This is a genomic window from Roseateles sp. P5_D6 (assembly GCF_054049415.1).
This window is the reverse complement of the sequence record NZ_JBFUMK010000025.1, coordinates 1-102,127: the sequence shown is the minus strand read 5'-3', so window position 1 is coordinate 102,127 and position 102,127 is coordinate 1. Positions and strand designations below refer to the sequence as shown.

Below are 102,127 nucleotides of genomic sequence, written 5' to 3'. Positions count from 1 at the left end.
CAGCGGCACCGGTGCTGGCGTGGGGGCCGGCGGCGGCGGCGGCGGTGTGGGCGTCGGCGCGGGCGCAGGGGTCGGCGCCGGTACGCCGGGAGGCGTCGGCGGGTTGGCGCTGCCGGTGTCGGTACCGTTGCCGGCGGACGGCTGGGTCGGCGGGTTGGCGGGCGGCAGCGGCACGGGGGTGGGTGCCGGCGTTGGCGCTGGTGTTGGTGTCGGTGTCGGGGCCGGTGTGGGCGCAGGTGCGGGCGGCGACAGGCCGGGCGGCAGCGGCGGGTTGACGCTGCCGGTGTCCACCGGGGGCGGGCCAGGAGGCGGCGGTGGTGGGGGCGGCGGCGTGGGCGCCGGTGCAGGTGTCGGAGCAGGTGTCGGAGCCGGAGCAACCACCGGCGGCGTCGGCGGCAGGTGGTCTCGCGTGCTGTCACCGTTGCCTGCGGAAGGCGTCGTCGGGAGCGGCGCTGGGGCGGGCGGCGTTACCGGCGGGGCGGGTGGCAGATGGTCCTTCGTGGTGTCGCCGTTGCCGGCGGAAGGGGTGGTCGGCACCGGGCCGGGCGCCGGCGCGGGCGGGGGCACCGGCACGGGGGTGGGCGCTGGGGCTGGCGGCGGCGGGCTCGGCGTCGGGGCGGGGGCCGGCGAGGGGCCGGGCGTGTGGCCCGGCACCACCGGCGGCGGAGGTGGCAACTGGTCGTGCGTCGTGCCGTCCCCGTTGCCGGCCGAGGGTTCCGTCGGCACGGGCGTGGGTGCGGGCGGGCTTACGGGCGGAGCCGGAGGCAGATGGTCCTTGGTGGTGTCACCGTTGCCGTTGGAGGGCACGCTGGGGACGGGCGCCGGAGCGGGGCTGGGCACCGGCGCGGGCGGCGGCGGATTGGGACCGGGACCCGGAGCCGGTGAAGGTGACGGCGAGGGCGAGGGCGAGGGTGAGGGCGAGGGCGAGGGCCCTGGGGATGGCGCGGGCGCGGGGCTCGGGGCGGGCGGCGTGGGCGCCGGTGCCGGGGGGCGCGGCGGGCTGGGCAGGGCGTCGAGGTTCTCGGCCTCCTGGCTCGACACCGGGTGGCCGGTCGTGTAGACCTTGGCGCCGGTGTTGGACAGCACCACGTCGCCCGCTGATGCGATGCGGATGTCGCCGGTGGTCGAGCGCACCGGCACGGTCGGCGGGGCTTCGTTGCCGGTGGCGGCGCGGCCGATGGCGAGCTTGCTGCCGATGGCATCGGCGCGCGTGGCCAGCAGGTCGGCGGAGGTGAGGTCGGCGCCGGCCACCAGCCGGAGGCTGCCGGCGCGGGCGCTGACGGCGACCCAGTCGTCCAGCGGCGTGCCGGCGCTGTTGTTGGGCGACTGGAAGCCGGCGCTGAGGCCGTGGTCGACCGTCAGGCTGCCGGCCGCGCGCAGCGTGACCGAGGTCTCGCCGGCGTGCGGCATGGCCTCGCGGTCGGCCTTGACGAGCAGCGGCAGGTTCCAGTCGGCGGTCAGGTGCATGTCGCCGCTGGACCGCAACTCGGCGCCGGCGTGCACGCGCACGCGCGGCTGCAGACTGCCCGGCGCCTGGCTGGGCTGCAGGGCACTCAGGCGCTGCGAGATGGCTTCGGCGTTGGCGTCGAGGAAGGCGCGGCTCTCGTGGTCGACGAAGGCGGTGCCGAAGCTGCCGGCGACGGGGCCGGGCACGGGGGTTGGCGATGGCGCGGGGGGCGTCGGCATAGGCGACGGGGCGGGGACCGGGGCGGCCGAGCCGTCGGGCAGCTGGTCGCGCGTGGTGGTGTTGCCATTGCCGGCCGAGGGTTGGGTGGGGCTGGCCGCATCGGCCAGGGCCTGGGCGGCCGGCAGGGCGCCGGCCGGAAGCGGTGGCGCCGGCGGCAGCTTGCTGCGCGTGCTGTCGTTGTCGGCCGGCGGCACCTGGGGTGAGGGCGCCGGCGCGGGGGTGGGGGCTGGTGTGGGTGAAGGTGTCGGGGCCGGGCTGGGCGCCGGTGCCGGCGTGGGTGCGGGAGCCGGAGCAGCCGACGGCGCGCTGCCGACGCCGATCTCGGTCACGTCGCGGTAGACCTTGGCAGCTTCGACGTCGACCAGCGAGACGCCGCTGAGCTGGGCGCCGATGGGCTTGATTTTGATGTCGCTGCCGATGCCGCTGCCATCGCTAGCCAGGCCGTCGCGAGAGGCGCGCAGCAGCAGGCCGCCACCCTGGGCGGCGCTGGCGCCATGGGTGTCGATGCGGGAGCCCTCGGCGAGATCGATCTGGCCAGTGCTGCTGTGGAGCTCGATCTCTCCGCCCTGGCCGGTGCGGCTGGAGGCGAGCAGGGCCGCGCCGGCGTGCAGGGTCAGGTCTTCACCGGCCGCGAGCACCAGGCTGCCGGCGTCGCCGCGCGTGCTGCTGGCGTCCAGCACGCCGGCAATGTCGAGGCGGCCGGCATCGCTGACGAGGCGCACTTCGCTGGCGACCAGCGTGGTGCCCGCAGCGAGTTGCTGCGCACCCAGGCGGTTGCGCACGCTGATGGACTGGCCGAATTCGCCGGGCGCCAGGCGCGCGGCCAGCGCCGTCAAGTCGATCGCGTCGCGGCTGTCGATGGCGAGGCTGGCACCTGCGCCGCGCAACGCGCCGCCCAGCTCGATGCGGCCTTGCGCGGCCGACAGGCTGAGCCGGCCGCCATCGCCGCCACCGATGCCGGAGACGTCGAGCGCGGAGCCTGCATCCACGGCAAGGTTGCCGGCCATGCTTTGCAGCGACAGGCTGCCTGCGGGCAGGGCGACCGTCTGGCCGGCGACCTGGACGGTCTGGCCGGCCACGCTGACGATGGAGTTCGCCGCGGTATGCAGCAGGCCGGTGCTGGTGAGGTCGACGCGGCCGCCACGCAGCTCGATGCGGCTGGCCTGTTCGATGCTGGCGGCCTCGACGGCCAGCCGGCCGCCCGCCTGCTGCCGGGCGATGACCGCAGCGCCGGGGGTGGTAGTGCTGACCAGACGCAACGCGCCGCTGGCGCGCAGGCGGGTGTCGGCGCCGCCGGCATTGCCGATCAGCGCGGCGCCGAGGTTCAGGTCGCCCAGGGCCGAGAACTGGCCGGCGCCCTGCAGCCACAGCGCCTGGCCGGCCTGCCAGTTCGTCGTGGCGGCGACGCTGGCCTGGGCACCGCCGGCCAGCGTCAGGTCTTGCGTGGCCTGCAGCGTCAACTGCCCGCCGCGGCTGGCGCCGAGGGTGGGTGCGATGCCGCTGCGGTTGCCGAGCACGAGCTGGCCGGCGCGCACGACGGCTTCGCCGGCGGTGGGCGCGCGCAGCAGCGGCGCGTCCAGCGTCAGCTTGCCGGGTTGCACGCCGCCGAGGCTGTCGCCAGCGGCGAGGTCGATGCTGGTGTAGCTGCGCAGCGTCAGGTCGGCGTTGCTGCCCAGGCCGGTGAGCCAGCTCGGGTCGATGCGCAGGCGCTGCGGGTCCGTTCCCGCGCCGCCGAGATCGAGGCCGCCGGCGCCCAGGGCCAGGGTCGCAGCCTGCAGCGCCAAGCCGCTGCCCAGGCGTGCCTGGCCCGAGCTGTCCAGCGCGAGGGCGCCGCCTGCGGCGGTGAAGTTGACCTGGTCGCCGACGACCAGCCGACCGCTGAAGGCCTGCGGCGTGCTGCGCAGCAGTTCGGCCTGGGCATTGCTGCTGACGCGCACCGCGGCGCCGTCGCCGTCGACGCGGTATTGCCAGGGGTTGGAAGAGGCCAGCGGCGTGGCCGGGGCCGGAGCGGCGAGCGTGCTGCCGGACTCCAGCGTCAGCGTGTCGCGCGCGGCCAGGGTCAGGTCATGGGCCGACAGCACCGTGCCGGCGGCGACGCGCAGTTCGCGGGCCTGAACGTCGAGTGCCAGCGCGTCGGCAGCGGTGCCAGTGGGGCGGGCGCCGAGCACCAGGTTCTGCACGTCCAGTTCGGCTAGCTGGGTGGGGTTGAGCAGCAGGGTGCGGCTGTCGCCGGTGGCGAGCTGGCCGCCGACCTGGATCCGCTCCGCGGCGATGTAGACCTCGGCACCCCGGCCGGGCACGGCGGCGCTGGCGTCCTGCTGCAGGCTGCCGACGGCACTGCGCAGCGTCGCCTCCAGGTTCATCTGCTGGCCGGCCAGCACCAGGCGGCCGGCGTCGCGAGCGCCGGCCGGCACCAGGGCGCCGGCCTTGGCCGCGTTGGTGGCGAACTGGGCGTCAAAGTCGGTGAGGCGGATCTCGGCACGCTTGCGGGCCTGGGCCGAGGTCTCCAGCGTCCAGCTGCCTGGCAGGGCGGCCTGCAGCGGCGTGCCGGCGTCGGCCAAGCGCGCGCCGATGAGCTGGCTGCCGTCGGCCTGGGTGACGGCCGTGCCCAGGGCCGCGGGTGTGCCGCTGGCCGGGCGGATCAGATAGGCGCCGTCCAGCACCGCGTAACGGGCCGGCAGCAGCGTGTAGCGGCCGGCGGGCAAGGCGGCGCCCTCGCCGATGATGATCTCGCGACCCGGCACGGGCGTGGAGGTGGCGAGCGACGGGTCCCACATGCCTTGCAGCTTGCGGCCGGGCAGCAATGCAAAGGCGCCGTCGCTGCCGGTGAAGGCGTCCCTGGAGCCGCCGGGGCCGGGCACGAATTGCCAGCCCTTCAATTCGCCGCCGCCGCTGAGGTCGACGACAGCGCCGGCCTGCAGGTCCAGACTTGGCGCTTCGAGCACAACGGTCTTGGCCAGCGGCGCCGTCAACTTGAGCTGGGAGGCGGTGTCGCGTGCAGCGTTGCTGGGTGGCGACCAGCTGTCGCCGTTGAACTGGCCATACAGCAGGGTCTGGCCGGCGCTGCTGACCGAGGTCTCGCTGCCGGGTTTGAGCGTGAGCTGCTCGCTGGCCTGCAGGCTGATACTGCCGAAGGGCGCGCGCAGCACGCCGGCCTGCTCGATCTGTACGGCCTTGATGGTCAGCTGGCCACCCGCGCTGGCGGGCTGGTCGGCCGGCTTGTTCGTCGCCGCGATGCTGACGCGGTGGCCGCTGGCATCGATGGTGAAGGGTGTGTCGGTGGCCGGGTAGATCTGGGCGGCGTGCAGCTGCAGGTCGGCCTGGGTCAGTAGCAGGCCGGCGCGGTCGGCGTCACCGATGGCGGCGCTTTGCAGGCGCAGGTCCTGCTGGGCCGTGGCCGTCAGGTGGCCGACGCCTTGGGTGGCCAGGCGGTCGGCCAGCACGAGGCTGTTGCCGGTAAGGCTCAGCGTGGCGTCGCCGCCCTGCGCGGTGGGCAGCTCGCGCAGCTGGTTGCCGATGGCCTGCGGCCGCGTCTGCTGGTTGCGCCAGCTCAGGTTGGCGGCGGTCAGCGAAGCGCTCGCGGCGCCATCCATCGCGATGCGGGGCGTGTCCAGCGTCAGGCTGCGGTCCAGGGTGAGGCTCACGCCGTCGGCAATGCGCAGGCCGTCCTGCGCGGCCAGGACCAAATCGGCCGCATGGCCGGCGGTGATCTGGGCGGCCGAGATCGAGGCGCTGGCGCTGTCCAGCTTGTTCGGTGCGGCCAGGTCCTGGGGGCGCAGCGCAGCGCTCGTCTGGCCGGCCTGGGCGGTCAGCTGCAGCTGGCGCGCCGGTGGCAGGGCGCCGGCGGTGTCGTGGGCGCCGGAGGTCAGGCTGACGGCCAGGCGACCTCCAGGTTGCGTCGCATCGCCGCCGCTGGCGCTGAACTGACCCTCCAGCACCAGGGCGCCATTGCCACTGAAGGCCAGGCTGCCGCCGCTGCTGGCCAGCGTCTGGCGCGAGGTCTTGACGGCACCGGCCTCGCGCAGCGAAACGTCCAGCTCGCCGCTGGTGCCATCGAGCTTGATCTGCGCGCCCTGCTGCCAGATCAGGCTGCCGGCCAGATTGCCGCTCACCGTTGCGCTGACATTGCCGCCGGCCAGCACCTGGCCGCGGGTCAGCCCGTCGCTGCTGGGCGTGACCAGCGTCGTGCCGCTCACGTCGATGAGGCTTTGCGAACCCAGCCACAGGTATTGCGGGATGAGCTCGTCGCCGCTGCCGCTGCTGCGTGACACCGCGAAGCTGACCGACCCGCCGGGTGCCTTGACCTGGCCGTTCCAGGCCAGCGCCGTGCTGGCGCTCAGCTGCAGGCTGGCCTGGGGGCGCAGCACGATGCTGGACCCTGCCGCCGCGGTCAGGCTGGTGGCGCGCAGGCTCAGATTGACGACCGGCGGCAGGCTGTTGCTGGCCTGTCCGACCTGCATGGCCGAGGCCGCCGCACCACCGGTCGCGACGTTGATCGCATCGGAGGCCGGGATCCAGGTCGTGACGACGGGCGCGATGCGGGTGGCGGCGCCGAGATCGAGGGTTTGCCGACCTTCCAGCGCAAAGCTGGCGAAGCCGCCCTGATTGAAGAAGTCGCCATCGAGTGTGAGATCGGCGGCCTTGTCGCTGCTGATGGCGATGTACTGGGTCGTCAGCGACAGCGTGGCGCCGCGCTGCATCGAGTAGCCGCGCAAGCTGCCGGCAAGGGTGAGGCGGCGTTGGTCGGCGTCATCGGTCAAGCCGGCCGTGCCGGCCGCCAGCACCAGGCTGCCGCCGGTGCCGCCACGCACGGTGCCGTTCGCATCCGCCCAGGCACCGCCCGAGACATCCAGCACCGACCCCGCCGCCGTGCTGACGGCGCCGCGGCTGCTGAGCTGGATGCTGCCGCCGCCGGTCCCTGCGGCCGAGCCGACGCCGGCGTCCAGCAGCGCATTGGTCCAGGTGCCCGAGGCGTCGAGGTTCACGCCGGCACCGACCTCGATGCCGCCGTCCAGGCTGCGTGCGAGCAGACTGCCGCCGGGCAGGCGGATGGAACTGTCCAGGCTCACGCGGCCGTTCTGCGAGTCCAGCTCCAGGCTGCCCAGCACGGGCAGGGTGAGGTTGGCGCCGGCGGGCAGTTCCAGGTCGCCGAGCGTCGCGATCTGGATGCGGCCGAAGCCGCCCTGTTCGAGCTGGGCCAGCGACAGCTCGGCGCCGGCATCGCTGGCGCGGGCCTTGATGGCGAGGCTTTGCAGTACGGCGCCGTCATAGGTCGTCGAGCCGAAGTCGCCGCCATGGCGCGGCGCGCCCAGGCTCAGGCTACTGAGGACCGCACGGGCGTCCAGGCCGAGCAGCTGGCGGCGGCCCTGGGTGCTGGCGCCGCTGAGGTCGCCCAGCAGGCTCAGGCGTGGCGCAATGATGCTGATGCTGCCGGCGTCGCTGCCCTCGACATAGCCGGCCTCGGTGCGCGAGCTGCCGGAGAGGCCGAAGGCGACGATCGCGCCATTGCGGTTCCACGCGCTCTTGTTCGCGAAGGCATTGCTGATGCCGGCATAGACCTGGTCCTTGGGCGCCGTATTCAGCGTGTAGACCTGGCCGTTCTCGGCGCTCAGCAGCGTCGGGCGCACGATGGCCTCGCTGACGTTCACGCGGCCGCCGCTGACGTCGAGCGTGGCGCCGGATGCGACGCTGACCGTGCCGCCCGACACGATGCTGAGCGTGCCGCCGGCCGCCAGGCGCTCGCTGGCGCTGCGCTGCAGGCCGTTGCGGTAGCTGGCCAGGTCGCCCAGGATGTCGGATGCGGCGCGCACATCCAGCGTGACCTTGTTGCGGTAGAGCAGGCCGCTCTTCTGCAGCGGCGCGTCCTTCAGGTCGTTGCTGCCGAGCAGCTCGGTGGTCACGAAGTAGCGCTCGACGCTGACCGTCGTGTCCGTCGTGCCGGACAGGTCGATGCGGGCGCCGGCGGCGATGCTCAGCCGCCCGCCATCGGGGTTGAAGGTCTGGCCGACGCCGGGCGCCGTGTCGTACGCGGGCGTGCTGGTGGCGCGCACGGTGGCCTGGGCGCCGGGGGCGACGATGCTGGCGCCGGCCTGCAACTGGATGTCGGCGCCCGACAGCGCCAGGCGCGAGGCCGTGAAGCCGGCGTTGGCGTCGGAAGTCAGCGGCTTGCCGTCGGCGCCGACGTCCTCGGGCTTGATCGTGATCTCGCTGTTGGCCCCCAGCACCAATTGGCCGCCGGCGCGGGCGCGCTTGTACTGCGGGTCGGACGGCGGCAGGGGCTGGGTGCCGCCCTGGGCCAGCAGCAGCACCGAGCCGTTCTGGGACACGCTGGTCGTGGCCGAGATGCGGCCGAGCTGGTTGACGGCCATGCCCACCAGCGTAGTGTTGCCGCGCGCGGTCGTGATCTCGCCGCTGGCGGCGTTGCTGACCTTGCCGTCGCCGGCGCTGCCGAGTTCGGCCCGGCCCACCTCGACAAGCAGGCCGCGCAGGGCCGGCACGGCGGGATTGGATTCGGAGGCGTAGACCTTCTGCTCGATAGGCGCGTCGGTGGGCAGGCGCAGATAGGCCTCGGCGCCGGCGGCGAGCACGGCCTGGCCACCGGGCGTCGTGAGCTTGCCGGCGTTGTCGACCTGCTTGGCAAACAGGAAGATGCGGCCGCCCTCGGCGCTGGCCAGGGCCGCGCCGGCGTCGACGCGCACGAAGCTCTTGTCGAACAGCGTGGCGCTGTTCTCGGGGTCGAAGCTGTAGCGGAAAGCCGGGTCGGGCCCGAGCACGTTGTTGCCGAAACCGACCTTGAAGTCCTCGTCGCGCGGGCTCAGCGTGGTGGCGATGAGGCTGCCCACATTGACCTGGGCGCCCGCGCCGAACAGCAGGCCGTTGCGGTTGTAGAGAATGAGCTCGCCGCCGTTGGTGGCCTTGAGGCTGCCGTAGATGAGGCTGGCGTTGGCGTCGTGGATGCGGTTGAGCGCGCTGGCGCCGCCGGCCGGCATGTCGAAGGTGACCGAGCTGGCCTCGCCGATGTTGAAGCTGGCCCAGTTGTAGATGGCGCGTTGGCTGGTCTGCAGCACGCTCATGTCCTGGCCGCCGCGGTCGTTGGCCGTCACGACGGGGGCGACGCCGCCGTTGCCATAGACGCGCCAGCCGCTGGCGGTGGCCTTGGGCACGGTGGCGGCAGCGGGCTTGGTCTGCGCGTCGGCCGGCCAGGGCATAGCCGCCGCGAGTGCGACGACGAGGGGATGCAGAGTCAGCGGGCGGGCCATGGCGTTCAGAACTTCACGGCCATGCGCGCATGCACGCGGCGGCCCGGTTTGGGAGCACCGGCGACGGCCTTGTGGGCCTCGGCGACCTGGAAGTCGAGATTGACCCCGCTGCGGCTGGCGAAGTGCACGCCGACGCCGGCGCCGAGCAGGGGCTGGCGGCGGTTCTGGCCGGGGTCGGGGTTGATGGTCTGCAGCCGGCCGGCATCGACGAAAGCGAGCAGGCTCAGCTCGCCGAGGTCCTCCAGCGCCGGCGAACCGGCGTGATGGCGCTGTAGCCAGGCCGCGAGGTTGGCGCTGCGCAGCTCCAGCGATGCGAGCAGGCCGTGATCGCCGGCGGCCGCACCCTCGTAGTAGCCGCGCACCGTGTCCGCACCGCCCAGCGTGAACTGCTCCGCGCTGCTGAGCTGCTGGGACGCCAACTGGCCGGCCACGCGACCGACGAGGCTGAAGGCGTCGAAGACCTCGGTGTGGCGCAGGTCCCAGCGCAGCGTGGCGAAGCCGCCGTCGGCGCCTTTGCGCTTGCAGCGGAACTGGTCGTCGTTGCCGATGCTGCCGTCTTCCAATTCGCAGCCGTCAATGCGCCGCGCCAGCAACGGGCGCAGACCCACCGACAGGGCCAGGTTGGCCTGAAGCTGGCGCCGCGGCTCGGCCCAGTTGCCGGTGTAGGCGGCCTGCAGCGGCATGTAGCGCAGCGGTTTGCTGATGCTCAGCTCGCCAAGGCGGATCTGCTCCTGTACGTCGCGGTAGTCGAGGCCCAGGGCCAGGCTCTGGTTGCCGCGTTCGGTGGCACCGAGGTTGATGCCATAGCGCAGGCCGACGGTGTCGCCCTTGCCAACCACCTTGGTGCCGCCGAGCACCTCGACATTGCTATTGGAGTGCACGCCGTAAAAGCTCAGACTGTCGCCGCCCTGCAGCGGCAGGCCGTAGGTCAGCACGGCGACGGTGGTCTGGGCCGGCTGCGTGGGCGCGGTGGTCAGCGTCAGGCCGATGCTGTGGCCGAGCTGCCAGAGGTTGTCGTAGCGCAGGCTGCCGGTCACGCGCTCGGCCGTCGTGTTGGCGTTGTTGGCGTTGTTGGCCTCGAGCGTGCCTGACAGGGGCAGCTTGTCCTGGACCTGCAGTTCGGCTTCCACCGTGCCGGGCAGACGACCCGGGCGCAGGATGGGTTGGACGCGGCGCTCCTCGGTGGTGTTGACACTGCCGAGCTGGCGCTGGACCTCGTTGAAGTTGGGCACGTTGCCGGGAGCCAGCTCGGCGACGCGCTGGCGGATCTGGCCCTGGTCGAAATAGCGTGCGCCGGTGACGGCCAGGCGTTCGATGCGGCCCTCGATGACCTTGAGCCGCACAACGCCGCCGTCGATGCGCTGCTCGGGCAGGTCGACAAAGACGGTCAGGTAGCCGGCCGACTGGTAGGCCTTCTCCAGCGCGGCGCGCGCGGCCTCGGCGTCGTCGAGATTGCGCTGCGGGCCCATGAAGGGCATGACGGCCTTCTCGACGACGGTGTCGGGCAGCACGCTGTTGCCCTCGACCTCGAACTCGAGGATGTCAAAGCGCGGCGCTGCCTCCGGCGCGCCTTGCGCCCCGGACAGCAGCGGCGCGAGCGCCATCAACATGCCAATCAATACTCGGTTCAACACGACGGCGCCCGACCCGCGCTGTGGCGGGCCGGCTCTCTGGAGCGAATGGGTTCAGTGTTCCGGTTCGCGGTGAACCGGCGATGAAGTGGCGTGAGCCGAATGGATCACGCCGCGGGGTGGATCAGCGGCGGGAACGTATGCGCGCAGCGAGGCCTACAAGGCCGAGACTCAGCAAAGCCCAACTGCCGGGTTCCGGAACGGCGCTGACTGCGCTGCTGTAATTGAGCAGCCGGGCCGAGCCGGCATCGGCGGCGTAGTCCGTGTTGGATACGCGCTGGACCCCGACGTCTGTCGTCGCGCTGCTCGTGCCTGACTTCGCTGCTGCCTGCGTGAAGCTCAGGCGATAGAGGTTGTCCGTCCCCAGTGCCAGACCCCAGTAGCCGTTGCTGCTGAGATTGTCGAATTCATCAACGACGACCTGTCCGCTGCCGGTGGCATTGGTCAGGTAATAGAACCAGGAAGATTGGTTTACTTGGTTGGCGACGTTGTAAACGCCACTCAGATAGCTACCGCTACCGCCGCCGCCCTTCGTCGAGAACCCGCTATTGCCCGCGAAATACCCTTTTGAGGCTTCCTTGTCGAAGCTGGTCGCGTTGTCGCCGCTTGTGCGGATGTATTGGCTGGTGTCGGCGCCATTGAAGTTGAGGCCCAAGTAGAGGCGGTTCGGCATCTCACGGGCCGCGAACATGATGTCGCCGGACGCCGCGTTGTTCATGTCAGTCCAGTTGGGGTTGATCGTGCCGTCGCTCGGCCCCTGGGTGAGTGTTGTGTAAGCCTTGGTGTCTCCAGGCGTCGCCAACGATGGTCCTGAGTCGAAGGCGAACACGGCCCACCGCTGGTTTGCGGTCGTCGCAGACGCCGCGCGGAAGGCGACCAGGGCGGGGTCTGTGGCATCGAGCTTGTAGTCGTAGGTGTAGCCCGCATCCTGTTGCGCGTAGGCCCAGAACTTGTTGGCGTCGAGGCCGAGATCGCGGGTGTAGGACACCTTAGTCACCGGATCCCAAAGCACGAAAACCAGTTCCGGGCTGTCGTCGCTGCGGACGACGGCGTGAGCGTTGAGCGAGAGCGCGGCCAAGCCGGCACAGGCCAAGCCTGCACCGACGCGGCGGCTGAAGATTGTGAACATCGCCAGCTCTTTCAGTTCAGATGCTGCACCTGGGGCGGCTGGCGCGGCGCGCGGCGGCGCCAACGCCCAACAGGCCCAAGGACATCAAGGCCCAGCTATCCAGCTCCGGCACGGCACTGATCGAATTGCCGATCTGCAAGGCGACGTCGTCCGCCGCGGTGCTGATCAACCTTGCGACGCCGCTCTGCGCGCTGTAGTCGGTGAACGAGAGCCGATTGAGGCCCGCATCGGTGCTCACCAGACTCTTGGGGTTGGAGCCAGTGAGGGTGTAGCTGAGGATGTATTTGTTGCTGCTGGGATCCTTGATGAGGCCCCAATAGCCGTCGGCGCTCAGGTTGTCGAATTCGTCGATGACCACGGGGGCGGAGTCCACCGATCCCTCGACGAGAGCGGGTGTGATCTTGTAGAACCACGACGAGACGCCGAGTGGGTTGCCGACGCAGTAGGCGCCCGAGATGAGGCAGTCACCGTCGTTGGATCCACCGCCGCCATCGGCGGAGAAGCCGGTCGCCTTGGACGCATAGGTGGAGGTGTTGCCGGCGTTCTTGCTCGCCAGGGCGCTGCCGTTCCCGGGCGTGTTGTGGGTGCTCTGCACGATGGCCCCGCCGGTGACGGCCGTGTTCAGCGCCGTGGCGTAGTTGAACAAGCTACCCATGTTGCCGAACAGGTCAGACGAATCGTTGCCATGGAACTTGTCGAAATACTTCCGTTGGTCTGCGAGCAAGCCGTTGTTGGTCTGGGTGGCGTAGATCACCGCGAGTTCGGGCAGCGGCGCCGAGTAAACGCCCGTCACCATCCAACGCGTGGTGCTCAGGTTGGCCTGGGCGAGGAAGGCGCCGAAGGCGGCATCGCTGGCCGGGTCGATGGTCCTGAACAGCGAGGCGCCCGAGTCCTGCTGGGCGTTCACCCAGAAGTCGTTGGCGCCGATGCCGAGATCGAGCGTGTAGCTCATCTTGGCGTTGGTCTGGTCGAGCACGGTCAGCACCAGCTCGAAGTCGGTGGCGGTCTTGATGGTGGCGCCGGACAGGCCGCAGGCGCACAGCAGCAAGGCGCTTGCGCAACCCTTGCGCCAGGAGGTGAGGGCGGTGTTCATAGGTGTCGAGGGGAGACGGATGGCGGCAGTGTGGGGACAGCAGATGAAGCGGCAAAGTCCTGGGCCCTGATCCATTCAGTCCATGACCCAGGCCGAGCAGGGACAAAGGAAGGCCCGCTTCCGAACGAGCGGGCCTTGTGATTGCGGCGTGAGATAGCGGCCAGGGTTGGCCGCCACCCATGGTGCCGATCAGCGCACCATCTTCAGCACGGTGCAGCTGTTGCCGGCGGTGCGGGCCACGCGCGAGGCGAAGGGCTTGTTGCCGGCGCTCAGGACCGGGTACTGGCCGAGCGACGACCAGGCGCCGAAGGGCGCCATCACGCCTTGCTGGGTGTCCAGGTCGGCGCTGGCCAGCGAGGCCGGCTTGGGCGCACCCGTGCGGATGGCCGTGAGGAAGCTGATCTTGTCGCTGTCCAGGCCGGCGTTGCTGCTGTTGTACTGCAGCGTGGACTCGAACACGAAGTCATAGTGGCCCGTGGTAGCGCCCTTTTGCGTCGTGGCGTTCCAGCGCACCGGCTCCATGCCGTCCAGCTTCACATAGCGATAGCCCTTGTCACCGCCGTTGGCCAGCGGGTTGTTTTCGCGGCCCAGCACGGCCAGGCCGTAGGCGCCGGAGATGTTGTTTACGGTGGTGCCCAGGCAGGTCTCGACACCGCCGGTGCCCGACTGCTCGTTGACGAGATAGCCACCGGTGGCGGCGTGCGTGGGTGCGGTGTTGCTGACCTGGCGCAGGACGGCCGCAACGTCGTTGGCGCAAGGGTTCTGCGCGAAGTAGATGTTGGAGGCGGCTTGCGTGCCGGAGCCGGGTTGGCGGCGGCAGACGTTGAAGGCCTTGGTGTTGACGGAGGCGTCGACGGACTCATCGATGACCAGACCCCAACCACGCTTGGTTGTGGCGGAGGCGGACAGGCCGCCGGTCAGCATGGCGCGCACAAAGCTCGTGGGCACGGTGGGCTGGGGCAGGCTGTCGATGTCGGCGATGGTCTTGCCGGCGGATTCAGTCGGGAACTGGGTCTTCTGCAGGGCGAAGTAGGCCTGCTTGTTGACGGCCACGCCGAAGATGCCCTGCACGAAGGAACCGACAACCACGTTGCTGAAGTCCACCGGAGCCACCGCGCCGGAAGCCGGGTCGCCGGCGACGGAGTCGGCCAGGTTGGGCGCCTGGTTCAGGATGTTGGGTTCGACGTCGGAGATGCCGGCGTCGGAGACGCGGCTCTCGGTGCCCGAGCAGAGGTAGTTCGGGATCTGGATGTCGCTGAAGGCCGGGTTGGGCGTGACGGCGCAGGTGGCGTCGTCGGCGATCTTCATGTGGGCGATGGCCGAGTTCAGGGCGATCGGGTTGACACCCTGGCCCGAACCGCCCTGATCACGCTTGTACATGACGACGGGCGTGCCGACGGGATAGGCGCCGACGGCGACGTTCAGGTTGCAGGCATAGGCGCGGTGGTTGACGCCGTCGGTAGCATCGACCGGCAGCGTGCCGTTGAAATAGACGTGCAGGCTCGCCGCATTGCAGACTTCCTGCATATAGGCGCCCAGCGACAGGCGCAGAGCCGAAGCGCCGGAGATCGAGACTTCCTTGATCGTGCCGGCGGTACGGGCGGCGGCGATCTGGGTCGGGGTCAGGGCTTGGGCGCCGGAGACGGCGACGAGGCCGGCGGCGAGGGCGAGGAGGCGCAGTTTCATGGTGATCGTCCTGGTGATCGAAAGGGCGTGGCAATCCCTCGCGTCCGTACAGGGACGCGAGAGGCACCAAAGGGGGGTCACCGCCGCAGGTGCGGCGGCCAAGGGCAACCGCTTAGATAGCGCGGCGGCGGGCGACGAAGCAGACGGCAGCCAGGCCGGCAACCAACAGCGCGTAGGACTCGGGTTCCGGCACCGCGGCCGTGACGGCAAGGGTCGTGCCGTTGAAGCTGGCGGTCAGACCGAGCTGAGTGGCGATGATGGGCAGGGTGGGGTCGCTGCCGTCGGTGGCGTCACCTTGCAGCAGGAAGAGCTTGGAGCTGTCGCCGACCTTGTTGCCGATGAAGGTGTTGGCATCGCTGAAGCGGAAGAAGTTGGCGCCGGCATAGCCCGGGGTGCCCTTCACGTTGTAGCTGCTGCCGTTGGCGGTGTTGATGTGGGTGCCGGTGCCGTTGGCGGCCTGGCTGAGGTTGCCGGTCTGGGCGTTGGCCTGGTTCATCGTGCCGCCGTCGAAGCTGATGCTGGCGGTGGTCAGGCCCTTGCCCAGCGTCGTGATGACGCGCTGCGAGTCGAACTCGGGCAGGGTGTAGCCGTCATAGACGAACAGGGCCCAGCGCGTGCCGGTGGTGCTGTTGGAGGCGCCGTCCAGCAGATTGGTGTCGGCGGCGGTGTAGTTCGTCCAGGCGGTGCTGGCGACGGAGCGGCTGAAGCTGGCCGGAGCGGTCAGCAGCGAGGCCAGCGTGACGCCCGTGTCCAGCATGAAGGAGCCGTTCTGGTCGCCGACGACCAGGAAGAGCTCGGACGTGCCGTTGTTGACTTGCTTGATGTTGGCCATCGCCGGGGCGCTGATGGCGGCGAGGGCTGCGATGGTGGCGAGGGTCTTCAGTTTCATTGCGGTCTCTCCAATGGGATGTGATCTGGATGTTTCCGAGCGGGGAACCCGTCGGTCTTGCTGGATAACCACCTGAAGCAGTCTGCTCAGACGCGTGCTTGCGTCCGGCTGTCTGTCTGGGTGCTTGGGCCTGGCCCGGTTTCAAAGAACGAGATGTCCTGCGACAACAAGCACTGTGGCAGTCGGTAGTGACATGCATGCAGAGGCCGGCGGCCTCAATACAGACCGAACGGACTACGGGTCAATCCGGGTGGCATGAAACCGCGCCGAGCGGCGGTTGCAAACATGGGGTCAGCGCCGCTGCGGCGTCAGCTCGCCGGGCTGGGCGGAACTGCTGAGCAGGTTCAGGCTGATCGCGATGGCCACGGCCTGGGCGCGGTTGGCGGCGCCGAGCTTGCGCAGGATCTTCTGCACATGGTTCTTCACGGTCAGTGGGCTGATGCCCAGCGTCTCGCCGATCTTCGGGTTGCTGCAGCCTTCGCGCAGCCAGCGCAGGATCTGGCGTTCGCGCTCGGTGATGTGCGAGCCGGAGCCCTGCCGCCCGTGCTGCGGTGGCGGCAGTTCACGCAATTCGCGCTCGAAGACCTGCACGCGTTGCCAGGTGCTGTGCATATGCGGCATCAGCAGCTCCAGGCACAGCCGTTGGCGCGGCGAATAGGGCGCACCCTGGCTGGCCAGGACGAAAAAGCTCTCGATCTCGTTGGGCCGCTGCGGCCGCGACACGCCGTGAGCGACCAGTTCGTGAAAGCCCGCCACCTGCAACAAAGCGCCTTGCTCCGTAGAGGCGCCAGGCAACTGGGCCTGGGCCAGGTTGAGGCAGACGGGTTTGCAGCGTGCCCGCAACCACATCTCCTGCATCTGCGCGAGCAGGGCGTTGTGCGCATCGGCGAAGCTCGTCAGCAGCTGGGCATCGACGGGGACAGCATTGAAGGCTTCGAACTGCAGTTCGTGGCGGGTGCGCGAATAGCCGCCACAGATAGCAAGCTGGTGCGGCAGCAGCACCTGCAGGCTGCCCTGGATCCAGACGAAGAACTGGTAGCGGCGACGTACCTCCAGACCTGCCTCGGCCGAGCTCACGATGGCCTCGACATGGCTGTCGCTCAGCACGAGCGAGGTCGGCGCCGAATCGGTAGGGCTCTGGGTCATGGGTGGAGACAAAACTTTGCGTCCTGGAAGGGAACCCTTGGCGCTGTTGTGGATCAAAGCGCTGCCGCGAAATCCGCGAGGCTAGGCGCCGCGCATGACTCAGCGTTGAAGGAACGGCGAAGGAATGCGCCGAACGGACTAGGGTGAAGTCGAAATGGGCTTCGCCTGCCGATAGGCCTCGTGGCGGAAAACGAGGTCGCATGCGGGCTTGGCCTGCTCACTGTCGCGCTTGAGCAGCAGGCGTTGGCTTGCGCTGCGCACGGCGCTCAGGCCCGCGGCCCGCGTGCTGCGCGTCGTGGCGCTGCAGCCGCCCTCACCGGGTGCCAACCAGACCCAGTCGCCGCCCAGGGGATCGCTTCGCAGCTGGCGCAGATGCCGCACGATGTGGCCGGAACGTCGGTCCTGCAGCAAGGCGTCGACACTGGGCGGCAGGGCGCGGCCGCCCGCCGGTCCGGCGTCGACATAGCTGGCGATCGCACGTGCGATCTCTGCACCGCGAAAGGCCAGCTCGGCCTCCTGCTCGCGCAGTGCCCGTGTGCGGGCCTGCTCGCCGAGGGCGGCCAGGCCGATGCCGCCAATTGCCAGCACGAACAGCAGCAGCAGGTAGGTAAAACCCTTCTGAGCTTCACCAGTCGGCATACAGGCTTCCGTCGGGCGCTCGCTCGGCGCTGCCGCTGCGCACGTCGAAGACCTGGCCGGCGATGTCGGCATCCGCTGGCGGCACCAGCACGATCCAGGCGTCGTGGCTGCCCGTCAGCGGATCCTCGGGCAGGGCACGCAGATAGCGCGTCTGCACCAGCTCGTCCAGGCTCTCCGGATAGCGGCCGCGGTCGGCGGCGAAATGGTCGATGGCCTCGCGCATGACGCGCAGCGAGCTCTTGAGGCTGTTCTCCTTGGCGCGGTCAACGCTGTGGAAATAGCGTGGCGCGGCGATGCCGGCGAGCAGGGCGACGATGGCCATGACGACGATGAGTTCGATGAGCGTGAACCCTCTCGCAAGCTTCATCACCAGTCCCGATAACGGCTGCCGTCGATGGCCCGCGCTTCGGAGCGCGAATAGACGTCGTAAACGTCAACGCCCGGCCGCGGATCGCTGGGCGGACTGTCGTAGCTGCGCAGGCCCCAGGTCTGCTCGGCGGGCAGGCGCTTGTCGGCCAGCGGATCGCGCGGCAGGCGGCGCAGGAAGTACAGGCGTTTGGCCGTGTCGGGCTGACCGGCGAGCGGCACGCCATCGACGAGATGGCGCAGCTCGCGCGGGTAGCCGTTGTCGCCCGCTGCCACCGCGATGCGGCCCTCGCGAACTGCCTGGTGGTAGTCGTCCAGCGCACCGCGCAGCGTGCGCAGGGCCAGGCGCAGCTCGTACTCCTGCTCGCGCTTGTGCGTCCACAGCAGCAGGGGTTGGGCGGCGGACGCGAGCACGCCGACGATAGCGACGACGGCCAGCATCTCAATGAGCGTGAAGCCGCTACTTCTCGACCGCGACACGGGCCTGGCCCTCGCTGCGCAGCGGCAGGCTGCTGCCCTGCTCGTCGCGGCCGGTGGCGCCGGCCAAGGTGAACTCGGCCGCCTGGCCGGCCGCCGCGGCCAGGGCGCGCAGCACGAACACGCCCTGGCCACCGCGCGGGCCGAGCTTGAAGCGCAACCGGCCATTCGGCGCCGTGCCTGCCTGCGCCGGCGCGAACAGCGAGGGGTCATAGGCCAGTTCGCCTTCGGCGACATAGGCCGTCGGATTGAGGATGGTCACTGACACCATGTCACCCACGACCGCCTCACTGGTAGCCGACAGGCGCAGCGCGTCCATGGGCGCTGCCGCGGTGCCAGCGGTAGCGATGGCGGCGGTGGCCGGCGCCGCTCCGGACATCGGCACCGCCACCTGGGCCGCGGGCCGGATGCGCGCGCCTTCGGCCCCCGGGTTGGCGTCCACGCCAGAGGCCAGGATGCTGCGGCTGGCGTCCGGCAGGCTGAGGTTGCGCAGCACATGGGGCGTGATCAGCAGCACGATCTCAGTCTTGCTGCGCGTGTCGGTGTGCACGCCGAACAGGCGGCCCAGCAGCGGTATCTCCGACAGATAGGGCACGCCGCTGATGCCCTTGCCATCCTCGGCCTTGATGAGACCCGCCAGCACCTGGGTCTCGCCGTCGCGCAGGCGCAGCGAGGTGCTGGCATTGCGCGAGCCGATGCGGTAGGCCGTGGCCGGCTGCGGGCCGCCGGAGCTTTCCTTGGTCCCGAGCGTCGACACCTCGAGGTTGACCTTCATGACGACCTCGTTGTCGAGCTGCACGGTCGGCTCGACCTCGAGCTTGATGCCGACGTCGAGATAGGTCACAGCCGTTGACACGCCGACGTTGGCTGTGGACGTGCTCGTGAACACCGGCACCTTGTCGCCGATCTGCACCTTGGCCTTCTCGCGGTTGCGCGCGCGCAGCTTGGGGTTGGCCAGCGTGTTGGAAGCGCCCGCGCTGCCCTTGAGCCGCGCAGTCACGATGGGGTTGGCCACCAGGGTCAGGAAGTTGCCGCGGCTGCTCCAGGGCACGAGGCCGGGCGCATTGGGCTGGGCGTACTGCGCGTCGGTGGCCGGCTGCAGACCGAGCTCGGCGGTGCGGTCGGTGCTGACCTCCAGCACCTCCACGTCCAGCATGACCTCAGGCTCGGGCAGGTCCAGCCCGGCGATGAGCTGCTCGACCATCGCGATGACCTCGGGCGTGTCGCGCGCGACGAGCAGGTTGAGCCGCTCGTCGATGAAGACGTCGCGCGTCTTGGCCATCATGCGCACCAGGGCCTGGGCCTGCTTCACGTCGGCGTTGTTCAGGTAGAAGGTGCGCGTGACCAGCTCCTGGTGCTCGCGCTGCTTGGCCGCCGTGGCCGGGTAGATCAGCACCGAGCGCTCGTTGAGCAGCTTGCGCTCCAACTGCTGCGTCGCCAGGATGACGCGCATGGCCTCGTCCAGGCTGACGTCCTTCAAGAAGATCGTCACCTTGGCGTCGCCGCGCACTTCCTTGTCGAAGACGAAGTTGACGCCGGCGCCGCGGCCCATGGCTTCGAAGACGGTGCGCAGCGGCGCGTCGCGAAACTCGAGGCTGACGGGCTTCTGGTAGGCCGCAGCCAGGCTTGAAGGCAGCGGCGGTGGGCTGTAGCGCTGGCGAAGCAGTTGCTGCAGGGCCAGGGCCTGGGGCTGGCCGGGGTCTTCGGCCAGAACCTGTTGCACGGCGGCGCGCGCCGCATCGAGCTGGCCGGCCTGGAACTGGGCCTGCGCCTCGCGCAGGCGGGCCTCGTGGGTGCGGGCGCGCGCCAAAGCGAGTGCGAGGGTTCGGGTGCGCGGTGCACCGGCATCGACGGCGCGCATGCGCTGCAGCAGCGCGTCGAGCAGATCGAGCTGGTTCAGGGCGCGCGCCGTCTCTGCCTGGCCAGCCAGGACCAGCAAGGCGCGTTCGCGCTGGCGGGCGAGTTCGCTGCGCAGGGCCAGGTCCTGAGGTTCGCGGCGGCTGGCTTCGGTCAGCAGGCGCAAGGCGGCCTCGTGGTCACCGCTGCGCTGCAGGGTGTCGGCCTCGCGCAGCGTGGGATTGGCGCAGCCAGTGAGCAACAGGGCCAGGGACAGGAGAAAAAGGGGCTTCATGAGGACGGGAAGGCGATGAACTGGCTGGGCCCGTCGGGCAGGCGTTTGAGGCGCAGGCCACCGGCCTCGATGGCCTCGATGCGCCACTGGCCATCGACGACCTCGCCGACGCCGAGCACCAGGCTGCGTTGCGCGCCGTTGAGGATGACGCGGGGGCGGCTGTCGGTCATGCGGCCGACGAGCTCGAAGGGGAAGGGCGGCGTGGCGCCTTCGATCTCAGCAGCCGGTGCGGGAGCAGGCGCCGCAGCGGCAACGGCGGTGGCTGGCGCGGCGGCTTCGCCCCAGGCGCTGCGCGCTTCGACGTCGGCTTCGGGCCAGGCTTCGCGCGTGCTCGAAGCGGGTCCGGGCCAGTCCTGCGGCGCAGCGGCTTTCGGGCTTGCAACGCCACGCCGCGCTGCCGGTGCAGCGGTCTCGGGCTCGTCATTGCCGGCAACCCAGGCCGTCGCTGCGAGGCTGATGCCAAGTGCGGCGAGCAGCGCGATCTGGCGCGGAGCGGGGCGCTTCATTTCGTGGCCTGCATGTGCAGCACCCAGGCCAGCTCGGCCTTGAGTTCGCCATTGGCCTCGCGGCGCAGGCGCAGGGTTTCCAGTGCGAGGGCCGGGTCACGCCGCAGCGCCTCGGCGACGAAGCCACGCAGCGCGCCATAGCGGCCAGCGACGCTCATCGCAATGCGGTACTGGGCCAGGCCCAGCTCACGGTCGGCCTGGTAGCGGAACTCGCTGCGCGGCCAGGGCAGGCCCTGCTCGGCGGTCAACGCGAGCAGGGCCGCCGTGCGCGCCTGGCGCTCGCTGTCGGGCGGCAGGCTGCGGGCGAAGGCGCTGGCGTCGGCTGGCGGTGGGGCGGGCTTGCGCTGCAGGGCCAGGCGGCGCGCGGCCAGGGCCTGGCGCTGGGTGTCGAGCCGCGCCTGCTGGCGCGGCAACCACAGCGCGCCGATGACGGCGGCCAGCGTCAGCAGGGCCGCGAGAGCGGCGGGCCAGCCCAGGCGACGGGCGAGCAGCAGCGCGCGCTTCATCGCGGCCCTCCGCTGCGGCGCACGAGTTCGAAGCGCAGCGGGCCGGCGTCAGCGGGCGTCGCTGTTGGGGCATCCGGGCGTTGCAATCTCGTCAGCACGACCTCTTCGCCCGGTGCCGCCTGCATCGCGAGCCGGTCGACGAGTTGCGTCACCGCTTCGGCCGCAGGGGACTGGCCTTCCAGGCGCAGTGTCTTGGCGTCCAGGTCGAGGGCGGCGAGCTGCAGGCCGGGTGGCAGGGCGCGCTCCAGTTCGGTCCAGCGCGCGGGCCAATCGGTGTCGAGCTGGCGGGCGGCAGCCCAGGCGCGACCGCGAGCGGCGGGATTGGGTGGTGCGGGCTTGGCCGCAGGCGCCGGGCGGGCCAGGCGATCGAGCACAGCGGACTGCTCTGCCAGGCGCTGGGCCTCCTCGCGCTGGCCCTGGGCCTGCACGGCGACCAGGGCGCAGGCCGCGGCGGCCGTCGCCGCCCAGGCCCAGAGCAGCGGCCGGGCGCGCGAGGGCTGGGCGATGAAGTCGGGACCGGGCTGGCCACCGGGGCCTGCCAGCAGATCCCGGGCGTGGGCGATGTGCGCGCCGGCCAGCTCCTTCAACAGTTCGTCGTCGACATGGCGTTGCTGCAGTTCGACCAGGCACCCATCCTCGCCGCGCAGCCAGGTCAGCAGGCCCTCGTCGATGACGGCCGTGCCACCGTCCTGCGCCGGTGCCAGCGTCCAGCTCGGCCGCAGCGAGACGATGCGCACGCGATGCGCGGCGGCGGTCGCTTGCAACTCGGCCAGGCTGCCATCGGCCAGCGCACAGGCGCCGCGCGGCCAGGCCGCCAGGGGCCAGTGCTGGGCCGCGGGGCCGAAGTAGTGCGTGAACTGCAGGCGCGCATAGCCGAGCAGAGCGGCCTCGTCGGCCAGGGGCAGGTCTTCGGGCACCAGCAGGCTGTGCATGCGCTCGGCGCCGACGAACAGCTCGACTCGGGCACCCGGGTGGGCCGCGCACCAGTCCGCGAAATCAGCCGCCAGCAGCCGCCGCTCAGTCCGCCAGCGTGACACGCTCAAGCTCCTCCAGCGTGGAGTCGCCGCGCAGCACCAGCGCCACGGCGGCGTCACGCAGCGAGCGCATGCCGCGGCCGCGGGCCATCTCCTTGATGCGGCCCAGCGGCGCGCGGCTGGCGATGAGGTCGCGCAGCTCGTCGTCCAGCCACAGCAGCTCGCTGACAGCGCGCCGGCCCTTGTAGCCGGTGCTGCGGCAGTGCGAGCAGCCACGACCCTGCTGCAGCTGCGCATCCTCGGGCAGGCCGTGGTCGCGCAGCTGCCCGGCTGTGGCGGGCAGCGGCACCAGGCAGTGGCGGCAGTTGATGCGCATAAGGCGCTGCGCGAGCACGCCGTTCAGCGCCGAGACGACGTTGTAGAGGTCCAGCCCCATGTGCATGAAGCGGCCGACGACGTCGAAGGCGTTGTTGGCGTGCACCGTGCTGAAGACCAGATGGCCGGTGAGGGCCGCCTGCACGGCGATCTGGGCCGTCTCGGTGTCGCGGATCTCGCCCACCATGACGCGGTCGGGGTCGTGACGCAGCACCGAGCGCAGGCCGCGCGCGAACGTCAGCCCCTTCTTCTCGTTGACGGGGATCTGCACGACACCGGGCAGCTGGTACTCGACCGGGTCCTCGATGGTGATGATCTTGTCGCGGCCGGTGTTGACCTCGCTGATGGCGGCATAGAGCGTCGTCGTCTTGCCCGAGCCGGTCGGGCCGGTCACGAGCAGCATGCCGTGGGGCTGGCGGGCCAGGGCACGGATCTGCGCACGCGCCTCGGGCTCGAAGCCGAGGGCGTCGAGCGTCAGCACCCCTTGTGCCTCCACCTGGGCGCGGTCCAGCACGCGCACCACCGCGTCCTCGCCGAAGACGCTGGGCATGATGGACAGGCGAAAGTCGACCTCGCGGCCCTGCACGCGCAGCTTGAAGCGGCCGTCCTGCGGCAGGCGGCGCTCGCCGATGTCGAGCTCGGCCATGACCTTCAAGCGCGACACCAGCTGCTCGGCGGCCTGTGTGCCATCGATGGTCTTCACGTCCAGCATGACGCCGTCGATGCGGCTGCGGATCTTCATGCCGCGCAGCTGGCACTCGAAGTGGATGTCGCTGGCGCCGTCCTGCAGCGCGTCGTACAGCGTCGCGTCGAGCAGGCGCACGACGGGGCTGGCCTGCTCGGCCAGGTGCAAGGCCGACAGTTCCTGCGCGGCCTCGGCCTGAGCGCCATCGCCGAAGCTCTCGACCATGGAGCCCAGCGCGCGGTAGTCGACCTCGCCGGCCTCCAGCAGCGCGTCAATCTCGGCGGGCTCGCAGGGCCACCATAGCACGGGCTTTTTCAGTCGCGACTCGATGCGCAGGCGCAGCAGCGGCTCCAGCGGCCGGTCGGCCAGCAGCGCCAGGCGGCCGCGTGCGGACTGAGCCATCACCGCGCGCCAGCGCTGCGCATCGGCGTGGGGCCAGGGCTCGAAGGCCAGGGTCCACGGCGCATCGGATGCGGGCAGGCGCTCCAGCACGTCGGGCGAAATATCGACGTGGGCGTTCATTGCACCTGGTCCACCAATTGAAAGATCGGCAGATACATCAGCACGACGACCGTGCCGATGACCAGGCCCATGATCAGCATCAACGCGGGGTTGACGAGGCGGGTGATGAGTTCGGACAGGCGCGACAGCTCTTCGTCATAGAAGCCTGCGGCCTGGGCCAGCATGGCGCCCAGCTCGCCGCTGTGCTCACCCACACGCAGCATTCGCAGCGAGATCGGCGTCGTCAGGCCCTCGCGCTGCAGTGAGCCCGACAGGCGTTCACCCAGGCGCACGGCTTCGGTCGCGCGGTCCAGCGCGGCGCGCAGATGGGCCGCGGCCACGCCACGCGCGTTGACCAGGGCCGGCACGATGGGCACGCCGGCCAGCAGCAGCATGGCCAGGCAGCGGTAGAGCTGGGCCAGCGACAGCAGATGCAGCTTGGGGCCGATCAACGGCAGCCGCCACAGCCGCGCCTGCAGGGCCTCGCGCAAGCCGCGCTGCCAGGCCCAGAGGGGCAGAGCGATGAGGCCGGCGGCGATCAGCAGCAGGGCCAGCGGATGGGCACCGCTGAAGGCGCCGACGGCGATCAGCGCGCGGGACGCCAAGGGCAGGTCACCGCCCACGCCTTCGAGCAGGCCGGCAAAGCGCGGCACGACGAAGACGAGCAAAAACAGCACGACGACCGTGCCGGCGGCGATCAGCATGGCTGGGTAGATGGCCGCCGCGACGAGTTTGGCGCGCAGCTGCTCGGCCCAGGCCAGATAGCTGGCCTGCTCGAACAGCGCCTGCTCGACTTTGCCACTGCGTTCGCTGGCTTCGACGACGGCGACGAAGAGGGCGTCGAAGGCTTGGGGTTGCGAGGCCAGCGCCGCCGAGAAGGCTTCACCGAGCTGGATGCGGGCGACGACGCCGGCCAGGGCCGCGCTGACCGCGGGCGGGTTGTCCTGCGACTGCAGGGTTTGCAGGGCCTCCAGCAGCGGGATGCCGGCGCGCAGCAGCACGGCGAGCTGTTGCGCGAACTGGCGGCGCGGGAAGCGGCCGCCGCTGGCCTTCAGCGGCTTGACTTCAACCGGTTCGACCGCTAGCAGTGCGGCCGGCGACAGGCCCAGCACCGCCGCCACGCCGCTGGCGTCCGACGCCTGCACCCGGGCCTGCGCCGGTTGGCGCTGGGCGTCGAGGTAGCGGACGTCGAACTCTGGCATCGCCATCACCAGGAGACGAGGTCGGCGTCTTCGCCTTCACCGCCGGGGCGGCCGTCCTTGCCGAAGGACAGCAGGTCGTAGTCGCCATGCTCGCCCGGCGAGCGGTATTGGTAGTCATTGCCCCAGGGGTCCTTGGGCAAGGCTTTGCTCAGATAGGGACCGGCCCACTTTGGCTCATCGGCGGGCTTGGTGACGAGCACGGCCAGGCCCTGCTCCGTGCTCGGGTAATGGCCGGCATCCAAACGGAATTGGTCCAGCGACTTGGTCAGCGCGTCGATCTGCGCGCGCGCCGCCTTGACCTCGCTCTTGCCGATCTGGCCGAAGAACTTCGGGCCGACATAGCCGGCCAGCAGGCCGATGATGACCATGACGACGAGCAGCTCCAGCAGCGTGAAGCCGCGGGGGCGTTTGGGACGGAGTGGGGCGGTCATGGTCCGAATGGGTCAGGGCGGCGCAGCTTAGGAAGCCGCAGTGACCGCGACATGAATGAAGGGCAGATGACGCCGCCAATGAGCCGATCGGCTCATGTCATGGCGGCTTCACCGCAGCTGGCTAAGGTGGCCGGGTGAAAAAGCTGCCTCTGACCCCACCGCCCCGGCCCGCCACGAGCGGGCTTCGTTTCACCCAGCTCGTTGCAGCGGCGACCGTTGCCACGGTGGCCGTCTCGGCCGTCGGCCTGGCCACGCAGATGCGGCCGGCCGTGGCCGCGCCGCAGTCCCGCGAGGGCACGACGCTGATCGTCAAGCTCGTTGATGCTGGCCGCGACAGCGTCCAGCAGCAGGCGCTGCTGCGCCACGTGCTGGCCGACGCCGGCCTGCCGCTGAAGGCCGAGCGGCCTTTGGGCGCCGGCTGGTGGCGGCTACAGGCGGGCGCCGACGTCGATGTCTCGGCCAAGGCGGCTTGGCTGGCCGCGCTGCGCGCCGACGCCCGCCTTGCGCATGCCATGCCCGATTCGCATGAGCAGCGCGCGGCCGTGCCCAACGACCCGTTGTTCCGCCCCACCGATCCGAGTTCCGCCCAATGGTGGCTGGACGAGCAGAACGACACCACCAACGCTGGTGCCGCCGGCTTCACCAAGGCATGGGACACGACGACGGGCTCGGCCGCGCCGGTTGTCGCCGTGCTGGACTCGGGCGTGACCGCCCATGGCGACCTGAACGCCAACTTGCTGCCGGGCTACAACTTCGTCAGCAAACCCGAATACGCCAACAACGGCGGCACGGGCCGCAGCGCCGGCGCCAACGATCCCGGCGACGCGCTCAGCCAGGCCGAGCACGACGGCAACCTGGCGCTGTGGGACGGCTGCCTGGTCAACGACAGCAGCAGCTGGCACGGCACCCTCGTGGCCGGCCAGCTCGGCGCGGTGACCAACAACGCCGGCGGCGTGGCCGGCATCAACTGGAATGCGCGCATCCTGCCGGTGCGCGTGTCGGGCAAATGCGGCGCTTCGGTGGCCGACATGGTCGACGGCATGCGCTGGGCCGCGGGCCTGAGCGTGGCGGGTGTGCCGGCGAACCCGAACCCGGCGAAGGTGCTGGTCATCGGCTTTGCCGGCGTGACCTCCTGCAGCACGACGGACAGCAACCCTGACGTCGCGGCGGCGGGCAGGCTCTACCAGGACGCCATCGCCGAACTGCGTGCCAAGGGCGTGCTCATCGTCGCCGCAGCGGGCAACCTGCGCAGCGCGGTCGGCCGGCCGGCCAATTGCAGCGGCGTCTTCGGCGTTGCCGCCGCCAACCGCCAGGGCTACAAGGCCCTCTATTCCAACTTCGGCAAGGAAGTGCAGCTGGTCGCACCCGGTGGCGACGGCAACTACCAGCGCACTTGCGACATCGAGCTGGCCGACACGGGCGTCGTATCGACCATCAACACCGGCAAGACGGCACCATCGGTCGCTGGCTATGGCGCCGTCAGTGGCACCAGCTTCGCCGCGCCCCTGGTGGCGGGTGCGGCTGCGCTGATGTGGTCGGCGAATCCCAACCTGACTTTGACCCAGGTCGAGGCTGGCCTCAAGGCGAGCGCGCGGCCGCACGTGACAGCCTATGCGCTGGGCTATTGCACGACGACCAACAACAGCCGCTGCACGCTGGATGCGACCACCGGCGGGGACGGCCTTCTCGACGCGGCCGAGGCCGTCAAGTTCGCGCTGGCGCCGACGACTTATGCCGCGCCCGCGCGCAGCTCGCTGGGCTTGCAGAGCAACAACCTGAGCCGCTGCGGTCAGGCGCAGGGCAGCACGCCCATTCCGCTGACACCGCCGCCTCCACCGCCTCCACCGCCAGCTCCCCCACCGCCGCCGACACCCAACCCGCCATCGCCGGCGCCCTCCTCGGGCGGCGGCGGTGCAGCCTCAGGCTGGTGGTTGCTCGGGCTGGCGGGCGCAGCAGCCATGCTGCCCCCGCCGCGACCCAGACGCGAAACCCGGGGCGGTTCAATCGTGGCGGCATCGCCGACGCTAGGTCTCGGCCTTCAGCGCCCGCGTCGCAAGAGGGGCTGATCCTGATTCTGGGCGCAGAAAGCATGTAGCACCCCCGGCCGTCAGCCTCTGGTGGCATATTTCGGCTACCGGCCCTGGAGGCTCCATGAGACCCAGCCCAATGCTTCAGGCGAATCGCCGCGTGTTGACCGCCCAACGCCTCTACAGCGCCGCCCTTGCGCGATGGCGGCCTGGTGATTCAGCAGCGATGTCACGGCTCAGCAAAGCGTCCTACGTTCTTGGCCTGGCCCGCGAGAGGTATGTGCAGCTCGCGAAGCGTCGGTCGCATCCGCCAGGCTTCCAGTAGGTCCTATCGGATGGCGGGCCTTTGATGACCAAATTTTTCGTGACGGCGATTCGCATCAGCGACGTGGGTGCATATTCCGATCCCACCTGAGCGGCCGGTTCAGCAGGTCTTGAGCACCCAGCCTGATGCTTGCTGTGCACCTTGTCCGGCGCGGCAGGCGCAGCGACCAGTCCGGCTGCGTGGGCGCCACGGCCAGCTGTGCGAACGATCATTCCGGCGACTTGAGCCCCTTTTCCGGTGCGCTACGCTGGTCGCCAGCCAAGCCGACTTCAACGATTCGCCCCAGTCAAGCTGCAGCCAGCTTTGGTACCTGACTGCGCAAGCGCACACTGGTGGTCCCGACGTCCGCGTTCCGCTTGGGTTGCCCGAGCAAATCAACGATGACGCCCTGGCGAAGCGCGCCCTTCGCCGGCAGCATCCGTCGGATACCACAATGCATGACCAGGGCGTAGAGGATCGAGAGGCCGCCGGGCAGCACGCCGCGTCGGTGCGGCTTCAGGCCGGGAAGGTCCAGTTTGTCCACATGCCCTGCGGCCACGCAACGTTTGATCAGCCAACGCAGGGCTTTCGGCGTGATGGCGCCATCGGTAACGCCCGTGGCCTTGAGCACGCAAGACAGACTGCGGGCAGTTCCTGAAGCGCCCAACGCTTCGTCCCAGTGGACCGCAGCAAAGGGCGCCAGCGCCTGACACACGGACTCGCCTATGACCAGTTGGGCTGCGCGGAATGCGTCCTCCGTCATTCGGCCGCCCGGGAAAAAGCGATGCGCGACGCTGGCACTTCCGACAGGAAACGACTGCGTCACGCGCTGTGCGCCACCCTGTCCGACGATCATCTCGGTAGAGCGCCCGCCGATGTCCACCACCAGGCGGCGACCCGGCGAGGGGTGCATGAAGGCCACGCCAGCGTAGATCAGCCGTGCTTCCTCGTGCCCGGATATGACGTCAATGGGCAGGCCCAGCAGCGTCTGGGCACGGTGCAGGAATTCGTCGCGGTTGCTGGCCTCGCGCAGCGTCTGCGTGGCCACGACGCGCGCGCCGGCCAGGTCGTGCCGAACCAGCTCGGACGAGAAGCCCTGCAGGCACCGCAGGCCGCGCACCATGGACTCGCGCGAGAGCACCCCACGCGAGTCCAGTCCCGCTCCCAGGCTCACCATCTCCTTGATGCACACCTGCCGCTGATAGCGGTTCTGCGTGACCCGGGCGATCTCGAGCCGGAAGCTGTTGGACCCCAGATCGATGGCCGCCAGCGTGGGCGAGGAAGAAGGCAGCAGGTCGGGCATGTCGGCAAGTCGTCAGCCCTGCAGGCCGAGTCGGAAACTGTGTAAACTGAATATACGGTTTTCAGATGAAGGAAAAATGACATGACCCGCATGGTTGAAAAAGCAGGCCAGGCAGTAGCGCCGGTCCAGGCCACCGCCAAGCTCCGCGCCGCCAAGGTTCCCCGCGCAGCCGCGAAACCCGCAGCCAAGGCCACGGTCAAGCCCGCAGCCAAGGCAGCGGCAAAGCGTGCCGCAAAGCTTGCTGCCACGCCCGCAGCCAAACCAGCTGCAAAACCTGCAACCAAGCCCGCAGCCAAGGCCAAGGCCTCCAAGCCAACCACCAAGGCGGCCAAGCCAGCGTCCCCGGCCAAGACCGCCAAGGTCAAGCTGGTGCGCGACAGCTTCACCATGCCGTCGGACGAATACGCCCTGCTGAGCCAGCTCAAGCAACGCGCGCTGGCCGGTGCCCACCACGCCAAGAAGAGCGAGCTGCTGCGCGCTGGCGTCAAGCTACTGGCCAGTCTCGACAACGCTGCCCTGCTGCGCGCGCTGACGTCCGTGCCCACCGTCAAGACCGGGCGCCCCAAGGCCAAGAAGGGAGAATGACCCGGGTCGGTGCGGATGCGTCGCTCGATGGTCGTCCATCCTCCGTGCATCGGATCACACTTGGCCAACGCCGAGATGGCACCTACCTATTCGCAACAGCGCTGTGAATCGAGCGAGTTGCAGGTCATGTTTGCGCAGCACGCTCGGGCGCCATATCGGCTTGACATTCCGCCCAACCGAAGTCACCTTCCACGGAGAAGGTGAGATGCCTCTTGATCGGCCTCAGAGATCGTCGCGTTCAAGACGCAACGGATTCTCCCGGCCGTGAGCTTCACCGGGTTGCCGCTTCTTGTCGGCGGCCGCTGCGATGACCTCATGGTTGGCATTGAAGGTCAGCACTGCCGCCTGATGGGACGCATCCGGCCCAGCACCAACCGGGCCCGGTCCGAAGCGGGAATCCAGCGCAGATTTCGAGATGCTGACCCAGAGCTGCCCGTCGACGCCATAGACAGCCTGGGTGATGGTTTCATCACCGTCTTGCGGATCGTGCATGCACATCCTCCCGTTTGGAGCAATGCCCAATGGTATGCATCGCCATCAACGGCGCAACTGAGGTGCGTGACGGAAAGTACCGCGTTCTGTGCCTAGGGCTTCTCGATCGCTCAGGCTTGTCTCAAAGTCCAGCACGCCCCGGGTGCCGCGACCGTCGGGTATCGCTTTGCGCCGTAGTCGCTCGACCGTGACGCGGCGTGCAGGCTCGACGAATCCCGTCTTGCGACACGGACAATCCAGCCGCAAGGAGTAGGACAACATGGCAACTACCAATTACGGTTCGGATCCCAACGGGCTGATCTGCGGCTACCTGTTTTCGCCAGACGCGCCAGGACGGCCGATATCACTTGAAGAGGTTCGCATCTGGATTGCCAGTGCACAGACGGACGCATCGCCGGACGCTGCAGGCGCCTTCGTTTGGCTGCACTTCAACCTCAGCGATGTGTCGGCCGAACCCTGGATGCGTGCTCATCTCGCATTGGCTCCTGAATTCTTCGAGGCGCTGCGGGACGRCTCGCGTTCGACGCGGATCGAAGATGCCAGCGATCATCTGGTCGCGGTGGTCAACGATGTCGCCTACGAGTTCTCGTTCGACCCGTCCGAGATCGCCACGCTGTGGATGACCGTCACCGAGCGCATGGCCATCAGCGCGCGCAGCCATCCCTTGAAATCGATCGACCGCCTGCGCCAGTCCGTCAAGGATGGTCACCGTTTCGACTCTTCGATGGCACTGCTGAACCAGTTGATGCACGACCAAGGCGATGTGCTGGTGCGCATCGTGCGCGACGCCACCGTGCAGGTGGACACGATCGAAGACACCTTGCAGAAAGGCAAGCTTCAGCGTCGACGCGCCGACCTCGGCAAGCTGCGCCGTGTGCTGGTGCGGCTGCAAAGGCTGCTGGCCCCGGAACCAGGTGCCATGTTCCGGTTGCTGCGGCAGCCGCCGTCCTGGATTGCAGAGCGTGACCTGGAAGACCTCCGCCAGGGCACCGAGGAGTTCTCACTGGTCTTGCGCGACCTCRYGGCGCTGCAGGARCGCATCAAGCTGCTGCAGGAAGAGATCGCCGCACAGGTGAGCGAGCAGACCAACAGCAGCCTGTTCACGCTGACGGTGATCACCGTGCTGGGATTACCAATCAATATCTGCACGGGCCTGTTCGGCATGAACGTGGGCGGTATCCCGTTCAACGAGGCGCCTTACGGCTTCGCGGTCATCTTCGTGATGCTGATGATCTTCACGGCTTTGGCGGGCTGGCTGGCGTTCCGGCGCCGCGAGTAGCGAGCACGCCATGCGCAATCCAGGACTGGACCTCTGCTTTGATTCCCCGCCTCCATCTTGGTCACCGGGGTGGGGCAACGGATGAGAGCAAACCCCATGGCCTCGCAGGCGCGCTAAAGGCTCAAGGCTTTTTCCGTTCGTCGGCGCCTGCGCCGTCCTTGTCATCTGGCAGCGGCCCTTCAACGAGTGGCCCGTAGCTCCCGACGAGACCCGGCGCGGGCCAGTCTGGACGAGGTGCGTTGGGCTCGCGGCCGGCATCACTCGAGTCGGTCGCTGACTCCTTTCCCGCCTTCGGCGTCGGCGGTTGCACGGATTGGTGAACGAAGGTGGTTTTATGGGGCTCCGAAGTGCGCGGCAATGTGGCAATTCGCGTGCCCCCATTCGGCATGCACAGGGTTGGAACGGCACGCCTCGCGACGGCTGGTGACACATACAGTCTTAGGGTTTCCTAGAATGCCAAATACCGCACCTCGCCGATGGACTCGCCCGTCGGCGGCGCCTAGATTGCAGTACGAACGCGCACGGGACATCACATTGAACGTCATCCGGGCTCCCGGCCCTGTATTCCCCTCAGACCATGCCCTGCTCCAGGAACTGGCCAGCCTTCGGCCTGAGCTCAACGGCTACCCCGTTGGGTCATTGCTGGAGGTATTCATGTCTGCCCAGGAGCAGGAACGGGTCAGCGCCTTCCGTCTTGTCGACCGGTGCCTGTCAAGTTGGATCGCTCAGCTCGACAAACCGTTGACCCGCGTTCACGGCGGATTGCCAGAGGTCTTTGAACAGATGCAGGGGCGACAACGTGGTGCCCGCGATGCGCTGGCACGTGTCCACGCGGCGCTTTCACATAGCCAAGTTGTACCCGCCCATGGTGGGCAACCCTGTGGATAAGCGCTGACGGCACCGCGTAAGTGGTTGTCAGGGGCCGCAGGCCATCCCACTGCCCGCAAAACGAGCAACGTCGGCTCCGCACCTAGCGCCAGAATCGCTGAGCGTCGTCAAGCGCCTTCAAGGCATGGCGGCCATCGATAGCAGTCTGTTCCAGCTTGGCCGTGAGCCAGCCGACAGCGAATAGCGCATCCCGGTCCGTGGTGGCCAACGCTCGATAGCGTTCCAGCGCGACGACGGCGTCGTTGTGCGCACCAAGCGCATCTTGCGCGGGCTCCAGGGCGGCCAAATAGCGCTTCATAGCCACACGCTTGTAGCGTGGCGCGACGAACTCTGCGAGGTAGCGCAGGCGCTTCAGCCGCTTGCGGGCACGATGCTGCTCGTCCTGTGTCAACGCCTCGAAATGCCGGCCCTTGCTGGAGCGCAGGAAGTAGGTCTCGTCGGCCTCCACCACGCCTTGCAGCACTCGGGCCTTCACGCCCTGGGCCAGTTGCAGGAAGCGGTGACGCCAGCGGAAGGCCGTGCTGGGAGCCACCGACAGGGTGTCCGCGGCCTGATGCACGCTCAAGCCCTGGCGCAACACTTCGGCTTGGCGCTCCCATTTCCCCTTGTGCCGCAGCCGAGCCAGCGGCGTCTCGGTCAGCGAGTTGAAGGTCCTGGTGCAGCTGCGGCATTTGTAGCGCTGCAACCCGCTGGCGTGTCCATTGCGAACCACGCGCTCACCTTGGCAGTGCGGGCAGGCCAGCGGACGCGATTGCACCGTCTGTACGACCTGCACGACCTCGTCGGCGCCGCTCAAGGCCTGCATCAACTCCTGCCGCTGCCCCGGCGTCAGCTTCGATACCTCGGCCAGCATCCTCTTGAGTTCTCGGCTGCGCATCTGTGACTCCCGTCGCCCCAGACTCCGGGGCCGTGCGAGCCAATATCCCTTCCCACAGGCTCAAAACGTGAGCCATCACGAATCAATGCGCAAAGAGCCAAAAAGAAACCCCCGCCGGCCCTCGCCGACAGGGGTGAATCCACCGGAGGCGGTGGAGGAGACAAGCGCTACAGAAGATCAGATGTTGCGGTGCAGCATATGGATTTTTCAAGGCGGCTCAAAGCCATATGACACAAGACCCTGAAGGCCAAAAGGGAGCAGATTGCAGAAACGACTGCGCTACAGGCCCGCTGCTACGCCGCCGCCTGCGCCACCCGGTCGCGAAACAACTGCGCGCGCTCGCCATCTGACGCTGTCTCAATGCGGGTCGAGGCCTCGGCCAGCCAATCCAGAAAGCGCGATTCGCTATTGACCTCGCGCGCACTTGCGCGCAGCTCTGCATCGCGGCCGGCCAGCATTCGGCAGGCAAGGTCGAATGCGAACATCTTGGCTCGCATCAAGCGACGCAAATCGTCGGCGGAGGAGGCCGGGGCCAGAGCTGCCTTGACTTCGATGGGCGGCTGCTCCATCACTTCAGGCGCATGTGAAAGCTCAGCCAGGCCGGAAATCAATCCATCGCGCTGGAGCTCTTCGAGCGCATTAGGGGCGAGGTTGAGCGAGCGCGCAATGTCCTGCAGTTCCACCGTGCGACGGCGGCCGTCAACGTTGATGAGGAGCATGCGCATCGGCACCGTGAGGTTCGAGCGCGGACCGGCGAGCAGTTGGCGGGCAGCTTGGGTCTTGACGGGGGTGGCGGGCGAGGACATGACGGCTCCTTTTGGCGCGCCCATCATGTTCATAACGTCTTTGACGCGGATGACATCCCGATGAACCAGCGTTGCGGCGTGACTTCTGTCACTGCAGTGATGCCATTTGCACCGCGTCAACGACCCGCCATCCGCGGGAAAGCGCAACGGACACGCTGAAGGCCGGGACACCATGGCGGCCGCGATGTCTGGGTTTGGATGTGTCGCGCGAAATCAACGCCCTCCGCCCGCGCTGCTTGTCATCAACGGTTCGGGAGGCGTACGAGCCCCGTTCAACGTGCTGGAGCGGCTGCTGGACTACCGCGCCGACGTCGGTGTTCTGGCGGAGTTCTCGCGTGACCGGCGCTTTGTCGCCGCGCCCTATAGCGAGCTGACCGACGCCGAGGCCCGAACCTACGCCCATTTCGTCTGTTTGGGCGAGCGCCGCGACAGGCCAATGGTGCGCAGCTTCTTCGAGGGCATTGACGAGCAACGCGACCTAGCACGCTAGCTCGGGCTCTCAAGCGGTGGTCCATTCGGGAACGGCTCAGCATGAGCTGAGAGGAGCAGATTGGCCCCGCGCTGATGAGCAGGCTTGTCACGGTGAACCTGCAAACTGCAGCAGCAATATGTGGAGCCGGCATGCAGATCCAACTTGATGACCGTCCTCAAGCGCTGGTTCTATCGCTTGGGAACCATCTGCTTCATACGTCGTGGCTGACCGAGCTGACGAGAAGATGTCTGGGGCTCAACTCCGACGGACACGCCGTTGTCGAGCCGATTGCCGACAGCGTGGCCTGGGAAGACACTGAAATCGACGTTCGCCGGGTCGTGTTGTAGCCGGGGCAAGCGGCCCAACGATCAAGCGACTCCTTCACCCGACGCACGCGAAAACCACCCGATGGCTCGCACTTGCGCTGCTTGTTGCAACGCTGGTGGCGTTTGCCTGCGCGGCCTTGCTGAACAACGGAAGCGGCACCTCGCGGCGGGATCTGCTGCTGGTGTCTGTAACGATGGTGCTGGGTACGCTAGGCCTGACGACCTGGGTTGTGCGGGCGTTCATTTGCAGATGCCCGACTTGCCGGCGACTTCTCATCAAACAGGAAAAGATCGACACCGAAGAAGCGTCCCGCCGATTCGTCTGTGTGCATTGCAGGGTCGTTTGGGACTCGCTTGTCCAGCTCAGCACTTGATCGAGGTCTGCTGCTCCTGAAAATTCATGAAATCAAACGTGGCCGAACTGGCAGCGCTTATTCACGCAAAGGTCACTGCCCCTGGTTCCAAAGGCACGTCGCCGGGCTGGAGCACGTCAACAGCGGGACACCGCTGCAGTCGACTATTCCTTATCCCCACGTCCCCCGAGGATCCTCATGCGTTCCACCTTTATCGCCACCGCACTGGCGCTGACTGCGCTCTCATCCGCACATGCCATCACGCTTCCCGGCGACGGCAACTGGGCCGGTTTCACAGTCGACGCCAACCTGGCTCCTTACAGCTTTGGCTGGCAGGACGACTTCGGCGCACCGTTGAGCTTCGAGGTGACCATCGCCGCCGGCCAAGTCGGCACGCTGACGGTCGTCGATACCGGCTTCTCGGGTGACCGCTTCCACGTCTACGACGGCGCCGCGCAGCTGGGCAGTACCGGCGCAGCCACCAACGGCGACTCCGCCGGCAACATCACCTTCGACCCCGACGCCGCGCTCGCCAACAGCGACTTCAGCCGCGGCAGTTTCACGCTGGGCGCCGGCACCCACGTCATCAGTGGCCTGCTCTTCCAGTCGACGACGGATGCCTTTGGCCCGCTGAACGCCTCCATCGGCGGCGTCAAGCTCACCGTCAGCCCCGTCCCCGAGCCCGCCGCCTATGCCACCTTGCTCATCGGGCTTGGCCTGCTGCTTGGCATGCGCCGCCGCAACGCCTGATCGCCGAGGAGACTTACATGCGCTTCAAGCTCCTTCCCCTCGCCGCAGCACTGCTCGCTGGCGCTGCCCAAGCCGCCGTCCCGGCCCCGATCACCGTCAAGATCGTTGCCTTCAACGACTATCACGGCAACCTCGAGTCTCCCGGCACCTTCGGTCCTAACACCGTCGGCACCTATGCCAACGCTGGCAACCGCCCGGACGTCGGCGGCGCCGAATTCCTGGGTGCCTATGTGGCCGGCATGCGTGCCAAGAACATGAACACCGTCGTGGTCGGCGGTGGTGACCTGGTCGGCGCCTCGCCGCTGATCTCGGCGCTGTTCTTCGATGAGCCCGCCGTCGAGACGCTCAACAAGATCGGCCTGGACTTCTCCTCCGTCGGCAACCATGAGTTCGACAAGGGCAAGACCGAACTGCGTCGCCTGCAGATGGGCGGTTGCAAGCTGGCGGCCAATGGCGCACCCGATGCCAACAGCTGCCGCGGTTTCGGCTCGTCGGCCCCCGGCACCTTCGACGGCGCCAAGTTCCAGTGGCTGTCGGCCAACGTCATCGAGACGGCCACCGGCCGCTCGCTGCTGGCGCCATACGGCATCAAGAACTTTGGTGGGGTCAAAGTGGCCTTTATCGGCATGACGCTCAAGGGCACGCCCGGTGTCGTCACGCCCAGCGGCGTGGCCGGCCTGGATTTCAAGGATGAGGCCGACACCGTCAACGCGCTCGTGCCCAAGCTGCGCGCCCAGGGTATCGAGGCCATCGTCGTGCTGGTCCATCAGGGGGGCTTCCAGAACTTCATCACCGGCGGCGGCACACAGCCCACCGCCAGCGACATCAACGGCTGCACCGGCGACCTGCGCAACGCCGACGGCACGGACTCCGACATCCGCGCCATCGTCAAGCGCCTGGACAACGCCGTTGACCTGGTCGTCAGTGCCCATACGCACGCGGCCTACAACTGCTCCAAGACAACTATCGACGTCAGCAGCAACGGCGCCTCGACAACGCCGCGCGTCTCCGGCGTGCCGAACAGGTCCGGCCGCTTGGTGCCGGTGACCAGCGCCAGCGCATTCGGCCGCATGGTGACCGAGATCGACCTGAAGATCGACCCGGCCACGCGCGACGTCATCGACGTGAATCCAAACAACGTGCTGGTCGCCCGCGACAAGCGCGTGAGTGGCACCGTCGTGGCTGCGACCGACCCCGTGGTTATTGCCGCGCAGGACCACATCGCCGCCAACCCGGCTGTGGCCAATGTCGTCGGCGCCTACAAGGCGGCCGTCTCGCCCCTGGCGAACGCCATCGTCGCCACGATCACCGGCGACCTGAGCAACGGCGCCAACGCGGCAGGCGAGATGCAAGCCGGCGACCTGATCGCGGACGCGCAGCTCGCCGCCACCCAGCCCGCCAGCCTGGGCGGCGCGCAGATCGCCTTCATGAACGCTGGTGGCGTGCGCAACCCCGGCTTCGTCAAACCTTCCAGCGCCACTTATCCGTACAGCCTGACCTACGGCGATGCCTTCACGGTGCAGCCGTTCGGCAACATCCTGCAGACGATCACGCTGACGCAGCAGCAGATCAAGGACGTGCTGGAGCAGCAGTTCTCCGGCTGCAACGGCCAGATCGCGCAGCGCATCATGCAGGTCAGCAACGGCTTCAGCTACACCTGGTCCAGCGGCGGCAGCTGTGGCACTCGCATCAAGAGCGTCAGCTTCACGCCCAAGGACCTGACACTCGTCCCGCCGCTGGCCACAGGACCGACGGAACAACTGGTCATCAACGGCGTGTTGCAAAACCCGACCAAGACCTACCGCGTCACCGTCAACAACTTCATGGCCACAGGTGGCGACGGTTTCAGCGTGTTGGTGGGCGGCACCAACCTGGTAGGCGGCGGGCAGGACATTGATGCGCTCATTGCCTACCTGAGCGGCTACAAGGCACCTGCTGCGGCGTACAACGGCGCCGCCGCCGAGCTGGCCAAGCCGCGCATCACCGTCACGCCTTGAGACGGCTGAACGGGCCGGCCGGCCTGCTGCTGGCGGCGCTGCTGTCGCTGCCGGCGGCGACAGCAGCGCCGGCGCATCATGACGACGCCCTGCCGCCCGCGCAGGAAGCAGCGCGCCAACGTCACCTGAACGTGGCGCGCGCTGCCCTGTCCCGCGGCGAGCCCGATGCGGCACTGGTGCCTCTCGAAACGGCTGCTGGCATGAGCCACGCAGCCGACACCGAGATGCTGCAACTGCAGATGCAGCTCCAGGGCGGCCATATGCGCCAGGCGTTGGCCTTCGCCGCCCACTCCGCCGCTGCGCACCGGGACGAGCCGGCTGCGCGCGCGCTGCACTTGTGGCTGCTGGCGCTATCCGGCCAGGCCGACTACGTGCAGCGGCACCTCACTCGCGGTGAATCTGCCGACGACGCGCTTGCTCTGCTGCTGGAAGGCTTGTCGTCCAGCATGGTGCTGCCCTCGCAGCCGCCAGGCCCCTGGCCCCATGGCATGGACGTGCCTGCCGCGAGCCGCCCAGTCGCGACGGGGCTGCTGCTGGACGCCGGCCGCCTGGCCTTGGTGCCGGCAGACGCTGTCTCCGGCGCCGAGGCGCTGTGGTTGCGCAATGGTCTGGGCCGCGCGAGCCGTGCGCGGCCATTGGCGGCAGATGCCGCTCTCGCTGAACTGGGTCTGGTGCTGTTGAGTGTCGAGCCACCCCTGGCACCCGCTGGCGCCGCCGTCCCGCTGAGCCGTGTCCCCCTACGTGTGTTTGCCGGTAGCCCCGCATCCCGCCTGGGCATGTTGCGTATTGACAGCGCAGCGCCTGCCTGGCCGGTGCTGCAGTTGGGCTTCCTAGGCCGTGTCGACCGCAGCGGCGCACAAGCCCTTGGCTGGCCCGCCGGTGCCGCGCTGAGTGGCGGACCTGTCTTTGACGCTGCGGGGCGACTGGTCGGTCTGGCGCTGCCCGGGAGGGACGGCGCAGAGCGTCTGCTGCCGGCCGCGCTAGTAGTCCCGCTTCTAGCCGTGCCAGCCAGAACCGACGCTCGGCCGGTTACGCCGGACGAAGTTTATGAAGCGGCCTTGCCGTATGTCGCCCAGCTGTTGCGCTAGCCATCCCGTCTGAAGCGTATCCGTCCGGTCAAGTCATCTTGAAGCCAGCCCTGGTCTGCCGCGATACGTTCCAGCGCGAAAGCGCCACGCGCAAGCAGCCGCTGCCGAGCTTCCCGAATAGGTAGCTGTTTCGCACGGCCGGCGATCTCATGCTGACGCTCGCCATCCTTTCGCGGGGCGCGTCCTTGCAGCTTGTTCCGGGTGATGGCGGTCAGTGCCACAGCATTGGAATCGCGCTGGCGCTGCGCAGGCAGCCGGTGGCACTGGCCTTCCTCGCGAATTTGTCACGGTGCGGCGGCAGTCGGGCGCGGGACTCTCGCGTCTCATCAAAGTTGCGTACGCCTGGCGGTTCTTGGCGCCGTTGTCATCTGCGGCACGTCACTGTTGGACTAACGTCATTGGACGGTTCACTCTCCAGGTAGTTTCCATGCCACTCAAAAGCTACGGTGTTCTCAAGGGACGCCCCATCAACAGGCAACCGGGATCCGGGCAGAACCCGCACTACCAGGTCCATGTCGTCGATGACACAAACGACTACCGCATCGCGGTTAACGTGACGTCGCAGCTAGCGCCGTCGGAGGTCGAATACCTGATCGAGTCGCACTTCCAGCATCCCTTCCTCGCGCAGTTCGAAGAACTGAAAACCGGCTGGAACGTGCTGCCAAACAAGCCAAGCGGTCCAGCGCTCGACTTCATTCGCAGCAACCTGTTCGACCCGCGCAAGCTGGTGCCACTGCCCGCCAGCATCGCCGGCCCAGACAACGACTTGAACGAGAAGATCGACCACTACATCCAGCGTGCGATGGCCGACGAGGACGCGATGCTCTACGCCTTCGGCGAACGCTGGGGTCCGGAGAACGGTAAGAAAGACAAGATCTTCGGATTCCTGCCGGGCAATGGCGTGCACGACATCCACATGAACCAGGCCAATGCCGGCCGCTTTACGGAAACCGATGGCGTCTATCAGGACGGCGCGCTGCTGCTGCACTTCCCCGGACAGAGCCAGTGGGTCGGTGTGTTCCTGAAGTTCCAGTCCCAGACCTGGCACAGCGACGACAAGACTGGCCACCGCCTTGACGGCGACGTTAGCGGCCCGCCGTCGGATCCGAGCGACCCAGGTAATCCCTTTGACCCGGGCACGCAGCCGCGACCCGAGGCGCCCGATGGTGCGGTGCGCATCGTGGCGGCGCTGGTCAACCCGACGCGCTCCCCCGAGATCGAGACTGTCACGCTGCTGAACACCACTTCGCAGACCATCGATCTGCAGGGCTGGAAATTGCTTGACCGGGACAAGAACGCCATGCCACTGGTCGGAAGTATTGTGGCCGGCGACACGCTGCGCATCACTCTGAAGCCACCGGTCATGCTGCCCAACAAGGGCGGTCTGATCACCGTCGTCAACGAGCAGGGTCTGCGGGTCGATGGTGTCAGTTACACCAAGGCGCAGGTGGCGAACCCGGGCTTCTCAGTCAAGTTCTAGCGCGGAGGCGCATGCGCCAATTCTCGAATACCGGAGGGAGAGACGAATGCGAACCACTGCCAAGAGTTCGGACCTGAAGGCGGCCGCCTATGCCGGCACATACGTCGTGGTTCTGGCCTGGGACACCTTGGACGGCAAGAAGCCGACACGCACAGACCTGCTGGGCTACGCGATAGAGCGCACAGAGCTGGACGGGAACGGTGATGAGGTCGAGCGCTATTGGATGCGCGGCATCAAGCGCTTCAAGGACAAGGACAAGGGACTGCCGCCTGGGACGCCGGTGCCGACCGCCGAGCATCCCGTCCAGACGTTCCAGTGGGCGGACTACACCGCGAAGGCGGGATGCCACTACCTGTACCGCATCGTGCCGGTTTTCGGTTCGGTCAAGAACACCAAGTTGGACCACGCGGCCGCAGTCACGCTCGACGTGACGGCGGAGGACGCCATTGATCCGGCAAGCGTCGGCTCGGGAGGACCGGGCCATGACGTTCATTTCAACCGCGGCGTCATCGGTTCGCAGGCCTATGCGCGCGAGTTCGGAAACCGCGCACCCGAGGCCGACAACCCGCGCGCCGAGGAGATGCGCTGGCTGTCGCGCGGGCTGTTCGAGGCGCTGATCGATTTCATCAGCCAGGCGAAGGACGGCATGGCCCTGCGTGCCGCGCTGTACGAGTTCCACTACGCGCCGGTGGCCAATGCTTTCGTGAAGGCAATCGAAGGGGGCGCCGACGTGAAGATCGTCTACGACGCCGAAAGCACCTACAAGGTCACCAACGAAGAGACCATCGGCAACGCCGGCCTTGCCGAACTTGGCGCGGTGATCCCCCGCACCGTGAGCGAAGGCATCCGCCACAACAAGTTCATCGTGCTGATGGACAAGAAGGGGCCGGCCGCAGTGTGGACCGGATCAACCAATATCTCGGACGGCGGCATCTTCGGCCACTCCAACGTCGGACACGTTGTGTGGGACCGCCATGTTGCGCAGAAGTATCTCGACTACTGGGACCTGCTGGCGCAGAAGAAGACGACGCCGACCAAGTTGCGCGGAGCGCTGAAGGCGGCGACGCCTCTGCCGCAGAAGAAGACGCCGAATAACTCCGTGACCCCGGTTTTCTCGCCGCGCGACGACGAGGACAGCAACGAAACGCTGCAGTGGTATGCCGACCGCCTGGCCGAAGCGAAGGAGATCGCATGCATGACCTTCGCATTCAACATCGATCCGCTGTTCGCCCAGGTGCTCAACGTGGACAACGACGTGCTGCGCTACGTCGTCAAGGACGACCCGCTCGGCGAGACCGAGAACATCGGGCATGACCGCGACCTGATTTTCGCGGCGGGCTCCTACCTCGAAAGCGGCGCGCTGGCGAACTTCCTGCGCGAGCGCTCGAATCCCCTCAACCGCAACCGCTACATCCACAACAAGTTCATGCTGATCGATCCGCTTGGAAAAGATCCGCTTGTGATCTCCGGGTCCGCCAACTTCAGCAAACCCTCGCAGCGCATCAACGACGAGAACATGCTGGTCATCCGCGGTAACACACGTGTGGCCGACATCTATTTCGGCGAATTCATGCGTGTCTTCGACCACCACTACGCGCGCTACATTTCGCGCGTGCTGACGGAGGCGGGCAAATCCGACCCCGAGGCTGGCTACCTAAAAGTGCTCACCGCCGACTGGCTACCCACGCACTTCCAAAAGGACAGCTACAAGGCGAAGCGCCGACGCTACTTCGTGGATCCCGGCGCTTGAGCCGGGCCGCATCGTCCTTCCCATTTGTTCCGGAAGCGATTCCGCCGCACGCCACTCTATCGGCCGGCAGCCCACAAAAAGGCCGCCCTGCGCGAAGCCATATGGGCAACTGCTGCCCTGGTGAAGATCCCCATCGCAGTGTCCGTTTCCTTTCCAATGCGCAAGCAAAGCGCAGTCAAATGTGGGTCGCCCCCAGCGCCGCACGTCTCCGCCCAGGTCCTCAGATCGAAAATCATCGCGTGCAGTTCATCCACGGAAAGCGATTCCACGATGTCCTGAGGGGTGGGTTTGGAATTGGCTCTTTGCTCATTGCTTGATGACGTATCAAGCACCGACAGCCAGAGCCAGGAACGGCGCGGGCTGTCGGTGAGTTTGGGCTGACCGGTCCAAGGCGCGGAACCAGCCCAGGTAGCTGCCGACATTGCCCTCGGCGTGATAGCGCGGGCTTTGCGGCGTGGTCTCAAGCGCACGCAGACGTGGGAAGACCTCGCAGCAAGCGGTCCAGTCGTAGCCTGCGCCAGCGTCCACAGGGCACAGCGCACGGATCAATTCGTAGTTCATGTTCTTCTCCTTCTCGGGGCCTCTCAGGCACCTGCCGATGAGCAATTCCACCCAGCAGTGGCCACCGGCGCGTAGAGATCAGCCTCCGGCGCCAGCCCATTGGGGATCACGGGTCGGGTGCTGTGATGCGAGCCCGAATCGAGGATGGTCTGAACGAAGTCCGGGCGCACCCACTTGTAGCGGCCCAGCACCTCGCGCTCGTCCTCCACCTTGATGTACAGACCTTCGGACAGGTCCGACTTGTCGGTCTGCTGCCAGGCCAGCGCTTGATCCAGGTCATGGCGCCGCACGCTTTGCTCGAAGGCACTGCGCCATTGCGCACTCTTCGCGAGGGACGGCCTCACGAGCGCGCGCAGCGACTTGACGTCGCGCGGCATCGAGCCTGCCTGCAGCACCGGAACACTGATGATGGGCGAGCCCGCAAGCATCTCGTGACGCCGCGGCGTGCTGAGGAAAACTTGCTCGACCCGGTCGTAGATGTCGAACTCGCAGAACCAATGCGGCAGGCGGTCATAGCTGACCGAATGCTTGGCATACAGCCATTCGCCGTACATCACATAGCGGTCTTCGAGCAGCGCGAGCAGCCGAGATTCGTGCGAGCAAGCCCAGAGTTTGAACGGCGCGAATTGCCGCTCACGGCCGCCACCGACGAGATAGTGGCCACGGGACTGCAACAGCATTTCGCCGCCGCTGGTGAACGAGATGCCGACGTTGGCACCGTCTAGCTTCTCTTCGACAACTGCATGACACCCTGCGAGGGTGGCGAGGCGGACGTGCTCGTGGCCTTCGTCGCCAGCTTGCAGGCGCGAGCCTTCGATGTGCGGAGTCCTGGGGTACTTCAGGATCTCCAGAGAATGGATTTGGGAGTCGACGGATGGCGTCGACCCGATGTGCGCAGACATGGTCGTCTCCTGGTTCGATGGAACGAACCGAAGACTGGGCGTGCGCGGTGCCTGACGGGCTAGGCGTCCGCCGCCGGCATGGCGTGGGCGGGCGGGACGCGGAGAACGGCTGCAGCGGCCGAGCTCATGGCGGGCATGAGACGGATGGCGGTCGACGGCTTAGAGGGCGGCGATGCTGCAGGACACGATTGGCTCCGTAAGGCTGGTGGTGAATGAAGGACGCGCAGTCTATTTACGACACCGCGGCGAGGCAAGTTGAAGCGTATCGCCGTGACAACGCGGCCCTGACTGACGAGCACAGCGCTGTTGGGACGGTTTCGCTGCCACCAAGGCTTGGTCGTGTCCGGCGCCGATCGCTTCTACAACTTGGTAACCCGCTGATCGGTCGCCGTCCTGGGCGTTACTCACCCTGATCGGCTTATCGCGACAAAACCTGACCAGATCCGCCCCCGGGAAAGTCCCGAGGCTCATAACCCGCCACCGTCACACGAATATTGCTTACTAACTAGTAAGTCAAAAACCAGTTTGACTTCATGACCCTGCAGCCCGGAAATGCCGTAAAGCGGTGCGGATCGCACCGTTTCGGGTGCTGCGATACGGGGCGCGTTGGGAAGTAGCCGTAGGAAGCCGCATTCGACCGATGCCTGCCAAGAGCGGGCAGCGACCGGATTGCGTGCGCTCGGCCCGATCGGGCTGAGATGCGGTCGCGCCGTATGCCGTGCAGGGACATGTCACCTCTCCTTTCTAAACACCAAGAGGATCTGACATGACTCGCCAATTGATCGTCACCCTGTTCTTTGCCGTGCTGGGCCTCAATGCCCAGGCCGCCGTCGTCACGCTGGACAAGGGCGGCTTCAAGCTGACCTACGACTGCACCAACCGCGCGGCCACGCGCTACGAATACACGCTGACCAAGGACACTGGCAGCGCCGCGCGTCCGTCCAGCTTCTACCTGGACCCCGATCTGCCGTCGGGCTGCCTGGGCCAGCTGTCTACCGCCTCGTACGCCAGTGTCGTCAGCGGCTGGGACCGCGGCCACCTGGTCACGAGCAACCACATGGATGCCAGCACGACCTATATCAAGCGTGCAAACTACATGAGCAACATCGTGCCGCAGGTCTCGACCTTCAACCAGGGCATCTGGGTGCAGGCCGAGAACGTGGCCGAGTGCTACCGCGACCTGGCCACGGTCTACGTCTACGGCGGCCTGGTCTACAACGACACGAGCAACGACTACTTCGTCTCCTCGCACGGCATCAAGACGCCGGACTACTTCTGGAAGACCGTCATCACCACCGACGCCACGTCCGGCGCGACCAAGGCGATCAGCTGGTACATCCCGAACAAGACCGGCCTGAGCTCGCTGAACAGCTACATCGTGTCCATCAGCGAACTGGAAACCAAGATCGGCGCGGCCAACGTGGGGATCACCGCCACCGCCACAGTCAAGGCGATGAAGCCGACGACGACCTGGGCCACCCCGAGCGGCTGCGACCTGGGCTGAGGCGCACTCGGCCCGGTTCTGCCGCAGTACGCACATCGTGACGTGGCAGGATCGGGCAGTGTCGCAATAGCGCGGCTGGGCCACGGTGCCGTCTACCGGTGGGGCGTCCATCCCATTGCTTACGCACGATCAAGCGATCGTTCTCAGCTCGGCGCCGTCTTGCCAGAGGCCTTTAGGCCACGCTTACAGACCAAGCAGCCACCATCGCTGACCAGCTCGCTGGCCTGGCGGAACGGCAATTTGCAGGGCCGACGCGGTAACCTCCGTCGCCGGCGCGGCCCGCCCGCCCGGGCCCGCCACCCCAAGGAGCCAATGAAACCAAGCACCGCCTGGACCTCAGCCGCCTTCCTCGCTGTCGTGGTGCTCGTCGCCGTGCTGGCCTGGCCCAGCGCCGAGACGCCGGCGCCGGACGCCGCTGAATCGCCCCCCGCGCAGGCGCTGGCGCTGCCCTCCGCGCCAGCCGGCTCGGCGCCGCCGGCCGGGCCCACTGCCGCGCAGCCGGTGCTGCTTGCGGGCGCCAAAATGACGGTGGTGGACTTGTGCGGCCTGGGCCGCTTCTCCGCCGCCGCGCCCGCCGCCGACGACGAGGAGCCGCTGGATCTGGAATCCCTGCCCGGCCCGGTGGGCCGCGAGCCGCTGGCCGCCGCTCGTGCGACGCTGCTGGCCCAGTTGCGCCAGGGTGACGCGCGCGCCCGCGCCGCCGCGTTGCTGTTGTCGCCACCCGAGGGGGACGACCCCGCCGCCGAGCAGGGCTGGTCGCGCCAGCTGCTGCAGCTGGCGCAGAGCAGCGGCCARCCTGAGGTGCTGGGCTGGGCCGAGGGCGCCTGCGCGACACAGCCCGACCCCATGGCCTGCCGCCACGGCCTGATCCGTGCGCGGCTGAAGCTGGAGCCCGACAACGCCGCCCACTGGGCCGCGCTGGCCGATGCCGACCCCAGCGCCTCAGACGAGGCCTGGCGCGGCCTGCTGCAGTCGCGCCGCTGGCAGGAGCGCCCGCAGTCGTTGCTCCTGGCCGCCCAGGCGGCGTTGCCCGACAGCCTGCCCGGCTATCTGCGCCTGGCGCTGGGTGCCGAGATGCGGCTGCGCGCGCCGGCGCCATCGGGCGGCGGCGAGGGCTTCATGCAGGAGCGCTGCCAGCAGCACGGCCGCACCCAGGAATGCGGCGCGCTGGCGCGGCTGCTGTCCGAACGCAGCGACGCGCTGCGCACGCTGGGCAATGCCACCGCGCTGGCCCAGGCCGCCGGCTGGCCGGCCGACCGCCAGCAGCGCCTGCGCGCCGAGGCCGAGCGGCTCGCCCGCGCCTCGCCCACCTGGTGGCGCCGGCAGGGCCAGCCCATGGCCTGCGACACGGTGCAGACCTGGCAGCAGCACCTGACCGAGGTGGCGCGCGTCGGCGAGGTGACGGCGCTGCGCGAGCTCAGCGCCCGCCAGGCAGCCGCCAGCGCGGTGCACTGAACGCACGCTGTGCATCGCCTGGGATTCGGATCTGGCGGAACTGCTAAGCACGCTGGAGCCCGACCGGGTGAAGGGCACCCACCCGGAATATCGATGGGGCGCTGGAGCTGCTTGAGCGTTCGGTCGCTCACCGCCTGGATTCGAATGAGGGAATTCTTGCTCTCATGGGCGGGAGCATTGGCGCGGGAATCCGGGGCCAATATCTAAACCCCACGCCGGTGCTACTCCAACGCCAGTCCTGTCGAGGGCGGCAGGTCGTGCTTCCAAGCCCTGCTGTTGCGGGACGGACGTTCGCTGCGGCCGGGACGCTGATCTACCTTCGGCGTCAAACGCCCCGCTGGCGCGCGGCTGCTTTGGGCACTTTGACTTTGCTGACGCTCGGACGCCAACGACCAAGGACAGCACACAGCCTCAAGCCGACATCGCGTCAGCGGGTTGCGGCTGTGCAGCGTCTTCCGTCATTCCGCGGTCGCGGTCGCGGTCGACCTCACGGTATCGCTGCCTTGCGGCTCTTCCTCCGGGAAGTTGACCGACAGCTTCATCAGGTTTGACGATGTTGGGGTTAGCGGTCGAACGGTGGCCCTTCACACCAAACGCGATGTAGCCGAGACTGGCCCCACGGTTTTTTGGAAGAGGTGAAAGCATGGACGTCGCGCTTGACAGAGATGCCCTCTACTACCCATATATCCACGTCCGGGATGTGAACTGGCTCAAGGCAGCGCTGCTCTCGTTTCCCCAGGTCCGTCGCGTCGTCCCGCGGGGCTTCGAGCTCAATGATCTTGAGGAGGTCCGGCCGTTCTTGGTCTCCAAGGGCGCGCGAGGCGAGCCGCTTCTTTCGTTCGAGCCAGCCGACCTCTATTCCGCCTACGAAGCGCAAGAAAGGCTTTTGGGAAGATTGAAGGCCGCCGATCCCGACAAGCTGGCTGCGTTTTCGCGTGCTCGGACTGAAGTCGAGTTTCCGCAGAATCCCAATTCTTTTCAGATGCACCAGGGCAAGCTTTTCCCGCTTCTCGACTTCCTTCGAAAGAACGACCTGGCTTGGCCGGCGCGCGACATAGTCACGGACCAGCCGCAAGATTGGATGGCGCTGCATCCCCGACTCGGCGAGGTTGTCATGTCGCTGATCTCGATGGCCATAGCTGCTGAAAAGGGACTCGACATCGTGACCAGCTCCGGCCGCGTGCATCGGGCACTTGCACACATGGATGAGGAGGCATTGCTGAGCTCGCTCTTCGGCAACTCCCCTGGCATCCAACGAGTTCCACCGGATCCAGCGGGAATGGTGGACGACTTATGCCAAGTGGTCATGCTCACCACATTCGATCTATCTCGTTTGACGGCAGAGCAGGTCGGAGAACTGCAGAAGGACGGCAAGGACCTGCGCAGGTTCAAGACCGAACTTTTGAAACTCTCCAGCTCGATCCCTGACGTCGCCGATCCTGGCGAGCGCGACAAGCGCATGGCGCAAGCTGCGCGGGAGGTCGTCGACCAGTGGGAGAAGTACAGGCGCTCACTGCCGCGGTTTGCTTTAGAGGCGCTGCAGTCGGCGGCCGCCTGGAAGCCGCCCGAGTTGCTCACCTCCGCACTCGCGGGCGCCACTTCGACTGTTGCTCTGGCGAGCGGCACAGGCTTGCTCGTCGGTTTGGGCGTATTTGCAGGGATGAGCGTTTGGCGTGGCTACAAGGAGAAGACCTCGAGTCCTTATCAGTACCTGACAAGGATCGAACAGGCCGGTGCGGCGCTGGCGCCGAGACCTGTGGCCAGCGCTTAGCTCACGGGCAAGCGCTCGTAGCCGTTTTGGGCTTGACACGACAGCCAAGGCGCTTGCCCTGGGCGACCGTCAAAGATGTAGAGGTCGCGCTCGCTCGATGGGGGTTGAAGTTGAGCAGCAAGTTCTCCGAAGACCACGTCCCCGACTAGCTGTCGCTTACTGATGAAAAGCTGCTCTGCGGCCCCGCCCTTCGCAACCGCGATGTCAGCTTCTGGAAGCGGCCGTTGCTCGACGCTACCGACTGGATTCTGACCGCCTTGGGCGCGCATCGGGCCGCTTTAGAGAACAGACTAATTCCCGAACCATGCGTGCAGCGCGGCGAATCCTTGCGCTTGGGCCCGCCGCAATACCGCCAGGTGAGCTACGAGGAAGCTAGCTAGCGTGCCGGCACATTCTCGTCCGTCAAGGTAGACCTCCACGTGCGGCAATTCCGGTTGACGACTGATGACCTGAGCAATCTCTTTTCGATAGTCGTCGACGTATTCAACCGTGTAGTCGCCTGGATCGGCTAGAAGAGATAACAGGGCAAACGGCTCTCGCTGAAACTTCTCTATCACGGCCTCAATTTCCGACGCGAGAGGCAGCACCTGATCCGGCCGAATAACGCTGAAGTCCTCGCAGAGATGCGAGACTCTAGGGGCGTCATAGGCCCTCGGCAGCAGAGATGCCCAGTGACGAAGCCAGGAGTTTTCGTACGAAATCCACAGGCAATTGGCGTCGTTAGTCACAGCGCTTAAAGCGCTTTGGACCGCATCGACCGAATCAACAGACGCGGCGCATGCCGGCTCGACAGCAACCGTTGTGCCGAATGAAAGATCCGCCATTGATATGCCTAGATGTTTGCTCGTGTATGGCTTGGCCTGCCGTTGCCGGACATCAAAGTAGGCCGACGTTGGCTTCGCGCAGCTCAGTTTACGAGGCGGCTGACCGGCCAGCAGTGGCCATGCGCGGCTGTCAGGGTTCGCCGCTGGCGGACCGCTTCCGCTGCGGTGCCGCTCTTCGGCGTCGATCTCGACCTTCCGCTTTGGGCACATTGCTGACAGCCCGCTCAGCAGAGCGAGGGGCGGCATTAACGCTGCAGAGCCGAAGTACCGTTCCGTTCACTTCCTTGCTGCCGCTGGTGCTCATGGTGACTGGATTGCGTGCTCATCGCGCTGGTCTGGATGTTGACGACCACTGGAATACGCAGGCGGAGATCAAGGGGCCGGAAACTGGCGATCTGTTCGGCTGATGCCGAGCTTGCTGCATCGTGACGATGCAGCAAGCGTTCCGCGCGCCTAGACTGACCGTCACGACCGGAGGGCGCCATGGCACAGAACGGCGAAGCACTGCAGGCCTACAAGATCCAACGGGCCTTGCTGCAACAAACGCTTCAGGAAGAGCGAGAAGCATTCTTCGCCATCATTGCTGCCCATCGGCACGCCGCTCAGGGCGGAGGCACAGGCCCGACGGAGCAGATGACCGCTGAGCGCGAGCGATTGATGCGCTTGGCCGGCCGGGTCCAGCACGAGATCGATTTGCTGGCAGAGAAGTACTGGGGCTGAGCACGGGGCACGCCCGCTGTGCGGCTCGGCGCCAGCGAGTGCAGTCAGACCGACGACATCAGGCGCGGACTCCCCACTTCGATGAAGCAGCGTTCGAAGTTGGCGTGAGTGCGGATGCGCCCAGCCAGCTCGTCGTCGAATCGCGTGACGAGCTCGATCGCTTCAGCCAAGGCCTCGCGCGCGGCCGCTCGCCACGCGACAACCGCATCGGGCTGCGGCTCCGCTGCGTGAATGCCGCCCGCCGCCTGGCATGCGGCTTTAGCCTCGAGGACGGCCTCCTGGCTGCCAAACTTCGTGCAGAGCGCCTCGCGCGCATAGTCGGCAATCGAAGACTCGTCGTCCGGCTCCGGTGGCCAGCGCGGTCTGATGGGCCGCGACCACATTGGCGGCGCCGAAGTGACGGTCCAGGATCTTGCGTGCAACGCCGCGAGCCGCTGGCTCGGTGTCCTCGCTGAAGGGGCTGAGCTCAAACCAGAGGGCGTACGGCGCCTGTGAGTCCACAGAGCAGGGCGAGGCCGAAATGGCAGCAGAGTTTGGCCTCAAGGCATTGCCATTCCCGTAGCCAAGCCCATACCAGAGCTCCAGCGCTTCATGGCGGCGATTCACCAGGAACTCGGCGTATTTGTCTTCGCCCATATCGCGCTTCAGGCGAACGCACTCGTCGGCGTAGTGCCGGGATTCGACCGCTTCCCACACGGGCACGTTTCCCATGTCGATATCGGGGTGGATGGTCAGGCCCAGGCCGGACGAATGCACGGCCTGCGCCCGGGCGCTCTCGTCGATGTTCATGGCCCAGTCGGCGCGCCATGGCGCTCTGGCATCACTCTTTTGCGGCGAGAAGTCGGTGTATCCCCGCTCGCGCCACAGCTGGCGAAGTTGGCGCGCGAGCTCGGACCTGAACGCTTTGAAGCCGGGCTCACCCATCTCCAGGATGAGCTCCCTCTCGCGGCTCGTCGACACGTCAGCGGAGCCATGGACCCACAGGATGTCGTCGTACTCGATCTGGAAACACAGGCCGGATCGGTGCCAGGCAAGTGGCACCTCGACACTGTTGACCTTTTCGTCAATCTCCCAGTCCTGACGCCATGAAGCTTGCGAATCCATAACGGTACCTCGCCGTGTTGGTTGGAAGTCTAGGCCGCGAGCTCAAGGTGCTGCAGTTCGTTCGCGCTGAGCGTCTCTCTGAACGCGGCGTCGTGCTGCCGGGTGCGCTGTTCCACCTGTCTGAGCAGACCAGCAAGCACTGGGTCAGCGGCGATTCGACGGCGGGCCTCGCTGATCGCCGGTGCGAATTCAGGGCTGGCCTTGATCTTGTAGGTCAGGAAACTGTCGTGCCTGTCCGGGAACACCTGCCACCAGGCAATGATGCTGTCGGGGTCGGTCAGCTTCAATTCCATGTTCTCGCTCCCTGAGCGTGCGATTGGGGTACGAGGCAATGCACCTCGGTCCCTGACCTTTGCCGGTTTGCACCCGTGGCTCGGCTCGATTCGAGAGCCCGGCTGCGAGCGCGGTAGCCGTTGCGAATCTGCTGGTCGGCCGCTGCGATTGGGCATGCGCCAGGCGCGGCGGTGAGCCAGTGGCGCGCTGCGTTCAGCGCTTGCTCGTGCGACTCGCAGTGGTCGCTCATGCCGAAGTGGGCGGTGAACACAACGAGCCATTCATTGGGCGTGTACGCGTATTGGGCGGCCGGAATGACGTCGATGCAGGCCTCGTCCAACTGCTCGAGATCTTCGATCGTGGCCTGTCTCGGTGACTCTGCCTTGAATGCGGCGTTCAGTGCCGCCTGGGTTGCCCTGGTCCAGCGCACGATGCTCGGCAGGTGGTTGCCGGCCCAGTACGCCGGCAGTCCACCCGCTTCCTCGAAAGCGGCCTTGGCGCCTAGGACTTGCCAGGCAACGCCCAGTTGGTCTTCCAGCGCTTTCCTGGCCGCGTCCATGGCTTGAGTCGGCACGTCCTCGCCATAGGGGTTGATGGCGAAGTAGGCGACGTAGAGCGGTTTGCTCATGCTTCTCCTTGAACTTGCCGGCTGGCGCTGACCGGGTGCCAGCATGCTGGCTGGGTGGGTGGGATGAAGCGATGTTGGGTGCTTCGCGAAATACTGTGTATTTATACAGTACACCATAAAACGGGAGGCGTCCATGCCTTCGGCCGCTTGATGAACTGGGCGAGCCTGGCCGGCGTTGCCGGCCGTCCGGGCTCTTGCAGGTTCGCGCCTGGCGCTCATCCACGCGGTGCGTGGACTGCTGCGCAGCCCTGTCGATCCCTCTCGCGGGCGCCTGGCGGCGCTGAAGTGCACCGCTGCGCGGTGTGGGTGCGCCGCGGCCCTGAGAGGCCCGCTGCGCGCTGCCGCAAGTGGTGAGGGTGGATCCCACGGTCCCGCTCGCGGATTCCGCATGGGCGGTGGCCTGCCTCCTGGGCCGTCCCTTTATCGACGGGTAGCGCAGCGCCCACCGAAGGCAACGGTGCAGCGGCGCTCCGTGTCCTCACCCGGTCCCGGCGCGATGCGCCGGGCTGCGGCTTGCGGGCCGGCCATTGCCTTCGGTGGGCGCCGCGCTCCTGGTCCGTCGAGACGGCTCCAGGAAGCAGGTTTTCCCACCACCAACGCAGAAAGGCGTTAACCATGAGCAAGACCGAAACCCTCACCACCCGCGGCAACAACAGCCTCGAAGCGGACGTTCCCTCCGCACCTCCCGAGACTCACCAGGAAGCAAGCATTGCCCTGCGGGCAGGAACCGAAGAAGCAAACCTTCAGTACTTGACGCTGCGGTGCCTGCGGCTGGATGAGCGCAACGTGCGCAAAGACGAGCCCACCGAGGCGGAGATCGACGAGCTGGCTGACTTGATCGATGCGCAGGGCCTGCTGCAGAACCTCTCGGTGCTGGCCTACGACAGCCCCCGACGCGGCAAGGGTCGCGACAGCAAGCGGCTGTTCACACATGGCGTGATCGCGGGGGGCCGGCGCCTGCGGGCGCTGAATGTGCTGGTCAAACGTGGGCGCATCACGCTGGACTTCGAGGTGCTGTGCGCCGTGATCCCTGCCGAGCGGGCCATTGCGGTCAGCATGGCCGAGAACCAGGGCCAGAAGCCGATGAGCGTCGCGGACACCGTGCGGGCGTTCGCGGACATGGTGGCGGCTGGTGCCGGCATCGAGGACATCGCCGTGTGCTTCGGGCTCACGCCGCTGACCGTCAAGCGCCGGCTGAAGCTCGCCACGGTGTCGCCCAAGCTGTTTGCGCTGTACCGAGCTGGCGACATGAATATGGACCAGCTCATGGCGCTGTCGCTGGCTGACACGCACGAGAAGCAGGAAGGCGCCTGGGAATGCCTGCCGGCCTACAGCCGCAGCCCCAGCGCCATTCGCAACGTGATCGTTGGCGAAAACGTGCGCGGCTCGGTCGTCAAGTTCGTGGGTCTGGAAGCCTATGAGCAGGCGGGCGGCCATGTCATCCGCGACCTGTTCAGCAACGAGCAGGGTGACGCGGAGCACATCGGCGATCCTGAGCTGATGCAGCGGCTGGCGATGGAGCGGCTGACGGCCCTGGGGGCGGCCGAACAAGACAAGGACGGCTGGGCCTGGGTCGAAGTGGCCTTCGAGTACGACTACGAGGTCAGGCAGCGGTATTGCGAAGCACCCACGCAGCAGCACGAGCCCTCGGCCGAGCAGGCGCACTCGCTGGGCGACCTTCAGCGCGCGAAGGACGATGCCGAGGACAAGCTCGAAGCCCTGTACGACGCGGACGATTCGGACGCGGATAGTTCCGACCTCATCGAGGCGCTGGAAGAGCAGACGCAGGCCTATCAGATGCAGATCGACGCCATCGAGTCCAAGCTTGCCTACTGTCCTGCGGAGGTGATGGCGATGGCGGGTGCGCTGCTGACGCTGGGCCCGGACGGCCGTGTGAACGTCAAGCGCAATCTCATGCGGCAGGATGACTACAGGGCGTGGCGTGCCAAGGCGACGAAGCCTTTGACCCGAGGTGCGGCTGCCGATGGCGAAGGCCCGGGCGACCAGGAGGCGCCTACCAAGGGGGTGTCGTCCACGCTGCGCATGGAGCTGACTGCCTACAAGACGGAAGCCTTGCAAGTCGCGCTGCTGCGCAATCCCGAGGTGGCACTGGCGGCACTGACGCACTCGATGGCCGTGCCGCTGCTCTACGAGAGGGCCTCAGCGCAGTACGAGTCGCCGACCGCCCTGGGCGTTTCGGTACGCAGCCCAAACTGGCAGCTGTTGCAGATCGCGCCCGCGATGGCCGACAGCCCCGCGCACAAGAGCCTGCAGACCGTCGTCGATGCATGGCGTGTGCGCTTGCCGGCCGACCCGAAGGACCTGATGGCGTTCATGCTGGAGCAGTCTGTCGAGACGCTGCAGGAACTGCTGGTGGTCTGCACGGCGCTGACCACGCATGCGCTGCACGGGTCGGCCCATGCCAAGCCTGCCCAGGTGCTGGCCCAGGCCGCTGCGCTCGACATGGCCGACTGGTGGGAAGCCACAGGCGACACCTATCTCGGCCGCGTGCCCAAGGCGCTGATTGGCCAGGCGCTGTCGGAAGCGGGGCAGGGCGACGCCGTGGGTGAGGTGTTGAGGCTCAAGAAGGCGGAGGCGGTCGGGATGGCCGAGGGCCTGTTGGTGGGCAAGCGCTGGTTGCCGGAGCTGCTGCGTACCGAAGCCTGACGGGGCCAGGGCAGGGGGCTTTGCCCCTTGCCCGATTTCTGGCGTTTAGCGTTGGCGCCGCCGAGGCGTTGCCTGGGCGGCGCGCGGCCCGTTCCCGCGCCGGCATTGCCGATCTGGCCGCAGGCCTGTTCGGCTTTGCCGGCGCCCGCCACGCCCGTAGCCGGGCCGCTTGAAAGCCAGACCGCTACGCGGTGTGGCATCGGCTGATCCTGCGAAGCAGGTCACGGGCCGCAGGTGCGGCCCGCACCGCGCCGGCCGCCACGGCGGCCGGCGCGGGCGGCTCTTTCAGGCGTTCCCCCTGGACCGCCGCGGAAACACTCCCTAGGGCGTCGCTGCGCGACCTGGCGAGGCGTGCTGCGCACGCGTGGTTCCGGTGGGCGGCCCTCCCGTGCTCGGGGACCGCGGGCCGCTTTCCTTCCCACTGCGTGTGAACGGCCCGCTTGGCGAACTGGCCGGTCCTGATCGGCTGCGCTGCGCGCCTGGCCGGCCAGATCGCCACCCCTCGCACTCGCCAAGCCCGTAGCCGGGCCGCGAAGACCGAGAAGTGCTCGCAGCGGCTCGACCGTCGCGCCAGTCGCTGCGCTTGGTGTCACGCCGGCCGCGGGGTCGCCACTGCTCGAGAGATGCGGGCGACTTCGTTGCAACCGCTGCGCCAGRCGAGCTGGCACATCGGCCGCGGGGCTCCGTCGCCCGTGGAGGGGCAGCCTGTGCGCTGGCCGTCCCACCGCGCTCCCCCGCAACCCCCGTCCCTGGGTGAGGGGGACTTGCGGGGGATCTTTATACGGTGGGCCGGGAAACCGGCGCACTGCTTCGGCTGCGTTCAAACCCGACCCCATCCCCAACCCCTTCCCATGGGAAGGGGCCATGCCCACCCCCCGCCCGCCCGTGGGCGGGTGCGAGGAGTCCAAGTGAAGGATCTTCATGTAGGGCAACCAACCCGGAGCCCGGCTGATCTTTCACGAGAGGAGATTGGTCATGGCCAACGTTCTAGTCATTCAACGCAATGCCCACCTCGCGGGACCGGTGGTGGTTCAGTTCGTCCCGCGTCCTGAAGGCCGCATCACCAAGGCGACTGTGACGGCGATCAGCAATTCGGTGCGCGGCTCTGGCGACGCTCGGGAAGAGACGGCCACCGCCATTCAATGGACGCTGTGGGGCAGCCTCGCTGAGAACGCTGCGGACTTCTTGGGCCGTGGCTCGCACGTGAACATCGTCGGTCGCGTGCGCAACAACAACTACGAGAAGGACGGCGCGACGGTCTACGGCATGGAGTTCACGGGCGAGGAGATCGACTACCTCGATACCCGTGCCGAAGGCGAGGCGCGGCGCACCCATTCCAGCGATGCACGACGGCCGGCGCATGCCGATGCCTGACCCCATCGGGGCGGGCTTCGCAGATTGCGTTTTGTCCGCCCTTCGAAGCCATCAACGATCGAAGGAATCCATCATGTACTCGACCCATCCCACGCTTGCTACCCGTTTTTCTGGCCGCACTTCGCGCACGCTGCGCAGCGATGAACCCCTCACAGAGGACCAGATGCGCGCAGCAGCGCCGTCCATCTTTGCGGCGGGCAAGCATGTCAGCCGCTCGGAGCGCTACACCTACATCCCGACCATCGACGTCCTGCGCGGCCTGCGCAAGGAAGGCTTTGAGCCTTTCATGGTGGCCCAAGGCTCCAGTCGCGTCGAAGGCAAGACGGAGTTCACCAAGCACATGATCCGCATGCGGCATGCCGGGCAGGTCCAGACCAAGCCCGAGGCCAACGAGATCATCCTGATCAACAGCCACGACGGTGCGAGCTCGTACCAGATGCTCGCGGGCATGTTCCGCTTCGTCTGCTGCAACGGCTTGGTGGTCGGCGACGTCGTGGATGACATCCGCATCCCTCACAAGGGCAACATCCAAGACGAGGTCATCGAGGGCGCGTTTCGCGTGCTCGACGAGTTCGAGGCGGTCGAAGCGCACGCAGAGGCCATGAAGGCACTACAGCTTGAAGCGCCAGAGGAGATGGCGTTCGCCACTGCAGCTCTCGCGCTGCGGTTCGGCGAGCGGGTCGTGGAGGAAACCGGTGGCCATCGGCCGGCGCCGGTGACAGCTCAACAGCTCATCCAGGCGCGCAGGCCTGAAGACGCCGGCCACAGCCTGTGGACGACGTTTCAGCGTGTGCAGGAAAACGTGATCCGTGGTGGTCAGCCTGGCCGCAGCGCCCAGGGCCGTCGCCTGCACACCCGCCCAGTTGGCAGCATTGATCGGGGAGTCAGTCTCAATCGTGCGCTGTGGATGCTCGCCGAGGAGATGCACAAGATCAAGGCGTGTTGACGGTGATGCGCTGGATTCACCCTTGAATCCAGCGCGTTGAAACTGCCGAGATCGCCTGAGCATCGTCGGAACGCCGCTGGACTTCTTGGTGGAGGCCGCCCATGACGATGCTCTTTGGCAAGCGCTATGAATCACCAAATCCCGGCGCGACGAAGGCCTCTTGTAATGCAAATGCACTACAATTCATCCATGAAGACCGCGACCATCCCAGCAGTTCGCGTGGAGCCCGATCTCCGTGCGGAGGTAGAGGCAGTCCTCAACGAGGGCGAGTCGCTGTCGGAGTTCGTAGAGGCCTCGGTGCGCGCCCATGTGCATCGGCGCCAGGTCCAGGCCGAGTTCATCGCCCGCGGACTGCGTTCGCGGGACGAAGCGCGCCGGACGGGCGAGTATGTGGAGGTCGACGTCGTGCTCGGCAATCTGCAGCGCAAGATGGACGCCGCGCGGGCTCAGATCGCGAAGAAGCGCAAGTGAGCTTCAGGGTCAGGCTGACCCGTGCGGCCGAGCGGGATCTCGAAGAGCTGTTTGATTTCGTGCTGGAGCGGGAGCTCGCCAAAGACGGCGGAAACCTCGAGCTGGCCAGCGACGCTATTGACGCGCTGCGCGCGGGTATCGCGACGCTCAAAACGTCGCCATTCACCTGTCGCAAGGCAGCGCAGAGTCCCTTTCTTCGCGAGCTGATCGTGCCATTCGGGCGGTCGGGTTACGTGGTGTTGTTCGAGGTCGAGGATGCGTCCACTGTGACCGTGCTGGCGGCGCGGCACCAGCTTGAAGACGACTACCACTAGAGGGTGGCGGACCCATGGGCGCGTACCTGACAGAGGGGTGCCGTCTGGCTTCAAAGGGCAGCCAACGCAAACTGCCAGGCAGTCCAAGACTGAAGAGCATCCTTGAGCGACACCATTTCAGCAGGGAACGACCGATCCAGCTCGGGCGCGTATTGGGTGCAGTTCAGCTCCATCATCAGGATGATCCAGCGGCGGAGGAATGCATCCGCATCGGCTCTGGCATCGATCCGCACGGAAAGTTCACAGCTGCCGTCACCGTACATGACTAGGTCGACGCGATTGCCGTTCTCGGGCCCGTAAACGGACCAGCCTTTGAGCATCTGCCAAGGGGGGTCGAAACTCTCGGCGAGAACGGTCTGAGCGCGGCGACTCAGCAACGAGGGCAGCGTTTGGTCGCCGTACTCGAAGACGGCAGTAACCTCGAATTGCTATGCCGCCATGGAGGAACTATGAACTCACGGCGGTTGGTGAAGCAATAGTATTATCAATATTGGCGGCGATGTACAAGGATCATCGACGCCAACGGCGAGCGTTCGTTGCCGATAGTTTGTTTCATGGTATTTTCCTTCCAGAAGGTGATGCCTGCTTGCGCATCGCCTGTGAGATTTAAAGCCATATCGCATCTGGGCCRCAATATTTGCTCCACATCCGACAGAGTGGCTGATTGAAAAAAGTAGAACTCAAACTTGTCCCACTTGATCTTGGATTGACAAGCCACCAGCCTGTTGAAACGACCGGAGCTGGGAAGTTCCAATTTTTCCACGAGCCGATCGACAACGATGGGACCTGCTTCAATCGCCCACTGACAGTTTTGTGGATATTTCTGATATCTGTCAACATGAATTATATGAGGAGAGCCGGCTCTCTCTATGCATAATATTCCTGCGCCCCTGATTCCCCCATTGTTGGCGTTTCCGGATAGAGGGGAAATGTTCAGGCCATTCTCAACAAGTAAGCCTGAAGGTTCGAAGGGGTCTTCGCTGCCAAAGCCTCCGCTGACTAATGCCCATGCGGCATTCTTGGGTGGCCGCAACTTCTGCGCTATGTCCTGCCCAATAGTAATAAGCGTAGGGATGCCCGTTCCGCTTCTTCGAGCTCTGCTAGTGGCAATTACGCTGAATTCAACAAGTCCAAGGTCGATTTGGAGGACGACGAAGGGGCTGGCTAATCGCCCGTCTCGCTGGTTCGACCAGCTAAAGTCATCTGCCGCAGAACAGGGGCGGCCTGCCAAACAGGAAACGAGACAGAATGCAATGGTCTTTTGGATCTTAATCATTTGCTTCCCGCCGGAGCCGAGCTTGCAGCCGAAACTTGTTGTGAGGATCGCTTGACTTTGATTTCCTTCAATGATTTCCTTACGGTAACTTGAAGGCTACTGCTCAAATTCCAACATTCCAGTGCAGCGAATGCTTTGTCGTTAAGAATGACCCACACGGTGGCCTTTTTGTTCTGTGAGACTATGGCAGCCGCTTGTTTGTCCATTTCCCATACATCCGCTCCCATTTCGAAGGATTCAGCTGGCGGATATGCGTTTGCGGAAATGCGCTCTTTCTCATTCCTGAGTACATACACTTGAAAGATTTTCTCTCGCAGTGCTCGATTCGCGTCATCCGACTCCTTTGACCCGTTTTTGCATGGTTTAGTCAGTGGGACTCGTTTTGCCTCAAAATTGATATTGAATTGCTGGCCAACCTGAATTGGGAATGAGTAGATCGGTGATCTGTCGTCACCGTTTTTGGTCCAAGTCTGCTGGAAAAGTTGCGTGAAATCAATGCGGTCATTGTTGTCGGCAACTAAGGCTGAAGCCGCCTTTTCTATTTCGTCGGCGAAAAAATCATCGACCGATATGCTCTCAATTACATGGCGTGAGTACGGTTGGCTCCACGAGTTCGGGATGAGTTTTAAGTAGATTCCGAGAAGTAATGGATATGCAAGAGGCCCAACTCCAAAAAAAGCAATCGCATACAAAACGGCTTTGATTCCCAGTTTGTCTATCAAAAGTTCAAGGTATTGGCCAATTTTGGGAATTTTCCCAAGAGCCTTTGCAATTTCACTTTTTTTCAAATCGAGTTGGATTTGCTTGATTTCGAGCAAGGCATCACTTGCTTCTTTGGCGGCCTTCTCAGCTCTGATCGCAGTGCTGCGAGCCACTTTTGTGGCGTCCGAGGGGGATTTAGGGTCCGACGCTTCAGTCGGCTCGCGTTTCGTCACCACAGAAGAAGCCCTCGCAGATTTCGTGCTGATGGGATGACGATAGCTTCGGCCCACACTAGTAGGAAGCTGCTCCTGGGGTGGCTTCAACACATCTGATGAAAAGTGGGGGCTACCTGCTATCCCTCTCGATAGGCCGGCGCTAGTCGATGATTCGCCCAATGTCAGTGGCCGACCATGGTCATGGCTATGGCGTAGCCAATGTACGAGGCGGCCACGGCTGTTGCTAGATGCGTCCACCAATAGAAATAGGACGGCTTTGTGTCAGCTACCAATCGCTTTACAGCGTCGCCCAGCTCGATCTTTATAAGCTCGCGAGCCGTTGTCTGCATGGCACGCAACTCTTTCTCACGCGCGTGCTTGACCAGCTCGTCAGCGCGGCGGGCGATGTGCTTCACGGCGCGAACTGCGGCGCCGTCCGCAACAGCCGCGACTCGGCTCTCTGCGTTGGCCGCATTGCGTGCCAGCGCTTCGCCGGCCTTGGTCAGTTCCTGGCAGGCCGTCTCAAGCGCGGGTTTGACGGCCTCGAGCCGATCCAGCAGCGTCGCCATGTCGCCGAGCGCCTCGGCAATTAACGCCTCGCGCGCGCTGCTCGTCACGCTGTTTGCCTTACCGTCTGCGCGGCTGTGCATTCGGAGCGCCCAGGCACAACGCAGCGAAGCACGCATCGAGCTCCGGTACCACGCCACTGGCCAGCCTCCGAGTAGCCAGCTTTTGCGCAAGCGCCAGTTTCGCGGCCGATTCCTTTGCGTTGGCGATCAGCGCTTTGTAATCAGTGTTATCGGCTGCCAGCGTCGGAAGGTCCGCGTCTGCCTTGGTCAGTCGCGCATAGATCTCGTTCTGCCCAATCTGGCAGGCCAGGTCGGCGGTGGCAATCGGCTGCTCAGCCAGGAATGCAAGCACAAAGTTGAACGCTGGCGAGATCGACGCCGAGACCTCGACCATGTTGAAGACGAGCTTCAGGCGCTGCGCCGAAACGCCCAATCTGGAAAGCTCCACCAACGTGGCGATCGTGTCTTGCTGCTGCTTCACCGGTGGCACCGTAGGGACGATGAAGTAATCGAAATCCTCCTGGCTTCCGCGATACCGCTGCATCAGTGCAAGGAGGTCTTCGACATTGCTTGCGCCGATGTCGACGACCGCACTGTCGACAGTCTGCAGATACTCCTGCAGCTCTCCGAACTGCCTCCCGCGCAATGCAGGCCCTTGGGCGTCTCCGGCGTTAAGGCTCTCGATGGAGATCAGCTCAGCACCGCAGATGCGGGGCATCAGCAGATGCTTTGAGATCGTCGTCTTGCCGACGTTGCCTGAGAAGTTGATCACTGCGATTTTCATCGTTGCTCCTTTGCACGGATGAGAGGGTTGGCGATGTGGCGCTTGCGGAAGGCCTCGGCGACGTCCTTGCCGCTGGGGCCGCCAGTGGAATGGACGGCATCTGACGGTGCTACCGGTGCATCCTCTGCACCGGTGGGCGCTGGCTTGCCGTAGGGGCGGTTTTCGTGGACCTGCTGCGTTGTTGTGCTTAGGTAATGGGCTGGTCTTGCCGCCTCTCGCTGCACTGTCCGATTGCTCACCTGGACGCCCACTGCGGCCAGCGCTTCCCTGATCGCTTCAAACGTGTATCCCTGTGCCCGCAGCGTTCGGATGTCGTCCGCATAACCTCGCGCCTTGCGCGTGCTACGTCCTGGTGGGTTAGCGGGAACGAGTTTCAAGGCCGACCATCCGGCTGTTGTTTGGCGGTTGATGCGCAGTTGCTGGTCAAGTTGCGCGGTCTTAGCGTGGCACTTGGTCACCCTCTAAGCACCAGTTAGTCAGTGCAAGCGCAGACGTTGGTCACAGTGCTACAGATGAGACAAGCCTAGTGGGGCGGCGGCCACGCTCGTCCGCTGGATTTCGGCCTAAATCCAGCGGCTGGGAGGCCTTGGATCAGCCCAATACTTCATTCATTGGTGAGTGCAGAGATAGGCGGCCTGCCGCCGATTTCACAAGCGCTTCGCGCCCCTCCATTCGTCGGCTCATGAACACCACTGCCCACGACTTCGTCACGGTCGATATGCGCGGCTTAAAGGCCGCGCTGGTGGCTCGCGCGCAGGCTGAGCGAGTCAGCGTGTCGGTGCTGGTGCGTGGCGCTGTGGCGCGCGACCTCGGGCTTGTGGTCGATGCACCGGCCGGCGGCATGGTTTTGCCTGGCGCAGGTCGTGCAAGCGGCGCCAGCGTCAAGCTGTCGATTCGGATGTCAGCCGCGGAGGCTCGTCAGCTCGCTGCGGGCGCGCGCTCTGCGGGCCTCTCGCGAGGCGCTTACCTAGCAGGCCTCGTCGCCAACGTGCCCGTGCTGTCTGCAGGTGGCGGCCGGACCGAACACATCGCCACCCTGATGGCGTCCTGCGCCGAGCTGTCGACCCTCAGTCGAAATGTCCATCGCCTGACGGCACTGCTGCGGCAGGCCAACGTGGAGCCGGCCAGGGCCTATCGGGAGATGTTGAACACGATGGCCGGCGACGTTCGCCGGCACCTCGAGTCGGCCGCCGGCGTCTTGGCCGACCTGCAGCCACAGAGCCGCAGCGCGCGTCCCACAGATCGATCACCACAGTGACGAAAGGTGTTCGCCATGGCCCAACCCCCCAACATCGACGGCGTCCTGATCACCTGGGGCGACCGCCTGTTCTACCCGGGCAACCGGATCGTTAAGACGCAGCCGCAACCCCGGCTGAGCGGCGACGCGGCGCGAGCATGTGCTGCCGCCATACGGCAGCGCATCGAGGCCACGGTGACCCGGCGCGCACCACAGGTGATGGTCAAGGTGACGGGCGGCGGCCGCGGGATGAAGGCCATTGCCGCGCACTTTCGCTACATCAGCAAGAACGGTCGCCTCGAGATCGAGGACCAGCGCGGGGAGACGATGCAGGGCAAGGACACATTGCGCGACCTGGCGGACGAATGGCGCTTCGGTGGTTCCCTGATCCCCGATGACGCCGAGCCTGGCCACAGGCGTGAGGCTTACAACATCATGCTGTCGATGCCGCGCGGGACAGACCCATTGAGCGTGCACAGAGCTGCGCGTGAGTTTGCCCAGGCCGAGCTGGCTGACCACAAGTACGTGCTGGTCCTGCACGACCATCAAGCCAATCCGCATGTGCACCTCAGCGTGCGGGCGGAGTCCAGGCACGGCAAGCGGCTCAATCCGCGAAAGTCGGACCTGCATCGGTGGCGCGAAACTTTCGCCGAGAAGCTGCGCGGCTACGGCATCGAGGCCGAAGCGACAAGGCAAGCGACTCGGGGCAGAAGCCAGAACTTCGAGCCGTTGTGGCGCGTGAAGGCGGGGGAGGGTGGTCGACTGCGTACCAGCAGGCCTGCAGTCAAGAGTGGCTTGCGGGCCAGTGCAACAAGGGCTGAAGCTGTGGGCGCCTGGAAGGAGTTGGGCAAGGCGCTTGCCATGTCCAAAGAGGCGGCCGACCGCAGCCTTGCAAGGTCCATCGCTTCGTTCCTGCGAGACATGTCGCTTGAACCCATATCCCCGCAGCGCCTGGAGCCGGAAGTAGCAACGCCGCCGAAATCAATCGACGTCGGTTCGCGCGGCTGAGCGCAAACCGTGGCCGTGTTGGCACGTTGGAGCATCGTGCTGCGACCGCTGGTTGGCGAGTTTTTCCCTGCGTTGGCTCACATGGCGAGCCATGCCGTTGCCACCAACGGCAACCCACGCAGACCAGCCCGGGCGGGCAGCCAGCAGGGCATGATGAAATCCACCGCCCGAGACCGCCGGTCAGCCCGCTCCAGCCCCGTCGAAGCCCCTTTCGCCGCCTCTCCGTTCCTGCCGCCTCCATGCCCCTGACTCTCTCTCAGCTCGAACGCCACCTCTTCAAAGCCGCCGACATCCTGCGCGGCAAGATGGATGCCTCCGAGTTCAAGGAATACATCTTCGGCATGCTCTTCCTGAAGCGCTGCTCAGACGTGTTCGACCAGCGCCGCGAGCAGGTCATCGCCCAGCAGGAGGCCGCCGGCCACAGCCGCGTTGACGCCCTCGCCAACGCCGAACTCAAGCGCTGGTACGGCGAGTCCTTCTACGTGCCGCACAGCTCACGCTGGCAGTTCCTCGTCAACGAGGCGCATGACGATGTCGGCGGCTTCCTCAACCGCGCGCTCGGCGGCCTGGAGTCCAACAACTCCAGCCTGGCCGAGGTGCTGGAGCACATCGACTTCTCGCGCAAGGTCGGCCAGAGCAAGATCCCCGACATCAAGCTGCGCCAGCTCATCAGCCACTTCAGCAGCTACCGCCTGCGCAATGAAGACTTCGAGTTCCCCGACCTGCTCGGCGCCGCCTACGAATACCTGATCGGTGAGTTTGCCGACAGCGCCGGCAAGAAGGGCGGCGAGTTCTACACGCCCCGCTCCGTCGTGCGCATGATGGTGCGCCTGCTCAAACCCGAACAGCGCCACAGCATCTACGACCCCTGCGTGGGCTCCGGCGGCATGCTCATCCTGGCCAAGGAATACATCGACGAGCACGGCGGCGACGGCACCCGGGCCGACCTCTGCGGTCAGGAGGCCAACGGCACCGTCTGGTCCATCGCCAAGATGAACATGTTGCTGCACGGCATCTCAACCGCTGACCTGCGCAACGAAGACACGCTGGAGAAACCCGAGCATGTGGAGAACGGCGAGCTGATGCGCTTCGACCGCGTGCTCTCCAACCCGCCCTTCTCCATCAATTGGGGCAGCACCGACACCGACCGCGCCGGCCAGTCCGTCTGGGCGCCCCGGTTCGCCGCCGAGCGCTTCAAGTACGGCCAGGTGCCGCTGGGCAGCAAGAAGGCCGACCTGATGTTCCTGCAGCACATGCTGGCCGTCACCCGCGACGGCGGCATGGTGGCCACCGTCATGCCGCACGGCGTGCTGTTCCGCGGCGGCGAGGAGCGCGCCATCCGCGCCGCCCTCATCGAGGCCGACCTGCTAGAAGCGGTCATCGGCCTTCCGGCCAACCTGTTCTACGGCACCGGCATCCCCGGCTGCGTGCTGGTGCTGCGCCAGCGCCGGGGTAACGAAAGCGGCAAGCCGCCTGAGCGCCAGGGCCACGTGCTGTTCATCAACGCCGACCGCGAATACTTCGAGGGCCGGGCGCAGAACCACCTGCTGCCCGAGCACATCGAGAAGATCGTCAACACCTTCGAGAGCTTTGCCGAGGTGCCCGGCTTCAGCGCCCTGGTGTCCAACGCCACGCTGCGCGAGAACGACTTCAACCTCAACATCCGCCGCTACGCCGATAACGCCCCGCCGCCCGAGCCGCACGACGTGCGCGCCCACCTGCTGGGCGGCGTGCCCAAGGCCGAGGTGCAGGCCAAGACCGCCTTGTTCAGCGCGCACGGGCTGGACCCGGCCGCGCTGTTTGTCGACCGCGACGCCGCCTACTTCGACTTCCGCCCGGAACTGGCCACCCGCCAGGCCCTCAAGCCCGCCGTCGAGACGAATGCCGGCCTGCTGGCCCGCGAGCAGGCCGTGCGCAGCGCCTTCGCCGCCTGGTGGCAGGCCCACAGCCCGCGCATCACGGCCCTGGCCGGCCAGCCCAGCATGGTGGGCCTGCGCACCGAGCTGCTGCACAGCTTCAGCGCCGAGCTGGAGCCCGTCGGCCTGCTCGGCCGCTTCCAGGTGCGCGGCATCGTGGCTGGCTTCTGGGACGCCGCCAAGTACGAGTTCATGACGCTGATGGCGCGCGGCGCCAAGGGCGTGGTGGACGCCTGGCGCACCAGCATCCTGACCGCGCTGGACGACGAGCAGAGCAAGGCCAATCCGCTGGACCACAAGCTCGTCAGTTTCCTGATGGCCGATTTCGTCCAGGCCCTGGCCGAGCTGGAAGCCCGCAAGGCCGAACTGGACGGGCAGATCAAGGCCGCCGTGCCCGACAAGCCGGAGGATGGCGAAGAAGCCGAACCGGACGGCGACGAGGCCGAAGCGGCGGTGGACGAGGAGCAGCTCAAGGCCTTGAAGAAGCAGCTCACCGTGCTGAAGAAGCAGATCAAGGAGAAGACGCAAAGCTTCTCTGAGCGGCTGAACGCGGCGGTAGATGCGCTCGACGAAGCTGGTGCCGCCACACTGTTGCTGGCAGTGATGCGCCGGGACATGGAGGTGATCCTGGAGCGCCACATCGGCGCGCAGCGGCAGCAGGTGGTGGCGGCGTTCGAGAACTGGTGGGACAAGTACCGGGTGACGTTGACCAGCATCGAGTGCGAGCGCGAGCGTGGCGCACAAGCCTTGCGCGGTTACTTGTCTGCCTTGAGCTATGTCTGAGTCCTTCCGTCATGCGACCGTGGAGTCGCTGGCTGGGCCATGGAAGGGCTCGATCAAGATTGGACCGTTCGGCAGCCAATTGAAGCGGGAGGACATGGTCGAGCATGGCCAAAAGGTCTATGGGCAGGAGAATGTGATTGCCAACGATTGGTTGGCAGGTGATCGGCGCGTTTCCAGCGCGAAGTTCAACGCACTGCGGTCATGTGAGCTGCACCCGGGCGACGTGGTGCTCTCAATGATGGGGACCGTTGGAAAGTGCGCCGTATTTCCGCCGAGTGCAGAGCCAGGCCTCATGGACTCGCATCTACTTCGGATTCAGCCCAACCCGGAGTTGGTGACGCGAGAATTCTTGACGACTGTCCTTCAGGCCGAAAACGTGGTTGGACGGCAGGTATCCTCGATGAGCCATGGCAGCATCATGGCCGGCCTGAGTTCGTCAATCGTGCGCAGGTTCGTCGTGCCACTTCCACCGCTGAATGAGCAACCAATGCTCTCAGCGATTCTCGACACCCTCGACAGCACCATACGCCAGACCGAGGCTATCGTTGAGAAGCTCAAGCAGGTCAAGCAGGGGCTGCTGCACGACCTCCTGACCCGAGGCATAGGCGCCAACGGCGAACTGCGCCCGCCGCAGAGCCAGGCGCCCCGCCTCTACAAGGAATCTCAGCTGGGCTGGATTCCAAAGAGCTGGAACGACTCCGATTTGGAAAGCCTTGTCGCCGCGCCTATCTGTTACGGCGTCGTGCAGGTCTTCTCCTTTGTTCCGGATGGAGTACCCGTTCTGGCGATCAAGGACCTACTCGGCGACTACGTCACTGGCATTCATCGGACGGCGAGATCAATCGACGCCGCGTACTCGCGCAGCAGAGTCAAACCGGGAGACGTGCTTGTGTCGATCAAGGGAACCATTGGGCGCATCGGTGTTGTGCCTGATCACTATGTGGGCAACATCAGTCGAGATATGGCTCGACTTCGACCCGGACCGATGATCCGGGCTGACTATTTTGGGCAGTTGCTCCAATCACCCATGGGCCAGCAGATCCTTGGTCTGGCGCAGGTTGGCACCACTAGGGCTGAACTTTCCATCGCTCCACTCAAGAAGCTGCGTTTCGCTTTACCCGAACCGAACGAGCAAGCCTTGATTGAGAGGGTTCTTTCCGATCACGATCAACAGCTGAGGACGGAGGGATCCACTTTGTCGAAGCTGAGAACGTTGAAATCCGGCCTCTTGGATGACCTCCTTACCGGCCGCGTCCGCGTCACCCCGCTGCTGACCCCAGCCTCCCCATGACCAGCCCGCGCCCGCCCTCGCTGACCCCGCCACCCGAAGGCTATGCCGATTGGCTGGCTGAGCTAAAGGCGCGCATCCACGGCGCGCAGCAGCGCGCGGCGCTGGCCGTCAATCAGGAGCTGGTGCTGCTGTACTGGCAGATCGGCTGCGACATCCTGGAGCGCCAGGCGCGCGAGGGCTGGGGCGCCAAGGTGGTGGGCCGGCTGGCGCACGACCTGCGCACGGCCTTCCCCCACATGCAGGGCTTCTCGCCGCGCAACCTGAAGTACATGCGCGCCTTTGCCCAGGCCTGGCCGGAGGCCGAATTTGTGCAAGAGGTGCTTGCACAACTGCCCTGGTACCACCAGCTGGCGCTGCTGGACAAGCTGCCCGGGCCCGAGACCCGCCGCTGGTATGCGAGCAAGGCCATCGAACATGGCTGGTCGCGCAATGTGCTGGTGATGCAGATCGAGACCCGCCTGCTGGAGCGCAGTGGCCAGGCGGTGACCAACTTCTCGGCCAGCCTGCCCAAGCCACAGTCCGACCTGGCCCGTGAGTCGGTGAAGGACCCCTACCGTTTTGACTTCCTGGGCCTGACCGACGAGGCGCAGGAGCGCGAGATCGAGAACGCCCTCGTCCAGCACGTCACCGACTTCCTGCTGGAGCTGGGTACCGGCTTTGCGTTCGTCGGCCGGCAGGTGCTGCTGGACGTGGGCGGCGACGAGTTCTTCATCGACCTGCTGTTCTATCACCTCAAGCTGCGCTGCTACGTGGTGATCGAGCTGAAGGGCGGCAAGTTCAAGCCCGAGCATCTGGGCCAGCTGGGCTTCTATCTCACGGCCGTGGACGCTCAGGTCAAGCACCCGCAGGACGGCCCCACCATTGGCCTGCTGCTGTGCAAGAGCAAGAACAAGGTGGTGGCCGAGTACGCGCTGCGCGACAAGGCCCAGCCGCTGGGTGTGGCCGAGTATCAATTGGTGGAATCATTGCCGCCGGAATTGCTGAGCAGCCTGCCAAGCATCGAGCAGATCGAGCGTGAGCTGGCGGGCGCCGATGCGCCAGAGGGGCCGCAGAGCCCAGGCACCGACACGGACAACACTTAGCGCAAGCCAGGGAGGCGAATGGGCTGGGAACTTGAAGAGGTGGAGCGGCCCTTCGTCGAGCAACTGCTTGGCATGGGCTGGCGCCATGTGCAGGGCAATGTCGACACGCCGGCCGCCACCGGCCGTGCGAGCTTTGCCGAGGTGGTGCAGGAGGCCACGCTGCGCCGCCAGCTGCGCGCCATCAACCTGGACGCCGCCGGCCAGCCCTGGCTGGACGACGAGCGCCTGACTCAGGCGGTGGGCGCCGTTACGCGCATCCCCGCCCACCGGCTGATGGAGGCCAACCAGGCCGCCACCGCGCTGCTGCTGGCCGGGCTGACGGTGGAAGGCCTGCCCGGCTGGGACGGTGGCCGGGGCCAGACGATTCACTTCATCGACTGGCAGCACCCGGCGCGCAACGAGTTCACCGTGGTGAACCAGTACCGGGTGGACTGCCCGCCGGGCTTCAACCGGGGTAAGGCCTTCATCGTGCCCGACCTGGTGCTCCTGGTGAACGGCATGCCGCTGGCGGTGGTGGAGTGCAAGAGCCCGAGCTGCCCCGAGCCGCTGTCCGAGGCTGTGGACCAGCTGCGCCGCTACAGCAACCAGCGCTGTGCTAGCGGCGAGGTGGACGACAACGAGGGCAACGAGCCGCTGTTCCACACCAACCAGCTGCTGATTGCCACCAGCTTTGACGAGGCGCGCGTGGGCAGCGTGGGCGCCGCCTTCCGCCACTACGCGGCTTGGAAGACGGTGGTGGGCGCGGATGGCCAGGGCAGCGAGGCGGAGGTGGCGACAGCATTGGGCAAGCCTCAGCTGTCCGAGCAGGAGCGGCTGGTGGCCGGCCTGTTGCGGCCGGCGCATCTGCTGGACGTGGTTCGGCATTTCATGCTGTTCATGAGCATCGAGGGCCAGGTGGTGAAGTCGGTCTGCCGCTACCAGCAGTACCGCGCCGTGAACCGCGCCATCCACCGCCTGCGCACCGGCAAGACGCGGCGCGAGGACGGCGAGCATGACCGGCGCGGCGGCATCGTCTGGCACACGCAGGGCTCGGGCAAGAGCCTGACCATGGTGTTCCTGATGCGCAAGCTGCGCGGCGATGCGCTGCTGCGGCGCTTCAAGGTGGTGGTGGTGACCGACCGCAACGACCTGGAACGCCAGCTCTCGGAGACGGCCACGCTGACCGGCCAGAACGTACTGCGTGCCACGTCGGCGGACGACCTGAAGCGCCAGCTGCGCCGGCAGGGGCCGGACATCGTGTTCGGCATGATCCAGAAGCAGCGCAACGGCGACGCGGCCGGCGAGCCGGGGCTGAAGGCAGAAGACCTGCCCCGCGTGGAGGCGCGCGAGCCGGCGCCGATTGAGGTGTTGAACGGCGACGAGGCCATCCTGGTGATGGTGGACGAGGCCCACCGCAGCCAGGCCGGCGACCTGCAGGCCGCGCTGCTGGCCGGCTTGCCCAACTGCGCCCGCATCGGCTTCACCGGTACGCCCATCCTGATGGGCGACAAGAAGCGCACGCACGAGATCTTTGGCGAGTTCATCGACCGCTACACCATCCGAGAGGCCGAGGCCGATGGCGCCATCGTGCCCATCCTCTACGAGGGCCGCACGGCGCATGGCGCGGTGAAGGACGGCGCCAATCTGGACGAGCTGTTCGAGGACCTGTTCCGCGAGCACACGCCCGAGGAGCTGGAGGCCATCAAGGCCAAGTACGCCACCAAGGGCCAGATCTTCGAGGCGCCCGCCCTGATCCGCGACAAGGCGCGTGACATGCTGCGCCACTACGTGACGCACATCCTGCCCAACGGCGTCAAGGCGCAGGTGGTGGCCTACAGCCGGCTGGCGGTGGTGCGCTACCTGGCGGCCTTCGCTGCCGCGCGCGATGAGCTGCTGGCCGAGGCGGAAAGCCTGAGTCCCGAGGACAAGGCGCTGGACGACGAGGCCCTGTGCGCACGCCCGGCCGCCGTGCAGGCCCAGGTGCAGGCCTGGCGCCAGCGCGAGCTGCTGGCGCGCATCGAGTTCGCGCCCATCATCTCGGGCGGCAACAACGACGACCCGGCCTGGAAGGCCTGGACCGACGGCGCAGCGCAGGAGCAGCGCATCCAGCGCTTCAAGCAGCCGTTGGTGCATGCCGACCCGGCCAAGGCCGACCCGCTCGCGTTCCTGATCGTGAAGTCCATGCTGCTGACCGGCTTTGACGCGCCCATCGAGGGCGTCATGTACCTGGACCGGCCCATCCGCGAGGCTGAGCTGCTGCAGACCATTGCCCGCGTGAACCGGACCGGCCACGGCAAGCTGTTCGGCATCGTGGTGGACTACTACGGCCTGGCCCACCACCTGCGGGACGCGCTGAAGGTCTATGCCGATGAGGACATCGACGGTGCGTTGCAAAGCCTGAGGGACGAGATCCCCATCCTGCGCGACCGGCATCTGCGCGTGGTGGACCTGTTCCGCAGCCGGGGCATCGACAGCTTGGCGGACACCGAGGGCTGCGTGGAGCTGTTGGCCAACGAGCGGCTGCGCGCCGAGTTCGCGGTCAAGCTCAAGGCCTTCATGCAGACGCTGGACGTCGTGCTGCCCCGGCCCGAGGGCCTGCCGTTTGCGCCAGACGCCAAGAAGCTGGCCTTCATCTACGCCCGCTCGCGCAACCGCTACCGTGACACGCCGGTGCTGGGCAAGGACGTAGGGGCGAAGGTGCGCAAGCTGATCGACGACCATGTGGTGTCGATGGGTGTGGACCCCAAGATTCCGCCGGTGTCGCTGACCGACGCCGAGTTCGGCAGCAAGCTGGCCCGTGAGCCCAACGCACGCGCCAAGGCCTCGGAGATGGAGCACGCCATCCGCGCCCACATCCGCGAGCACCTGGAGCAGGACCCTGTCGCCTACCGTAAGCTCAGCGAGCGGCTGCGCGACGTGTTGGCCCAACTGGGGGAGCAGTGGGACGAACTGACGAAGKCGCTGCAAGGGTTGGTGGACGAGATCCGCTCCGGCCATGTGGCGGCCGACGACCGCCTGCCGGACCTGCCCGAGCACTACGGTCCCTTCCTGCGGCTGATGGTGGATACGGCGGCCGGTGATCGTGCGCTGACGGACGCCGAGCGCCAGAAGCTCGTGGAGTTGGCCGTCGAGGTGGTGGACACGATCTCGGTCGAGCTGGTGCCCAACTTCTGGCGCCCGAACCGGCAGCCCGCACAGGACGCGCTGAACACCCGCGTCTTCGAGCTGCTGATGAAGTCGCGTCTGCTGCCCACGCCGCAGCTGGAGGCGCTGGTGGACAAGCTGATGGAGCTGGCGCGGGCGAACCATGAACGGCTGTTAAAGGCATGAGCACGTTGACGCTCAACGACCTGCGCTTTGAGGTGCGCCGCAGCGACCGGCGGCGTGCGCTGGAGATCACCGTGGACCGGGACGGCGCTCTGATCCTGTCTGCTCCGCCCGAAGTTCCCGAGGCCAAGCTGCGCGACTTCGCGCAGCGCAAGCGCATGTGGGTCTACAAGCAGCTCGCTCGCCAGGAAACTGCGGGCCGTGCGCCCAGGCGCAAGGAGTTCACCGACGGCGAGGGGCTGACCTATCTGGGCCGTAGCTACCGGCTACGCTTGGTGGAGACTTCGGACGCCGCCGTCAAGCTGGTGGGCGGCCGCTTCGTGATGCCCAAGGCGCTGGTGCGCGATGGACGCGAGCACCTCGTGCGCTGGTACTGCGCACGCGCCAAGCCCTGGCTGGAGGCCAAGGTGGCCGACTACGCGGCGCGCATGGAGGTGGCCCCCGGCGGCCTGCGCGTGCAGGACCTGGGCTACCGCTGGGGCTCGTGCGGCAAGGGCGACCTGCTGTACTTCCACTGGAAGACCATCCTGCTGCCCGCCGCCATCGCCGAGTTCGTGGTGGTGCACGAAATGGCCCACCTTTACGAGCCCCATCACACGCCGGAGTTTTGGCGTCGCGTGGAGCGGGCCATGCCCGACTACGAGCGCCGTAAGACGTGGCTTGATGCGCGAGGGATCGAAGTGGAGGGCCTGTAAGCCCGCAGATCTCTCAGGTGCTCTGATGTTGGGATGGTGGGATGGTGGACATAGGTAGTTGAGCCGTGGCAACCGTGCCGGTCACGACGGCAGCGTCTGCTCCAGGCTGGCTGCTGACGCTGAATTTTGGCGGCCCAGCGACCGCTGCCGCCAGCACCGGTCATTCGACCCTTCGATGGCTGAGCGACTGCTGCACCCCCAGGACTTGCCCTTCAAGCAATGTCGAATTTGAGGCGGACTATGTCCTGGTGCACGAGCTCTGCCGTACCACGAAGAAGAGCCACACGCGAGCTTTCTGGGCGCTGGTGGCCCGGCAGATGCATGCCTGGCGGCGGCAGCATGAGGTGCTGGAGCGGACTGCGTTCGTCGAGGGTAGGGCGCTTTCGGACTCGTCCAAAACGCTCAACAGGCTGATCCGACTACGTCGAGGGCTTGGATGATGGTCACGATGCGCGACTCGTTGCGGTTAGCCGGGACGGCCTTCAGCCAAGCGCCAACATTGCTGACGTTGTTGGCCCCGCGTCTGATGCCAGTGACATGCAGCGCGCCAACAGCAAGCAGTCTGTTCATGGCCTCGCCAGATCGATGGCTTCGGTGCGCGACGTGGTTTCTGAGGCCAATCACTGCGTCGACCAGCGCCTTCTGGGGACCTGTGAGACCTTCGAACCTGTTGGCGTGGGCTGCCACGAGCCACCTGCCCGCCCGCTCTTCAAGCTCTGAGAAGTTGGGGAAGGTGATGTTGTTGCCCGAGCTGTTCGCCAGCGTCTGGACGTCACGTTTGCTGAGGTGCGCAGGGAATTGCAGCGAGCCATAGGCTCGGAACAATCGATTCGACTTCTCTTGGGTCTGGAGATGCTGTTCGAAGGCGTCCTTCAGATGTTGTTTGAAGCGGGTCGCATCGACGTTGATGTAACCGATGAACATGTCGCTGATGAAGCCCTCCCAGGCCACGGCTGCCGCCAGCAGGCTGTGCTCGGTTAACGTCGACTGATCCTTGTCCGAACCAAGGGCTGCCAGACCAGCTTGATAGAAGTTCGTCAGGTCGGTCAGTTGCCGCCGAAAGTCGTCTCGGATGTCCTGCGGTGATACCTTCCGCATTCTGTGGCGTCTCCTTTGGAGAGGGAGGATAGTCGCCTGCGGGCCTCATCCAGCAGGCCGCCCGGTATTGCCCTGCGCGCGTTGAAGTGACCGTGCGCAGTCGAGCGGCTCCGCGCCGCTGGCGACGGCGAAGGATCAGTGGGCCACAGGTATCGGGTCGGGGCGGCGAAACCACTTCCGCACGGAGGGCCCGGCTTGAGTTTCCAACCACGGCTAAGCACCTCAAGCGCTTCCGATGCCGCAGGCGCGCCGTGCGTTGTTGGCTGTGTGTTCTACGTCAGTGCCTCGACGCCTCACACCCCCTGCCACCGTGTCTGCCAGAACTTGGAGCCGTCGTGCACCCAGACCGAGAGGCCATCCGGAACAGGGCGCGTTCCGAGGATCGCGAACAGCAGCCCGTTCAGGTGCGTCGCCGCTGCCCGAGCATGATCGGCCGCCAAGAGCGCGTCGGTCGACGACGGTCGGGGGAACGCCTCAGGGTGTGAGTGCCACAGCCCGACACAGTGCCAGCCATCATTGAACAGTTCCGCGCGTTCGGCCGTTGCAGCTTCCGAGTTGAACTGGACGCTGGCGTAGCTTGCACGCGACCGAGGCAGGGTAGTCGCCCGCTCGATGACGAGGCTACCCGACGTCAGGTCTCGGCAGTAGAGCTGCCCCACCGATTCCTTGCTGTGCGGCTTCGTCTGTGCATGTGCACCAATCTCACGTAGAGCAGCGGCCGTGAAGGCGAGTGTCCAATCGGCATCGTCAAGCCGGCAAATCGCATCAGGCCGCCCTCTGGGCATGAATAAGCTCCGGAAATGGCCGCTCCAGCGACTGGCTCTCGAACCTGGTCCTTGTCTTGGGGACCAGCGGGCCGGGGCGTGCATCCACACCAAGATACTCGAAGTACGCGGACCCGCGAGTCCAGGTCCATACGGTTGACGTATCGACGTCACCATCGACGTGCGCAAGCAGCCTCTCGACGCAGAAGCCGGCCGCCTGCCAGACGTCCGATGCGCCATAGGGGTGGAATCCCGCACTGCATGCGGGAAGCCTCACGCGCACGTCATCAGGCCATCCCGCGACGTTCACCAGCGTGTCCGCCGGGTCGTCTCCAGGCCACCTGTCTCCCGGCTGAAGGAACACGAGGTGGGCTGCCGCGCAGAAGGGCTCCAACCACAGGTGCGCGATGGAAACCCCGGCCAGATGCTCGGTGGCGAGCTGCGCCAGCAGGCAGCGCACCGAACTCTCGCCGGTGCAATCAATGACCAGGTCGAAGTCACCCTTCCGCATGCCGTGCGCCAGCCACGAGGACGCCAATGCGTAATGGCCCTTGACGTTGATGCCGGGGACTTCCCTCCGTAGCCGACTCGCCAGCTCGACCGCCTTGCTGTTGTTCACCGCTGTGAAGCCGAGAAGGTGGCGGGAAGTGTTCTCGGGTTCGAAGAACTCCATGTCGACCAGTGTCATGTTCCCTACGCCGGCCCGCGCCATCAACTCTGCAACGGGCGCGCCGAGCGAGCCACATCCCAGGATCAGGACGCGCTTCTTCATACGTGGCTGGATGATCCCCAGCTCGTGGTCCCGGGCAAGGGCCCAATCTGCGTCGACTCGCTCGATGACCACCGGAACCAGCCCCACGGTCGTGAGCAACGGCACCAGCGGCGGCGCCAGGCAAAGGCCGAAGGCCACCGTGCCTTGGACCAAGATGATCAAAAACGGCTTTGGCTGGTCGTCCTTCTTCCCCCGTATCCAGGAGACGACTGACAGCTCGTGGTCCGTCCATTCCGCTACCTGCTGTTCCAGGTCTGCGAGCGTCTGGGGCCAGTCTTGCGGCGTCCACTTCGCGGCCTCGGGCATCTCTACGAGCAAGACGTGGCCGCGTTGCAGCGTGCCTTTGGCCCAGTTGTGCCGATACGCCAGGACGTTGGCGTCGGCGCCGTTCATGGTGGTCAGCCACAGCAGGCTCCGTTGCCCCTTGCTGCCTTGAGCGTAGCCCGCAAGGTTGCCCTCGGCATGGCCCTTGAAAGGCTCCAAAGCAGCCTGCACGGCCCTGGGCGCAGGGAAGCCCCGTCTGCGCTTGTACGCCTCGCAGTAGCGCGCCCAGTAGGCCAGGCGCTCCCGTTGGAACTCGGCCTTCACCCACGCCAAGTCGGCGCACTTGTCGAGGAACGCTTCAAAGTCACGCAACGTGTCGGCTACGGCGTGCGCCGGGCTTTCGTAGTCGCCGGGCTTAGATGGCGAGCCGAGGCACACCTTGCCGGATTCCTCGACGTGCGGCAGGACCAGGCACAGGTCTCGGTCGACATGAACCTCGGCCGGCCGCGCCGGGAAATCCAAAGGCAGGACGAGCTTGGCGGGTTTGCCGCCCAGTTGGTCGGCGGTGGCTACCAGCTTCCAGGCGAAGGGCTTACGCCCTGACCCCGGCGTGGTGACCCGCGCGGCGTATTCAGAGCCAGCGCCATCCAGCCAGGCAGCGATGGCCTGAGCGGCGTTGGCAAACGGACCTCGTCCAGTATTGGATGGGTCGTCAGGCAAGCTGGTTCCTCGAGCCCGTCGGCACGGGGCTCTGTGGATTCGAGCGAGGTTCGGCCGGGAGGGTCTTCAGCAACCCGCCAAGCAAGCCGCCGGCCGTGAGGCCGTTCTTCCAGGCCTGCACACCGTGCTCGCCGAAGATGCGCTTGACGCGGTTTTCGTCCTTCTTGGAATGCTCGTCCGCGAAGAGGGCTTCCAGGTCGGCAACGAGCTGCCGGTGCCAGGTCTGAAACTCGCGGTCGCGGACGCCGCCGTCGCCATTCCAGCGGTCGGCGAAGTTCTCGCCAACGGTGCGGGACAGGGCGGGGTTCATCACCCGCACGGACGTGCCGGTACGGTCGATGTATTTCGGCAGGCGATCTACCACCTCGAGGACGACTTCGATGGCGCTGCTGAAGCGGTTGGCTTCCCTGGCCAGCAGGTCGCGAAAGATGGACGTCGCCAAGGTCACCAAGATCACCGAGATGGGCATCCCCTCACGGCGATAGTCGGGCAGGCCACGGTAGTGGTTGTCACGGTGGAGCTTGAGCAGCTGTACGGTGCGGCGCAGGATGTCGTCGATGCCAACCCTCCCGGTAGGCACGGGGTCCACCTGCGTCCGGGCCTCTGTGAAGTTGACGACCTGCTGCCGTTGAAAGGGGAAGCGCCCCTCCGCGATCTTGCAGAACCAGTCAGCGAACTCTTCAGGGTTGGAGGGGCTCCACACGGTCTTCGGATCGCGGACGCGAAGGTCCGTCCCGGTGATGCCGGCGCTGAGCGGAACGGCGGGCGTCACGTCGAAGTAGAAGGGCTCGCCTGGGTAGCGGAGTCGCCAGCAGCGATTCTTTGGCTCGGGCTCGCCTGCGCCAGGGACACCCTGTAGCGCGCGGCCAAACGCCTGGAAGAACTCCTCGGACTCGCGCAGCGCGGTGAATCGGGCTGACGACAGCTTCACGACGATGTCCAGGTCGAACTTGGTGTTGCCCCACATCGCCGTCGTCGTCTGCGTGCGCATCGACCCCTGCACCACGACATGCACATCAACTTCGCCAACGCCGAGCTTGCGTGCGACGTGCCGAGCCAGCTCTTCATAGCGTTCCACGGCCTTGGCTCGTTGTGCCGGCGAAAGCTCTAGCTTCTCGAGCATCGTGGCGATGAACGATTCCCATTGGGCGGCCTCCTGGCGCGACGTGAGGGCCTCGGTGATCCGCTTCGACAGAATCGTCTGGTTCGTCGTCATTGGTGTTCTCCCTTTTGGGTTGGGCTGGCTACGTCAACGGGGGCGGAGGTCAGGTCTGCAGCTCGATGGACTGGCCTTGGCCAGACACCAGCTCGCGGACATGCGTGGAGGTCAGTTCAATCGTCGGCGCGTAGCCCGAGCCGGGCCCGCCGACCGCCTCATGGCAGACGTACGCCGCTTGATGCCGGGCCTGCATCTTTTGCCCGACTAGCAGCGTTGCAGTGGCCGGCGCGCTCACGAACAGGTGAACCAGCTTGACGCCCCATTCATCCTGGAGTCGACGCATTGCGGCATCCACGGTCACGGCCAGGGCCTCGAGGTCCGCTGGCTGCTGGATGCAGTCCTTGCCCAGTTCGGGGCCGATCAGGAGGGTGGGCAGGGTGAGGGTGTCGCCGGTCGCGCAGCCTGAGGGCATGCGGGCAGGTGAGATCGCTGAAGTCAGCGCCACGACCAAGCAGGCCTCATCGTCGCTGGCGGTGTGCGGATGCAATTCGGTGAGCGTGAACTTGCTTGGTGCCGAAGAAGGTGCAGTAGGTGATCCAGGGGATGTCAGAGCCGCTGGCTGCATGGGTTGCGCATCAGCGGGCCAGGCCCAGCGCGTTCTGCCATCCAGCACGTTGCGATGGGGCTGAAACAGGGATGTGCCAGCCATGTCACCCAGCACGCGACCGGCCAGAAGCAGCACCGAGGTGCAGTGCAGCGGAAACACTGCGAGGCGGGGTCGCGGCGCGCCGCCTTCGCTGGTTCCGTTCAGAAGACCCTGAAGCCTCGGCAGGTCCGTCCTCATGGTGCGGAAGAGCGACGGCCAGTAGTCGGGCTGGTGCGGGCTATGGTGCTGCCCGCCGGGGTAGAAAAACCACTTAGGGCTATTGCTCTGAGTACGGAGCCTGCGCCCCCATAGTGCCTCTTGCGCGTCTTGAATGCTGAACTGAGGTGGCTGGCCAGCGATGTTTCCTACGATGGCAATCACCTCGGCCACCTGATGTTGCAGCGCACCGAGCAGGCGGTCCACCTCGGCGATGCTCTCCTCGCGCATGCGCCGCAGCACGGGCGTGGTGTAGATGCCGGGCGCCACTTTGTCGATCAGGCGATGGCATTCATCGCACAGCAGCAGGAAGTTGGTGGGGTTGTCGGCGAGCAGGCGGGACTCAACCAAGCAGCCCCGAGGTCCGGTCGGTGAAGCAGCGACGATGTGCGCGAAATAGCTGGACCGCATCCGCACCCGCCCTGTGCCGTGCGTCTTCAGGTCCTTGCCGCAGCCGGAGAACTGGCAGCGCCAAGCGGCGAGTGAAGTGACCTCCTCATACACGGCATCCGTGACGCCGCCTTCTCGGCCAGTCTCCTTGTCGGCGGCCTTCATCCAGCGGGCGATGAGCGCCTTCGGCGCCGATACCGGCTGGAGCTGGTCGACGTGTACGGCCCAAGGCGCCTGATCGGTACTCGCCCACCAAAGCCGCTTCGGTGCACATGGTTTCAGCGCGGCGCTGGTGGCGTCACCCAAGTCACCGCTACACAGCGGTGACCAGGCGTCGGCGGCCGTAGCTCGGGAGTAGAGGGCAACAGTGAAAGTGTTCGCCACGACCAGCAACTGTCGCGGGGCGGCTTGGCCGAGCACCAGTGCCGCCATCTCCGCGTCGCGCTGCGGCGGGAACTGGTCAGGCGGCGCGCTCGACGCTGCCGCCGTTGTAGAGAATGACGTGCCCGTGGTCCCTCCGGCCGGCGCGGATGCGGCAACAGGTGGGGGGGCGACGGCGGTCATTCGGTTCCTTGCTGGGTAGCGGCGGCAGGGTTGCCAAGACGGGCTGGACAGAGTTCGAATAGGCTTTGTTAGCACTCTATTGTCATGAGTGCTAACACTATATGCGTGTGTAAATGCGCAGTCAAACGCTATATCTAGCGTTTTAAGCTACCAGTTGAGAGGTTGGGGAGGTCGCCGCTCTCGGACCCGATCAACCGCGGGACAGCGAAAAAGTGCTCTTCGTCAGCGTGATGTCGGGACGCTTCAAGTAGGGGCCGGCCATGTTCACGCCTTCGGTCGAGTACGTGGCGTAGACGGTTTGGTGGTCGTCCTCGACCTTGTAGTCGAGCACCCGGTTTGGCCGGCGAACCAGTGCCGGCAGGAGGGCGGGGCTTATCGCTACGTTTTCTTCAAGCACGCGCGGGTCCGCCCTTTCGACACTTGCGCGATACGGCGTCTTCTCGCCGCTGGCGACGACGAAGCACTGGTCAATGTCCGCGATCAGCATGTCGATTGCGAAAAGGGTTCGATATTGGTTGACGACGATGGAGAAACCTGGAGCTGAAGCGGATGCGTAGCGGAGCCGGTAGGCTTTCTCAAGGAACTTGAGGAAGTCCATGTCCATGGCAGCGTAGAGTTCTGGCTGGCACCGCTGGACCAGCTTGTAAAGGGTGCCGGAGAGGTGGTCGCTGTTGTCCATGCCACCCACGCCGATGACGGCCTTCAGGTACTTCTCGGCTGCCGTCGCCGCCAGCATCGCCCCTTGTTCCAGATAGTCATTGCGAAGCAAATGCCTTCCTGCCAAGTAGTCGCTCTGGGCGAGTACCAAATAGCTCATCACCCGTGTTGTCGGGTTGCCCTTCTTGTTCGCCACGGTGTCCTCCTTGTCGGCGCGATCCTCACGCTCGTCCTGGGCGTGGTCTCGTTATTTCCGGCTGTGCGCCATCGTACGAGGGGCACCTTAGTTGCGCCATTGGCGCTTGAGCAAACTTTCCGTACGGAAAGTCGGCCTTAGAGGCCGCGGCGCGCCCGACCTGCCGAGTGGGATGGGGGTGGTGCGCCGGTATGGGGCTACTCGGCCACCGCGAGCGACGAAATTGCTGCGATGAATTCGAAACGCGCCGCGCCTGGTATGAGATCTGGCTTCGCGATCGGCCTAATGACAGCTTTGCTGCCTCCGGCTCAGCGCGTGAAGGACGGCTCAGGATCGGTAGCGCCATTCCAGCGCTTCGACCAGCAGACATTCCGACGCGAGTTGACGGCGACAGCTGCAGGCAGCGAGGCTGGACGACCGCAGCACCCTCGACACCGGTCGATGAAGCCGTCAGCCCGCCAAGTGCGCCGGCGACTGCTTCATGCCAAACAGCGTGAACTCGGCGGCGCACCGTCGATGACGGCAACCGCTGCAGATCGGTCGCGCAAGGCAAGGCAGCTCATTGCAACTGACTTCACAGGGAATATCCCAGCCGAGCGACGCCATCGTCTGCGAACAGAACTGGTGCTGGCTCGCCGCTGTCGGTCATCGCGACGCTGGCGAGTTGCTCTCTCAAAGCAACGTCATACCGCATGACCTTCCGAAAGGAACGACCCTCGCGAACGAGGCCCTCGATCAGCTGTTGCTCGAACGCGGTCGCAACCGGCAGCCATTGCCTCGTGACTGGCATGAGGGACAACCTGAAGATTGTTGGTTTTCCTGCGGGGTTCAGACCGAAAGTGGCCGCCATCACCTGGCGGATGCCTGCCGAAGAGCTCCAGAGGTCCAGGTCTGGACCGAAGGACCGACCGATAGCTCGGTACAGCGGCTCATCGATAGCAAAAGCAACGTCAGGCACGTGCTTGATCACGGCCTTGTAGCCGCGCAGCGCAGGGACGATGCCTTTGACCTCGGCGATCATCAGCATCAGCTGCTGGGGGCTGCCAGGCTGCGCCGCCGCCTCCTTCCAGGAGGCACGCCGACGGGCGCAGATGGCTTCCACATCGTCGACTGCGAAGACCTCGGGAACGTACAGCTTTGCCAGCAAAGAGTTGCCGCACGCGATCTTTTGTTCCGCGGCACGGAGCAAATGACGCCGCACGGTTCCCCACGAACGCTTGCCCTCAAACGCGGGTCGCCAGTGCGTCAGCTCAGCCTGGTCCCATAGGTAGTGCAGCAGGCCCCGTAGCGAAAGTCGGCTCGTCCGGACGGCCACGCCTCCGGCGGCTGACGAAGCTCGCGAATGAGCTGAGCGCCCGGGGCTTTTCGAAAGCGGGAAGTTCAACTTCAGCGCGATCTCGCCGCTGACCGGGTCCTCCACGATTGCGCTGCCCAGCAGGCGTGACAGGCCGGACAGTTCGGCAGGCAGCTCGAATGATGGGCACTCAGGGGCATGCTGGTTGCCGGTCTCTGGCATGCGCTTGACGATGTAGCCGTCGTTGAGTCGAGCGACATACATCTCGACCCCACCTGGTCGGCAAAGACACCGCGGCCGCCGATGCTCGGCATAGGCCTGGGCGATGGCCTCTGCAAACCCAGGCTGAGCCGCGTTCATCACGCGCCCACTGACGTTGAATGTCTGCTCGAACGGGTTCCCAGCAACTGACGGCGCGGAAAGCGACATGGCTATCGGGCGTGGGCAAGCGCTCCTCGATCGCGGGATCGAGTGACCTCAGGTGCGGGCATGGTGGCGGGGTGCTTCGGGGCCGCAGTCCGGTCGTAGACCTTGACCTTGGGCACCTGGCCGCGGGCTGTGCGCTGAGCGAGCTTCTCAGTGGCGGCGGCGAGAACGGCAGCGCGCCGGGCTTCTGGAACCCCCTTGGAGATGAGGACGGCCTCGATGGCTGCGACGACGGCCTTGCGGCCACCACCGCGGGCCGACGACTTTTCGGCGGGGGCGGATGCTGTGGAGCTGGACGCATCACGCGTAGGCTCGATGTGGTTGGTCATGCGGGCCTGCTGCTCGCGTTTGAGGACGTCGAGGTCGCCCACATTGGGCTCGTAGCCCACGGCCTTGACGCCGCGCACCGTGGCCTCGAGCCAGACCAGGCGCCGGAAATCTTCGCTGCCTGAGACGCGCAGCCCCTTCCAGTTGCGGCTCTGAGCGACGTCGACCATGGATCTGGCCACCGACGGGCTGTTGGTGTCGGTGGCCAGCTTGAACGTCGACTCCGTGAAAGCAATGCGCGACGTGTCGCCACGGAACCGGTATTCCGTATGGCCAACGGTCACCGGGCCAATCGAGACCGGCGCCCGCTTGATGACGTAGCGGTCCTTCAGGGCCTCTTCGAGGCGTGCTACGAGTGCCGTCCGGTCGGCGTGGGCGTCGATCTTGGCGACCGCTTTGGCATCGACCTGATCAGTTGGCTGCTGTGTGGGCAGTGCCTTTAGGGTTTGTTGCGCCGCCTGGCTGTCATCTCGACCGGGATCCAAGGGCCTTTCCGGAAGAGCGGCAAGCTGCGGTCCGCGGTGCCATTGCGTGCCCGCCTTGTGAATCGGTGTGCGCTTGCCGTCGGCGCTGATCTCTGTGAAGCGGCTGCTACCCAGCTGGTTGGCCTTGGCCGCCATCTCGCTGAAGGTCTTGGCGCGATAGGTGACATCGGCAAACGGGTCGCGCAACTCGTAACGCTCGCCGGGCTCATCCGGCATCGCCTGAAACCGGGAGATCGCAACCGAAGCCCGATTGCTTGGCTCGACGGTGCCACCGCGGGGAGAGGTGGATGCACGGGCCGGGGAGGTACTGGCGCTCATGGTGAACTCCTTGGTTGGACCGTCAGCGTTGAGTAGAGACCGCCACGGCAAGGGGCAGCGTGCGGTAGATCTCGATTTCGACCCGGCGATTCAGGGCGCGACCGCTGGGGCCGGCGTTGTCGACGACGTAGTCGCCGGTCGGCTGGTAGGTGGCGCGGATGCGAGAGGGCTCAACGCCGGCCGCGACCAGGTAGTCTCGAACCGCAGTTGCGCGGTCCCGCGCCACACGGCTCTCGGTTGCGGTGTCGCTTACTCCATCAGTGCGCCCGCGGAGCATCACGAGCGGGGCGCCCTTGGCCTCGTCGACCAATCCGCCAGCCACTTCGGCCGGGATGTCGACGCGCGCACTGCCGTAGTCGAAGCGCACGCTGTAGACACTGTTGCCTTGGGCCTGCGGTCGGTCCGCCGCTTGAAGGTTGGCAAGCGCCTGCTGCCTCGCCGACAGATTGAGCAGGGTTGCGGCAGACGTTTCGGCCATTCGACCAGCTTCAGTGGCCAGCAGGCGCGTGTTTTGAAGGTCGTTCTTGCAGACCTGCAGCTCGACGGCCAGGGCGGTGTTGACGGGCCGCTTGCGCGACTCGTCAACGGTCGGCGGCTTGGGTGGCGAGCTGCAAGACGCCAGCAGCGTCAACGACAGCAAGAAGGGGCTCAGGAGGATGGGCGCGCGCATGGCGGTGCTCCTTCAGGGGTAGATGGCTTCGCGGGTGGGCTGATCGTTGCGCTCTATCTCGTGCTGGACGATCAGCACACCGTCTTCGTCTGCAAGGGCTTCGATGGCGCCGCCGATACTTGTGGACGCTGATCCATCGGCGCCAAAGAAGTCGAGCAGGATCTCGGCCATCCGGTCCGGTTGGCCTTCAAGTCGATCGGGCAGCTGGGCGAGGTCGTGGGCCAGTGCTTCGATGTCGATGCCTTCCCCAGGCTCCAACTCGTCGTCAGCAAAGCGCCAGCGCTGCTGGACGCGGGCCAGGTGGAGCTCCACATCCATTGCAGGCACGATCGGAGGCGGCAGCAGCCGGTCCCGGAAAGCCTTGTCGCGGTAGTAGCGGATCTTCTCGCCCAGGATGGGCTTGCAGTTCTCAACGATGACGACCAGGCGTTCGCTGCCGAGTTCCTTGAATTCCTGGGGCAGCAGCAGTGCGCGCCGCTGTTCGCTCTCGTTGCGGCTGACCGTCGTGTGGCTGTGGCCGCTGAAGGAGCGACTGCGGCCACGAGAGGTGGCGCGCTCAGTGAAGTGGCCGAGCATGGCGCTGTACTCGTCAGCGTCGCGTTGCTCGCGCGGCGCGTAGAGGATTTGCAGGCCGTGGTTGGTTGCAAAGGTGCGTGCTTCCTTGTCGCCGTAGACGGCGTCCAGCTGAGACATTGCCTGCACGACCGTCAGCAGGCGCAGGTTGTAGCCGGCCAAGAAGGCCGCCGCGTTGGTGATGACGCCGACCCTACCCATGGCCGTGAACTCGTCGTTGACCAGCAGGCACTGAAAGCGCAGCGTCGGGTCTTGCTCGGGGAGATGCTGGGTGTTCAGGCTGACCAGCTGGGAGAAGAAGAGGTTCAGCAGCGGTCGCGCGTTGGCCAGCCGATTGGGTGGGATGCGCACGTAGATTGACATGCGGCGCCGCCTCACGTCGTCGAGGTGGAAGTCGTCGGCGCTCGTCGCCGCGTCGACGATGGCGTCCGCAAAGATGGTCAGCGGTGCGACGAACGTGGCGACGATGCTGGACAGGGTGTTGTCCGAGTTCGACAGCAGGCGCTGCAGCGCGTCGGTGCATTCGTCGGTCAACGCCCGTTCCTCCTCGGCGCGCGTCGCGATGACACCTGTTAGATGCTCGCGCAGGGATCTGCCCTTGCCGGAGGATTGCCGCAGCATTTCACCGATGGTGCGAGGAAGCTCGGGTGTCTCCAGCAGCACCAGGCCCAGGCCGAGGAACAGATTGCGGGCCTGGTCGTTGAAGAAGGCTTCTGACGAAGTGCCACTACCGTCGTTCGGGAAGAACACATGGCCGATGATCAGCAGATCGCCGACGCGGTGCATGGGACTGACGCGTACAGCGGTCAACGGGTTCCAGCGGTGGCTGCGGGCGTTGTCATCGAAGGGCGAGAACGCATAGACCGGTTGACCGTGGGCCGCGCGGTAGCCTGCTGTGGTGTCGAAGTTCTCGCCCTTGATGTCGAGGACGACCACGGAGTCAGGCCAGTTCAGCAGGTTGGGGATGACCACGCCGACGCCCTTGCCGCTGCGAGTTGGCGCCGAAAGCATCACCGAGAGCTGGCCGTACAGGGCCAGATATCGCCCTCCGTGGCGACCCACCAGGATGCCGGGCCGGTCTCCACCCGTCAGGCCGGCACGCGAGATTTCGACGACGGTCGCGAACCGGGCGTCGCCATGCAGCGGTCGCCGCTGCCGGGCGGCCGCCACGAGGCCGATGGGAAGCAATACGAGAAGTCCTGCGCCGGACGTACCGATAGCGATCTGCAGCTTCCTGCGCAGCGGCGGGTCACCGGCATAGAGCTGCCAGTAGTGGGCGATGCTTGTGAGCCGGGCCTGGCTTGGGTTGGCCTTGTTCAGGATCAGGAACAGCGCGCCAGCCACGTAGACCGCCGCACAGGTCAGTGCTGTATAGCCTGCCAGCCCGAACACGACAGCAGCAAGCTTGCGCCCGGCAGACCAGGCCGAGAAGGGCAGGGCGGCACCGGTGCTCATGGTGAGACCGCTTCCTGATGAGCGCCTCCTCCCAGCCGGCGGGCGCGGGGCTCGTAGTGGATCTCGGAGATGAAGCGGCCGCGCTCGTCGCGGTCGAACTGGACGACGACGTCGACGACGAGGTGCAGCAGTCGTTTGATCTCGTCCATGGTCAGGCCACCGCCGGCGCCGGTCTCGCGGATCATCAAGGCCATCTGCTCGAAGGCCAATGCGCAGCTGCCCGAGTGGACGCTGGTGATGCTGCCTGGGTGGCCGGATGCAGCGAGACGGACGAAATGGAAGCACTCGTCGCCGCGGACTTCGGCGAGAAAGATTCGATCTGGCCGCATGCGCAGCGTCGACTCTAAGAGTGACTTTGGCGTGACTCGCGCAGTCCCTTGCCCGTCCTTGCTATAGAACAGATGGACAACGTTTGTGTGATTCGGCAAAGCCAACTCGGCTGCGTCCTCGATGGTGATGAGACGTTCTTGCTTGGGGACCTCTTGCACGAGGCCCTTCATAAAAGTGGTTTTTCCAGAGCCGGTCCGTCCGCTCACGACCAAGGTCTGACGCTGCATGGTTGCCAGCCGCAGAAAGTCGGCGAATCGTCTTGAAGTCTTCAGTTCCAGCAAGTCCCTTTCGAAAGGGAGCATCTCGCTATCGCCGTGGGCTGATGCAAGCGTCCTGTCGAAGAGTCCCTCGCGTTCAAGCTCGGTCAGCCCTTTTATCACCGCGGAGGGTTTGCGCACCGTGATCGAAACCGTTCCGCGCGTGACTGCTGGGGGTATGACGAACTGGATGCGCTCGCCCCCTGGCAGGGTCGCGGACAGCAGCGGGCGCTCTTGGTTGATCTGCTGATCGCAATAGGTGGCAACCGCGGTGGCCAGAGACATGCAACGTTCGAAGGTCATGTCTGGCGAGCTCGCCGCCTCCCAACCCATTTCCGTCTCGACGAGGACTTCTCCCGGACGATTGACGCAAACGTCCAGGACGCCGGGGGCACTCAGGTGTTCGCGAAGAGGTCGCAGGAATTCGACAACCGATGTCGCGTCACCGCGCCAGCTCGAGTCCGCGAGATCTGTGTCGTGGCACGTCGCGTCCATGATGTCATTGCTGGCGCGGTGCGCCCGATGTGGGCAATAGCTCGTACACCGACGAAAAGTCGACGTCGCGGGCGACGTAGATGCCGACGATGCCGCCCTGGTTCTGGTAGATCAGCGGCGGGATGTTGATGGTGCTGTCCAGCACCTTTTCGGCGAGCTTGCTGGTGTTCGCCGTGGTGCTGGGCAGCACGATGGTGTCGCCACCCCGGTCGCTCGACTGGTTTTGGATGGCCAGCTTCACCGAGTCGTCGATCAGCGAGAGCAGCATGGCGGCGCCGATGCGTTCCCACCAGCGGTTGTCGACGTATCCGTCAATGCCGGACTCGCCGAGCTTTCCGGTAGCCGGGGAGTCGATGTCCACCGTGACGCCGTGCGGCGTGCGCAGGCGGGTCCATAGGACCGGGATGCGGACCATGCCGGGGCGGACCGATGTGATCCGGTATTCGCCGTCCATGTGCGAGCCGCGCTCGATCAGCAGCACGCGACCGTCGTCGCTGTAGACATTTCGCTGGACCTGGCAACCGACCAGGCCGGAAGCCGCGCTGATGACGCGAGTCTTCAGCGCACATGTGAACGACGTCCCCTTGGGCAGCGTCAGGCTTCGGTTGCCCAGTGTTGATGCGGCAACCTTGGGCGTGGCCGATCCCTGGAGCTGGCCGCCGAACAACGCGGACGCAGTGGGGAGCGCGCCCGGCATGCTCATCGACGACGCATTTCCTATCGGCAGTCCTTGTACCCCTGTGTTGACAGCGCCGGTGGCAAGGTCGGCCGTCTTCGTCAGGTTGTCGAGCATCCCCTGCAGTTGCCGTTGATAGGCCTGCAGGTTCCGTGAGGTCGCCGCGACCGGGTCGTTCAAATCGACTCCCGTTGGCTGTCCGAGGCCGGGGTTTGTCGTACCGTCGAGGCGATTCCCCGTTGGCACGCCATTCATGGCGCCAGCGTGGGAGCTGACCAGCAGGACGGGAGCGTCTTCGGGGGCAACCGCGTTGGGATTCTTGGAGCTGGGCGCGCCGGCTCCGGTCCGGCGTACGCCGATGGGCTCTACCGCCTCCGCGTCTGTTGCCTCCAGAGCGGGAATGCGAGGCAATGCTGAGCGGGCGATGTCCGAGGCCGGCGATGCGGGCATGTCCAGCTTGCGTGGCTCCGCCGCCGCGGCCATGGGCTTGTCGCCTGCAAGCTTGGACTCCGCGTCGGCCTTCTTGCCCGAGGCAGCGAATCGCTGGATACCGAAGGCGGACAGGCCGATCAGACAGCCTCCGAGCAAGGCGACTGCCAGCAAGCCCTTGCGAGAAAAGTGCATCCGCCGCGGCGCGGCGACATTGGGGATGCCAGGCTCGCCGGGGAGGGCGGCAAACGTGCTGTCGTCATGGAGGGTGCTGGCGCCGAGGTCAGCCTCATCTGAGGAGGCACGTGCGGGCATAGTCATGGTGTTGCTCCTCGTGCAGTGCCCGGATTGGCCTGAACGGTCTTGAGGACCCTCTGCACGCCAGGCACCGCCGTGCCGTCGATGGGCGGGGCGCCGTCCAGGTCGAAGGCCTCGTTCCACAGGCCGACGACGGCCGACCCCGCCCTCAGCATCAGGCGGCGGCTGACCCGGTCGACAACGAGGAGGTCATCCTCCATCCGAGCGTTGACCAGGGCCTCGCTGCCGTCTCCCAGGAAATGGAACACAGCTGGAACTTCCCGGTTTCCAGGAAAGCGCAGATAGGTGAAGCGGCCGTCGTCAAAAACCAGCGTGGGCACGATGTCTTCAGAGTCGCGGCCTTCTGCAATGGCGTACTGGGTGTTCATCACCAGCGCTTTGGCCTTGAGGCGCTCGGCGACGATCTGTTCGGGGCTCGGTGCAGCAGGGAGAGGCGCAAGGGGCAGCAGCTGCGCGAGATCGGCGGGTGGCCGGCGCTGGACAGGCGGGACGGGAGGCTTCACGACGAGCCGATAGATCGGTGGCGTCGTGTCGCCGTCGGCCTGGACGGCGAACTTGAAGTTGTGGATGCGCTTGTCCGTCACCACTGCAAGGGTGTTGGCGGCATGGGCTGCGCCCTTGGGTTTGACGAACAGGGTTCTGCCACCGGCCTGGGCTGCGATGCACCAGGCTGCATCGACGCTGGCGCAGTCGCCACCGAGGCCTGCAGCGACATCGGCGATGGCTTCGTCTGCACCCAGCAAGACGACGGTGACGACGCCACGCCTGACGGGCACGGTGACGACGGCCCCCGGGTCATACACGACCTCGCGCAGGCGCGGGTCGGTCGCTGCACCAGAAGGAATCGCAGCAAAAAGAGTGCAGACGAGGCTGCAGGCTGTCAGGCACTTCATGGCTTGACCTCTTGCGGTGCGGTGTTGATTTCGGGGTCCGACCTGTAGGCCGTGACGACGAAGCCGAACGGGTTCTCGAGGCGGTCCTGCTCCTTGGCGAAGACCTTGGGCTGGTACTGGAAGACGACGCTCGCCACATGGCGTGTCTTCACCTCGGGCAGGTTGCGGTCTACCAGTCTCACGACCTTCTCGTAGGTGACCGTCGCCTCGCCTTGGTTGCCGGGGCGGCCGGATGCCGCCAGTCGCACGCCGATGACGTTGATGCGCCAGTCCTCGCTGCCAGCAATCTTCTTTTGCAGCGCCCCGTCGCCCTCGTATTGCCGGTTGTAGCCGGCAAAGACGCTTGGCACGGCCATGCGAGCGACCTGATCGAAGTCGCGTTGCAGGAACATCCAGCTGTAGCCCTCTCGGGCTCGCACGAAGGTCGCCAGGTTGTGCTTGTCGAGGGCCTCCAGCGGTGGGATGGTTTCGACGTCGAGCCGCTGTTGCACCGTCGCTTCGCCGGTCACCCTGTCGACGACGATCGGGATCTCGACGACGCGGCGCAGCGGCCCCTGCGCGAAAACCGCCGCGATGCCGATCAACCCGAGGGCCATGCCAGCGGACGCGACGCGCCAGGCTCGCCTTTCGGAGCGTTCAAGCACCTCTACGCGGTCGACTTCCCACGCGCGGTTCGCGTCGAGCGGAACGGGTTCGTCAGATCGACCGCGCTTGCCGGTGGATCGATCAGGCAATGCGGCAGCTGATCCTGGCACCAGGATTGCACTCATGTAGACCTCTCTTGGGTAGGGGGCGAGTCGTGCCTCAGGGCAGATAGGTCGAGACCTTGCCCGTGCGATTGAGCATTTCGTACTGCTTTTCGCGGTCGCGCGACCGGGCGATGCGGTCCTCGCTGTCGGCCATGCCCTGAACCATTTGCAGCTGTGACATCTCGTGTGCGAGCAGGGCGTTCTCGGCGCCGATGCGGGCCTGGATTTCCTGGACGGCCTTCTGATCCTGAGTGGCGTTGATCTGGCTCATCAGGGCCTGAATCTGGGACAGTCGGCCAGCCGCTGAGGTCATCGCGTCCTGAAGGAGCCCTTTGTGCTGATAGGGCTGGGCCAGAGCGGCCTGGCAGCTGGTGCGCGCGGTGCCCTGCAGGTCGAGGCAGTTGTAGACCATTCCGGTGTCGCGCAGCGCCTTGGCGGTGCTCGTCAGGCCGGAGTAGCCAGAGAGGCTGATGGCGTTGAACTTCTGGAAGCTCCTCGCAGGGACGTAGTTCATCAGCACAGGGCTGTTGAAGACGTTGCCAAGGTTGCGGGCGCCATTGATGCTGTTGAGTTGTGCCTGCAGCTGCGTGATCTGCTGCACCTGGTTGTTGATCTCGGTGATGTCGTTCATCACCTGTTGAATCGTCTGGACCAGGTTGGCGATGTCGATCACCGGGATGCCGGAGGCATTGGCGCCCGTCGCACCTGAGGCGATGAGGGCGACAGCGGCGAGCTTGAGTCGAACTTGCATGGCAGTGCTCCTTGCGAACTACTGATTGGACGAACGGCCGCGCATCGCAGCGCGTTTGTAGGCAGGCACCTGCGATCCATTGGCAGCCGTGCTGGCCCGCCCACCCATGGCTCCAGAGGCGAGGTTCCTCGCTGCTGATGCGGTGGCGCCAGTCGCTCGCCCGGCGGCATAGGCCATGCCAGTCCCGGCCCTGACCGTGCCACCTGCGGCTCCAGCTGCGCCGGCGAGGCCGGACCGCGACGGTGACCGCAGACCTGCGACCATCAGCGCGTTCTGGATCATCTGGATGCCCTGTTGAACCGCTGCACCGCCTGTTAGGGCTGAGGCGAGGCTGGGGGCCTGGAAGCAGATGATCGCCATCAGGATCATGAGGATGCAATACCGGATTGCCTCGCCCAGGACGTTGAAGTTCACACCCAAGAAGCCACCGCCGGCTTTGATAGCCAGGAAGATCTGCTGGCCGAGAAATGTGCTTAGGCCAAGAGCGAAGAAGGCGAACCAAGTCAGCACGACGACGTTGAGGACCATCGAAAGCCAGCTGTCGAAAAAGCGCGCAGTAGGGCGCCACGCGAGGCAGAGCACGAAGAGTGGGCCGACCGCGATCACAAATGACAAGAACACCTTCGACAGCGTCACCACAAATAGCGCGATGCACAGGAAGACGATCGAGCCGATAGAGAAGATGACCGCTGCAAGAACGAGATCCAGCCGAAACATGCTCGCGTTCTTCATGATGTCCGCTACCTGCGCGCTGGCCTCATCGTTGAAGTTGTCGAGGAGCATGTACGGTGTCGTGACCGTTGTCGGACTCACGCCTGCCGGGAGGAACGTTGTTGCTACACCCATAGCCAGGTCGTTAGCGGTGTCCGCGACTGTCCCGATGTAGAAGCTGCCTTGCAGGGCGACCGCGAGCACCAGGCCAATCTTGAAGACCTTCCACACGAACGCAGGAAGAGGATCGGAGACTTCATTGCGAAGGACGGCCCATCCGTACATCAGCACCCAGATGGTCATCACGCTTAGCGCGATCGGCGTGATGGCCGCGATGAGGGCCGTCACGACGTTCAGCACGTAAGTGTTGAGCACCGTAGTCAGCTGATTTCCGACCCAATTGAACATGGCGAATCTCCTACTGGACTGCCGATGTAGGCAGGTTGAGCGGGGGGCGAGCGTTCATGTCCGCGCAAACGCTGGACAAATCCGGGAACTGGCACCACATCCACGTCGATCCCTTCTTGGCAATCCAGAGGCGCGAAACCTTCTGAGAGCCGTAGGTTGAATCGCGGCATGTGCCTTCGCGAGCAAAAGGCTCAGTGCATTCCTTCAGACCCGACTGCGTCTCGACCATGTGCAATGGCCCGGACTGACAACCCGCACCGATGGCGCATGGCTTCACCTTCGCTGCCTGACCAGCTAAGGGCAGCGGCGGCGTCTCCACCTGCTTGGTGCCGTTTGGCAACGCCTTGACTGCTTCATTGCCCTTGACGAACTGGGCCTGGGCCGTGGCCGATGCCAGGACCGCTGCTGCTGCGACGAGGAAGTTCAGGACGCATTTCATGCGGCTCTCCTAACGGTACGAAGCCTGCGATCCTGTACCTCGCTGAGGAGAACTGGAAGCCATTGAAACGGATCGTTTCCATGCTGTGCGCGGATCGCGTCCAGCAGGGCCACGTTGTCCGTGGTGGCGGAAAGCACGGTGATGAAGTCGTCCAGGCCGGCGAGGTCGAGCTCGCAGATGGCGCTGGCCTGGCCCTGCTTGACCAGGAAGCGACGGCCACCCTGGGCGCTGAGGCCGCGGACGATCTCGAACTCGGCCTCGCTGAGGCCGAAGCCGTCGACATATTCCTCGCGCACCGCCTCGGGGTTGGCCAGGAAGATCTTGGTGACGCTCTGCTCGACCATCGTGCGGCCGATGGGATGGCGCAGCACGTCGGACGGGCTTTGGGTGTCGAAGATACCCAGGCCGTTCTGCTTGCGGATGGTCTTCTGCTTCTGCTTGGCGAAGTTGCTGAAGATCTCGTGGTCGAGTGCCTTCCAGAACTCGGAGATCACGTAGATCAGGCGCTCGCCGTTGACCAACTCTTCCATGACCTGCAGCAGGTACATCATGACCGGCGTGCGGACCTCTGGGAGGTCGAGGAATTCGGTGGTGTCGAAGCCGATAACCGAGGCTTGGTGCAGGTCCTGCAGGCGGTCATTGGCCTGGTCGAAGACCCAGCCGAGGGCGCCGCCTTCACACCAACGCCCGAGGCGCTCGAAGAGGCTGTTCTCGCCGGTCTTGGGAAGGTTCTGCCGGACCGTCGAGAAGCGTCGCAGTGCCGGAGGCATCAGGGCGACGGACTGGATCGCATGCGCAATGGCCCTCTCGTCGCTGGGCATCAGCGGCATAGCCGGCGTTGCGACGCAAGTTCTGATGAGCTGCTCCCAGAACTGGACGCGCGCTGGGGTCGCTTCCCACTGCAGTGGGTTGCAGCCGGTCGGTTTGCCGGCTTCGAGGGTGAAGTAGCGCCCGCCCAGGGCACGGATGGCGATTTCGCAGCCGCGGTCGAGATCGAAGAGCACGAGGCGCGGCGCGGGCTGCCACTTGCGCGTCAGCGTCAGCAGGAACATTTCCAGCGTCGTCTTGCCCACGCCGGTCGACCCAATCAGAAGTGTGTTGCCGGGGAGCTTCTTGTCCTCGGAGTCCTCGTCATCGGGGCTGCTGTGCAGGTTCAGATAGAAGGGCTGGCCGGAAGGCGTGCGCAGCAAGGCCAGGGCCTCACCCCAGGGGTTGCCGTCTCGCTTGCCGCAGGCGAAGTTATGGGCGCTGGAGAGCGCAGCAAAGGCGCGTGAGGACAGCTTGGCTTCCCGGGGGCGCCAGCGCCAGTTGCCTGGCATCTGGGCGAACCAGGCGGCATCTGCAATGAGGTCCACGGGGGCCAGCTGCAGGCTGGAAGATTCGCCTACGGCGCCGATGGCCTTGGCTGCGCGCCGGCCCGCGTCCATGACGCTGTCGCCGAACACGACCAGGGAGTAGTGGTACTCGCCCATGCAGAACTGGCCATCGCCGAGCTCGTTCAATGCCACGTCCATCTCAGCGATCTGGCTGGCCACGACGTCGTCGCTGGCAATCAGCTGGTCGCGCTGCAGCTCTAGGGCGCGCATCGCCTCGCGCCGCGGCAGGATGGAGAAGCTCTGAGTCTCGATGAACTCGCTGCCTTCGTAGAGGAGGGCGTTGAGGACGCCTGGCTCGACGGCGTCGGCGTACTCCTTGATGTCGACCAGCGCGGCATAGCGGCGCTCATCGCCGTGACGCAGCTCAAGCTTGTCGCCGCCGAAGCTGAGGCGGGCGGTGGGCAAGGTTCGGTAGAGCGGACCGGCTGTGAGAGGGACTGCGCGCCAGCGGCCATTGACCAGGTAGGCGAGGAACTCGGCCACCTCGGAGTATTCGCGACTGCCCTGTTGGCGGGCGCCAAGGAGGTTCGGACTGAACCCTCGCAGTACGCGATCAACCAGGGCGGTCCGCTCTTCCATGGCGCGCAGGGCATCGACCTGGGCTTCGGCGATCGCGACGCGGGTGCGTTGACGGGGCTGGAGCGCGCGGCTGAACTTGGAGACGTTGGGGCGGTAGACCAGGGTCAGGTAGAGCTCGTTGCTCATCATGGGGCGCTGATCCAGCGTCGCCTGATAGGCACGCGAGAGGTCCTGGGCGAAGCCCGGCTGTTGGGGATCCTGCAGGGCGTCGACCACATAGCGGTGCAGCCGATGGGTCCAGATGGCCCACTGACCACCGGCGAGGTTGCGCAGCAGGCTGCACAGAGCCTCGTGCCGCTCGGCCAGGCGGTCTTGATCGCTGCACTCGAAGTGCACGCCGTCGAGGCGCCAGACCCGCAGGTAGTCGCCCCCGCGGGTGATGACGTCGTGCGTAGTGACCAGGGACGAGAAGGGGATGAAGGCTGCAAGCGAATTTTCGTTGCGAACTTGGGCCCAGAGTCGCGGCCGTGCGGCGCGGCCGTTGGCGACCCGGGCCGCTTTGGGCGTGCCGTCAAACATGTCGAGCATTGCGTGCTCCCCTGTAGTGGCTGGGCGCATAGCTGCGGGCGTGCCAGAGACGGTGATTCCGATCCCGCTGGCGCAGCCGCAAGGCGACGAACATTTGGTGGAAGCGCTGGTCATCCTTGGCGGTGACGAAGCGCATCCACAGCAAGGTCGGCAAGATGCCGAGCACCACCGCAAGGGCGATCCACCAACTGAGGAGCGTGCCACCCCACATGATCAGCAGCATGCCGGTGCCGAACAGCACCACCAGCGGGACCAGGGGGATGCCCAGCTTCATCGCGGGGCGCGTGGCGCCCTTGTAGATGGCTTCGCCTTGCATGGTCTTTTCGCGGCGTCAGTTGACGATGAAGGCTGCGAAGGCGGAGGCGCCGCCGACCAGCGTGCCGCCCATCAGCACATTGGCGACTTCAGCCAGGCGGGCACCCTGGAAGATCATTTTGAAGCCGGCCCACATGATCGCGATCGTCACGACGGCGACCGCAATGGTCACCAGGATCGTGCTGACGTTGGTCACGGTGGTGTTGACCTTTTGAAAGCCCTGGGCCACGGCCATGTTCTGGGCCGTGGCGAGGACCAGCATGGCCATGGCGGGCGCGGCACGCTTGGCTTGGTTGATGCAGTTCATGTCTTCTCCTTGGGTTGCATGGCAGGTGACGTGGGGGCGGGGGAAAGGGTTGGCACTTCTCGGGATGCCGTGAGGACGCGGTGGACGTACCCGTGCTGGAAGCCCGTCGAGAAATTGCCGCTGTAGTAGCAAGACAGCGCGCGTCGCAGTGCCGCTTGCTGGTGCCCTTTGGCAGCGCTGGACCGGTCGAAGCAGTCGGTCAGAACTGACTGCATCGCCGCGAGGTTGGCGCAGGGGTTGAACGCGGTTTCCAGCGTCAGGCCGAGCCGGCTGAAGTTGCGGACGTTGATCTGTCCCAGTCCGACGCTGAAGTTCCAGCCGCTGGCCTGGAGCGCTCTGGCCGTAGCCAAGGCTTCGGCCTGGTGACGAGGCTGTCGTTCCAGCTGGCCACCGACGACGCCGATGGCCCAGGGGTTGAAGTCGCTCTCGACCTTGACGAGCGCCTGCGAAGTGCTGGCGTGGACGCCAGGTGCGCAGGTCATGGCGAGGGCGAGGAAGGCGGGCGCGTCCATGATGGTGTCTCAAGGTGTGGGAACCGGAGGCGCCGGATTCGCCGCCAGCCAAGCGGCGTAGTCGTCGTCAAAACGGGTGTCCCAGCTGCCCAGGTGGCTCTTTGCTGCGGTGCTGTACTCGGTCACCGAGTCGCCGGTCGGGCTCCACCAGGTTCGCGTGAAAGGGGCGCCTTGCACCGACACGGAAATCGAGCCGCTGAAATCGCAGCTGTACATCGGCTCGTTTGGGCCCTGGTAGACGCGGGTGTATTGCTGGGGGCAATTGCCGGGCGCGCTAGCCCAGGCATGGCTGGACGTGTTGCCGGCGCCACCCATGGCGCAGCTCGGAAAGGGGYGGCCGCGAGCCAGGTCGCGCAACAGCTGCCGCACGGGCGGCACGCATTCAGAAATGTTGCGCCAGCTGGGCGCCGCCAAGCACAGCAAGACCACGCAGCCATCAACGGCGTGTGCGCGCTCTGGCGCCAGCAGTGCCACGCTGATGCTGAGCGTTAGCAAGGCTGTCAGCGGCTTTGCCAAACTGTGACGAGTGGCACGTCGGTTCGGCTTGGCACCGTCGCGTGACGGGTCTACATTCCGGATCGGGTACATCACAACTAACCTCAGAGTTGGGAGCCTTGGGAGGGGCATCCCGTGGCGGCTCGTTGGGAGCCATGAAGTCAATCTAGAAGTCAAACCCACTCGGTCCGCTGCTGGATTCGGGCCGATTTCCAGCACTGCTGGTTGCAGGTCAAAAGATGCGCACGCCCTTGGCGTCCCTTGACGCACTGGTTCATCCGCACCAGATCGAGGTTCAGGAATTCAGGTCCTATGCCCTGGTCATCGACGCAAGAAGTCCCGAAGCGTTCCAGGAGGACCACATACCCGGCGCGGTCAACGTGCCGGTCGGTACCGGCGACCGCCAAACGGGCTGGGTTGCGGCGTCGATCGGAGTCCGAGAGGCCGGGCCAGTCCTGCCCTATCTGCTCTCTGGCTCGATCGGTCACCTGCAGAAGGGTGCCGAGCTATTGGTCTACTGTGACCGCGGCGGCCTGGACAGCCTGATCTGGGCCGAGCCGCTGAGGTCTGCGGGCTACGTCGTGGATGTTCTGGCGGGCGGCTGGTCCAGCTACCGCCGCTGGGTAGCCGCGGGCCTGGATGTGTTGCCACGAGCACTGACGTTCCGGCCGCTCGTCGCGCCGCCGGTCAGCGGCATGTCAAAGGTCGTCAACCGGCTGTCCAAGCGCCGTGAGCAAGTGATCGATTTGCCTGCCATGGCAGGCCAGCGTCTCGTTCCTGGTTTGACATTGGCAGGTGACAAGCCTCCCGCCCAGGCCGCCTTCGAGACCGCACTGGTCGACGCCATGAGAAGGCTGGATCCACGGCGTCCCGTTTGGGTCAGGGTCAGTTTGTGCGGCCTTGGAACCTTGGTGCTGCCGCCAGCGCTTCGCGACGCGCTGCTGAGGTCCAGCGGGGCCAGGCTCGTCGTGCCGTTGCGTGAGCGCGCAAACGCCTGGAGCGACTGCCTAAGGTCAAAAGGGGCAGGCACCGGACAGCTGCTCGCCGCCATCTCTGCGTCGACGATGCGCCCAGATACCCCAGTCCTCGAGCGATGGCGGGAACTGTCCAGCTCGGGCCAGGAAATCGAGGCCTTGTCGGAGATCATCACTGGCTACGTCGAGCACTGTAGGGAAGCTGAGAGTTGGAGCAAGGAACCCAAGCTCGTCGCGCTGCCCTCTCTAGCTCCCGAGTCCGTCGCCACTGTCGTCGATGAATGGTGCGGCAAGGATGGGCTTTGGAGCTCCGAGGCTTAGGAGCCAAGCGGCGCGGGAAGGGTCGGTGCAGGTTGTGGCGCGCGTCCTACCGTGTGCCAGGTTGGTCGAACAATCCGTAGAGCCTGGCGACGCGTGCCGCGGTCCTGCGATCCGGTACGTCCAACTTGGCGCTGATGCGCTGGAATCGGCAGTCGACGGTTTTGGGCTCGATGTTCATTTGTGCGGCGATGACCTTGCTGGAGTGACCCGCCTCTTCATGCCTCAGCAGTTCCAGATCTGCCGTAGTGACGCGTGACCTGGCCAGCAGCTCGTTGCGAATGGTGTTCTGCAGCCACCGATGCAGTTCCATGGCGAGGGCGCGGGCGAGGACGCGAATCTTTCGAAGCCCCTCGTCATCAAAGAAGCAGGGGCTATGGGATCCCAGGCAGAGCACGCCGACGCGTGAGGAACCGGCGCTGGTGGGTGCCGGTGCAATGACGGCCGAGGCGAAGCCGAGCGTGGCGGAGGTCCTGGCGAATTCCTCTTCAGCAGGAAGAAGGAGAAGCTGGCTGACGAGCACGGGCTCGGTGTCGTGCGTGGCGTGGCGTAGCCACGGATCTCGTTCGAACCAGTTGCGGCGGGCGTACTCAGAGGCCCACATCGGGTCGCACACTAACAGGGACCGGTAGGAGGCCCGGGTTGCGTCGTCGCGCACAAAGCTCATGAACACGCCTGCGTCCGCGCCGAGTAGCACCAGAACCTGGCGGAACAGATCGACTGCGACGTCGGCCGTCAGGGCGTCCCCTAGCTCGGGAAGGATGTCCAGAATGCGGGCGCCGTAGTCAGGCGCGCCAGCGAGCGCGGCCAGACTGAAGAGCTCACCGTTCGCTGCCGAATGCTTCATGACCTTCTCGGCGAAGCTGCTCGTAGAGCATGGGTTCGTCGAAGCGAGTTGGCTCGGCGTCGCACCAGCGCTCGAAACGGCTGACGGTCTCAAAGAGCAGAGTCTGCACAAGGCGCGCGCCCATCGGCTGGCACTGAGTCCGCTCGATCAGCAGGCCGGCATGTGTGGGGTGCAGCGCGAAGGCGACGCTGGCGTCCTTGCACGCAAGCAGGCAGGTGCCCTGCGGCGCGGCAATGCACGTCGGCGCGGCTCGCGCGCGTCGGGCGTGCAGCGCGGCTCGTTTGGGCCCGAGGGCTCTTGCGGGCTCGTCAACTTTGTCGCGGCGTCGGTGTGAGACCTGCATTGGGTCCTGGTCTATTGCCGCTGGGGCGTCGCTCGGCTGCCAATCGCTCATCCCTATCTCCTACGTGCCAATCGGCCGTCGGGCCGCTCTTGAGGGCGGCTATTCGGGCGGCGCGCAAATGCGGCCGCTGGCGAATTCCAGTTCACGCGGCAGATCGTGTCCACGACACGGCTGTATCAGAAATGTGACGACAGTTACGGATAGGCGCACCACTGTCTTGTCCCATAACGTTCCAGATGACCCGTTGCACTACCGATGTTCGTTAGGTGAAAAGGTTTTCGCGCGCTTGCATCGATGGCGTCTTCCCACACTTCAGGGTGCTGCCTCACCCATAGGAATTGGATCGCTTCGGACCTTCTGAGGCCGCGCGGGCGTCCAGGCGGGATCGTTTGGCATGAACGCGATGCGGCCCGTTGTCGAACGCGACGGAACGTTTACTAAAGGTTGCCGTGCAGTATCAAAGTTAGGCGCCGATCCCGTGCAATCGCGCCACAGGTATTGCGTCATTGCTTGCCTGTGGACGATGTGTCCGTCGACAGGAGGTCTGTATGTGGTTCGTCGTGATGCGCCCGGCGCGGCCTGATGCGCCGTACTGGACTGGCCGGCAGTGCCTGTCGGCGATCGACGCAGTGGTGTGGCCCGCTGCCTGGATCCTTGCTCTCGCGAAGATTCCCGCGGCCACGGGCGTGTTCGGCCCGACCATGATTGCAGTCTGCGTCCTGGCCGCTTTCAGCCGGCTGCATCGCGCAATCTGCCTGAACAACCGCTATTGGTTCACCACCTGGAAGTGGGGGCGGATCGTCTTCTCGGTGTGGCTAGCCGGCCTGGTGCTGAAGGCCGCGATTGCCCTCTCCGCTTGAGCGCAGTTCAATGCGACGCGTCTGGCCGCTGTTCGAGCCACTGGTCGATGTCGGTGTCGCGCCAGCCGACGGCGCGTGGGCCGAGCCGCACGGCGAGTGGGAAGAGGCCTTGGCCCATCAGCCGATAGATGGTCGATCTTCCGAGGGCGGTTCTGCGGCGCACCGTGGGCATGCGAAGCATCACGACAGGCCGTGTCTCGCTGGCCATGCACTGAGACGCTGTGGGCGATGGGAGCTGCACTTCACGATCTCCGATGGGCGGTCATGGAAAATCTAGTGGCTCCGTGCCGTCCTGGGCGTGCTGGATTCGGGCTCGAATACCGCACTCCCAGCCGAGATTCTCTGGGCCTCAAGCCGCTCTCGACTTTCCAAGTTCCAGTTCCCATGGATGCCCCTGAACCCGTTCCGGACAGCAATGCCGCTCCCCTGGAAGAGTTGATCAAGGTCGCCGGTGACCTGGATGACCTCACCCAGGCCATCTTGAAGGCCACCCCTGAATCCAAGCCGTGGCAGCGCCAGTTGCTGTCCCATTTGCGCGAGTTGGAGCGAGGCGTTCAGGTTCTTCGGCTGACGATTTCGCTGAAGCGCAGCAGCGATGAAATCTCAGACGCGATCGAGTCCATCCGTCGAACCCTGCGTACTGCGAACACTTACATAGCCTCGGGACGGGCCGACATGGGAACGAAGGCGGCCGTCCGCTTCGCACTTGAACTTGGTCAGCGGCTAGAGCTTTCGGTGCCGGCTGCTACGCGTGCAGCCTGATCGCTTCAAAGCCGGCATGAGCTATCTGAAGACTCTCGTGCTCGTGTTGAGCTCCGTCGTCGCGCTTGACGCGCTGGCCTGGGGCGCGGATGCGCATCGTTTGATCGCGGAGCTGGCCGAGCGACAGCTGATGCCGTCCACGCGAGCAGAAGTAGACCGGCTGTTGAGCCTGGAGCCGGGCGCCAGCATGGTGTCGGTCTCGACGTGGGCGGACGAGATCCGTCGACGCGTCACTGCGCCGTTGCACTATGTCAATCTGCCTGAGGACGACTGCACCTATGTGGCGCGTGCCGGTCCCTTGCTGGAGAGGTACCACCTCTGGCTGCAAGGTGTACTGACGCAGGTGTCGACGAAGTCGGAACTGGCCAAGGCCGCTCGCTACAGCCTGGCACGCTGGAAGGCGTTGACGCGCTACGTGGACGACGGCCGCATCGAGATCGACAACTCGGCGGCCGAGCGCGCGCTGCGCGGCGTGGCGCTCGGGCGCGGCAACTACCTGTTCATGGGTTCGAACGCGGGTGGTGAGCGTGCGGCGTCGATGTACAGCTTGATCGAGACCGCCAAGCTCAACGGGCTTGACCCGGAGGCGTATCTGCGCGACGTGCTGCTGCGCATTGCCGACCATCCGGTGAACTGCATCGACGAGCTGCTGCCCTGGAACATCGCCAGCCAGGACGCCGACGAAGAAGTGCGCGCGGCGGCATGAGCGGGCCGAGCATCGATCCACGGCTGCTGGACGTCCTTCACCAGGCCAGCAGCCTGGAGCTGTTCCAGCTCAGCACGCTGATCGAGCGACTGCTGGCCGACCCGCGACGCATCATCGCGGTCCGCAAGGACATGCACCTGGGCCAGACGGTGCGCTTCCTCGACTGGCGCGATGGCAGCCTGCGTGAAGGCAAGGTCGTGGCCCTGCGCGACACCCAGGTCACGCTGCAAGACCTGCGCGAGCGCCGGGAGTGGAAGCTGCCCTATGCGGCCATCGAGCCGCCGGCTCCCAACGCTGCGGCGCGACAGACCGAAGCCGCGCCAGCACCCGCAGCACCCCGACCCACGCGCAACGACTTCCGCTGCGGCGAGAAGGTCGCCTTCGAGGACAAGTACCTCAACACAGTCGTCGGCACCATCGTGCGCATCAACGAGCGCACCGCCAGCATCGATCCGGGCGACGGCACCAAGTGGCGCGTGGGCTTCGGGTTGCTGCGCCACGTGCTCGACATCTGAGCTACTGCGCTTCGGTCAAGAGGGCCGTCAGGCCGCGCTTACGCTTCCCCCGGGTCGACGGGCGGCAAAGACCATCGCTGTTGCGTGCCGCGCAATGTCGACCTGCTCACAGACGCGCTGACTACGCCAACCTGAAGGGTGCCGTGCGCGAGCCGCGAAGCACTCTGGCCACCTTCCGCCGAGCGGACCTCAAGCTTCATCGACGCTTGCGGGTAGGAAATCGGCGGCGGTCGCAGGCCACAGGAGCCGACTTCCCGTCCAGGTCGTGTTTTCGAGATCGGCAACGAGCATTCGGATGAAGTCCTCATGGCTCGCCGCGATCACCGTCTTTTCGTCCTTACCTCTGCGAAATCTAATGACTCGTCCCACCGCGCCCTCGGCGTCGGGTTCAAAGGCCGATGTAGTTGCCGATGGTGTCGTGCCCTATCGCCAGCCACTCACGGGCGACAAATGGGCGAATGAGGATGGCCGACCCCTCCCATATGGGACGGCGTTCTTCTCCCACATAGAAGTACCTGCTCTCCTTCCAGAGGGACCGAAGCTCGCTGATGCACAACCACTTGTGCCCGTAAAGCAGCTGGGGCCCATAGATTTCCCCGTCATGAATCTGCATCAGTGAGCTGACGCTTCGTGGCAGCTTGTGGCCAATGAAGTTCTGCAACGCAAAAATGTCACCAACCGTCGCACTAGGATTCAACCAAGCCCGACCCGTCGTTGGATAGTTCTTTTCGCTCAGGATGCGCTTGATCTCAGTCCAGGCGTTCAACACGGT

General features: G+C 66.0%; 90 protein-coding genes and 3 pseudogenes. 35 read left to right on the top strand and 58 right to left on the bottom strand.

The genetic code is table 11. The features are described 5' to 3' along the window. The 17 genes from ACXJKM_RS26080 to gspG form a co-directional block, all read right to left on the bottom strand. Positions 1-8,946 (bottom strand): two-partner secretion domain-containing protein (locus ACXJKM_RS26080; protein WP_457356109.1); only part of this gene is annotated, 8,946 nt, incomplete at its 3' end. Positions 8,947-8,951: 5 nt separating this feature from the next. Beyond that, positions 8,952-10,556: a ShlB/FhaC/HecB family hemolysin secretion/activation protein gene (locus ACXJKM_RS26075; RefSeq protein WP_457356108.1), complete on the bottom strand. Its 1,605-nt coding sequence runs from the start codon at positions 10,554-10,556 to the stop codon at positions 8,952-8,954. A 145-nt stretch (positions 10,557-10,701) separates the two neighbouring features. Beyond that, positions 10,702-11,706: a PEP-CTERM sorting domain-containing protein gene (locus tag ACXJKM_RS26070; protein WP_457356107.1), complete on the bottom strand. Its 1,005-nt coding sequence runs from the start codon at positions 11,704-11,706 to the stop codon at positions 10,702-10,704. Positions 11,707-11,722: 16 nt separating this feature from the next. Then, positions 11,723-12,799, bottom strand: a complete 1,077-nt coding sequence (locus tag ACXJKM_RS26065; protein ID WP_457356106.1) for a hypothetical protein — start codon at positions 12,797-12,799, stop codon at positions 11,723-11,725. A 189-nt stretch (positions 12,800-12,988) separates the two neighbouring features. After that, positions 12,989-14,485 (bottom strand): hypothetical protein, encoded by a 1,497-nt coding sequence (locus tag ACXJKM_RS26060; protein ID WP_457356105.1) that lies wholly within the window; start codon positions 14,483-14,485, stop codon positions 12,989-12,991. Between the two features lie 112 nt (positions 14,486-14,597). Continuing rightward, positions 14,598-15,374, bottom strand: coding sequence for a PEP-CTERM sorting domain-containing protein (locus ACXJKM_RS26055; RefSeq protein WP_457356104.1), 777 nt, complete (start codon positions 15,372-15,374; stop codon positions 14,598-14,600). 291 nt (positions 15,375-15,665) lie between these two features. Further along, positions 15,666-16,520, bottom strand: a complete 855-nt coding sequence (gene epsA / locus ACXJKM_RS26050; RefSeq protein WP_457356103.1) for an XrtB/PEP-CTERM-associated transcriptional regulator EpsA — start codon at positions 16,518-16,520, stop codon at positions 15,666-15,668. Positions 16,521-16,658: 138 nt separating this feature from the next. Continuing rightward, positions 16,659-17,159 (bottom strand): type II secretion system protein, encoded by a 501-nt coding sequence (locus tag ACXJKM_RS26045; protein ID WP_457356102.1) that lies wholly within the window; start codon positions 17,157-17,159, stop codon positions 16,659-16,661. Beyond that, positions 17,146-17,526, bottom strand: coding sequence for a type II secretion system protein (locus tag ACXJKM_RS26040; protein ID WP_457356101.1), 381 nt, complete (start codon positions 17,524-17,526; stop codon positions 17,146-17,148). Before ACXJKM_RS26040 ends, ACXJKM_RS26045 begins: the two co-directional genes overlap by 14 nt. Further along, complete coding sequence (locus ACXJKM_RS26035) at positions 17,526-17,966, bottom strand: type II secretion system protein (protein WP_457356100.1); 441 nt, start codon at positions 17,964-17,966, stop codon at positions 17,526-17,528. The genes ACXJKM_RS26040 and ACXJKM_RS26035 overlap by 1 nt, the downstream gene beginning before the upstream one ends. A gap of 19 nt (positions 17,967-17,985) precedes the next feature. Then, positions 17,986-20,133, bottom strand: coding sequence for a secretin N-terminal domain-containing protein (locus ACXJKM_RS26030; protein ID WP_457356099.1), 2,148 nt, complete (start codon positions 20,131-20,133; stop codon positions 17,986-17,988). Continuing rightward, positions 20,130-20,639: a hypothetical protein gene (locus ACXJKM_RS26025; protein ID WP_457356098.1), complete on the bottom strand. Its 510-nt coding sequence runs from the start codon at positions 20,637-20,639 to the stop codon at positions 20,130-20,132. Before ACXJKM_RS26025 ends, ACXJKM_RS26030 begins: the two co-directional genes overlap by 4 nt. Then, on the bottom strand, positions 20,636-21,145 hold the full coding sequence (locus tag ACXJKM_RS26020) for a hypothetical protein (RefSeq protein ID WP_457356097.1): 510 nt from the start codon (positions 21,143-21,145) through the stop codon (positions 20,636-20,638). The genes ACXJKM_RS26025 and ACXJKM_RS26020 overlap by 4 nt, the downstream gene beginning before the upstream one ends. Beyond that, a complete protein-coding gene (locus ACXJKM_RS26015; protein ID WP_457356096.1) occupies positions 21,142-22,182 on the bottom strand; it encodes a PilN domain-containing protein in 1,041 nt (346 codons plus the stop codon). Before ACXJKM_RS26015 ends, ACXJKM_RS26020 begins: the two co-directional genes overlap by 4 nt. Next, positions 22,163-23,701 (bottom strand): GspE/PulE family protein, encoded by a 1,539-nt coding sequence (locus tag ACXJKM_RS26010; RefSeq protein ID WP_457356095.1) that lies wholly within the window; start codon positions 23,699-23,701, stop codon positions 22,163-22,165. The genes ACXJKM_RS26015 and ACXJKM_RS26010 overlap by 20 nt, the downstream gene beginning before the upstream one ends. Then, the gene (locus tag ACXJKM_RS26005; protein ID WP_457356094.1) at positions 23,698-24,882 is read right to left on the bottom strand and encodes a type II secretion system F family protein; all 1,185 of its coding nucleotides are present in this window, start codon (positions 24,880-24,882) and stop codon (positions 23,698-23,700) included. Before ACXJKM_RS26005 ends, ACXJKM_RS26010 begins: the two co-directional genes overlap by 4 nt. Before the next feature lie 5 nt (positions 24,883-24,887). Further along, positions 24,888-25,313: a type II secretion system major pseudopilin GspG gene (gene gspG / locus ACXJKM_RS26000; RefSeq protein WP_457356093.1), complete on the bottom strand. Its 426-nt coding sequence runs from the start codon at positions 25,311-25,313 to the stop codon at positions 24,888-24,890. A 134-nt stretch (positions 25,314-25,447) separates the two neighbouring features. Here gspG and ACXJKM_RS25995 point away from each other — a divergent pair, with 134 nt between their 5' ends. Then, the gene (locus ACXJKM_RS25995) at positions 25,448-27,379 is read left to right on the top strand and encodes a S8 family serine peptidase (RefSeq protein ID WP_457356092.1); all 1,932 of its coding nucleotides are present in this window, start codon (positions 25,448-25,450) and stop codon (positions 27,377-27,379) included. 572 nt (positions 27,380-27,951) lie between these two features. Here the strand turns inward: ACXJKM_RS25995 and ACXJKM_RS25990 are convergent. After that, entirely contained in the window at positions 27,952-28,947 is a 996-nt protein-coding gene (locus tag ACXJKM_RS25990; protein ID WP_457356091.1) for a Ppx/GppA phosphatase family protein, read from the bottom strand. Between the two features lie 81 nt (positions 28,948-29,028). Here ACXJKM_RS25990 and ACXJKM_RS25985 point away from each other — a divergent pair, with 81 nt between their 5' ends. Beyond that, entirely contained in the window at positions 29,029-29,532 is a 504-nt protein-coding gene (locus ACXJKM_RS25985; protein ID WP_457356090.1) for a hypothetical protein, read from the top strand. Between the two features lie 222 nt (positions 29,533-29,754). Here ACXJKM_RS25985 and ACXJKM_RS25980 read toward each other — a convergent pair whose 3' ends face one another. Then, entirely contained in the window at positions 29,755-30,024 is a 270-nt protein-coding gene (locus ACXJKM_RS25980; protein WP_457356089.1) for a hypothetical protein, read from the bottom strand. A 259-nt stretch (positions 30,025-30,283) separates the two neighbouring features. Here ACXJKM_RS25980 and ACXJKM_RS25975 point away from each other — a divergent pair, with 259 nt between their 5' ends. After that, positions 30,284-31,303, top strand: a complete 1,020-nt coding sequence (locus ACXJKM_RS25975; protein ID WP_457356088.1) for a transporter — start codon at positions 30,284-30,286, stop codon at positions 31,301-31,303. 1,114 nt (positions 31,304-32,417) lie between these two features. Here the strand turns inward: ACXJKM_RS25975 and ACXJKM_RS25970 are convergent. Continuing rightward, a pseudogene (locus ACXJKM_RS25970) lies at positions 32,418-33,068 on the bottom strand (CHAD domain-containing protein); the annotation flags it as partial. 293 nt (positions 33,069-33,361) lie between these two features. Next, positions 33,362-33,874, bottom strand: coding sequence for a hypothetical protein (locus ACXJKM_RS25965; RefSeq protein WP_457356087.1), 513 nt, complete (start codon positions 33,872-33,874; stop codon positions 33,362-33,364). Positions 33,875-34,046: 172 nt separating this feature from the next. On the opposite strand from ACXJKM_RS25965, the gene ACXJKM_RS25960 reads away from it, so the two are divergent. From ACXJKM_RS25960 to ACXJKM_RS25930, 7 genes are all read left to right on the top strand, one after another. Next, positions 34,047-34,364: a hypothetical protein gene (locus ACXJKM_RS25960; protein ID WP_457356086.1), complete on the top strand. Its 318-nt coding sequence runs from the start codon at positions 34,047-34,049 to the stop codon at positions 34,362-34,364. A gap of 131 nt (positions 34,365-34,495) precedes the next feature. Beyond that, a complete protein-coding gene (locus ACXJKM_RS25955) occupies positions 34,496-34,693 on the top strand; it encodes a hypothetical protein (RefSeq protein WP_457356085.1) in 198 nt (65 codons plus the stop codon). A gap of 530 nt (positions 34,694-35,223) precedes the next feature. Further along, the gene (locus ACXJKM_RS25950; protein ID WP_457356084.1) at positions 35,224-35,775 is read left to right on the top strand and encodes a PEP-CTERM sorting domain-containing protein; all 552 of its coding nucleotides are present in this window, start codon (positions 35,224-35,226) and stop codon (positions 35,773-35,775) included. 17 nt (positions 35,776-35,792) lie between these two features. After that, positions 35,793-37,772 carry a bifunctional metallophosphatase/5'-nucleotidase gene (locus ACXJKM_RS25945; protein ID WP_457356083.1) on the top strand — a complete coding sequence of 660 codons (1,980 nt, stop codon included), beginning with the start codon at positions 35,793-35,795 and terminating at the stop codon, positions 37,770-37,772. Then, the gene (locus tag ACXJKM_RS25940; RefSeq protein WP_457356082.1) at positions 37,769-38,860 is read left to right on the top strand and encodes a hypothetical protein; all 1,092 of its coding nucleotides are present in this window, start codon (positions 37,769-37,771) and stop codon (positions 38,858-38,860) included. The genes ACXJKM_RS25945 and ACXJKM_RS25940 overlap by 4 nt, the downstream gene beginning before the upstream one ends. Before the next feature lie 427 nt (positions 38,861-39,287). Continuing rightward, positions 39,288-40,340 (top strand): DUF2278 family protein, encoded by a 1,053-nt coding sequence (locus ACXJKM_RS25935; RefSeq protein ID WP_457356081.1) that lies wholly within the window; start codon positions 39,288-39,290, stop codon positions 40,338-40,340. Between the two features lie 46 nt (positions 40,341-40,386). Then, the gene (locus ACXJKM_RS25930; protein WP_457356080.1) at positions 40,387-42,090 is read left to right on the top strand and encodes a phospholipase D-like domain-containing protein; all 1,704 of its coding nucleotides are present in this window, start codon (positions 40,387-40,389) and stop codon (positions 42,088-42,090) included. Positions 42,091-42,414: 324 nt separating this feature from the next. Here ACXJKM_RS25930 and ACXJKM_RS25925 read toward each other — a convergent pair whose 3' ends face one another. Together ACXJKM_RS25925 and ACXJKM_RS25920 are read right to left on the bottom strand one after the other, a co-directional pair. After that, positions 42,415-42,651: a hypothetical protein gene (locus ACXJKM_RS25925; RefSeq protein ID WP_457356112.1), complete on the bottom strand. Its 237-nt coding sequence runs from the start codon at positions 42,649-42,651 to the stop codon at positions 42,415-42,417. A 23-nt stretch (positions 42,652-42,674) separates the two neighbouring features. Next, positions 42,675-43,553, bottom strand: coding sequence for an RNA ligase family protein (locus ACXJKM_RS25920; RefSeq protein WP_457356079.1), 879 nt, complete (start codon positions 43,551-43,553; stop codon positions 42,675-42,677). Between the two features lie 766 nt (positions 43,554-44,319). Between ACXJKM_RS25920 and ACXJKM_RS25915 the strand changes: the two genes are divergently transcribed. The 3 genes from ACXJKM_RS25915 (at position 44,320) to ACXJKM_RS25905 (ending at position 48,283) form a co-directional block, all read left to right on the top strand. After that, positions 44,320-45,057, top strand: coding sequence for a DNA/RNA non-specific endonuclease (locus tag ACXJKM_RS25915; RefSeq protein WP_457356078.1), 738 nt, complete (start codon positions 44,320-44,322; stop codon positions 45,055-45,057). 312 nt (positions 45,058-45,369) lie between these two features. Continuing rightward, entirely contained in the window at positions 45,370-46,512 is a 1,143-nt protein-coding gene (locus ACXJKM_RS25910; RefSeq protein WP_457356077.1) for a hypothetical protein, read from the top strand. Positions 46,513-47,155: 643 nt separating this feature from the next. Next, entirely contained in the window at positions 47,156-48,283 is a 1,128-nt protein-coding gene (locus tag ACXJKM_RS25905; protein WP_457356076.1) for a hypothetical protein, read from the top strand. Positions 48,284-48,573: 290 nt separating this feature from the next. Here the strand turns inward: ACXJKM_RS25905 and ACXJKM_RS25900 are convergent, their stop codons facing one another. Beyond that, positions 48,574-49,353: a hypothetical protein gene (locus ACXJKM_RS25900; protein WP_457356075.1), complete on the bottom strand. Its 780-nt coding sequence runs from the start codon at positions 49,351-49,353 to the stop codon at positions 48,574-48,576. Positions 49,354-49,391: 38 nt separating this feature from the next. On the opposite strand from ACXJKM_RS25900, the gene ACXJKM_RS25895 reads away from it, so the two are divergent. Both ACXJKM_RS25895 and ACXJKM_RS25890 read left to right on the top strand, forming a co-directional pair. Continuing rightward, positions 49,392-49,514 carry a hypothetical protein gene (locus ACXJKM_RS25895; protein WP_457356074.1) on the top strand — a complete coding sequence of 41 codons (123 nt, stop codon included), beginning with the start codon at positions 49,392-49,394 and terminating at the stop codon, positions 49,512-49,514. 76 nt (positions 49,515-49,590) lie between these two features. Continuing rightward, positions 49,591-49,827 (top strand): hypothetical protein, encoded by a 237-nt coding sequence (locus ACXJKM_RS25890; RefSeq protein ID WP_457356073.1) that lies wholly within the window; start codon positions 49,591-49,593, stop codon positions 49,825-49,827. Between the two features lie 258 nt (positions 49,828-50,085). On the opposite strand, the gene ACXJKM_RS25885 is transcribed toward ACXJKM_RS25890, so the two are convergent. From ACXJKM_RS25885 to ACXJKM_RS25875, 3 genes are read right to left on the bottom strand one after another with little or no spacing between them, the layout of a single operon-like run. Further along, positions 50,086-50,931, bottom strand: coding sequence for a hypothetical protein (locus ACXJKM_RS25885; protein WP_457356072.1), 846 nt, complete (start codon positions 50,929-50,931; stop codon positions 50,086-50,088). Between the two features lie 29 nt (positions 50,932-50,960). Further along, positions 50,961-51,224: a hypothetical protein gene (locus ACXJKM_RS25880; protein WP_457356071.1), complete on the bottom strand. Its 264-nt coding sequence runs from the start codon at positions 51,222-51,224 to the stop codon at positions 50,961-50,963. Continuing rightward, positions 51,215-51,832: a hypothetical protein gene (locus ACXJKM_RS25875; RefSeq protein ID WP_457356070.1), complete on the bottom strand. Its 618-nt coding sequence runs from the start codon at positions 51,830-51,832 to the stop codon at positions 51,215-51,217. Before ACXJKM_RS25875 ends, ACXJKM_RS25880 begins: the two co-directional genes overlap by 10 nt. Positions 51,833-52,447: 615 nt before the next feature. Between ACXJKM_RS25875 and ACXJKM_RS25870 the strand changes: the two genes are divergently transcribed. From ACXJKM_RS25870 to ACXJKM_RS25850, 5 genes are all read left to right on the top strand, one after another. Further along, positions 52,448-54,499, top strand: coding sequence for a ParB/RepB/Spo0J family partition protein (locus ACXJKM_RS25870; protein WP_457356069.1), 2,052 nt, complete (start codon positions 52,448-52,450; stop codon positions 54,497-54,499). Positions 54,500-55,474: 975 nt separating this feature from the next. After that, positions 55,475-55,873: a single-stranded DNA-binding protein gene (locus ACXJKM_RS25865; RefSeq protein ID WP_457356068.1), complete on the top strand. Its 399-nt coding sequence runs from the start codon at positions 55,475-55,477 to the stop codon at positions 55,871-55,873. Between the two features lie 73 nt (positions 55,874-55,946). Next, the gene (locus tag ACXJKM_RS25860; protein WP_457356067.1) at positions 55,947-56,819 is read left to right on the top strand and encodes a DUF932 domain-containing protein; all 873 of its coding nucleotides are present in this window, start codon (positions 55,947-55,949) and stop codon (positions 56,817-56,819) included. 189 nt (positions 56,820-57,008) lie between these two features. Then, entirely contained in the window at positions 57,009-57,290 is a 282-nt protein-coding gene (locus tag ACXJKM_RS25855) for a YlcI/YnfO family protein (RefSeq protein WP_457356066.1), read from the top strand. Continuing rightward, positions 57,287-57,604 (top strand): type II toxin-antitoxin system RelE/ParE family toxin, encoded by a 318-nt coding sequence (locus ACXJKM_RS25850; RefSeq protein ID WP_457356065.1) that lies wholly within the window; start codon positions 57,287-57,289, stop codon positions 57,602-57,604. The genes ACXJKM_RS25855 and ACXJKM_RS25850 overlap by 4 nt, the downstream gene beginning before the upstream one ends. Positions 57,605-57,654: 50 nt before the next feature. Here ACXJKM_RS25850 and ACXJKM_RS25845 read toward each other — a convergent pair whose 3' ends face one another. The 6 genes from ACXJKM_RS25845 to ACXJKM_RS25820 all read right to left on the bottom strand — a co-directional run bounded on the left by ACXJKM_RS25845 (position 57,655) and on the right by ACXJKM_RS25820 (position 61,527). Further along, positions 57,655-57,981: a hypothetical protein gene (locus ACXJKM_RS25845; protein WP_457356064.1), complete on the bottom strand. Its 327-nt coding sequence runs from the start codon at positions 57,979-57,981 to the stop codon at positions 57,655-57,657. A gap of 107 nt (positions 57,982-58,088) precedes the next feature. Next, positions 58,089-58,880 carry a hypothetical protein gene (locus ACXJKM_RS25840; protein ID WP_457356063.1) on the bottom strand — a complete coding sequence of 264 codons (792 nt, stop codon included), beginning with the start codon at positions 58,878-58,880 and terminating at the stop codon, positions 58,089-58,091. Further along, positions 58,877-59,905, bottom strand: coding sequence for a hypothetical protein (locus ACXJKM_RS25835; protein ID WP_457356062.1), 1,029 nt, complete (start codon positions 59,903-59,905; stop codon positions 58,877-58,879). The genes ACXJKM_RS25840 and ACXJKM_RS25835 overlap by 4 nt, the downstream gene beginning before the upstream one ends. 74 nt (positions 59,906-59,979) lie before the next feature. Continuing rightward, the gene (locus tag ACXJKM_RS25830; RefSeq protein ID WP_457356061.1) at positions 59,980-60,414 is read right to left on the bottom strand and encodes a hypothetical protein; all 435 of its coding nucleotides are present in this window, start codon (positions 60,412-60,414) and stop codon (positions 59,980-59,982) included. Between the two features lie 10 nt (positions 60,415-60,424). Then, the gene (gene stbB / locus ACXJKM_RS25825; protein ID WP_457356060.1) at positions 60,425-61,150 is read right to left on the bottom strand and encodes a StbB family protein; all 726 of its coding nucleotides are present in this window, start codon (positions 61,148-61,150) and stop codon (positions 60,425-60,427) included. Continuing rightward, positions 61,147-61,527, bottom strand: coding sequence for a hypothetical protein (locus ACXJKM_RS25820; RefSeq protein ID WP_457356059.1), 381 nt, complete (start codon positions 61,525-61,527; stop codon positions 61,147-61,149). Before ACXJKM_RS25820 ends, stbB begins: the two co-directional genes overlap by 4 nt. 305 nt (positions 61,528-61,832) lie before the next feature. Here ACXJKM_RS25820 and ACXJKM_RS25815 point away from each other — a divergent pair, with 305 nt between their 5' ends. The 8 genes from ACXJKM_RS25815 (at position 61,833) to ACXJKM_RS25780 (ending at position 72,908) form a co-directional block, all read left to right on the top strand. Further along, positions 61,833-62,408 (top strand): hypothetical protein, encoded by a 576-nt coding sequence (locus ACXJKM_RS25815; protein WP_457356058.1) that lies wholly within the window; start codon positions 61,833-61,835, stop codon positions 62,406-62,408. Between the two features lie 15 nt (positions 62,409-62,423). Then, entirely contained in the window at positions 62,424-63,395 is a 972-nt protein-coding gene (locus tag ACXJKM_RS25810) for a relaxase/mobilization nuclease domain-containing protein (protein WP_457356057.1), read from the top strand. A gap of 239 nt (positions 63,396-63,634) precedes the next feature. Then, the gene (locus ACXJKM_RS25805) at positions 63,635-66,094 is read left to right on the top strand and encodes an N-6 DNA methylase (RefSeq protein ID WP_457356056.1); all 2,460 of its coding nucleotides are present in this window, start codon (positions 63,635-63,637) and stop codon (positions 66,092-66,094) included. After that, on the top strand, positions 66,087-67,385 hold the full coding sequence (locus tag ACXJKM_RS25800; RefSeq protein ID WP_457356055.1) for a restriction endonuclease subunit S: 1,299 nt from the start codon (positions 66,087-66,089) through the stop codon (positions 67,383-67,385). Before ACXJKM_RS25805 ends, ACXJKM_RS25800 begins: the two co-directional genes overlap by 8 nt. Then, entirely contained in the window at positions 67,382-68,467 is a 1,086-nt protein-coding gene (locus tag ACXJKM_RS25795; protein WP_457356054.1) for a PDDEXK nuclease domain-containing protein, read from the top strand. The genes ACXJKM_RS25800 and ACXJKM_RS25795 overlap by 4 nt, the downstream gene beginning before the upstream one ends. An 18-nt stretch (positions 68,468-68,485) precedes the next feature. Further along, a complete protein-coding gene (locus ACXJKM_RS25790; RefSeq protein ID WP_457356053.1) occupies positions 68,486-71,776 on the top strand; it encodes a type I restriction endonuclease subunit R in 3,291 nt (1,096 codons plus the stop codon). Next, complete coding sequence (locus ACXJKM_RS25785; RefSeq protein WP_457356052.1) at positions 71,773-72,468, top strand: M48 family metallopeptidase; 696 nt, start codon at positions 71,773-71,775, stop codon at positions 72,466-72,468. The genes ACXJKM_RS25790 and ACXJKM_RS25785 overlap by 4 nt, the downstream gene beginning before the upstream one ends. A 65-nt stretch (positions 72,469-72,533) precedes the next feature. Continuing rightward, complete coding sequence (locus tag ACXJKM_RS25780; protein ID WP_457356051.1) at positions 72,534-72,908, top strand: M48 metallopeptidase family protein; 375 nt, start codon at positions 72,534-72,536, stop codon at positions 72,906-72,908. Here ACXJKM_RS25780 and ACXJKM_RS25775 read toward each other — a convergent pair. From ACXJKM_RS25775 to ACXJKM_RS25670, 22 genes are all read right to left on the bottom strand, one after another. Further along, the gene (locus tag ACXJKM_RS25775) at positions 72,871-73,566 is read right to left on the bottom strand and encodes a hypothetical protein (RefSeq protein ID WP_457356050.1); all 696 of its coding nucleotides are present in this window, start codon (positions 73,564-73,566) and stop codon (positions 72,871-72,873) included. The two genes, ACXJKM_RS25780 and ACXJKM_RS25775, sit on opposite strands and share 38 nt — an antisense overlap. A 293-nt stretch (positions 73,567-73,859) precedes the next feature. After that, positions 73,860-74,351 (bottom strand): Mov34/MPN/PAD-1 family protein, encoded by a 492-nt coding sequence (locus tag ACXJKM_RS25770; RefSeq protein ID WP_457356049.1) that lies wholly within the window; start codon positions 74,349-74,351, stop codon positions 73,860-73,862. Next, positions 74,332-76,086, bottom strand: coding sequence for a ThiF family adenylyltransferase (locus ACXJKM_RS25765; protein ID WP_457356048.1), 1,755 nt, complete (start codon positions 76,084-76,086; stop codon positions 74,332-74,334). The genes ACXJKM_RS25770 and ACXJKM_RS25765 overlap by 20 nt, the downstream gene beginning before the upstream one ends. Further along, positions 76,079-77,302 (bottom strand): nucleotidyltransferase domain-containing protein, encoded by a 1,224-nt coding sequence (locus tag ACXJKM_RS25760; RefSeq protein ID WP_457356047.1) that lies wholly within the window; start codon positions 77,300-77,302, stop codon positions 76,079-76,081. Before ACXJKM_RS25760 ends, ACXJKM_RS25765 begins: the two co-directional genes overlap by 8 nt. Before the next feature lie 49 nt (positions 77,303-77,351). Further along, positions 77,352-79,061, bottom strand: coding sequence for an SAVED domain-containing protein (locus ACXJKM_RS25755; RefSeq protein WP_457356046.1), 1,710 nt, complete (start codon positions 79,059-79,061; stop codon positions 77,352-77,354). Positions 79,062-79,251: 190 nt separating this feature from the next. After that, on the bottom strand, positions 79,252-79,914 hold the full coding sequence (locus ACXJKM_RS25750; RefSeq protein ID WP_457356045.1) for a hypothetical protein: 663 nt from the start codon (positions 79,912-79,914) through the stop codon (positions 79,252-79,254). 574 nt (positions 79,915-80,488) lie between these two features. Further along, a complete protein-coding gene (locus tag ACXJKM_RS25745; RefSeq protein WP_457356044.1) occupies positions 80,489-81,637 on the bottom strand; it encodes a DUF1173 family protein in 1,149 nt (382 codons plus the stop codon). Between the two features lie 2 nt (positions 81,638-81,639). Next, entirely contained in the window at positions 81,640-82,764 is a 1,125-nt protein-coding gene (locus tag ACXJKM_RS25740; protein ID WP_457356043.1) for an LPD7 domain-containing protein, read from the bottom strand. A gap of 22 nt (positions 82,765-82,786) precedes the next feature. Then, positions 82,787-83,434 carry an OmpA family protein gene (locus ACXJKM_RS25735; protein WP_457356042.1) on the bottom strand — a complete coding sequence of 216 codons (648 nt, stop codon included), beginning with the start codon at positions 83,432-83,434 and terminating at the stop codon, positions 82,787-82,789. Between the two features lie 12 nt (positions 83,435-83,446). Next, on the bottom strand, positions 83,447-85,462 hold the full coding sequence (locus ACXJKM_RS25730) for a type IV secretory system conjugative DNA transfer family protein (RefSeq protein WP_457356041.1): 2,016 nt from the start codon (positions 85,460-85,462) through the stop codon (positions 83,447-83,449). Further along, positions 85,459-86,544, bottom strand: a complete 1,086-nt coding sequence (gene virB11 / locus ACXJKM_RS25725; protein WP_457356040.1) for a P-type DNA transfer ATPase VirB11 — start codon at positions 86,542-86,544, stop codon at positions 85,459-85,461. The genes ACXJKM_RS25730 and virB11 overlap by 4 nt, the downstream gene beginning before the upstream one ends. A gap of 4 nt (positions 86,545-86,548) precedes the next feature. Then, entirely contained in the window at positions 86,549-87,970 is a 1,422-nt protein-coding gene (gene virB10, locus ACXJKM_RS25720; protein ID WP_457356039.1) for a type IV secretion system protein VirB10, read from the bottom strand. Then, positions 87,967-88,860 carry a TrbG/VirB9 family P-type conjugative transfer protein gene (locus tag ACXJKM_RS25715; protein ID WP_457356038.1) on the bottom strand — a complete coding sequence of 298 codons (894 nt, stop codon included), beginning with the start codon at positions 88,858-88,860 and terminating at the stop codon, positions 87,967-87,969. The genes virB10 and ACXJKM_RS25715 overlap by 4 nt, the downstream gene beginning before the upstream one ends. Then, the gene (locus ACXJKM_RS25710) at positions 88,857-89,630 is read right to left on the bottom strand and encodes a virB8 family protein (protein WP_457356037.1); all 774 of its coding nucleotides are present in this window, start codon (positions 89,628-89,630) and stop codon (positions 88,857-88,859) included. The genes ACXJKM_RS25715 and ACXJKM_RS25710 overlap by 4 nt, the downstream gene beginning before the upstream one ends. Positions 89,631-89,664: 34 nt before the next feature. Next, a complete protein-coding gene (locus tag ACXJKM_RS25705; protein WP_457356036.1) occupies positions 89,665-90,360 on the bottom strand; it encodes a type IV secretion system protein in 696 nt (231 codons plus the stop codon). Positions 90,361-90,378: 18 nt separating this feature from the next. Then, a complete protein-coding gene (locus ACXJKM_RS25700) occupies positions 90,379-91,479 on the bottom strand; it encodes a type IV secretion system protein (protein ID WP_457356035.1) in 1,101 nt (366 codons plus the stop codon). Between the two features lie 10 nt (positions 91,480-91,489). Next, positions 91,490-91,918 carry a hypothetical protein gene (locus tag ACXJKM_RS25695; RefSeq protein WP_457356034.1) on the bottom strand — a complete coding sequence of 143 codons (429 nt, stop codon included), beginning with the start codon at positions 91,916-91,918 and terminating at the stop codon, positions 91,490-91,492. Continuing rightward, positions 91,915-94,392, bottom strand: coding sequence for a VirB4 family type IV secretion/conjugal transfer ATPase (locus ACXJKM_RS25690; protein WP_457356111.1), 2,478 nt, complete (start codon positions 94,390-94,392; stop codon positions 91,915-91,917). The genes ACXJKM_RS25695 and ACXJKM_RS25690 overlap by 4 nt, the downstream gene beginning before the upstream one ends. Next, complete coding sequence (locus ACXJKM_RS25685) at positions 94,385-94,717, bottom strand: type IV secretion system protein VirB3 (protein WP_457356033.1); 333 nt, start codon at positions 94,715-94,717, stop codon at positions 94,385-94,387. The genes ACXJKM_RS25690 and ACXJKM_RS25685 overlap by 8 nt, the downstream gene beginning before the upstream one ends. A 15-nt stretch (positions 94,718-94,732) precedes the next feature. Beyond that, the gene (locus tag ACXJKM_RS25680) at positions 94,733-95,023 is read right to left on the bottom strand and encodes a TrbC/VirB2 family protein (RefSeq protein ID WP_457356032.1); all 291 of its coding nucleotides are present in this window, start codon (positions 95,021-95,023) and stop codon (positions 94,733-94,735) included. Beyond that, positions 95,020-95,535 (bottom strand): lytic transglycosylase domain-containing protein, encoded by a 516-nt coding sequence (locus ACXJKM_RS25675; protein ID WP_457356031.1) that lies wholly within the window; start codon positions 95,533-95,535, stop codon positions 95,020-95,022. The genes ACXJKM_RS25680 and ACXJKM_RS25675 overlap by 4 nt, the downstream gene beginning before the upstream one ends. A gap of 9 nt (positions 95,536-95,544) precedes the next feature. Next, positions 95,545-95,904: a hypothetical protein gene (locus ACXJKM_RS25670; protein WP_457356030.1), complete on the bottom strand. Its 360-nt coding sequence runs from the start codon at positions 95,902-95,904 to the stop codon at positions 95,545-95,547. Between the two features lie 365 nt (positions 95,905-96,269). On the opposite strand from ACXJKM_RS25670, the gene ACXJKM_RS25665 reads away from it, so the two are divergent. After that, entirely contained in the window at positions 96,270-97,325 is a 1,056-nt protein-coding gene (locus ACXJKM_RS25665) for a rhodanese-like domain-containing protein (protein ID WP_457356029.1), read from the top strand. Positions 97,326-97,371: 46 nt separating this feature from the next. Here the strand turns inward: ACXJKM_RS25665 and ACXJKM_RS25660 are convergent, their stop codons facing one another. Next, complete coding sequence (locus ACXJKM_RS25660; protein ID WP_457356028.1) at positions 97,372-98,169, bottom strand: autoinducer binding domain-containing protein; 798 nt, start codon at positions 98,167-98,169, stop codon at positions 97,372-97,374. Here ACXJKM_RS25660 and ACXJKM_RS25655 point away from each other — a divergent pair. Then, positions 98,168-98,503 carry a hypothetical protein gene (locus ACXJKM_RS25655; RefSeq protein ID WP_457356027.1) on the top strand — a complete coding sequence of 112 codons (336 nt, stop codon included), beginning with the start codon at positions 98,168-98,170 and terminating at the stop codon, positions 98,501-98,503. The genes ACXJKM_RS25660 and ACXJKM_RS25655 overlap by 2 nt on opposite strands. 557 nt (positions 98,504-99,060) lie before the next feature. Next, positions 99,061-99,372 carry a hypothetical protein gene (locus tag ACXJKM_RS25650; RefSeq protein WP_457356026.1) on the top strand — a complete coding sequence of 104 codons (312 nt, stop codon included), beginning with the start codon at positions 99,061-99,063 and terminating at the stop codon, positions 99,370-99,372. 7 nt (positions 99,373-99,379) lie between these two features. Here the strand turns inward: ACXJKM_RS25650 and ACXJKM_RS25645 are convergent, their stop codons facing one another. After that, a complete protein-coding gene (locus ACXJKM_RS25645) occupies positions 99,380-99,544 on the bottom strand; it encodes a helix-turn-helix transcriptional regulator (RefSeq protein WP_457356110.1) in 165 nt (54 codons plus the stop codon). Between the two features lie 212 nt (positions 99,545-99,756). Here ACXJKM_RS25645 and ACXJKM_RS25640 point away from each other — a divergent pair, with 212 nt between their 5' ends. The 4 genes and pseudogenes from ACXJKM_RS25640 to ACXJKM_RS25625 all read left to right on the top strand — a co-directional run bounded on the left by ACXJKM_RS25640 (position 99,757) and on the right by ACXJKM_RS25625 (position 101,355). Further along, positions 99,757-100,134, top strand: coding sequence for a hypothetical protein (locus ACXJKM_RS25640; RefSeq protein ID WP_457356025.1), 378 nt, complete (start codon positions 99,757-99,759; stop codon positions 100,132-100,134). Between the two features lie 16 nt (positions 100,135-100,150). Continuing rightward, positions 100,151-100,393: pseudogene (locus ACXJKM_RS25635) on the top strand (S1/P1 nuclease); the annotation flags it as partial. A 27-nt stretch (positions 100,394-100,420) separates the two neighbouring features. Further along, positions 100,421-100,840, top strand: a pseudogene (locus ACXJKM_RS25630) (IS66 family transposase); the annotation flags it as partial. Beyond that, complete coding sequence (locus ACXJKM_RS25625) at positions 100,837-101,355, top strand: hypothetical protein (RefSeq protein ID WP_457356024.1); 519 nt, start codon at positions 100,837-100,839, stop codon at positions 101,353-101,355. The pseudogene ACXJKM_RS25630 and the gene ACXJKM_RS25625, both read left to right, overlap by 4 nt. Positions 101,356-101,743: 388 nt before the next feature. Here the strand turns inward: ACXJKM_RS25625 and ACXJKM_RS25620 are convergent. Then, a partial coding sequence (locus ACXJKM_RS25620; RefSeq protein ID WP_457356023.1) for an SMI1/KNR4 family protein occupies positions 101,744-102,127 on the bottom strand: 384 nt, incomplete at its 5' end.

Excerpts from the sequence above, each read along its gene's own strand:
- ACXJKM_RS25980 (WP_457356089.1), bottom strand. The coding sequence starts at position 30,024 with ATGCACGATCCGCAAGACGGTGATGAAACCATCACCCAGGCTGTCTAT.
- ACXJKM_RS25920 (WP_457356079.1), bottom strand. The coding sequence starts at position 43,553 with ATGTCTGCGCACATCGGGTCGACGCCATCCGTCGACTCCCAAATCCAT.
- ACXJKM_RS26025 (WP_457356098.1), bottom strand. The coding sequence starts at position 20,639 with ATGAAGCGCCCCGCTCCGCGCCAGATCGCGCTGCTCGCCGCACTTGGC.
- ACXJKM_RS25740 (WP_457356043.1), bottom strand. The coding sequence starts at position 82,764 with ATGAGCGCCAGTACCTCCCCGGCCCGTGCATCCACCTCTCCCCGCGGT.
- ACXJKM_RS25710 (WP_457356037.1), bottom strand. The coding sequence starts at position 89,630 with ATGAGTGCAATCCTGGTGCCAGGATCAGCTGCCGCATTGCCTGATCGA.
- ACXJKM_RS25680 (WP_457356032.1), bottom strand. The coding sequence starts at position 95,023 with ATGAACTGCATCAACCAAGCCAAGCGTGCCGCGCCCGCCATGGCCATG.
- ACXJKM_RS25675 (WP_457356031.1), bottom strand. The coding sequence starts at position 95,535 with ATGGACGCGCCCGCCTTCCTCGCCCTCGCCATGACCTGCGCACCTGGC.
- ACXJKM_RS25685 (WP_457356033.1), bottom strand. The coding sequence starts at position 94,717 with ATGCAAGGCGAAGCCATCTACAAGGGCGCCACGCGCCCCGCGATGAAG.
- ACXJKM_RS25745 (WP_457356044.1), bottom strand. The coding sequence starts at position 81,637 with ATGTCGCTTTCCGCGCCGTCAGTTGCTGGGAACCCGTTCGAGCAGACA.
- ACXJKM_RS25925 (WP_457356112.1), bottom strand. The coding sequence starts at position 42,651 with ATGAACTACGAATTGATCCGTGCGCTGTGCCCTGTGGACGCTGGCGCA.
- virB11 (WP_457356040.1), bottom strand. The coding sequence starts at position 86,544 with ATGGACGCGACGTGCCACGACACAGATCTCGCGGACTCGAGCTGGCGC.
- epsA (WP_457356103.1), bottom strand. The coding sequence starts at position 16,520 with ATGACCCAGAGCCCTACCGATTCGGCGCCGACCTCGCTCGTGCTGAGC.
- ACXJKM_RS25805 (WP_457356056.1), top strand. The coding sequence starts at position 63,635 with ATGCCCCTGACTCTCTCTCAGCTCGAACGCCACCTCTTCAAAGCCGCC.
- ACXJKM_RS26065 (WP_457356106.1), bottom strand. The coding sequence starts at position 12,799 with ATGAACACCGCCCTCACCTCCTGGCGCAAGGGTTGCGCAAGCGCCTTG.
- ACXJKM_RS25890 (WP_457356073.1), top strand. The coding sequence starts at position 49,591 with ATGGCACAGAACGGCGAAGCACTGCAGGCCTACAAGATCCAACGGGCC.
- ACXJKM_RS25665 (WP_457356029.1), top strand. The coding sequence starts at position 96,270 with ATGCGCACGCCCTTGGCGTCCCTTGACGCACTGGTTCATCCGCACCAG.
- ACXJKM_RS26010 (WP_457356095.1), bottom strand. The coding sequence starts at position 23,701 with ATGAACGCCCACGTCGATATTTCGCCCGACGTGCTGGAGCGCCTGCCC.
- ACXJKM_RS25860 (WP_457356067.1), top strand. The coding sequence starts at position 55,947 with ATGTACTCGACCCATCCCACGCTTGCTACCCGTTTTTCTGGCCGCACT.
- ACXJKM_RS25735 (WP_457356042.1), bottom strand. The coding sequence starts at position 83,434 with ATGCGCGCGCCCATCCTCCTGAGCCCCTTCTTGCTGTCGTTGACGCTG.
- ACXJKM_RS25640 (WP_457356025.1), top strand. The coding sequence starts at position 99,757 with ATGGATGCCCCTGAACCCGTTCCGGACAGCAATGCCGCTCCCCTGGAA.
- ACXJKM_RS25645 (WP_457356110.1), bottom strand. The coding sequence starts at position 99,544 with ATGCCCACGGTGCGCCGCAGAACCGCCCTCGGAAGATCGACCATCTAT.
- ACXJKM_RS25935 (WP_457356081.1), top strand. The coding sequence starts at position 39,288 with ATGCCACTCAAAAGCTACGGTGTTCTCAAGGGACGCCCCATCAACAGG.
- ACXJKM_RS25660 (WP_457356028.1), bottom strand. The coding sequence starts at position 98,169 with ATGAAGCATTCGGCAGCGAACGGTGAGCTCTTCAGTCTGGCCGCGCTC.
- ACXJKM_RS25880 (WP_457356071.1), bottom strand. The coding sequence starts at position 51,224 with ATGGAATTGAAGCTGACCGACCCCGACAGCATCATTGCCTGGTGGCAG.
- ACXJKM_RS25715 (WP_457356038.1), bottom strand. The coding sequence starts at position 88,860 with ATGAAGTGCCTGACAGCCTGCAGCCTCGTCTGCACTCTTTTTGCTGCG.
- ACXJKM_RS25945 (WP_457356083.1), top strand. The coding sequence starts at position 35,793 with ATGCGCTTCAAGCTCCTTCCCCTCGCCGCAGCACTGCTCGCTGGCGCT.
- ACXJKM_RS25705 (WP_457356036.1), bottom strand. The coding sequence starts at position 90,360 with ATGCAAGTTCGACTCAAGCTCGCCGCTGTCGCCCTCATCGCCTCAGGT.
- ACXJKM_RS25800 (WP_457356055.1), top strand. The coding sequence starts at position 66,087 with ATGTCTGAGTCCTTCCGTCATGCGACCGTGGAGTCGCTGGCTGGGCCA.
- ACXJKM_RS25775 (WP_457356050.1), bottom strand. The coding sequence starts at position 73,566 with ATGCGGAAGGTATCACCGCAGGACATCCGAGACGACTTTCGGCGGCAA.
- ACXJKM_RS25900 (WP_457356075.1), bottom strand. The coding sequence starts at position 49,353 with ATGCCGCCCCTCGCTCTGCTGAGCGGGCTGTCAGCAATGTGCCCAAAG.
- ACXJKM_RS25960 (WP_457356086.1), top strand. The coding sequence starts at position 34,047 with ATGGCGGCCGCGATGTCTGGGTTTGGATGTGTCGCGCGAAATCAACGC.
- ACXJKM_RS25915 (WP_457356078.1), top strand. The coding sequence starts at position 44,320 with ATGACTCGCCAATTGATCGTCACCCTGTTCTTTGCCGTGCTGGGCCTC.
- ACXJKM_RS26070 (WP_457356107.1), bottom strand. The coding sequence starts at position 11,706 with ATGTTCACAATCTTCAGCCGCCGCGTCGGTGCAGGCTTGGCCTGTGCC.
- ACXJKM_RS25875 (WP_457356070.1), bottom strand. The coding sequence starts at position 51,832 with ATGAGCAAACCGCTCTACGTCGCCTACTTCGCCATCAACCCCTATGGC.
- ACXJKM_RS25965 (WP_457356087.1), bottom strand. The coding sequence starts at position 33,874 with ATGTCCTCGCCCGCCACCCCCGTCAAGACCCAAGCTGCCCGCCAACTG.
- ACXJKM_RS25810 (WP_457356057.1), top strand. The coding sequence starts at position 62,424 with ATGGCCCAACCCCCCAACATCGACGGCGTCCTGATCACCTGGGGCGAC.
- ACXJKM_RS26045 (WP_457356102.1), bottom strand. The coding sequence starts at position 17,159 with ATGCCGACTGGTGAAGCTCAGAAGGGTTTTACCTACCTGCTGCTGCTG.
- ACXJKM_RS25795 (WP_457356054.1), top strand. The coding sequence starts at position 67,382 with ATGACCAGCCCGCGCCCGCCCTCGCTGACCCCGCCACCCGAAGGCTAT.
- ACXJKM_RS25770 (WP_457356049.1), bottom strand. The coding sequence starts at position 74,351 with ATGCCCAGAGGGCGGCCTGATGCGATTTGCCGGCTTGACGATGCCGAT.
- gspG (WP_457356093.1), bottom strand. The coding sequence starts at position 25,313 with ATGACCGCCCCACTCCGTCCCAAACGCCCCCGCGGCTTCACGCTGCTG.
- ACXJKM_RS25930 (WP_457356080.1), top strand. The coding sequence starts at position 40,387 with ATGCGAACCACTGCCAAGAGTTCGGACCTGAAGGCGGCCGCCTATGCC.
- ACXJKM_RS26005 (WP_457356094.1), bottom strand. The coding sequence starts at position 24,882 with ATGCCAGAGTTCGACGTCCGCTACCTCGACGCCCAGCGCCAACCGGCG.
- ACXJKM_RS26020 (WP_457356097.1), bottom strand. The coding sequence starts at position 21,145 with ATGAAGCGCGCGCTGCTGCTCGCCCGTCGCCTGGGCTGGCCCGCCGCT.
- ACXJKM_RS25730 (WP_457356041.1), bottom strand. The coding sequence starts at position 85,462 with ATGAGCACCGGTGCCGCCCTGCCCTTCTCGGCCTGGTCTGCCGGGCGC.
- ACXJKM_RS26035 (WP_457356100.1), bottom strand. The coding sequence starts at position 17,966 with ATGCTGGCCGTCGTCGCTATCGTCGGCGTGCTCGCGTCCGCCGCCCAA.
- ACXJKM_RS25625 (WP_457356024.1), top strand. The coding sequence starts at position 100,837 with ATGAGCGGGCCGAGCATCGATCCACGGCTGCTGGACGTCCTTCACCAG.
- ACXJKM_RS25700 (WP_457356035.1), bottom strand. The coding sequence starts at position 91,479 with ATGTTCAATTGGGTCGGAAATCAGCTGACTACGGTGCTCAACACTTAC.
- ACXJKM_RS25785 (WP_457356052.1), top strand. The coding sequence starts at position 71,773 with ATGAGCACGTTGACGCTCAACGACCTGCGCTTTGAGGTGCGCCGCAGC.
- ACXJKM_RS25855 (WP_457356066.1), top strand. The coding sequence starts at position 57,009 with ATGAAGACCGCGACCATCCCAGCAGTTCGCGTGGAGCCCGATCTCCGT.
- ACXJKM_RS25755 (WP_457356046.1), bottom strand. The coding sequence starts at position 79,061 with ATGACCGCCGTCGCCCCCCCACCTGTTGCCGCATCCGCGCCGGCCGGA.
- ACXJKM_RS25870 (WP_457356069.1), top strand. The coding sequence starts at position 52,448 with ATGAGCAAGACCGAAACCCTCACCACCCGCGGCAACAACAGCCTCGAA.
- ACXJKM_RS26055 (WP_457356104.1), bottom strand. The coding sequence starts at position 15,374 with ATGAAACTGAAGACCCTCGCCACCATCGCAGCCCTCGCCGCCATCAGC.
- virB10 (WP_457356039.1), bottom strand. The coding sequence starts at position 87,970 with ATGACTATGCCCGCACGTGCCTCCTCAGATGAGGCTGACCTCGGCGCC.
- stbB (WP_457356060.1), bottom strand. The coding sequence starts at position 61,150 with ATGAAAATCGCAGTGATCAACTTCTCAGGCAACGTCGGCAAGACGACG.
- ACXJKM_RS25655 (WP_457356027.1), top strand. The coding sequence starts at position 98,168 with ATGACCTTCTCGGCGAAGCTGCTCGTAGAGCATGGGTTCGTCGAAGCG.
- ACXJKM_RS25950 (WP_457356084.1), top strand. The coding sequence starts at position 35,224 with ATGCGTTCCACCTTTATCGCCACCGCACTGGCGCTGACTGCGCTCTCA.
- ACXJKM_RS25690 (WP_457356111.1), bottom strand. The coding sequence starts at position 94,392 with ATGTTTGACGGCACGCCCAAAGCGGCCCGGGTCGCCAACGGCCGCGCC.
- ACXJKM_RS25865 (WP_457356068.1), top strand. The coding sequence starts at position 55,475 with ATGGCCAACGTTCTAGTCATTCAACGCAATGCCCACCTCGCGGGACCG.
- ACXJKM_RS25760 (WP_457356047.1), bottom strand. The coding sequence starts at position 77,302 with ATGACGACGAACCAGACGATTCTGTCGAAGCGGATCACCGAGGCCCTC.
- ACXJKM_RS26040 (WP_457356101.1), bottom strand. The coding sequence starts at position 17,526 with ATGAAGCTTGCGAGAGGGTTCACGCTCATCGAACTCATCGTCGTCATG.
- ACXJKM_RS25955 (WP_457356085.1), top strand. The coding sequence starts at position 34,496 with ATGCAGATCCAACTTGATGACCGTCCTCAAGCGCTGGTTCTATCGCTT.
- ACXJKM_RS25815 (WP_457356058.1), top strand. The coding sequence starts at position 61,833 with ATGAACACCACTGCCCACGACTTCGTCACGGTCGATATGCGCGGCTTA.
- ACXJKM_RS25650 (WP_457356026.1), top strand. The coding sequence starts at position 99,061 with ATGTGGTTCGTCGTGATGCGCCCGGCGCGGCCTGATGCGCCGTACTGG.
- ACXJKM_RS25990 (WP_457356091.1), bottom strand. The coding sequence starts at position 28,947 with ATGCCCGACCTGCTGCCTTCTTCCTCGCCCACGCTGGCGGCCATCGAT.
- ACXJKM_RS26060 (WP_457356105.1), bottom strand. The coding sequence starts at position 14,485 with ATGAAACTGCGCCTCCTCGCCCTCGCCGCCGGCCTCGTCGCCGTCTCC.
- ACXJKM_RS25905 (WP_457356076.1), top strand. The coding sequence starts at position 47,156 with ATGGACGTCGCGCTTGACAGAGATGCCCTCTACTACCCATATATCCAC.
- ACXJKM_RS25885 (WP_457356072.1), bottom strand. The coding sequence starts at position 50,931 with ATGGATTCGCAAGCTTCATGGCGTCAGGACTGGGAGATTGACGAAAAG.
- ACXJKM_RS25985 (WP_457356090.1), top strand. The coding sequence starts at position 29,029 with ATGACCCGCATGGTTGAAAAAGCAGGCCAGGCAGTAGCGCCGGTCCAG.
- ACXJKM_RS26030 (WP_457356099.1), bottom strand. The coding sequence starts at position 20,133 with ATGAAGCCCCTTTTTCTCCTGTCCCTGGCCCTGTTGCTCACTGGCTGC.
- ACXJKM_RS25695 (WP_457356034.1), bottom strand. The coding sequence starts at position 91,918 with ATGAAATGCGTCCTGAACTTCCTCGTCGCAGCAGCAGCGGTCCTGGCA.
- ACXJKM_RS26075 (WP_457356108.1), bottom strand. The coding sequence starts at position 10,556 with ATGTTGATGGCGCTCGCGCCGCTGCTGTCCGGGGCGCAAGGCGCGCCG.